A 101,684-nucleotide genomic window follows, 5' to 3' on the forward strand; every position below is an offset into this window, starting at 1 on the left:
CGAGGTCCGGCCGGGCGAAGGCCCAGTCGGCGAGCTCGTGCGCGTCGACCACGAGGAGGCCGGGGCGCTCGACGGCGAGCAGGCGCTTGACGGCCTCGCGGAGGATCCCCGAGCCGTAGTCGCAGACCAGGACGGCGTCGGCGCCCGCGGCGGCCTCGGCGGCGGCACCGGCGAGCAGGGCCAGCTCGTCGTCGGCCGGGCGGTGCGGGCCGGAGTCGACGCGCAGCATCACGCTGTCGCCGCCGACCACGCGGGTCTTGATCGTCGTCGCGGCGCCGGTGCGGACGACCCGGGAGGTGTCCAGGCCGGCCCGCTCGAGGGCGCGCACGAGCCGGTCGCCCTCGGAGTCGCGTCCGGCCACGCCGACCGTGCGGACGACGGCGCCCAGCGCGCGCAGGTTGGCGGCGGTGTTGGCGGCCCCGCCCGCGACGTCGACGACGTCCTCGAGCCGCAGGACCGGCGCGGGCGCCTCCCGCGTGACGCGCTCCGCCTCGCCGAGCCACCAGGAGTCGAGGATGAGGTCCCCGATCACGGCGACTACGGGCGGGCGCTCGTGGACGTGCGCCAGGAGGGCGCTCGCCCGCTGGAGCGCCGAGCCCTCGAGGCTCACCGCGCGCCTCCCGGCAGAACGGGCAGGCCGAAGTGCACGACCGTGGTGGTGGTCATCTCGTCGAGCAGCTCCGGGCCGTAGCCGAAGCCGGAGCCGGACGCTCCGCGGGGCTGGGCGCTGCCGCCCGGCGCTCCTCCGAAGACGCCGTTGACCTTGACTGTGCCCACCGGCAGCGTCGCCGCGGCCCGATGGGCGTGCTCCATGTCGGCGGTGAGGATCGAGGCGGCCAGACCGTAGGGGCTCGCGGCGGCCAGGTCCAGGCCCTCGTCGAATGAGTCGACGACGCGGATCGGCGCGACGGGCCCGAAGGTCTCCTCCGTCATCACCAGCATCGACTCGGTGCAGTCGGCCAGGACGGTCGCGGGGTAGAAGGTGCCGTCCCCGGGGGTGCCGCCGGTGAGGGCGCGCGCGCCGCTATCGAGCGCCTCCGTGACATGCTCGTGGACGGCGTCGCGCATGCGGGCGTCGACGAGGCGGGGGAGCGGGCCTGCGCTCCAGCGATCGGCCTCGGCGACGAGCGCCGCCGTGAACGCCTCGGCGATGTCGCGGTGCACGTAGATCCGCTCGACGGAGGTGCAGATCTGGCCGGCGTTGGCGAAGGCGCCCAGCGCGGCCTGCTCGGCGGCCCAGACCGGGTCGACGTCGCGGTCGACGACGAGCGCGTCGTTGCCGCCGTTCTCGAGGATCACGTGCGCGCCGGTGACGGCGGCGACCCGGGCGAGCGCGCGGCCGGTGGCGGTCGAGCCGACGTGGGCGAGGACGTCAACGCCCTCGGTGCGCGCCAGCTCGTCGCCGACCGCCCCGTCGCCCTCGACCAGGGTCAGCACGCCCTCGGGCAGCGCCTCGGCGAGGATGCTCGTGAAGAGGGCCCCCGTGCCCGGGCTGCGCTCGCTCGGCTTGTGCACGACGACGTCCCCGGAGACGATCGCGGCGCCCAGGAGGCCCGCGGCGACGGCGACCGGGTCGTTCCACGGAGTGAGGGCGAGCACGACACCGCGCGGGTGCGGCAGGGCCAGATCGACGTTGAGAGCCCCTCCGCGCAGGCTCCTCCCGCGGTGAAGCGGGCCGAGCTCGGCGTACTGGAGCAGCGTGTCGACACCGGCGCGCACGCCGCCCAGCGCGTCGCCGGCGGGCTTGCCCGTCTCCTGCGTGTTGAGGTCGGCGAGCTCCTGCTCGTGCTCGGCCACGCGGTGGGCGGCGGCACGGAGCAGGGCGCCGCGCTCGGCGGGCGCGGTGGCGGCCCACGCGGGGAACGCGGTCCGCGCGCGGCGGACGGCGTCGGCGGCGGTCGTGGCGGGGGTCGTGATGTCGATGGTCACGGTCACCTCTCGGTCGGGGGCGCCCGCGGAGTGGCGGACGCATCCGTCCGGTACCCGGGTGGTGCGCGCCTAGACACGCCGCCTCCGGAATCCGCCCCCGGATCGGCGACGGGCTCGCCCCCGATCCGGTTTCGGATCGGCCCCGGCGGGGAAGTGGAGGAGTGCACCGTCCCCGGAGCGGCGCCCGCGCGCCCTCCGCACCTGAGAGGAACCCGTCGTGGTCGCCATCGCCCCCCTCCGAGAGCCCTTCGCCGGAGTCGAGAGGATCGCCGTCCTGCGCGGCGGCGGACTCGGCGACCTGCTGTTCGCGCTGCCCGCCGTCGACGCCCTCGCGGCCGCCTACCCGGGAGCCGAGATCACCCTGCTCGGGACGCCCGCGCACCGGGTCCTGCTGACGGGCGTCGAGTCGCCGATCGCCGACGTCGAGATCCTGCCGGTGGCGCAGGGCGTCCGCGACGGAGAGGGGGAGGACCCCCGGGTCGTCGAGGACTTCACCGAGCGGATGCGCGCGCGCCGCTTCGACCTGGCCGTGCAGCTGCACGGCGGCGGGCGCTACTCCAACCCGTTCCTCCAGCGCCTCGGCGCGCGCCACACGATCGGGTCGCGCACCGACGACGCCGCGGAGCTCGAGCGCACGATCCCCTACGTCTACTACCAGCACGAGATGCTGCGGGCGCTCGAGATCGTCGGGCTGGCCGGAGCGCCCGCGACCCGCCTCGAGCCGGCGCTCGCCGTGGATCCGGAGCGGCGGGACCGCCTCGCCGCGGCGCTGCCCGCGGGCGGCCCGCTGGTGCTGATCCACCCCGGCGCGACCGATCCCCGCCGGCGTTGGCCCGCCGCCTCCTTCGCCGCCGTGGCGACGGAGCTGCTGGCGGACGGCGCGCGCGTGCTGATGGTGGGCGACGCCTCGGACGTGCCCGCCGCCGACGAGATCGTCGCCGGAGCGCCGGGAGCGGTCTCCTGGGCGGGCGTCGTGGACCTCCCGGACCTCGCTCCGCTGCTCTCGCTCGCCGACCTCGTGCTCGGCAACGACTCAGGACCACGCCATCTCGCCGCCGCGGTCGGCGCTCCGACGGTCGGGGTCTTCTGGGTGGGCAACGCGATCAACGCCGCGGCCCTCGGGCGGCAGCGCCACCGGGTGCAGCTGAGCTGGACCACGCACTGCCCGGTCTGCGGGCGCGACGCCACGCAGGTCGGCTGGACCGCTCCGCGCTGCGAGCACGACGTCACGTTCGTCGGCGATGTGCGCGTCGAGGCGGTGCTCGAGGACGTCCGCGGGGTGCTCGCCTCCACCCGCTGAACCGCGAGACGCCGCCTCGGTACGCGACGCGCCGGGGCGTGCGGACCGAGGCGGCGTCTCGCGGAGGGGGATCCGGGGCGCGCCCGGATCAGCGGATCACGGCCAGGACGGCTCCTCCTCGTGCGTGATGACGAGCTCGCGGACCTCGCAGCCGCGCGGCTGGCCGAGGACGAACATGACGGCGTTCGCCACGTTCTCCGGGTCGTTCAGCAGCGCGTCCGGACCCGGCTTGTACTGCTCGTCGCGGTCGTCGAAGAAGCGCGTCTTCATGCCCGACGGGATCAGCGTGGTCACGCCGATCTCGCCCTTGGTCTCGGCCGCGAGCGCGCGGGTGAAGCCGAGCACGCCGAACTTCGAGGCGCAGTACGCGGTCGCGTCCGAGACGGCCTTGATCGCGAGCGAGGAGGCGACGGTGACGACGCGGCCGTGCGTCTCGGTGAGGAAGGGCAGCGCCGCCCGGACGACGGCGGCGGTGCCGAGGAGGTTGACGGAGATGACGCGCTCCCACTCCTCCGGCTCCACATCGACGAGGCGGCCGCAGCGGTCGATGCCGGCCGCGGTCACGACGGCGTCGAGCCCGCCGTGCTCGCGGGCGATCTCGACGACCGCCTTCTCGGCCTCGCGGGTCTTCGCGACGTCGACCTGGTAGGCGGCGACGCCTTCCTTCACCGACGAGACGTCGCGGTCGAGCACGATCGGGGTGCCGCCGGCGGCGGTGACCGCGGCGGCGACGGCCGCACCGAGCCCGGAGGCTCCTCCGGTGATCAGGACGCGGCCGATGGGGGTGGGAGTGGTGCTCATGGTTTCCTTCCGGGAGTGGTCTGCGGGCCTCGTGTGCCGCGGGTCAGCCGACGCGCGCGAGCGCGGCGGCGAGATGGGTGGTCGAGCGGCCCGGGTGGTACGGCACGGTCAGGACCCGGCCGCCCCACTCCGCCACCGTCGCCGTCTCGGGGAGGGACTCGGCGGAGTAGTCGCCGCCCTTCACCCAGACGTCGGGGCGGATGCGGCGCAGCGCCTCGTCCGGCGTGTCCTCGCCGAAGACCAGCACGGCGTCGACGCACTCGAGCGCGAGCAGCAGGTCGACGCGGTCGTCCTCGGGGATGATCGGCCGCGCCGCGCCCTTGAGGCGCCGGACGGAGTCGTCTGAGTTGAGGCAGACGATCAGGCAGTCGCCGAGAGCCCGTGCTGCGGAGAGGGTGCGGGCGTGGCCGGCGTGGAGCAGGTCGAAGCAGCCGCCCGTCGCGACCACCGTTCCTCCTGCCGCGCGGACGGACTCGGCGACGCGCAGGGCGTCCACCCCGCCGCCGTGGAGGGGTGCGGGGTCGGCGGGAGCGGAGAGGGAGGCGACCCCTCCCGCGAGGAGGTAGGCGCCGGCTGCGGCGACCGCCGCCTGCACCGCCTCCGACGTGCTCGCACCCTCGGCGAGGGCGACGGCGGCGGAGGCGGCGAACCGGTCGCCCGCGCCGCACGGGTCGGTGGGCGGCACGGCGACGGCCGGTGCGACGACCGGGACGCCGGCGCCGCGGGAGCGCAGCAGGGCGCCGGAGGATCCCATCGTCACGGTGACCGCACCGCAGCCCCAGCGCTCGAGGAGGGTGGTCGCGGCGGACTCGGCGCGCGTCACTCCGCGGCCGACGGCTCCCGAGAAGGCGGTGGCCTCGGCCAGGTTCGGGGTGGCGAGGGAGGTGGCGGCGACCGGCTGCGAGCCCCGCGGGTGCGGATCCCACGCCAGCGGCACGGTGAGCGCGTCGAGCGCCGTGCGGAGCGACGGCTCCTCGGTCAGGCGGCGGCCGTAGTCGGCGACGATCACGGCGTCGGCGTCGGCGAGCGCGGCGAGCATGGCGTCGGTGACGCCGGGGACGGGCGGCGTCTCGCAGCCGCGGTCGATCCGTACGACGGCCTGGCCGGAGGCGGCGACGCGGGTCTTCACCGGCGTCGGCGCTCCCGAGGGCCCGGCGACCAGGCGGACGCCGGACAGCTCGGCGCGCAGCTCCGCCACGTCCGGATCCGAGTCCTCGGCGAGCGCGGTCACCAGCGTCACCTCGTGCCCGTCGCGGGCGAGCATCCGGGCGACGAGTCCGGCACCGCCGGCGCGGGCACTGCGGGCCGACACGTCGACCACGGGGACGGGGGCGTCCGGGCTCAGCCGCTCGGCGGGTCCGGAGAGGTCGACGTCGAGCATCACGTCGCCGACGACGACGAGGCGCAGGCGGCTCACGCGGCGGCCGCCGTCCGCGCGCGGATCCGGTGCTCGAAGGCCCGGCAGAGCGCGTGCACGAGCACCAGCTGCGCCTCCTGCACGTTGGAGCCGTGGCCCTCGAGGGCGATCGCCTCGTCGCAGAGCTCGGTGAGCGGGTTCGGCCCCTCGCCGGTCAGCGCCCACGACCGGGCGCCCGCCGCACGGGCGGCCTCCGCGGCGTGGAGGAGGTTCGCGCTGCGTCCGCTGGTGGAGAGCAGGACCACGACGTCGCCCGCCCGGGCGTGCGCGGTGACCTGGCGCGAGAACACGTGGTCGAAGCCGTAGTCGTTGCCGATCGCGGTCAGGCTCGACGTCTCGGCGTGCAGCGAGATGGCGGAGAAGGGGACGCGGTCGCCGTCGAAGCGGCCGACGAGCTCGGCGGTGAGGTGCTGCGCCTCGGCCGCGGAGCCGCCGTTGCCCGCGGCGAGCAGGCGCGCGCCGGAGTGCAGGCGGTCGGCGAGCTCGACGCCCCAGGCGGCGATCCTGTCGGAGTGGCGCTCCAGCTGCGCGACCGCGTCGAGCGCGCGCGCCACGTGGTCGTCGACGAGGCGCCGGGCGGCGCCGGCCGGGGTGTCCAGAACGGTGTCGATGGTCGCGGTGTCGATGGTCATCGTCGCGGAGCCGCCTTCCGGGTGGTGGGGGATGAGGGTGCGCTCGTGGCGCCGGTGAGGAGCGACTCGTCGCCGAGGCCGGCGAGGGTCGTGACGTAGGCGCGCTCGGTGTCGGCGGCGACGCGATCCCAGGAGTAGCGGGACTCGACGCGCTCGCGGCCGGCGGCCCCGTAGGCGCGGGCGCGGTCGGGGTCCTCCAGCAGCGAGCCGAGGGCGGCGGCCAGGGCGACCGGGTCGCGCGGAGGCACGTGGACCCCGGTGACGTCCTCGACCACGGTGTCGATCAGGCCGCCCACGGAGGAGGCGACGACCGGCACGCCGCAGGCCATCGCCTCGAGCGGAGTGATGCCGAACGGCTCGTACCAGGGCGCGCAGACCACGACGTCGGCCGAGCGGAGCATCGCGGGCATCTCGGTCTGCGAGAGCTGGCCGACGAAGTCGACGCGGTCCGCGACGCCGAGGCTCTCGGCCACGCCGTGCAGCCGCTGGTACTCGGGGTCCGCGGTCAGCGCGTCGCCGGAGCCGGAGCCCCCGACGACGACGAGCTCGGCGTCGTGACCGGCCGCGACCAGGTGCGCGAGCGCCTCGATCGCGATGCCCATGCCCTTGCGCGGCACCAGGCGCCCGATGGTCATCAGCCGCGAGCGCTCGCCGCGGGGCGCGACCGGGCCCTCGACCGAGAACCGGTCGATGTCGACACCGCAGGGCACCACCGAGATGCGCGAGGTCGGCACGCCGAGCCCCTTGAGCTCGAAGGCCTCGTCCGAGCAGGTGGCGACGACGCCGTCGGCCCTCTGGCCCACTCCGGGCTCGAGCCAGGCGCGCTCCTCGGGGCTGGTGTCGAGCGCGCCCTGCTGGCGGCGCTTGACCACGCCCAGCGCGTGGAAGGTGTGGAGGACGGGCACGCGCCGCCCGGTGGCGCGCTCCACCCGCTCGGAGGCGTCGAGCGCGGCGACCCCGGACATCCAGAAGTGGCTGTGCACGAGGTCCGGCCGCTCCTGCAGCCACTCCTCGGCGAGGTCGACGGCGAAGTCGCCCATGAAGGGCAGCAGCTCGTCCTTGGACACCCGGCGCGGCGGCCCGGCGTCGATGTGCACGACCTCGACTCCCGAGGTGAAGGGCACGCGCCGGGGCAGGGAGGGGTCGTCGCGGCGGGTGTAGACGACCACGCGGTGGCCGCGGCGGGCGAGCGCGTCGGCGAGCGCCGCCACGTGGACGTTCTGGCCGCCGGCATCGACGCCGCCGAGGGTCGCCAGCGGGCTCGCGTGCTCCGAGACCATGGCGATCGTCAGCGCGGGCGCGGCGGAGAGGTGCTGCTTCATCGGGTGCTCCCTTCCAGAGCGGGCTCCGGCGACCGGCGTCCGGGGAGGTCGGCGAGGACCTCGTCCCAGTCGCGGTGGAACCGGGCGAGGCCGTAGCGCGCGAGCGCGGCCTCGCGGGCGACGGCGCCGGCGCGGGCGGCCCGGTCCGGGTCCTCGACGAGCGCCCGGGCCGAGGCGACGAGGGCGTCGAGGTCGTTCGAGACCGCTCCGGCCTCGGGCGGGACGGCGCGCCCCGCCTCCGTCACGTCGAGCGCGACGACGGGCATCCCGAGGTGCATCGCCTCCAGCAGTGCGAGGCCGAGGGAGGTCCATCGGAACGGGTGCAGGTAGACCCGGCGGCGGGCCAGGGCCGCGTGCATCGCCTGCGTGCGGACGTCGCCGAGGACCGTCACGTCCTCCAGACCCGGCAGCTCGGCGAGCCGGTCGGTCTTCATCCCGAAGACGTCCAGCGGAGCGACGGCGCCGAAGCGGGGGAGCAGGTCGGTCCCCGCGACCCGGCCCCGGCGGACGGGCTCGTTGACGACCACGCCGAGGTGCGGCAGCTCGCCGGTGTAGAGGGGCCCCGGGTCGTGGATCCCGTGCTCGATCACCGTCGTCCGCGTCGATCCGGTGTCCCACATCAGGGCGTTGAACTGGGTGACGTGGACGATCAGCAGGTCGTCGCGGTCGGCGAGCGGGTGGCGGTTGTCCGGCACGTCCCCGCGGGGGGTGTTGTGCTCCACGTAGACGGCGGGCACGTCGCGGCCGAGGCGTCGCCCGAGCAGGCGCTCGGCCTCGGCGAGCTCCTCGGGCCTCTGGAGGAGGACCGCGTCGACGTCGGCGTCGTGCAGCTCCTCGGGCGCGATCTCGACGGCGCTCGGCCAGTCGCGGCCGCCGGTGCCCAGGCCCCAGCCGTCGCGGGCCGGAGTCGTGGGGAGCAGGTAGGTGTGGGCGCCGCGGACGAAGGCGTCCGCCCAGCCGCCGTGCACGTGCCAGAGCAGGATCCTCATGCGATGGCCTCTCTCGGGGAAGTCGTGGGTCGGAGTCGGAGGGCGGCGGCGACCGCCTCCTCGGCGCTCACCCCCGCGAGGCAGGGATGGCCGGGGACGGGGCACACGCGGGCGCGCGAGCCGGCGCAGGGCGCCTCCTGGTCGCCGAGCAGCGCGACCGGGACGCCGTAGGGCGCCCAGCGCACGGCCGGGACGACCGGCGCGAAGAGGCTGACCACGGGGGTTCCGACCGCGGCGGCGAGGTGCGCGGGGCCGGTGTTGCCGCAGATCACGACCTCGGCGCCGGCCAGCACCTCGGCGGCGCCGGGGAAGTCCGTCGCCCCGCCGAGGTCGATGCCGCGGGAGCCCGCGACCTCGGCCGTGAGGGAGCGCTCGCCCGGGCCGCCGGTGACGACGACGGCGAGGCCCGCGTCCGCCAGCAGCTCGACGGCGCGGGCCGCGTTCGCCGCGGGCCAGGCGCGGGCGGGGACGGCTGCCCCGGGGTGCACGACCGCGTAGGGGCCGATCCCCTCGAGAGCGGCGGGCAGCACGCCCTCGCGGCGCACGCGGAGCCGTCCGTCGTCGCCGGCGGGCAGCGCGAAGCCGGCCGCCGCCGCGATCGCGAGCGCGCGCTCCGGCTCCGGCTGGTCCTCCTCGAGGGTCTCGCCCGGGACGAGGCGCACATCGAGCAGGGCGCCCGCGAAGTCGACCGAGGCGCCCGTGATGCGGGCGACACCGGCGAGGCGGAGCAGCAGGGCCAGCGGAAGCGGCGACTGGTGGAAGGAGGTGAGGATCACGGCCTCGTCCGGCGCGAACTCCTCGACGATCGCGCGCAGCTCGTCGACGAGCTCGGAGTCGACGGGGCGGGAGGCGTCGCCGATCCACGGGCACCACCAGGTGCGGACGGAGGAGGGACCCGGCAGCAGCGCGGCCGCGGGCGCTCCCTGCGGACCGCTCAGCAGCAGCACCTCGGCGTCGGCCGCGATCGCGCGAACGGCGGGTCCGCACAGCAGGACGTCTCCCGCGCTGTCCAGGCGGGCGACGAGCACGCGGCGCTTCACTCGGCGTCCTCGTCGGGCTGCATCGCGAGCAGCAGCTCGACCGCCTCGAGGAGCGTCGCCGCCTGCAGCGGGGCGGCGTCCACCTCCTCGGCGCGGGTGATCGGAGTCGGAACCAGCACTCCACGGGCGCCGGCCGCGGCGGCGGCGCCGACGTCGGCCCCGATGTCGCCGATCACGGCGAGCGAGCTGGCCGGCAGTCCCAGCTGCTCGGCGGCGCCGAGCACCATGCCGGGCCGGGGCTTCCGGCAGGAGCAGCCGTCCTCCGGGCCGTGCGGGCAGAGCATCCACACGTCGAAGCCGCCGAAGAGCTCGTCCACGCGCCGGTTCACCGCGTCGGCCTGGCCGCGGTCGATGATCCCGCGGGCGATCCCGGACTGGTTGGTGACCACGCCCAGAACCAGTCCCGCCTCGCGCGCCCGCTCGACCGCCGCTAGGGCGGTGGGCATCGGGGAGACCTGCGCCGGGTCGCCGTTGTAGGGCACGTCGACCACGAGCGTCGCATCGCGGTCGAAGAGGATCCCCCGCAGGCGCGGGGCCCTCGCGCGCTCGTCGGCGCTCCGGGAGGAGGAGTCGTTCACCTTCTCCTCGTACCCCTCGACCGGGGATGTAAACCCCCTTCCGGAGAAGTCGGTCCCTCCGGGCGCGTCGCTCGCATCTGCGGGCGGCGCGTCTGAGGTGCGCGCAGCGGGGTACGGGGACTCCGACAGGAAGGAGGCGCCGTGCGCGCTCTCACCGCCCCGGACGGGACTCCGGAGATCCTCGCGCTGCGCGCCCTCAAGCTCGGCGACCTGCTCGTCGCCGTCCCGGCGCTCAAGGCCCTGCGCCGCGGCTTCCCGGATCACCGGCTGATCATGGCGACCACGCCCTGGCTCGAGCCGATCGTCGACCTCGTCGAGGGCCTGGACGCGCTCGTGCCCACCCTTCACGGACTCGACGACCCGCTGGCGATGGCCGCCGGCCGCGTCGAGCTCGGCGTGAACCTCCACGGCAACGGCCCGGAGTCGCGGCTGCGGCTGCGCGAGATCGCGCCCGAGCGCACGCTCGAGTTCCGCGTCCCGGCGCTGGACCCGGGCGCGGGCCCGGAGGACCCGCGGCCGCTCTGGATCGACGGCGAGCTCGAGCGCGCCCGCTGGGCCCGCCTGGTGAACTCGATCGGTCTCGACGCCGACCCCGAGGACGTCGCGATCGCCGTCCCGGAGGAGCCCGCCTCGGCCCCCGGAGCCGCCGTCGTGCACATCGGGGCCTTCTACGGCTCGCGCGAGTGGCCGGAGGAGCGCTTCGCCGCGGTGGCCCGCTCCCTCACCGCCGAGGGGCACCGCGTCGTCTACACCGGGGGCGCGAACGAGGCCGACCGCGCCCGCCGCGTCGCCGAGCTCGCCGGCACGGGCGAGGTGCTGGCGGGGGAGCTCGCGCTCAGCGGGTTCGCCGCGGTCGTCGCGGCCGCCGAGGTCGTGGTGACCGTCGACACCGGAGCCGCGCACCTCGCCTCCGCGTACGGCGTCCCCTCGGTCGTGATCTTCGGTCCGGCACCGCCCGAGGCCTGGGGCCCTCCGGCCTCGGGTCCGCACGTCGTGCTGACCGACGCCTCCCTCCGCCGCGGCGACGTCTTCTCCGCCGAGCCGGACCCGGCGCTGCTCGCGGTCCAGGTCGACGACGTCCTCGCCGCCCTCGCGTCGCTCCCGTCGCGTGCCGAGGCCCACCTCAGGCGGACTTCAGCCGCGTCGCCGGTCGGACCGGAGTGACCGTGGCCACGCGGGCCCGGGGAGCGCGCGGCTGATGGCTGCGCGAGGGGGCGCCGAGCCGGTCGGCGAGCTGCGCGAGGATCCGCCGCTGCAGGCGCGAGACCTGCATCTGCGTCGTCCCCAGCGCGTCGGCGATCTGCTGCTGGGTCCGCTCCTCGACGAAGCGCATGCGCAGGAGCTCGCGCTGGCCCTCCTCGAGCTCGGCGAGGGCCTCGGCGAGCCCGTGCCGCCGGTCGATCTCGAGCAGCCGCTCGTCCTCGCCGCCGAGGGTGTCGCCCAGGCCGACGCCGCCCTCGCCCACGGTCTCGTCGAGGGAGAGCGGATGCCCCGCGAGGCGCGCGTCGGCCACCTCCGTCGCGTCCACTCCGAGGCGGCGGGCGATCTCCTGGTCGGTGGGGTGACGGCCGAGCTCCTGCGCGAGCTCGTCGGCGACGACGGCGGAGCGGCGGTGCAGCTCCTGCACGCCGCGCGGCGGCCGGATCATCCAGCCGAGGTCGCGGAGGTGGCGCTTGAGCTCGCCGGTGATCGTGGGGACGGCGAACGCGGCGAAGCTGTCGCCGCGCTCGGGAGTGAAGCGGCGGGCGGCCTTCACGAGGCCCACGTAGGCGACCTGGCGCAGATCCGCCCAGTCGCCTCCGCTCCTGGAGACCCGGCGGGCCATGGCCTCGGCCAGGCCCAGGTGGTCGAGCACGATGCGCTCGCGGATGCGCGCGCCCTCGGCGGCCTCCGCGCTCACCGCGGCCTGGAAGAGCGAGAGCGTGCGGGCGTCCTTCTCCTCCCGTGCCGCCTCGGTGAGGGCGCTCGGGCGGTCGGTGCGGGGGTCGAGATCGATCGTGCTCATCAGTGCTCCTTCCGGGCACGCTCGCGCGGAGGCCCGGCGCGGCCTGCGGTGCGGCGCTCGGGCCCTCTCGACGAGAGGCCCGGGGTCAGCGCACCACTGCTCCTGCTCGCTCGGGGAGTCCGTTGACTCGGAGCAGTGCTGTCCGGTAGAAGCAGTCGCCGCGAGGCGCGCACCGTGCCCGGGGCGGAGGCGCCACGGCCCCCGCGATCCCGGGCGCCGCACCGGCTCCCGCCGGTAGGATCGGCCTCGTATGTCTGAGCTCACCCCGCCCCTGGAAAGCGCGCCGGACGCGCACCCGTTCACGACCGCGACCGGGAGCGACGTCCGCGTCCGCTTCTGCCCCTCGCCGACCGGGACCCCGCACGTCGGCCTCATCCGCACCGCCCTGTTCAACTGGGCGTACGCGCGCCACACCGGCGGCACGTTCGTCTTCCGCATCGAGGACACGGACGCCGCCCGCGACAGCGAGGAGAGCGTGGAGCAGATCCTCGACGCGCTGCGCTGGCTGAAGCTCGACTGGGACGAGGGCGTCGGAGTCGGCGGCCCGCACGGCCCGTACCGGCAGTCCGAGCGCACCGATGTCTACCTCGACGTGATCGCGCGCCTGACGGCCTCGGGGCACCTCTACGAGAGCTACTCCACGGCCGAGGAGATCGACGCGCGCAACGAGGCGGCCGGCCGCGCGAAGCAGCACGGGTACGACAACCACGACCGCGATCTCACCGAGGAGGAGCGCGCCGCCTTCCGCGCCGAGGGCCGCGCCCCGGCGCTGCGCCTGCGCGTGCCGGACGCCGACCTGTCCTTCGACGACCTGGTCCGCGGCCCGATCACGTTCCCCGCCGGCTCCTTCAGCGACTTCGTCGTGGTGCGCCCCAACGGCCAGCCGCTCTACACGCTGGTGAACCCGGTCGACGACGCGATCATGCAGATCACCCACGTGCTGCGCGGCGAGGACATCCTCCCCTCGACCGCCCGGCAGATCGCGCTGTACCACGCGCTGATCGACATCGGAGTGACGACCTTCGTCCCGCGCTTCGGGCACCTCCCCTACGTGATGGGCGACGGCAGCAAGAAGCTCTCCAAGCGCGATCCGTCCTCGAACCTCTTCCACCACCGCGACCGCGGCTTCATCCCGGAGGGCCTGGTCAACTACCTCGCCCTGCTCGGCTGGTCGCTCACGCACGACCGCGACATCTTCTCGATCGACGAGATGGTCGCCGCCTTCGACGTCGCCGACGTGAACCCCAATCCGGCCCGCTTCGACCTCAAGAAGGCCGAGTCGATCAACGGCGACCACATCCGCCTCCTGGCCGTCGACGACTTCACCGAGCGGACGATCCCGTACCTCGTGGCGGCCGGAGTGCTCGCGGGCGAGCCGACCGCCGAGCAGCGCGCGGTGCTCGACGCCGCCGCGCCCCTCGTGCAGGAGCGGATCGGCCTGCTGGGGGAGGCCCCCGGGATGCTCGGGTTCCTCTTCACCGCCTCCGACGCGCTCGAGTACGACGAGGACGCGCTGAAGGGCGTGCCCGCGAACGCCGGCGAGGTGCTCGCCGCCTCGATCGGCGCCCTCGAGCTCGTCCCCGCGTCCGAGTGGCTGACGGCCTCGATCCAGGAGGCGCTCGCCTCCGCGCTGATCGAGGGCCTCGGCCTCAAGCCCCGCATCGCCTACGGGCCGCTGCGCACCGCGGTCTCCGGGCGCCGCGTCTCGCCGCCGCTGTTCGAGTCGATGGAGATCCTCGGCAAGCAGGAGTCGATCGCCCGCCTCGACCGCCTGGGCGCTCACCTCGGCGCCTCCCGGCAGGCCTGACCGTGGCGGAGACGGTCGGCGGACGCTACGACGTCGTCGTGATCGGCGGGGGCCCCGCCGGGCTCTCGACCGCGCTCAACCTCGTCCGGGCGCGCCGCAGCGTGCTGCTGCTCGACAGCAACCGCCCGCGGAACGCCGCGACCCTGCACTCGCACGGGTTCCTCACCCGCGACGGCATCTCGCCGCTCGAGCTGCGCCGCCTCGGCCGCGAGGAGTTCGAGCGCTACGAGGCCGCCGAGGTGCACAACGCCCTCGTCACGTCGGTCGAGCGCTCCGGCGGCGAGTTCGTGGTCGGCGCGCGCGGCGTGCGCGGCAGCGCGGACCGCTCCGTCGTCGCCACCGCCGTCGTGGTCGCCGCGGGACTGCTCGAGACGCCGCCCGCGCTCCCGAGCCTGCGCGCCTACTACGGCACCGCCGTGCACAGCTGCATGGAGTGCGACGGCTACGAGAAGGCAGGGGAGGCGCTCGCCCTGATCGGCGAGACCGACGACCTCGCGGAGCGGGCCATGCTCCTCTCGCAGTGGTCGACCGACCTGATCGTCTTCACCAACGGCGTCGGGACGGTGAGCGACGCCGACGAGTCGCTGCTGGCCTCCATCGGCATCCGGGTCGACCGGCGCCCGGTCGCCGACCTCGCCGGGGAGCGCGCCGAGATGACCGGCGTCCGCCTCGTCGACGGCGACGTCGTCCCGCGCACCGGGGCGTTCGTCCGACCCGTCTGGACGCCCGCGCTGGACTACCTGGACGCGGCCGGCCCCGACCGCGACGCCGACGGCTTCCTCCGCGTCGACGCCGGTGGCCGCACGTCCGTCCCCGGCCTCTACGCCGCCGGCGAGGTCACCCCTCCCGGCCCGCAGCAGCTGATCGTCGCCGCCGGATCGGGCGCCCAGGTCGCCTCCGCGATCAACCGCGACCTCGTCCGCGCCCGCCTCGGCGAGGCCGCCCCGGAGTCCGAGGGCAGCGTCGTCCGCGGCTCGATTTGAGCGGGATGCCCGCGTAGGGTACTGTCGTCTCTCGGCGCTCGGGTCTCGATCCGGTCGCCGCCTGGTCCCGGGATCACCTCCGGATGACCATTGGGGTATGGTGTAATTGGCAACACGGCTGATTCTGGTTCAGTTGTTCTTGGTTCGAGTCCAGGTACCCCAGCACTGATCTCCTCTGCGGCACTCCGCGCGACGCCCTCGTTCGTGGCGTCCTCCTCCGGGCCCGCCCCCTCGTGATCCGCTCTCGGCGGCGTCCGCAGTATCCCCCCTCCGGCCGACGCGGCCGTCCGAGGCGCTGTGACACGATGGAAACTGTACGTCTCTCAGGTACCCGCGTCGCGCGGGTCGGACGAAAGGTCGCCCGCCCATGGAACCGGATCTCCTCTGGATCGTCCTCGCCGGAGTCGCCGTCGGCGCACTCCTGCTGATCGCCCTCATCGGCTTCTTCCTCTTCCGCGCCTGGTACCAGGTGCCGCAGGCCGACGAGGCGATCGTGATCGTCGGGAAGAAGCAGAAGGGCGAGGACGGCCTCACCTCGAACATGACCGTCATCACCGGCGGCGGCGCGTTCGTGAACAAGCTGACCCAACGGTCCGACCGCATCTCGCTGCGCTCCCGCCAGATCAAGATGGAGCCGGTCGCGCAGACCAAGAACGGCGTGACCATCCATCTCGCGGGCGTCGCCCTGGTCAAGATCGGGTCCACGGCCGACCAGGTCCGCGCCGCCGCCGAGCGCTTCGCGTCGCAGGACCAGTCCATCGACGTCTTCACCACCGAGCAGCTCGAGGGCGCCCTCCGCGGCGTCGTCGCGAAGCTCAGCGTCGAGGAGGTCATGCAGGACCGGCAGAAGCTGGGAGACGAGATCGCCGAGGGCATCAAGGGCGACCTGCTCGCCCAGGGCCTCGTCCTCGACTCCTTCGCCATCCAGGGCGTCACCGACCGCAACGGCTACATCGAGGCGCTCGGAGCGCAGGAGATCGAGCGCGTCCGCCGCGAGGCCGACGTCGCGCGGATCAACGCGGCCCGCGAGGTCAAGGCTCGCCAGCTGGCCACGGACGAGGCGAACCTGATCGAGCAGACCGCCTACGACAAGAACACCGCCGCCGCGAAGTCCGAGGTCGGCCGCGCCAACGCCGAGGCCGAGCAGGCCGAGAACCTGGCCCGCGCCGAGCGCGAGCAGGCCGTCCTCGTGCAGCGCGCCGAGAACCGGCAGGCCGAGCTCGACGCCGACGTCAAGCGCGTCGCGGACGCCGAGAAGTACCGCCGTCAGACCGAGGCCGACGCCGACGCCTACGGACGCGAGAAGAAGGCCGAGACGGACCGCCAGGTCGCGCAGCAGGTCTCGGACGCCGAGGCGTACGCCGTCCAGCGCCAGGCGGAGGCGCGCCAGGCGTCCGCCGCCGCCGAGGCCGCCGCCGTGAGCGCCCGCGCCGAGGCCGAGGCCCACGCACTGCGGGCCAAGGCGGGCGCAGAGGCCGAGGCGCTGCGCGCGAACGCGACCGCCGAGGCGGAGGCCATCCGCGCGAAGGGCGAGGCGAGCGCGGCGGCCATCGCGGCCGAGGCGGAGGCGCTCCGCGAGAATCAGGAGGCGATCCTGGGTCGCGAGCTCATCGGGCAGCTGCCCTCGCTCATGGCCGAGTTCGCGAAGGGCTACCAGAACGTCGGCTCGGTGACGCTGATCGGCGGCGACACCGCCGGCACCCACATCGCGCGCGAGCAGGCGGCGGGTCTCGCCGCGACGTTCGACAGCGTCAGGTCGGCGACCGGCGTCGACCTCGGCGCGATCCTCCAGGGCCAGGCCTTCGGCCGGGGGATGGCGACCGGCGGCACCGTCGTTCCGACCGGCGCGTCGGTGGCGACGGGATCGGGTGACGCCCCGCGTCCGTCCGGCACCGGCGACCCGACCGCCGTCGCCTCCACGAGCTGACCGCAGGGTCCCGCCGATCCCCGGCGGTTCCACCACTGCCGCCGCCGTGCTCGTCGGTGGGCGCCCGTCGGCGTCCGCCCTCGAGCACGGCGTGCGGCGTTCTGCGCGACCGGGTCGTGCCCCTGCCCGGCGTCGAGCGGCCCCGCTCAGACCAGCGGCTTGCGCATCTGCAGGGACGTCGTCTCGTAGCCGAGCGACTCGTACAGAGCCCGCGCGGCGGTGTTGAAGCCGAACACGTTCAGCGCGAGGGCGGACCCGCCCTGGGAGCGGACGTGCGACTCCGCGAGCAGCAGCGCCGCCCGGCCGAGGCCGCGGCCGCGCTCGGCGGCGTCGATCTGCACGTCCCAGACGTACCCGACGCCCTCGAGTCCGCTCGGGTGCGGGCCGAGCCAGAGCGACCCGACCGCGCGGCCGTCCTCGGAGACGAGGAGCAGGTCGTGCCCGGCGGCGGGGGAGCTTCTCGGGAAGTACTTCTCGTACGAGGCGTCGGCGTTGCGCGTCGCGGCCGCCTCGTCGTCGCCCGCGCGCATCCGGTCCTCGATGTACGCCGAGCGCTGCACCCGCATCCAGATGGCGAGAGCGGCGGCGGGCATCGGCTCGAGCGTGACGGTCATCCCCTCACGATCCCACTCCTCGCCCGCCTCCCGCGATCGATCCGTCGCGAACGGCCCGCACGGGATCCGCGGACGGGCCGCTCGCGACGGATCGCCGCCGGCCCGGATCAGTCCGGGGTCCGCTCCGCGTGCTTCCGCTTCCCCAGGCGGGTGGCGAGGAACAGCAGCGTCCCCACGACCACGTAGCCCGCTGTCGCCAGCCAGACGACGCCCGTCTGCTGCGTCAGCAGCACCACGCTCGCGATGGTCGCGAGCACCGGCACGACGCGCGGCACGGAGTAGTGGGCGTGGTCGACGCGGTCCTTCTTCAGCACCAGCACCGAGACGTTCGCCGCGATGAACACCAGCAGGAGCAGCAGCACCGTCGTCTCGGCGAGGGTGCCGACGTCGCCGATGAGGCTGAGCAGCATCGTCACTCCGCCGACGACCACGATCGACACCCACGGCGTGCGGCGGCCCGGGAGCACCTTGCCGAAGGCGCTCGGCAGCAGCCCGGAGGTGGCGAGCCCGAAGCCGACCCGCGACGCCATCACCATGAACAGCAGAGCGCCGTTCGCGATGGCGACGAGCGCGATCAGGCCGAACAGCCACGGCGGCACCGCCACTCCGCTCGCCGCGACCACGTCCAGCAGGGGGCCGCTGGAGGCCGCGAGCTCGTCGTTCGGCAGCACGATCACGGCGCCGAGCGCGATCAGGAGGTAGACCACGGCGGCGGTGATCAGCGCACCGAAGAGGGCCCGCGGGTAGACCTTCGAAGGGTTCCGCACCTCCTCGGCCATGTTCGCCGCGGCCTCGAAGCCGAGGAACGAGAAGAAGGCGACGATCGAGGCGGCGAACGCCCCCTGCAGCGGAGCGACATCGGGGTTGAACTCGAGCACGCGGGAGGCGTCGCCGTCGCCGGAGCCGAAGAAGACCGCGGCGCAGACGATGACGATGACCAGTCCGCTCACCTCGATCACCGAGGCGACCAGGTTCGCGGTCAGCGACTCCTTCACACCGCGCAGGTTCACCAGGGTGAGGATCGCGATGAAGACGATCGCGGTCGGGATCGGCGGCACGTCCAGCAGAGCCCCGAGGTAGTCGCCCGCGAACGCGTTCGCCAGGGAGGCGGCCGTCGTGATGCCGGAGGCCATCATCAGGAAGCCGATCAGGAACGAGAGGTACGGCTTCCCGAACGCGCGGTCCACGTACCGCGCCGCCCCTCCGGCGTGCGGGTACTTGGTGATCAGCTCGGCGTACGTGCCCGCCGTGAGCAGGGCGACGACCAGCGCGATCAGCAGCGGCAGCCAGATCACGCCGCCCACGTCCTCGGCCATCGTGCCGACCAGGGTGTAGATGCCGGCGCCGAGTGTGTCGCCCACGATGAAGGCGAACAGCAGCGGCCCGGTGATCACCCGCTTGAGCGACGCCTTCCCGGGAGCGGTCTCGGCGGTGTCCGTCGTGTCGGTCATCCGGACACTCCACCGAAGCGGAGGGTCCGAGCGCAAGCCTCGCCGCCCGATCGCTGCGAGATTTCTCATCATCGCGACCCGTGTGGCAGGGGCCCGGGCGGCGAGGACTCCCACAGCGCGCGGATCCCGGGACTCGGGCGATCGGCCGCATCAGAGGGAGCGGACCCGGTGCGCACAGGGTGAACAGGGGGCGACCGCGCGTGCCGCCGCGCGCCCGCACTGGGTAGGCTGGAGCGCTTCGTCGTGAGTGGAGCGGTCGCGGAGGAATCATGGGCAAGAAGCGCAACCAGGGACGATCCGGAGGCGGTCAGAGCGGGTCCGGCGGTCAGGGCGGCGGCCGCACGGCCGAGACCGCGCTGATGGTGCGGTTCCGCAGCTGGTACCGCTCGCACCTCGCCGAGGTGGGCATGCAGCACGAGCACCTCGAGGCCGACGAGGCCGTCGAGGTGCTGACCGACCTCTTCGCGATGACCCGCGACCTGCGCCCGCGCGGCTCCTTCGCCCAGCCCGACGCCGAGCTGCTCGAGGCCGTCTTCGACCAGATCGAGGCAGACCTGTCGGGGGAGGAGAGCGAGGCCGACCTCGACGACACCCTCTTCACCGTCGCCGAGGTCGTCGAGCACTTCCTCGACTTCCTCACCGACGAGGACCTCTGGACCGGCACCGACGAGGAGCTGGACGAGTGCCAGGCCGTCCTCGACGAGGTCCTCGACCTCGCCGGCTCCTTCGTGGAGGCCGTGCTCGACGACCTCGCCGAGCTCGACGAGGTCCCGGCCGAGGAGCAGCTCTCCGCCGTGCGCGCCACCGCTCTCGTGCACGCCGCCGACGTCGTGGTCGAGCACCTCGCCGCCGACGACGGCGCGACCCTCACCGAGCGCGCCGCCCGCGAGATCGCGGTCGAGGCGGGCATCTCCTCCGCGGGATCCACCCCGAGCGACGACTCCGTCCGCATCCCGGTCTCGGCCTGGTGGGACGCGCTGGTCGGCTCGGCCGTGCTCGAGCAGGAGGGATCCGCCGCAGGTCTCGGCGAGGCCGCCGTGCTCTGGCGCAGCTCCGACGCGCACGAGGCCGCCGCCGAGCGCATCGCCTACGTCGCCCGCTTCCTCGAGCAGTGGATCCTCAGCGCCCAGACCGCGCTGGCGGCCGCCGACACCGAGGACGGCGCCTTCTCCCCGGAGGAGCGCGCGGTCACCACCACCGACGCCGTGCTGGTCCGCATCGCGGTCGCCTGCCAGGCCGAGATCCACCCGGGCCTGGTCGTCGGCGAGCTGGTCGACGAGCTGGCAGCCGACTCCGGAGTCTCGCTCGACGAGGCCCTCGACGAGCGCGAGCGCATGGTCGGCACGGCCGAGCGGATGCTCGACGACACCGCCGAGCTCGGGCTGCTGCTGCACTCGCCCGAGTTCGGCTACGCGGTGCCGGAGGGCCTGGCGCCCGTCCTCGCCTCCGTCGTCCGCGCGACGGTCGTCCTCCTCGGAGAGCGCGAGGCCACCCGCCTCGAGATCCTCGACGAGGCGACCCAGGACACGGCGACGGCCTACGCGCTCCACGTCGCCCTGCTCGGGACCAAGCCCGTCGTCTGGCGGCGCCTCGAGCTCTCCTCCGAGTCGTCGCTGCGCGATCTGCACCTCGCGCTCCAGCTCTCGCTGGGCTGGACCGACGCGCAGCCGCACTACTTCAGCGTCGGCGTGCCCGACGAGGAGCAGGCTCCGATCGGCTCGCCGTCCGACGCGGAGGAGTTCGGCGCCGACCTCGTGGACGAGGCGGGCGTCGCGCTCGCCGAGGTGCTCGAGCAGGAGCAGGACGAGCTCTTCTACGTCTACGACCTCGAGGACGAGTGGCGCCACGTCATCCGTCTGGAGTCGATCGCGCCGCTGTCGTCGGCTCTGCCGCGCTGCACGGGCGCGCGCGGCGCGGCTCCGCTCGACGTGCCGGGAGGCCCCGCGGCCTGGGCCGACACGGTGCGGGCGGCGACGGACCCGTCCTCGGCCGACCACGCGGAGGCGCTCGAGGCTCTCGGCCTCGCCGCCGGAGCCTCGTTCGATCCGGCCGCGGTCGACGTCGACGGCATCAACCGCTCGCTCGGTCTCCTGCGCTCCGCGGTCTGACGCCCCGCCGGAGGGCGTCATCGGAGGAGGCCCCCGCTCCCGCTAACCGCGGGAGGCGGGGGCCTCCTCCGGTGTGGGGCGTCACGGGGTGAGCAGCAGCTTGCCGATGTGGCCGGAGGAGCGCATCACGTCGTGCGCCCGCTCGGCCTCGGCGAGCGGGACCACCTCGTCCACCACCGGTCGCACCGTTCCGGCGGCGACCAGCGGCCAGACCTCCGCGCGCACCCGCGCGACGATCGCGCGCCGCTCCTCCAGGGGCCGGGCGCGGAGGGTCGTGGCGTGCACCGCCCCGCGCTTGCGCATCAGCACCCCGAGGTCGAGCGAGCCCAGCGCGCCGGACTGGTTGCCGATGAACACCACGCGCCCGCCCACGGCCAGCGCCTCCAGGTCGCGGGCCAGGTAGTCGCCGCCGACGGGGTCGAGGATCACGTCGACGCCGCGCCCGCCGGTCGCCTCGCGGATCCGCTCGACGAAGTCCTCCTCGCGGTAGTCGATCAGGACGTCGGCGCCGAGCGCGCGGCACGCCTCGAGCTTGCGGGCGCTGCCGGCCGTGACGGCGACGCGGGCGCCGAGGGCGGCGGCGATCTGGATGCCCGTGGTCCCGATCCCGCTCCCGCCGCCGTGGAGGAGGACGGTGTCGCCGGATCCGAGCCCGGCCACCATCACGAGGTTCGACCAGACGGTGGACGTCGTCTCCGGGAGGGCGGCGGCCGAGACGAGGCCGACGCCGTCCGGCACCGGCAGCACCAGGCCCGCGTCGACCGCGACGTACTCCGCGTAGCCGCCGCCGGAGAGCAGCGCGCAGACCTCGTCGCCCTCCGAGAACCCGGTCGCGTCCTCGCCGACCGCGACGACCGTGCCGGACACTTCCATCCCGAGGATCTCGGAGGCGCCGGGCGGCGGCGGGTAGACCCCTGCGCGCTGGCCGAGGTCGGCGCGGTTGACGCCGGCGGCCGCGACGCGGACGAGGACCTCGCCGGGTCCGGGGGAGGGCGTCGGCACCTCCTCCAGCACGAGTCGGGAGTCGGGGCCGGGATTCTCGATGCGGATCGCCTGCATGAGGGGGATGCTACGCCGCGGGCCTCGGCGCTCGCGGTGCTCCCGTCCGGCGCGGGGCCGGCTCAGCGCTGCTCCGCCAGGAACGCAAGCACCGCGTCCTTGAAGCCCCGCGCGGGCACGGTGCTGGTGTGGTCGCGGCCGGGGACGCTCACGAACCGCGCCCCCGCCTCCGCCGCCAGCAGCTCACCGCCGGGAGCGATCGGATCCGCGCCGCCGGTCACGAGCAGCGTCGGCAGGCCGGGGTGCCGCCCGTGCTCCGGGTGCGCCCCGCCGCGGACGCCGTCGGCCACCGCCACCAGCGCTGCGAGGTCGTTGCCCTGCACGCCCTCCGCCATGCCGATGAAGGCGCGGGTGAAGCCGTCGTCGATCTCGCCGCCGGAGGCGACGCGGGCCCGGGCCGCCTCCGCGTCGAAGGAGCGGAGGGGCTCGCCCACCGTCAGCCCGCCGAGGCTCAGCGATGCGAGCCGCTCCGGGTGCTCGAGCCCCAGCACCCAGCTCATCCGGGCGCCGAGGGAGTAGCCGAGGACGTGGGGCGCGTCGAGGTCGTAGGAGTCGAGCACCCGCACCAGGTCGGCCACCATGGCGTCCACGCTGTAGGAGTCGGAGTGGTGCGGCTTCTCGCTCGCGCCGTGCCCGCGCTGGTCGAGCGCGACGACGCGGTACCCGGCCCGGTGCAGCGTCCGCAGCCAGCCCGACGTCTCCCAGTTGAGCACGGCGTGGGAGGCGAAGCCGTGCACGGCGAGGACGGTCGGGGCGCTCTCCTCGCCGACGGAGTAGGTGGCCAGTCTCACTCCGTCGTCGGCCACGACGTACACGGGCGGAGGGAAGGCGATCACTCCACCACCCTGCCCGCCGCCGCGGGGTCGAGGGGGCACCGCGCCGCGGACACGCCGGGCGGAGTCCCAGGAGCGGAGAGCCGCCGTGCCCGGTGTCCCCGAACGGTCAGCGCGGCGGACGGGTGGAGCGGGCGAAGGGCACGGCGATCCAGAGGCGCACGGTGCGTCCCTGGCCGGACCGGATCCCGAGGACGACGCACAGCACGAGGTTGAGCACGGCCAGCGCGAGGATCGCCGAGATCGTCGCGAGCGGCCAGTCGGCGCCGAGCGAGTCGCGCACCGACACCAGGGCGAGGTGCAGCGGGACCAGCATCAGCTGGAGTGCGAGGTAGGTGAGCTGCCAGTTGACGGCGACCAGGCCGTTCCGGTCGCTGAGGGTGCCGATCCGCCGCCGCGACCCCCACACCATCACGGTCGCCGTGAGGGAGATCACGGGGGAGATCACCACGAAGCCGGCGAGCGCCGAGAGCCCGGCGAACCAGACGGCCCGGGCGCCCTTGCGGTCCCGGGTGCGGTGCCGCAGCTCGTCGTCGTCCATCGTCGCCGCCTCCTCGCGCCGGGACCAGTCTCGCACCCGCCCCCGCCTCGAGGCGGGGGATCGCCCCCGAGTTCCGGGGGTTCCCCGGATGGGGCGGGTCCGGGCTCGTCCGTAGCGTGGAGGCATCGCCGGAGCACACCGGCAGCACCGCCGGCCCGCCCGGCGGGACCGCATCCCGCCGGGCGACCGGCACCCGAGAAGGAGCACACCGTGACCACCGACGACCGCACCGCCCGCCTCTCCACCCCCGCCGACGAGCAGCCGACCGTGGACCTGGGCGCGACCGCCGTCCTCACCGAGGAGCGGCCGTCCGCCGGGGAGCGCCCCGCCGCCGAGGAGCCCGCCTCCTCGCAGCAGGCCCGCGCCCCCTACGGCACCCCCGCCGTCCCGCCCGCGGCCCTCGCCCCGGCGCCCTCGACCCCGTTCTCGCTCACCAGCCTGATCCTCGGCGTCACCTCCGTCTTCTTCGGACTGACCGTGATCGCTCCGGCCGCGGGCCTCGTCTTCGGCATCCTGGGCCTGCGGAGGGAGCCGACCGGCCGCACGCTCTCGATCTGGGGCATCGTGCTCAACTCCGTCATGCTCGGCCTCGTCCTGCTCTTCGCGATCGCCGTGCTCGTCGTGGTCGTGCTCGTTCCGCTCGCGGCCCTCGCGTCGGGCAGCGACTACCGCTGATCCGCCGCTTCCCGCGTCCCGCGCCTCCTGTCCGCTCCGGCGGCGGGAGGCGCGGTCGTTCCGCGCCCGCCGAGAGGACGCTCCGCGCCCGCGTCCGCCGCCGCCCCGTGCCCCGGCGATAGGCTGGCCGCGCAGTTCGCGAGCCCCCTGCACCCTCCGGGGCCGCACGACGACAGCAACGGAGCTGGACGTGACCCTCGCACCGAGCACCCTCCCCGACCGCGACCCGGAAGGCAGAGCCCTGGACGACACCGAGACCCCCGCCACGCGCACCGAGAGCGACTCCCTCGGCTCGATGGAGATCCCCGCCGAGGCCTACTGGGGCATCCACACGGCGCGGGCCCTCGACAACTTCCCGATCTCGAAGCGCCCCATCTCGATCTACCCCGATCTCGTCCGGTCCCTCGCGACGGTCAAGCTCGCGGCCGCCCGGGCCAACACCGAGCTCGGCACCCTCGCCCCCGCCAAGGCCGAGCTGATCGAGGCCGCGTGCCGCCGCATCATCGACGGCGAGTTCCACGACCAGTTCGTGGTCGGGGTGATCCAGGGCGGCGCCGGCACCTCGACGAACATGAACGCGAACGAGGTCGTCGCCAACGTCGCACTCGAGATCGGCGGCTTCGAGCGGGGCGACTACGCGCACCTGCACCCCCTCGACGACGTCAACCGCAGCCAGTCCACCAACGACGTCTACCCGACCGCGATCAAGATCGCGATGACCTGGTCGCTGCGCCGCCTGCTCGACGAGCTGGCGCTGCTGCGCGAGTCGTTCTCCCGCAAGGCGGTCGAGTTCGGCAGCGTCCTGAAGGTCGGCCGCACGCAGCTGCAGGACGCGGTGCCGATGACGCTCGGCCAGGAGTTCCACGGCTTCGCGACGACCCTCGGCGAGGACCACGCCCGTCTCTCCGAGACCATCTGGCTGCTCGCCGAGGTCAACATCGGAGCCACCGCGATCGGCACAGGCATCACCGCCGATCCGCGCTACGGCGCGGCTGCTGTCCGCCACCTCAACGAGATCACCGATCTCGACCTCGAGATGGCGCAGGACCTCGTCGAGGCGACGAGCGACACCGGCGTCTTCATGTCGTTCTCGAGCGCGCTCAAGCGCTCCGCGATCAAGCTGTCCAAGATCTGCAACGACCTGAGACTCCTCTCCTCGGGCCCCCAGGCCGGCTTCGGCGAGATCAACCTGCCTCCGCGCCAGGCGGGATCGAGCATCATGCCCGGCAAGGTGAACCCGGTCATCCCCGAGGTGGTCAACCAGGTCGCCTACTCGGTGGCCGGGGCCGATGTCACGGTCACGATGGCGGCCGAGGCGGGTCAGCTCCAGCTCAACGCCTTCGAGCCGGTGATCGCGCACTCGCTGCTGCAGAGCATCACCTGGATGACGCAGGCCTGCAGGACGCTCCGCGAGAACTGCATCGACGGCATCACCGCGAACGTCGACCGGCTCGAGGCCATGGTCGCCTCCTCGGTCGGGGTCGTGACGGCGCTCACGCCGAGCATCGGCTACACCGCGTCCGCCGCCCTCGCGAAGGCCGCCCTCGCGACCGGCCGCAACATCGCCGACCTGGTGGTCGAGGCGGGGCTGATGTCCCGCGAGGAGGTCATGCGGCTGATCTCGCCGGCGCGGCTCTCGGGCATCGAGGCGATGACCGCGGCGCTCCCGATCATCGACCCCGCGCCGGAGGCGTGACCGCGGCCGCGAGGCGCGCCCCGGCGTAGCTGCGCCAGGGCGCCCAGCGGCGTCCGGTCTCGGTCAGCGCGCGCTCGCCGGAGGGCAGGCCGAGCGCCGCCGCGCCCCGCCGGAGCACGGGATCCCCGGTGAGCAGGACGTCGGGATCTCCGGTCGCCCGCTGTGCCACCTCGGCCGCCGTGGCCGCGTCGATCCCGGGGACCGCCAGCAGCTGCTCGGCGAGCTCCTCCCGGTCGGCGTCGAGCCGCAGGGCTCCCTCGGCGAGCAGCGTGCAGGTCCGCACCAGCACGTCGGCGGATCCGCGGAGCACGTCGGCGGCGTGCTCGGCGATCACCGCGGGGGAGGGGAAGGCGCGTGCGATCAATCCGCTCGCCACGGACTCCGGGAGCGTCGCGCCGAGCGCTGTGACCAGCCGTGCGGCCTCCCGCCGGCCGAGCAGCGCGCGCACCAGCGTCTCGGCCGGGTCGACGGAGCCGGGCACGCGGACACCGGGGCGGGCGGCGACGCTCGGAGCAAGTGCGGGATCGGCCGCGAGGGCCTCGTCCACGGCGCGGGCGTCCGCGTCCAGGTCGAGCAGCCGCCTCACCCGGGCGACCAGCGGCCCGACGTCGGCGACGGAGACGAGCGTCGCGCTGCAGCGGACGCTCTCCCCGTCCGCCGCCAGCCGGATCAGCGCCGCGCCCCCGGGCAGGACGAGCGAGCGCGCGTAGCCGCCGGGGGACGCCTCCTCGATGCCCGGGAGCGCGGTGCCGCCGAGCACGTCGAGCACCCCGGGATCGAACGGAGCCCGCACTGCCAGCCGGAGCTCCAGCGTGGTCGCGCCGTCGTGGACGCTCGCCTCGGAGCGCGTGCCGCGGGCCGAGGCGCGCAGGGCCGTCGGGGTCCGCTCGTACACCTCCGCCAGGGTCGCGTTGAACTGCCGGATGCTCGTGAAGCCGGCGGCGAAGGCGACGTCGGACACGGGCAGGTCGGTGCTCGTGAGCAGGAGCCGGGCGGTCTGGGCGCGCTGGGCGCGAGCGAGCGCCAGCGGAGGCGCGCCCAGCTCCTCGCGCAGGATGCGGCCCAGGTGGCGCGCGCCGTAGCCGAGCCGTGCGGCCAGCCCCTCGACCCCCTCGCGGTCGACCACTCCGTCGGCGATCAAACGCATGGCGCGCGCCGCCGTGTCGTCGCGCAGGTTCCACTCGGGGGAGCCGGGGACGGCGTCCGGCAGGCAGCGCTTGCAGGCGCGGAGCCCCGCCTCGTGCGCGGCGGCGGCCGTCGGGTAGAAGCGCACGTTCGCGCGCCGCGGCGTGATGGCGGGGCAGCTCGGACGGCAGTAGATGCCGGTGGAGTGCACGCCGGTCAGGAACCGCCCGTCGAACCGGGAGTCGCGGGAGGCGACGGCGCGGTAGCGCTCCTCGAAGAGCGGATCGGAGTCGGGCACGCCTCGAGCCTCGCACGCGGCGACGTCGAGCAGGAGTGGGAATCGGACACGGGCGTCCGCACCCCGGCCCTCCTCCACGCGCCCGGCGCGTGTCAACCGCCGACAGCGCACCCCGCCCGTGCCCTACTGTCGGCCCCATGAGCGCCTATCCGCCGCCCGCACCGCCCGCCACCGCCCGCCCCTCCGTCGTGCCGACCGTGCTCGGCTCGATCGGCGTGGCGCTCCTCGGGATCCTGCTGCTGCTCGTGCTCGCCTACGTGGTTCTCGGACTCGGCGTCAGCGCCGCGGGGATCTGCGCGGTCATCGCCCTCGTCCCGCTGACCGTGGTCCTGCTGGGCGTCCGCTGGGTCGACCGGTGGGAGCCGGAGCCAGCGCTGGGCCTGTGGTTCGCGTTCCTCTGGGGCGCGGCCGGGTCCGTCGCGATCGCGCTCCTGGTCGACCTCGGCGTGCAGATCGCCGTCTACGCGTCCGGGCAGCAGCCGAGCGGATCCGACTTCGTCGGCGCCGTGATCCAGGCGCCGCTGGTCGAGGAGACGGCCAAGGGGATCGGCGTCCTCCTCGTCCTGCTGATCTGGCGCCGGACCTTCGACGGGCCCGTCGACGGCATCGTCTACGCGGCCGTCGTCGCCTCCGGGTTCGCCTTCGTCGAGAACATCCTCTACTTCGGCAGCGCGCTGGTGGAGGGCGGTCTCGGCTCGCTCGCCGTGACCTTCTTCCTCCGCGGGGTGCTCTCGCCCTTCGCGCACGTGCTCTTCACCGCCTGCACGGGCGCGGCCCTCGGCTTCGCCTCGAACCGGCCCGCCGTCGCGCGGCTGCCCATCGCCCTGCTCGGGCTGGCGCTCGCCGCGTTCCTGCACGCGCTCTGGAACGGCTCGTCTTTCCTGGTGTCCGACTGGTTCGGCTTCTACGGCGTGGTCCAGGTGCCGCTGTTCGCGGTCGCCGTGGTCGTGGTGGTGCTGCTGCGCCGGCAGGAGCGGCGCGTGACGCTCCAGCGGCTCGACGACTACGCCGTCGCCGGCTGGCTCTCGCCGGCCGAGGTTCGGATGATCGGCACCGCGGAGGGGCGCCGCACCGCCGCTCGCTGGGCCCGGAGCGCGGGAGGGGACCGGCCGCGGGCGATGCGGGACTTCCTCCGCTCGGCGACGCGGCTCGCGCACCACCGGCAGCACCTCCTGCTCGGCCGCGGCGGACGCACCGGAGCGGTCGACGAGCAGGTCCTGCTCGACGAGCTCGTCGCCCGCCGGGCGGTGCTCACCCGCTGAGCCGGGGCCGCCCCCGCTCAGCCCCGGCGCGCTAGGCGGAGGCGCTGCGCACGCGGCGCTCGCCGGCCGTCACGGGCACGCCGAGCCGGTTCTGCGCGGGCGGCAGCGGGCAGTTGTAGTGGGGCGAGAAGCCGCACGGCGGGATGTACGCCCGGTTGAAGTCCAGGAGCACCGGACCGGGGGTGCCCGCGTCGGCCGCGCCGCCGATCCGCTGCACGACGAGGAAGCGGCCGACGGGGTAGCTCGCGAGCTCCGGGTCGTCGCTGCGGTTGGTCGGATCGCCGAACGGGACGAGGAGCGTGCCGCCGTCGTCGAACGCCGCGACCGTGTACTCGCGGGCGCGCCCGTCGTCCATGAGCGAGAAGGTGATGTCGCCGGGCACGACGAGCTCGCGGGTGGCGCCGTTGTCGCGCAGGTGCTCGAACGGGACCGTGCGGTCCTCGGCGACCGGCTGGAACCACGCCTCGAGCACCCAGGCGGCGTCGAACGGGAAGGTCTCGATGGCGTCGAAGGACCGGATGCCGTCGGAGGCCGCGTCCCAGACGCGGTAGCCGTACTCGGGCTCGCCGGTGTCGAGGTTCTCGCGGCGCATCCGCGTCAGGGTCGCCGAGGGGCCGTAGCCGGCCAGCGCCTGCTCGTCGTCGACGCTCTCGCCGGGCTCGAGCCAGCGCGTCTCGACGAGGGCGAGATCGCCCCGGGGTCCGGTGACGCGCTCGACGCGTCGGGCGAGCCACGACTCCCAGCCGGCGCGTGCCGACTCCGTGAGGTCGATCGAGGCGCGGGAGGGGGCGGTGACGCTGCTGCTCGGAGTGGCCATGGGGCGTGCAACGCGGGGCCGTCCGGTTCTCTTCCCGGTCGATGACCGGACGGAGGACTGACACCCGCGAGAAAGAGCTCGACGCCCTGCGGCAGCGGCAGGGCCGGCTGCTCGGACGGGGCGTCGAGCTCTTCGTGAGAGAGAGGATGCTCCTCCGCGGCGCCGAGCGCAAGAGGCATCCGGATCCCGCTGTCGGCACGGCCCGCTTCGGATCGCTCGGTAGACTGGACCGCCTGTTTTCCCGCGGCCCCCGGAGCGCATCCCGCGCCTCCCGGCCCGCGGCGGCGGACCCTCGGAAGGCGGACGATGACGGACGGCAGCACTGTGCAGGCCACCGAACTCTCTCGGGAGCGCGACTACGTGGCGGCGCTCTACGCCCGCCTCGACGAGCTGATCGCCCAGGCCCGCGAGGCTCTGGACACGGTCCGCATCGAGAGCGTCGGCGGCAACCACCAGAGCCGCTCCGAGCGCGACGCGTACGCGCGGCTTTACGAGGACCGCATCCGCTCGCTCACCGGCGCCGACGACCGGCTCGCCTTCGGCCGGCTGACGCTCGCGGACGCCGACGCCGAGCACCGCTACATCGGCCGGATCGGCCTGCGCGACGAGGAGCAGGACACGCTGCTGCTCGACTGGCGTGCCCCGCAGTCGGCCGCGTTCTACCAGGCCACCGCCGCCCGGCCGATGGGGACGCGCGCCCGGCGCCACCTCACCACTCGGGGCCGCGAGGTCCTCCGCTTCGAGGACGAGGTCTTCGACGAGGAGCTGCTGCGCGAGGGCACCGTGCTGCAGGGCGAGGGCGCGCTCATGGCGGCTCTCGGCGCGCAGCGCACCGGCCGGATGCACGACATCGTCGCGACCATCCAGAGCGAGCAGGACCGCATCATCCGGTCCGAGCTGCGCGGCGTGCTCGTCGTGCAGGGCGGGCCGGGCACCGGCAAGACCGCGGTCGCCCTGCACCGGGCCGCCTACCTCCTCTACTCCTACCGCGACCGCATCGCCTCCTCCGGCGTGCTCGTGGTCGGCCCCTCACGCTCCTTCCTCCGCTACATCGAGGCGGTGCTGCCCTCGCTCGGCGAGACGGGTGTCGTCCTCTCGACGCTCGGCCAGCTCTACCCGGGCCTCGACCTCGTCGAGGAGGACGTGCCCGCGGTCGCCCGCGTGAAGGGCTCGGCGCGGATGGCGGAGCTGCTCAAGCGCGCGGTCCGCTCCCGCCAGACCGTCCCGGCCGAGACCCAGGTGCTCGACGTCAACGGCGAGAAGCTCCGTCTGGAGCCGCAGGACGTGGAGCGCGCGATCACCCGCGCGCGCGACACCCGCAAGCCGCACAACGAGGCGCGCGTCTCCTTCGTCAAGACGCTGCTCTCGCAGCTCACCCGCCAGCTCGCCGATCAGCTGCGGAGCCACGGCAGCACGGTCGACGAGGCCGACGAGGCGGTGCTGCGCGAGGACGTGCGGACCGCCCACGACGTCCGCGTCGCTCTCAACACCGCGTGGATCCCGCTGACCCCCGAGAAGCTGCTGCAGGACCTCTACGCCCGTCCGAACTGGTTCGCGACCCTCACGCCGCGCTGGACCGCCGCGCAGCGCTCCCTCCTCCGCCGAGACCGCGACGCTCCGTTCACGGTCTCCGACGTACCGCTGCTCGACGAGGCCGCGGAGCTGCTCGGCGCCTACGACGACCACGCCGACGCCTCGAAGAAGGCCGAGAAGGAGCAGCGCAAGCGCGACGTCGAGAACGCGGAGGCCGCCATCCGCAACATGGGCGTCGACGGCCTCGTCAACGCCAAGGACCTCGCGGCCGGCTTCGCCGAGCGCTCGGTGCTCGGGACCACCGCCGAGCGGGCCGCGGCCGACCGCACCTGGACCTACGGGCACGTCGTGGTCGACGAGGCGCAGGAGCTCTCGCCGATGCAGTGGCGGGTGCTGCTGCGCCGCTGCCCGATGCGCTCGTTCACGATCGTGGGCGACGTCGCGCAGGCGTCCGGCGCCTCCGCCGCCTCGAGCTGGGACGCCGCGCTCCGCGACACCTTCGGCCGCCAGGGCCGGGGAGTGGAGGCGGCGCCGTGGCGCCTGGAGGAGCTGACGGTCAACTACCGCACGCCCGCGCAGATCGTCGCCTTCGCCGAGCGGACGGCGCGCGAGAACGGGCTGGAGATCACGCCGGGGGAGGCCGTGCGCTCCACCGAGTGGCCGGTGCGGACGATCCGCGATCGCGGCGACGCGAGCCTCTCGGAGCGCGTGCTGGCGGCCGTCGTCGAGGACCGGGCGATCGAGGCGGAGGGGACGCTCGCGGTCATCGCGCCCGACGACGACCTCGCCGCGATCGCCGAGCGCCTCGAGGAGCGGTTCGGCCGGGAGGTGGGCCGTGGAGCGACCGGGCTCGACCGCGCGATCGCCGTGCTGTCGACGAACGACGCCAAGGGGCTCGAGTTCGACTCCGTGATCATCGCCCGCCCTCGCCTCATCGCGCAGACCGGCGAGCGCGGCGCCGCATCGCTCTACGTCGCGATGACCCGGCCGACGCAGCGCCTCACGCTCGTGGAGTGAGTGCTCGCAGCCCGCTCCCAGACTCCGCTCCCGAGCGCCGTAGGATCGAGGCATGAGCAGCGAGAACCTGACCAAGCCCGAGGTCGACGCCCCTGAGGGCCCGGCCCCCGACACCCTCGTCGTCGAGGACATCGTCGTCGGCGACGGCGCCGAGGCGCAGCCCGGCTCGACCGTCGAGGTCCACTACCTCGGCGTCGAGTACGACACCGGCGAGGAGTTCGACTCCTCCTGGAGCCGCGACCAGTCGATCAACTTCCCCCTCAACAACCTCATCCGCGCCTGGCAGCAGGGCATCCCGGGGATGAAGGTCGGCGGCCGCCGCAAGCTGATCTGCCCGCCCGCGCTGGCGTACGGCCCGGCCGGCGGAGGGCACCCGCTCTCCGGCAAGACCCTGATCTTCGTGATCGACCTGCTCGGCACCGAGTAGCTCCGAGCACACGACGAAGGCGCAGCTCCTAGCGGGGCTGCGCCTTCTTCACGCGGTCGACCAGCTCGCGCCAGGCACCGTCGAGCTCGGTCTCGCCGAGGCGGACGTGGTGCGTCTGCACGCGGATCTCGTAGACGAAGCGGTCGGCCCGGCCGGGGGACTCGCCGTCGGCGGCGTCCCAGGGGAGCGAGCCGAGCAGGTCGCGCCAGGCGCGCTCGTCGGGCTGCTGCTCGACGTCGACCCGCCACACCCGGCGGAGGCCGGCGACTCCGCCGCTGCGCGACACGATGACGTCCATGCGCGCGATGCTACCCGCCTCCGCCCTCGAGCGGACCGGCTCAGGCGGACAGCGTTACGCCGACCGTCGTCCAGCCGGTGCGCACGGCGGCCTCGACCTCGGAGCCGGATCCGTAGCGCTCGGCGGCGGCCTGCACGGTGAGCGCGGCGAACGCCTCGAAGTCGGCCGTCGCGGTGAGGACGCCCCCGGTCAGCACGTCGTACCAGACCTGCCCTGCGCGCTCCCACGCCTTCCCGCCGAGGGTCGTCGCCGCCACGGCGAACGCGCGGTTGGGGATCCCCGAGTTGATGTGCACTCCGCCGTTGTCGTCGTCGGTCTCGACGTAGTCGGCCATCGAGCCCGGCTGCGGGTCGGAGCCGAGGACGTCGTCGTCGTAGGCGGTGCCGGGGGCGATCATCGACCGCAGGGCCGTGCCCTGCACCTCGTCGGTGAAGAGCCCCTCGCCGATCAGCCAGCTCGCCTCGTCGGCGCTCTGGCCCGCGCCGTACTGCTCCAGCAGGGCTCCGAACACGTCCGAGACCGACTCGTTGAGCGCTCCGGACTGGCCGCGGTAGACGAGGTTCGCCGTGTACTCGGTGATGCCGTGGGCGAGCTCGTGGCCGATCACGCTCTGCGAGACGGTGAAGCGGCGGAACACCTGGCCGTCCCCGTCGCCGAAGACCATCCGCGAGCCGTCCCAGAAGGCGTTGTCGTAGTCGTCGCCGAAGTGCACGGTCGCGTCGAGCGGCAGCCAGGCGTCGTCGATCGAGTCGCGGCCGTACGCACCCTGCAGGAAGGCCGACATCGCACCGAGGCCGTCGTACGCCTCGTCGACGGCCGCGTCCCCCGTGGCCGCCTCGCCCTCGCGGCGGACGACCGTGCCGGGCAGGGTCTCCTCGGTACGCGCGTCCGCGATGGTGCGCTGGAGCGACTGCACGCGGGTGCGCGGCGAGGACGTCGCGGCGGCGGTCGGCGCCCCGCGGTCGGGCGCGGGCTCTCCGGGCCGGACGCGCCGGAACGGCACGTCCTGCTCGAGCGAGCGGCTCGCGGCCCGCGCGGCCCGGGCGAAGGCCGGATCGTCGAGGCGGGCGATGCGGACGAGGAGGTACGGCGGCACGACGGTTCGTCTCATGCCCCGATCCTGGCACCGACGTCCGACACGGTCCCGGGCTCGCCCGGCGGGCCCGCATGCGGTAGCACCGAGCGGTAGCGTGAGCGCGACGAGCGGTTTCCAGCGATCCGGGGCCAGGCCCCGAGGACGACGAGGGCGGACATGGGCATCATCACGCGGGGCTTCTTCGGCAAGAGGGAGGCGGACCCGGACCTCCCGCCGGGCCAGCACCTCGAGAACGGCTTCCCCGTCCTCTCGATCGGGCCAACCCCGAACATCCATGAGTGGGCCTTCTCCATCGACGGCGGCCCCGCGGGCGTGCGCCGCTGGAACCGGGAGGAGTTCGACGCGCTCCCGCACGAGGACGTGCACACCGACATCCACTGCGTGACCCGGTGGTCGAAGCTCGGCACCAGCTGGCGCGGCGTCTCGGTCGACACTCTGCTGGAGGGCCTGGAGACGGACGCCGGCTTCGTCATGGCGCAGAGCTTCGGCGGCTACACGACGAACCTCCCGCTCGCCGAGATCCGCGGCGGGAGGGCCTGGGTCGTCACCGAGTTCGAGGGGAAGCCCCTCGCGGCCGAGCACGGCGGCCCCGCCCGGCTCCTGGTGCCGCACCTCTACTTCTGGAAGAGCGCGAAGTGGGTGCGGACGCTCCGCCTGATGCCCGGCGACGAGCCCGGCTTCTGGGAGCAGAACGGCTACCACATGCACGGGGACCCCTGGAAAGAGGAGCGCTACTGGTGATGTGGACGGAGGCGGTGGCCGAGTCGGTCGCGCCGCTCACGCCCACGTCGCGCCTCCTGGTGCTCCGCGTGCCCGGGTGGCCGGGCCACCTGGCGGGGCAGCACCTCGACGTGCGCCTCACCGCGCCCGACGGCTACCAGGCGAGCCGCTCCTACTCGATCGGCGCCCCGGCCGACGGGGAGCGGGTCGAGCTCGCGGTCGAGCGGCTGGACGACGGGGAGGTCTCCCCGTACCTGGTCGACGGCCTCGAAGCGGGCGACCGGCTCGAGATCCGCGGTCCGATCGGCGGCTGGTTCGTCTGGCGCCCCGAGCAGGCGGAGCCGGTGCAGCTGATCGCGGGCGGGAGCGGTGTGGTGCCGCTGATGGCGATGGCGCGCGAGCACGCCCGGTCCGGGAGCGCGGCGCGGATGCAGCTGCTCTACTCGGTCCGCTCGCCCGTCTTCGCCTACTACCGCGAGGAGCTGGCGGCGCTCGCCGAGCGGCCGGCCGCGACGGGCGGAGTCGCGGTGGACCACGTCTTCACCCGGGTGGCGCCGGCGGGAGCGGCACGTCCGGCCGGCCGCGTCACTCCGGAGCTGCTCGCCGAGGCGGCTCTGCCGGCCTCGCTCGAGCCGACCGTCTACGTGTGCGGCCCGACCTCGTTCGTCGAGGCCGTCGCCACCGCCCTGGTCGAGCAGGGCCACGCGCCCGAGCGCGTCCGCACCGAGCGCTTCGGCGGCGCCTGACGCCTGTCCCCGCGAGGCGCCGCGCCCCGGCGGCGCCCCGGAGGAGGGATCACTCGAAGGAGACGGTGCGGTTCTCGCCGATGTCGGGCTGTCCGCCGGTGACGGCGGCCTTGAGGACCTTGAACAGCACGACCGGACGGGGCTCGTCGGTCGCCCACAGCTCGACGGTCTCGGCCTCGACGCGGATCAGCGCGACGGTCGGGTCGTCCTTGCCGTCGGGGAACCAGCCGGCGACGGCCGGGGACCACAGCTCGTCCACCTTCGCCGGGTCGTGCACGACGGTCGCCGAGCCGGCCACGGACAGGTAGCCCTTCTTCGACTCGAACGCGACGTTGACGCTCGGGTTCGCGCGGATGTCGTCGACCTTGGGCGACGGGTCCTGCGTGAAGAACCACAGTTCGCCGTCGAAGTCGATGTCCTGGGCCTTGAGCGGACGGCTGACGAGCTGCCCGGTGGCGTTGACGGTGGTGAGGAGCCCGATCCCGGCGCTCTTCACCATCTCGGTGATCTGCTCGCGGTCGTCGGAGTCGGCGGGAGTGATGTCGGTGTCGGTCATGGTGCCGACGCTACGCGGACCGCGCGCCGCCGCAAGGGGTGGCGACGCCTCCCCGCGCGTGTCTAGCGTCGAGGCATGGACACCGAATCGACGTACACCGCCATCCTCGACAGCGGAGCGGAGCAGGAGAGCATCCGCCTCGAGATGATCGACGGCTCCCCGCAGCGCTCCTTCACCCGCCTGGCCGACATCGACGGCGAGGAGGTCGAGGTGGTCTGGGAGCTGGAGCCCGACGACGACGGCTTCCACGTCTACCGCCCGGTGCGGGTCGAGGGCCGCGACGACGACAGCGGACTGGTCTCGGACGACCGGCTGACCGACGGCGGCGGCGCCGACGCGGCCTCCGGCGACTGATCCCCGGCGCGCCCGTCCGCCGGCCTGAGCCGAGCGGGCGGGCGCGCTGTCCCATCCGGCTCGAGGGAGACGCCCCTCCGCTCAGGCCGTCGGGTGCAGGGCGTCGTACCCACGGAACCCCGGTCGGAGTCGCAGCACCGCGGCGAGGATCGCGATGATCGCGAGCCCGCCCGCGAGCGGCGGCAGCCAGAGCAGCGCGAGCGAGGCGAGCAGTCCCGTGTAGAGGTCGCCGACCCGCGGGCCGCCCGTCACCACGACGATGAACACGCCCTGGAGCCGACCCCGCATGTTGTCGGGGACCGCGGTCTGCAGCATCGTCTGCCGGAAGATCGAGCTGACGTTGTCGGAGGCGCCCGCGCCGGCCAGGGCGACCGCCGCCAGCGCGATGAGCACCGCGTTCGGCGCCGACGCGTCGTGCTGCACGAGTGCGGCACCGAGCAGGACCGCGCCGAACGCGACCACGAACGCTCCGTACACCTGGATCGAGCGGCCGATCGCGAGGCCCTGCCGGCGGACCCCGGTCAGCCGGCCGGAGAAGACGCCGCTGATCAGCGCCCCGATCGCGAACGCGGCCGTGAGCGCGCCCACCGTCACCGCGCCTCCGCCGAGCAGCACGGCGGCGGCCGCCGGGAAGACCACGCGCGGCTGTCCGAAGGTCATGGCCACGATGTCGACCAGGAAGGACATCCGGATGTTCGGGGCGCCCTTCAGGAAGCCCAGGCCGTAGCGGAGGGACTCCAGCCCCGGCCGCTGCCGCTCGCCCTCGGGCACGAGCGCCGGCAGCCCCGCGATGCCGAGGAACGCGGCGAGGAACAGCACGACGTCGATCGTGTACGTGATCGCGAAGCCGGAGGAGGCGACCAGCACGCCGGCGAGGGCGGGCCCCACGGTCACCTCGACTCCGCTCGCGATGCCGCCCAGCGCGGCGGCGGCGGGGACCAGCTCGGTGCGGAGCAGCCGCGGAGCCAGCGTCATCCGGGTGGTCACGATCACCGTCGTCGCCACCGCGTTCACGGCGGTGAGCACGTAGAGGGAGAGCGGGGTCTCGGCGCCGAGCCAGGCGAGGGCCGCGATCCCCGCGGTCGAGCCCCAGGCCACGACCGCGGCGAGCAGGAGCACCAGGCGGCGGTCGAACGCGTCGGCGAGCATCCCGCCGTAGAGGCCGGCGATCACGGTCGGGACCAGCGCCACCACGCCGACCAGCGCGACCGCGAGGGTCGATCCGGTGAGCTCGTAGATGTGCAGGCCGACCGCGACGATCGTCATCTGGCCGCCGATGCCCGAGATCACGTTGCCGGCCCAGAGCCGGGCGAAAGCCGGGGACTCGCGGAGGGGGGAGACGTCGAGGACGTGGCTGCGCCGGGGGGCGCGGGGGGTCTGGCTCACTCGCTCCATTCTGCTGACTCCGCCGCCCCGGCGGGCCGCGTCGCGCCGATCCGGGGGCTCAGGGGTCATCCCCTAGGGTGAGAGGCATGAGCACGTCATCCGACGGCGCGCCCGGGCGTCAGGGTCCTCCTGCCCCGCGAGCAGCCGGAGCCGCCCCCTCGCGACGCTCGATCCGCACCGCCGCCGAGGCGGGCGCGCGTCGCGCGGCGGCCGCCACGGGCGGTCGGCGAAGCTCCACGGGCGGCGTCCGCGCCGGAGCCGCTCGGACCGGTGCCACGGCCTCGGGAGCCCGCGGGTTCCTCCGCCGCTACGGAGCCGGGATCGTCTCGGTCCTCCTGGCCGTCCTCGCCGTCCCGCTGTCGTTCTTCGTCTGGTACGCACTGATCTCGCTCGGCGCCTACCCGGGCGACCAGAGCGTCAGCGATCTGCTGGTCGGCGTGCTCTACACCGCGCTCGTGCACGCGGTCCTGCTCGCCGGGATCCTGCTCGCCGTCTCCACCCTCCGCGCCCGGCGTCGCGAGAAGCGCCCGCCGATCGCCGGCTGGATCGGCGTGGTCCTCAACGTCCTCGTGCTCGTCTACTGGCAGCTGCTGGTCTCGCCGTGGCTCGTCGTGCTCTGGAACCGGGCCACCGGCTCCTGATACCGCCCTCCCTCTGGTAGAGTCGTCCGGTTGCCGTTCGACGGCCGCGGATCAAGAGAGCCCACGCATCAGGCGCCGGGCACCGCGCAACGAGAGAGAGGGGATCCCAGATATGGCACTCGAAGCAGATGTCAAGAAGGCGATCATCGAAGAGTACGCGACCCACCCCGGTGACACCGGATCCCCCGAGGTGCAGGTGGCCGTCCTGACCAAGCGGATCAAGGACCTCACCGAGCACCTCAAGGAGCACAAGCACGACCACCACTCGCGTCGTGGTCTGTTGCTGCTCGTGGGTCAGCGTCGTCGACTCCTCGGCTACCTGTCGGATGTGGACATCAACCGCTACCGCTCGCTGATCGAGCGTCTCGGTCTGCGCCGCTAGCTCCTCCCGGAGCAGGGCGCGGTCTCGATGACACCGCGAACTTCTTGCCGAACGGGCCGTTCTCCTCGCGGAGGGCGGCCCGTTCGCGTTCCCGGGCGGACGAGGCGCGCGGCGCCGGTCAGGGCAGGGGAGCGGGGCGGTCGACTCCGCCCCACGAGTAGCCGCTCGAGGCCGAGAACCAGTCGGCCGCGGCCCGCTGGAGCGCCGTGTCCTCCTCGGGGCGGCCGGGAGCCTCCACGGCGTCGACGAGCCCGGGCAGGGCGATCCGCCAGGCCGCCGCGCTGCGCTGGGCGCGGCCCCAGTCGCGCGCGCACACCGGGTCCTCGGCCGCCGCGGCGAGAGCCCGCGGCGAGGTCACCCGCCAGCCGGTGTCCGACTCCGCGACCACGACCGCGCAGGTGAGCGCGGCGCCGCGGATGATGCTGTCGGGACCGGCGGAGGGGCCGATCGCCTGATCCTGAGCCGCGACCACCGCGGTGAGCGCGAGCTGCAGCCGGGTCGAGGGCTCGTCGGGCCGCGGTCGGATACTCCCGTCGCCGGCCGAGACCGAGGCCGCCGATCCGGGTGCGAGGAGCAGCCCGGAGGAGGACTGCGACGCGTGCAGGCTCAGCAGACCCGTCACTCCGTCCGTCCCGCTCGTCACGCCCCGCACCGAGGAGTCGCCGAGACTCCAGACGACGGGGGTGCGGTTGTGGATCGTGAGGCGCCGGTGGTCCTCGTCGAGGCAGGCCACGAGGTGGCCGGCCGGCACGCCCGCTCCGCCCTCGAAGGCGGACGAGGCGGCCAGCAGCTCCCGGGTGTCGTCGCACTGGGCGGGGGCGTCGGAGGCGGCGGCGGCCTGGTCGGCGACCGGCGCCCGGGGGGCGAGGGAGCCCTGCACGCCCGCGACCGCCGCCGTGGTGAGCGCCGCGGCGGCGAGGAGGAGGACCACGCCGCGCCTGCCCATCCTCCGCACCTCCTGGTCGGAGGCTAGCCCGGCACGGGCGCTCGGGCCAGCGCCGCGAGGGGCCCTCGAAGCGTCCGGCAGGAATTCTTTCGAGGAATCTCAGACCGGGTGCATCCGAGGAGGCGCCTCGGGCGGAAGTAGTGGTGAAGGCCCTTCTCGACCACCCCCCGACCCCTCGCGGGTCCCATCGTGAAAGAGGAACACCGTGACCACCTCCCGCTTCTCCCGCAGCCTGCTCGCCGGTGCCTGCATCGGAACCCTGGCCGTCGTCGGCATCGCCGCCACGCCCGCCGCCGCCGCCGACGCCGACTCGGCCGACCTCTCGGTCCTGCACGCCGTCCCCGACACCCCGGTCGACGTCTACGTCGACGGCAAGCTGACGCTCGACGACTTCACCCCCGGCTCGCTCGCCGGCCCGCTCGACCTCCCCACCGGCACCTACAAGGTCGCCATCACGGCCTCCACCGCCGCGGACGCCAGCGCCCCCGTGATCGGCCCGATCGACATCAGCCTCGAGGCGGGGAAGAGCTACACCGTCGCGGCGCACCTCACGCCGGACAACACCCCCACCGCGACCCTCTTCACCAATGACATCTCGAAGACCGCCGCGGGCGAGGGCCGACTCACGGTCCGCCACATCGCCGCCGCTCCGGCCGTGGACATCCTCGCCGGAGGGTCGCCCGTCCTGACGAACGTGACGAACCCGAACGAGGGCGTGCTGAACCTCGCCCCGGCCACGATCTCGACCGTGGTCGCCGCGACCGGGACCACCGCGCCGGTCATCGGCCCGGCCGACGTGCAGGTCCAGGAGGGCGTGAACACGATCGTCTACGCCTGGGGCAGCCTGGAGAAGGGCAACCTCGCTCTCGCGACGCAGACCATCGACGGACTGCACTCCTCGCCGTCGGGCGTCCCCGCCGGTGAGGCCGGCCTCGCCGCGGACAACCGTCCCGACGCCGCCGCGGGCTGGTGGGGCGGAGCACTGCTCGCCGCCCTCGCCGCCGCCGGCGCCGTGCTGATCGGCCGCCGCACCGCCGCCTCGCGTCGCTGACCCGAGGCTCCGACCGCCGGGTCGGCCGTGCTGGAGCGCGGCCGTCCCGGCACCCCCGACCACGACCCAGGAGGACGCCATGAGCCGGAGCCCCTTCCCTCTGCGCGTCCTCGCCGTGGTCGGGCTGATCGTGGCCGGTGCCGGTCTCGCCGGATGCGCGGCGCAGGAGTCCCGGGTGGAGCCCGCTCCCGCCGCCGTCTCCTCGGCGCCCCAGCAGCCGGTGCCGGCCACGGTCCCCTCCTCGCCCGCGGCGGCCCTGCCGGAAGCGGTGCCGTCCGTCCCGGTGGCGGACGCCCGGCTCGGCGCGACCCCCGCCCCCACCGCGCTCGCTCCCGAGCGGCTCGTCGTCGACGGGCTCCCCGTCGACATGGCCGTCGAGCCGGTCGGAGTCGCGGACGACGGCACGATGGAGCTCGTGCCCGACACGCAGGTCGCCGGCTGGTACCGCTTCGGCGCCGGCCTCGACGAGCCGGAGGGCACGGTCGTGATCGCCGCGCACGTCGACTCCCTCGCCTACGGCCTCGGGCCGTTCGTCGAGCTGAAGAAGGCGGTCCCGGGCCAGACCGTGACCCTCACCGGCGCGGACGGCGCGGAGCGCGCGTACACCGTCTCGACGGTGGAGACCACGGAGAAGACCACGGTCGACCTCTCGGCCGTGTTCGCCGCCGACGGACCGCCGCGGCTGGTCCTGATCACCTGCGGCGGCGACTTCGACTACGACACCCGCCACTACCTCAGCAACGTGGTGGTCACGGCCGTCCCGGCTGGCTGACCCGCCCGCCCGAGCCTCAGCGACGTACGATGAGCCTCGCAGCGCCGCACGCCCCCGGGCGGCAGCGCTCCCCGCAGCCCTGGAGGGACCCCCTGATCGAGACCATCGAGCCCGCCGACGGCGCCGAGGCCGACAGCGCTCTCGTGGCCCGGCTCGGCCGCCGCTTCGCCGCAGGGGAGGAGGCGGCGCTCGCCGAGGCGTACTCGCGCTGGTCGCCGCTGGTCTTCACGCTGGCGCTGCGCTCGCTCGGCGACCGCGGCGACGCGGAGGACGTCGTGCAGCGCGTGTTCGTCTCGGCCTGGACCTCGCGCTCGGGCTTCGACCCCGGACGGGCGGCTCTCGGAGCGTGGCTGGTCGGGATATCCCGGAGGAGGATCGCGGACGCGCACGAGGCGCGGGCGCGCGAGCGGAGGCTCACCGAGGCCCTCGTCGCCGTCACGCCGGTCGAGGAGGGGGAGGCCCCCGTCGACCTCGAGGCGCGGATCCTGATCGCGGACGAGCTGGCCCGCCTGGATCCCGTCCCCCGGCGGGTGATCGGCCTCGCCTTCTACGAGGACCTCACCCACACCGAGATCGCCGAGCGCACCGGCCTGCCGCTCGGTACCGTCAAGAGCCACATCCGCCGCAGCCTCGACCGGCTCCGCTCCCGCCTGGAGGTGAGCAGCACATGACCCACCTCGATCCCGACGAGCTCGCCCTGCTCGCCCTCGGCGAGCACTCGAGCGACGCCGAGCAGGCCCACCTGCGCGACTGCCCCGACTGCGCCCGGCAGCTGGTCGAGCTCGGCCACGCCGCGGGCCTGGGCCGTGCGAGCCGTGCTGTCGAGCTGGAGGCGCCGCCCGCGATCGTCTGGGACCGCATCCGCGAGGAGCTCGCCCTCGGCGACCTCGGGCCCGGCGCCCTGCCGTCGTCGGCCGCTGCCGTGCCGCCTCCGCTCGCCCTTCCCCGGGGAGGGCACCGTCCCGCGCGCCGCCGCCGGCCCCGCGCTCTGAGCGCCGTGCTGGCCGCTCTCGGCGCGCTCGTCATCGGGGTCGCGGGCGGAGCCTGGTGGCAGGCCTCGCGGAGCGACGACACCGCCGCCGTCGTGGCGCGCGCTGATCTCGCCGCTCTCCCCGACTGGCAGGGAGCGAGCGGAACCGCGGAGCTGGAGGACGCCGACGGCGCCCGCCGCCTGCACGTGCACCTCGATGCGCAGAGCGCGGACGACTCGTACCGGGAGGTCTGGCTCCTCGCCGCCGACGCCTCCGGGCTGGTGGGCCTCGGCGTGCTCGACGGGACCGACGGCGTCTTCGCCGTCCCCGACGACGTCGACCTCGCCGAGTACTCGCTCGTGGACGTCTCCCAGGAGCCGTTCGACGACGACCCGGAGCACTCCGGCGACTCGATCGTCCGCGGCCCCCTGCGCGAGGGCTGAGGCCTAGGCCGAGCGCTCCGCCAGCACGGCCGTGAGCGCCTGCACCGCGGCGGAGGGGCGCGGCGCCGTGCAGACCGAGAGCTCCCAGACCAGCCCCGGCCAGTCGAGCGCGAGGGCCGTGACGCCCTCCAGCGGCTCGACGCCCGCGCGCGGCACGATCGCCGGACCCAGCCCCGCCTGCACGAAGCGGGGGATCCCCGGCAGATCGGCGACCTCGGTGGCCACCCGGCGCGACGCCCCGGCCTCGCGGAAGGCGAGGTCGACGGCGACCCTGTTGCCGAAGCCGGCGGGCGTGTCCACGAAGGTGAGCCCGTCGAGGTCCTGCGGGGAGGGCGGTCCCGCCGCGGCGAGCGGATGCGCGCTCTCCACCAGCAGGACGTAGTCGCTGCGCACCAGCCGCGTCACCGCCAGGCCCCGCAGCTGCGTCGCCGGCAGTGCCAGCAGAGCGGCGTCGAGCAGGCCGCGGCGCAGGTCCTCGGCGAGACCGGTGGAGCCGGTGGTCGAGGTGCGCAGGAGCAGGTCCACCAGCGGGTGCCGAGTGCGGAAGACGCCGAGCGCGCCGGGCAGGTCGACGAGGTCGAGGGCGGAGAAGGTGCCCACCCGCACCCGCCCGCGGAGCCCCGCCGCGTCGTCGGCCGCGAGCGAGCGCATCCGGTCGAGGCTGTCGATCGCCGATCGGGCCGAGGGCAGGAGCGCCTCGCCGACCGCGGTGAGCGCCACCCGCCGGGTCGAGCGGGCGAACAGCGGCGAGCCGAGCTCCTGCTCGAGCGAGCGGATGCTCGCTGAGAGGGTCGACTGCACGACGAACAGGCGCGCGGCCGCCCGGGTGAAGCTGAGCTCCTCGGCGACGGCGACGAAGGCGGCGAGCTGGCGGTCGTCCATCCGCCCATTATCCAGCAGGGACGATCAATCCAACCGAGATCCTCCGTTGGACACGGATGATGGGGCGGAGCACTGTGGACACCGTGACCACCACCGAGCGCTCCCTCCCGTCCGTCCATCGCCGCGAGCTCCCGCACCGTCACGGCTTCTGGGTGATCGCCGTCGCCTTCCTCACGGTGATGGCGTTCTCGACCGTGCCGACACCGCTCTACGCGATCTACCAGCAGCGCGACGGGTTCCCGGCCTTCGTCGTCACCGTGGTCTTCGCCGCGTACGCGGTCGGAGTCGTGGCGAGCCTCTTCCTCGCCGGGCACGTCAGCGACTGGCTCGGCCGCCGCCGGATCCTGCTCGCGTCGATCCTCGTCGAGGTCCTGGCGGCCGCCGTGTTCCTGCTCTGGCCGGACGTGCCCGGGCTGATCCTCGCCCGCCTGCTGACCGGGCTCGGCGTCGGCGCGCTCACCGCGACGGCCACCGCCCACCTCTCGGAGCTGCGCGCCGTCGCCCGCCCGGAGGAGGGCCCCGGCACCTCCCGCGCCGTCTCCGCCCTCGTCAACATGGGCGGGCTGGCGCTCGGCCCGCTCGTCGGCGGGGTGTTCGCCGTGACGATGCGCGAGCCCCTGGTCGTCCCGTACGCCGTATTCCTCGTTTTCCTGGTCGTCCTCGGGATCGGCGTCGCGCTCGTCCCCGAGACGGTCGAGCGGCGCGAGGTCCTCCCGGCCTACCGTCCGCAGCGCCTGGCCGTGCCGGCCGCCTCCCGCGGCGTCTTCCTCTCGGCCGCGGTCGGCGCGTTCGCCGGGTTCGCCGTGCTCGGCCTCTTCACCTCGCTGGCGCCGACCTTCCTCGCCGGGCGCTTCGGCGAGACCTCCCACCTCGAGGCGGGCGCGGTCTCCTTCGGGGTCTTCGCCGCCGGAGCCGTCGCGCAGCTGGTCTCGATCCGGCTGTCCTCGCGGACGGCGCTCCGCCTCGCGGCCGTGGCGCTGACGGCCGGGCTGCTGCTGGTCGCGACCGGCGCCGTGATCGTCTCGGTGTCCGCCTTCATCGTCGGCGGGGTGCTCGCGGGAGCGGGCGTGGGGCTGCTCTTCCGCCTGGCGCTCGGAGTCGCCGGCTCGCTCGCCACCGACGAGACCCGCGGCGAGGTGCTCGCGGCCGTGTTCCTCGCCGCCTACCTCGGCCTCGCGGTGCCGGTCCTGGCGATCGGTGCCGCGCTCGCGCTCCTGCCGGCCGTCCCGGTCCTGCTCGGCTTCGTCGCCGTCGTGCTCGTCCTGGTGCTCGCGGCGATCGCCCGGATGCGGCGCACCGCCTGACGCGAGCGGGGGAGGGGCCGCGCGCTGGACAATGGGGGCATGAAGCTCTTCCCGTTCGGACGCGGCGACGCGAACCCCCTCCCCTCCGACGACCGCGGCTCGGGCAAGCTCGACGACTACGACTACGAGCTGCGCCCGAAGTCGCGGCGCGGCGACACCCTCCTCCGCCTCGCCGACTCCCGGCCGCACCAGGACGAGATCGCGCGGGTGCTCGCCCTCGGCGAAGACGAGGTCACGGCCGTGATCCCGCGCCGCACCGCGGAGGAGGAGCGCGTGGACGCTCCGATGCCGGTCCGCCTGTTCGCGGCCCAGCGCCCCTCGGGGCTCGTCGGCCAGGTGCCGCGCGGTCTCGAGAACGTGGTCGAGGCCGCCCTCGCCCGGCTCTCGGAGGCGGGGAGGTCGCCCCGCGTGCCGGCCCGCATCGTGACGGTGAGGGGCGGGCTGCGCGTCGAGCTGCTGATGCACGAGACGCGGGGCTGACGGGCGGAGGGCCGGCCGGGTCGGCGCGGTCCATGGAGGAACCGCACCGCGGCTGATAGCATGAACCGGTTCCGAATCCGAAAGCGACCGCCGGTCGACCCAGGATTCGAGCCACGGAGCAGGCCGGCAGGAAGCTGGTCCTCGGTGGTGGAGTCCCGGACGGCGGCAGCGTGCGACAGAGCACGGGCCGCCGCGGCACGAGTCGCAGGCGGCACGTCCCGCTCGCGGCACAGGTCGCGACAGCCCGGAGCTCTTCTACTGGTGGCCAGCACGAACGCCCTCCACACGACGGCACGGCGCGAAGCCCTGCCGTGGGATCGTCTCGATTCCTGACCGGACCGCTGCTCCGACGAACGCCGGCGCCCAGAAGGGGCGCCGCTGCAGACGTTAAGGAGACAGACCTCTTGGAAGGTCCTGAAATCACATTCGCCGAAGCCGTTCTCGACAACGGCTCGTACGGCACCCGCACCGTCCGCTTCGAGACCGGCCGCCTCGCGCAGCAGGCTCAGGGCGCCGTCGCCGCCTACCTCGACGAGGACACCATGCTCCTCTCGGCCACGTCGGCCTCGAAGAACCCGAAGGACAACTTCGACTTCTTCCCGCTGACCGTCGACGTCGAGGAGCGCTCCTACGCCGCCGGCAAGATCCCCGGCTCGTTCTTCCGCCGCGAGGGCCGCCCCTCCACCGAGGCGATCCTGGTCTGCCGTCTGATCGACCGGCCGCTGCGCCCCTCGTTCGTCGAGGGCCTGCGCAACGAGGTCCAGATCGTCATCACGGTCCTCAGCATCGCGCCGGACGAGTTCTACGACGCCCTCGCGATCAACGCCGCGAGCGCGTCCACGCAGATCTCCGGCCTGCCGTTCTCCGGCCCGGTCGCCGGCGTCCGCCTGGCGCTCATGTCCGACGGCTCCGGCAACGACCAGTGGGTCGCCTTCCCCAAGGCCTCCCAGCTGGAGAACGCCGTCTTCGACCTCACCGTCGCGGGCCGCGTCGTCACCAACGAGGACGGCTCCTCGGACGTCGCCATCATGATGGTCGAGGCCGAGGCCACGGAGTCCTCCTGGAACCTCATCAAGGCGGGTGCGACCAAGCCCAGCGAGGACGTCGTCGCCGAGGGCCTCGAGGCCGCCAAGCCCTTCCTCCGCGCACTCGTCGAGGCGCAGGCGAAGCTCGCCGCCGAGACCGCGAAGCCGGTCAAGGACTACCCGGTGTTCCTGCCCTACGCGCAGGAGACCTACGACAACGTCGCCGAGCTCAGCTACGACGAGCTCGTCCGCGTGTACCAGATCGCCGACAAGGTCGAGCGGCAGGACGCCGACGACGCCCTCAAGGCGCGCGTCAAGGAGCAGATCGCCGAGCGCATCGCCTCGGGCCAGCTCTCTGCCGAGGCCTACAACCAGGTCGGAGCGGCGTACAAGTCCGTCACGAAGGTGGTCGTCCGCGGCCGCATCCTCCGCGACGGCGTGCGCATCGACGGACGCGGCCTGGCCGACATCCGCCCGCTCGACGCCGAGGTGCAGGTCATCCCGCGCGTCCACGGCTCGGCCATCTTCCAGCGCGGCGAGACCCAGATCCTGGGCGTCACCACGCTGAACATGCTCAAGATGGAGCAGCAGATCGACTCGCTGTCGCCCGTCACCAAGAAGCGGTACCTGCACCACTACAACTTCCCGCCCTACTCGACCGGTGAGACCGGCCGCGTCGGATCGCCGAAGCGTCGCGAGATCGGGCACGGCTTCCTCGCCGAGCGCGCCCTCGTGCCGGTGCTGCCGAGCCGCGAGGAGTTCCCCTACGCGATCCGCCAGGTCTCCGAGGCGCTGAGCTCCAACGGCTCGACCTCGATGGGCTCGGTCTGCGCGTCGACCCTGTCGCTCCTCAACGCCGGAGTGCCGCTGCGCGCCCCGGTCGCGGGCATCGCGATGGGCCTCGTGTCCGACGTCGTCGACGGCCAGACCCGCTACGCGGCGCTGACCGACATCCTGGGCGCCGAGGACGCGCTCGGCGACATGGACTTCAAGGTCGCCGGAACCGCCGAGTTCGTCACGGCCATCCAGCTCGACACGAAGCTCGACGGCATCCCGTCGTCGGTGCTCGACGCCGCGCTCAAGCAGGCCAAGGACGCCCGCACCACGATCCTCGCGGTGCTCACGGCGGCCATCGACCAGCCCGACGAGATGGCCCCGACCGCGCCCCGCGTGATCTCGGTGCAGATCCCCGTCGACAAGATCGGCGAGCTGATCGGCCCCAAGGGCAAGACGATCAACGCGATCCAGGACGAGACCGGCGCCGACATCTCCATCGAGGAGGACGGCACCGTCTACATCGGAGCCGTCGACGGTCCGTCGGCCGAGGCCGCGCGTGCGCAGGTCAACGCCATCGCGAACCCGACCAACCCCGAGGTCGGCGAGCAGTTCCTCGGAACCGTCGTCAAGCTCGCGACCTTCGGCGCGTTCGTCTCGCTCCTCCCCGGCAAGGACGGACTGCTGCACATCAGCGAGGTCCGCAAGCTCGCCGGCGGCAAGCGCGTCGAGAACGTCGAGGACGTCCTCGGAGTCGGTCAGAAGCTGCTCGTCCAGATCACCAAGATCGACGACCGCGGCAAGCTGTCCCTCGCGCCCGTCGTGGCCGACGAGGCCGAGGTCGAGGCTCCCGCCGAGAGCTGATCCCTCCTGCACGACCGTGACGCCCGTCCCACTCCGGTGGGGCGGGCGTCCGTCGTCGGCGGGGGCATGGGGTACGGTGGCGGGACCGCGCCGCACCGCCCCGACCGGAGGACTCCGTGACCGACCCGACGCCCCTGGCCACCGAGCCGGAGACGCCCCTCCTCTCACGCACCCTGGGTCGGACCGGCCTCCCCGTGCATCCTCTCGCCCTCGACGGCTCCGTCTTCGGCTGGGCCGCCGGGATCGACGACACCACCGAGGTGCTCGACGCGTTCGGCCGTCTCGGCGGCACCCTGATCTCGACCGCGGACCACTACGCGACCGGTCGGAGCGAGTACATGATCGGCCGCTGGCTCGAGCAGAGCGGGCTGCGCGAGCGGATGCTGGTCGCGACGAAGGTCGGCCGGCACCCGGACGCGCCGGGCCTCGCCCCGGAGGACGTCCGCATCGCGATCGAGGGGAGCCTCGAGCGGCTCGGCACCCGGATCGACCTGCTCTCGTTCGACAGCGAGGACCCCGGGATCCCCATCGCCGACAGCCTGGCGGCGGTCGCGCCGTTCCTGGCGGACGGCTCGGTCGGCGCCCTGGGCGCCGCGCACTTCAGCGGAGCCGCGATCACGGCGCTGCACGAGACGGCGACCGCGTTCGCGCTGCCGTCGCTCTCGGCCGTCGTGTCGGAGTACAGCCTGATGGAGCGCCGGACCTACGAGACCGACGTCGCCCCCGAGGTGGTGCGGCTCGAGCTCGGCACCCTCGCGCGGCTGCCCCTGGCGAGCGGCTACCTCACCGGCGCCCTGCGCAGCCGCACGGACGAGCCGGAGTCGGCCCTGTTCGAGGCGGGCCTGGACTACGTCGGCCGCCACGGCTCCCGCGTGCTCGCGGCCCTCGACGAGATCGCCGGGGCCCACGGCACGGAGCCCGGCGTGGTCGCGCTCGCCTGGGTGCTCTCGCACCAGGAGGTCTCGGCGGCGATCGTCCGGGCGCGGAACGCCGCGGAGCTCGAGTCGCTGTTCGCGGCGGCCGCGCTCCCGCTGACCCGCAGCGACGTCGCTCAACTGGACCGCGTCTCCGCCTGAGGCCCTCGCCCGACTGTCCACCGCCGTCGGGCGCCGCGCCCCGCGCCGTGCTCGGAGTGGGGCGCGGCGAGGTTCAGCGGCGCAGGATGCGCGCCTCCCACGGGCCGAGCGTCGACCCGGTCGCACCGGCGACGTTGCCGAGGACCGTCTCGGCAGCCGCCCACTCCTCGAGCAGCGGCACCTCGAGCGGCTCACCGGACACGTTCCCGACGACGAGCAGCTCGCCCGGTCCGGTGCGCGTGAAGGCGAAGAGCGCGGGGTGCTCGGGCTCCAGCAGCGCGAAGCGGCCCAGCTGCACCGTCTCGTCGGCGTGCCGCAGCGCGATCAGCGCCCGGTAGTACTCGAAGACCGACCGCTCGGCGGCCCGATCGGCGGCGACGTTCACCTCGGCGGCGTTCGGGTTGACCGCGATCCACGGCTCGCCGGTCGTGAAGCCGGCCTGGAGGCTGTCGTCCCACTGCACCGGCGTGCGGGCGTTGTCGCGGCTCTGCGCGCGCAGCCCGGCGAGCACGGTCGCCGGGTCCTCGCCGCGCTCGCCGACGGCCTCGGCCCAGTAGTTCAGGGACTCGACGTCGCGGAAGTCCTCGATGCCGGCGAACGGGACGTTCGTCATCCCGATCTCGTCGCCCTGGTAGATGTACGGCGTGCCGCGCTGGAGGTGGAGGAGCGTCGCCCAGAGGGTCGCGGACTCGTAGCGGTGCGCGCCGTCGTCCCCGAAGCGCGAGACGAGACGCGGCTGGTCGTGGTTGCCGAGGTACAGGCTGTTCCAGCCGCGCTCGGCCAGGCCGTCCTGCCAGCGCGCGAGGTTGGCCTTCAAGGCGACCAGGTCCAGCGGCACCGGGTGGAACTTGTCGACTCCGTGGTCGATGCCGACGTGCTCGAACTGGAAGACCATGTCGAGCTCACGCCGCTCGGGATCGGTCACGAGCACCGCCTCCTCGAGGGTGACCCCGGGCATCTCGCCGACGGTGAGGAAGGAGCCCTCGCGGTGCGCGAACACGGCCTCGTGCATCTCGCGGAGGTACTCGTGGAGCCGCGGACCCACCCCTCCGACGATGCCCGCGCCGCCCTGCTCGCCGTCGACGGCTCCGACGTCCTTCGAGACGAGGTTGATCACGTCCATCCGGAAGCCGTCCACTCCGCGGTCGAGCCAGCGGTTCATCATCGCGTGCACCGCGTGCCGCACCTCGGGGTTCTCCCAGTTGAGGTCCGGCTGCTGCACCGCGAAGAGGTGGAGGAAGTACTCGTCCGTCGCCGGGTCGAGCGTCCAGGCCGGGCCGGAGAAGTAGGAGCGCCAGCCGTTCGGCTCGGCGACGTCGAGGCCGGCGCCGGCGGCCGCCTCGAGCTCGCGGCCGGGCTCGGCCGAGCGGCGCCCGCGGCGCCACCAGTACCAGTCGCGCTTCGGGTCCTCCTGCGAGGAGCGGGACTCGACGAACCAGGCGTGCTCGTCGCTCGTGTGGTTGACCACGAGGTCCATCACGATGCGGATGCCGCGCTCGTGGGCCTCCGCGAGGAGCAGGTCGAACTCCTCCAGCGTGCCGAACCGCGGGTCGATGTCCTCGTAGTCCGAGATGTCGTAGCCGTTGTCGTGCTGCGGCGACGGGTAGACCGGCGAGAGCCAGATCACGTCGACCCCCAGGTCGGCGAGGTGGTCGAGCTTCGAGCGGATGCCGCCCAGGTCGCCGATGCCGTCGCCGTTCGAGTCCGCGAACGAGCGCGGGTAGATCTGGTAGACGACGGCGCTCGTCCACCAGGGCGCTGACGTCTCCCGCTCGGGGGAGTCGGAGGTCGGGGCGGCGGTCTCGGAGGGGGTCGGGGCGGCGGAGTCCATGGTCGCGAATCTAGCCCGGACGGCCGACACGGAGGGGCCCGCCGCACCGCTCGCCGGCGCGAGTCGACCCCGCCGGCGGCGCCCGTGTAACGATCTGGTGAACCGTGCGCGACCCGGCGGAGTGGCGGCTCCGGCGCTCGGATACTCTCTCCCCTGGCGGGACCCGAGCCGCCGCAGGGAGAGTGGTGGCGTGCCCAGGGACAGGACCGGCGCCGTCGTGCGGGCTCCCCGTCACAGTGCCGTCCCGCTCCCGCCCGCGGTCTCCCGCGCAGCCGCCTCGAGCGGCGTCCTCGCCGAGACCGGCCCCGTCGAGCCGACCGCCGTCGCACCCTCGCGCCGCCGGCCGATGGGCGACTCCGGCCACGACCTCTTCCCCTTCGTGCTCGACGCGGCGGCCCTCGGCCGCGACGACGGTGCCGCGCTGCTCGAGCGCTACGCGGCGTGGGGCGGCAACGGCGTCGTCGTCACCGACTCGAGCCTCGCGGAGGGCGTCGGCGGCTGGCCCGCCGGACACCGCGACCGGGACCGCTTCCTCCTGATCGGCCGCTTCGCCGCTCCGGTCGGCGCGCCCGCGACGCCGCGTGCGCTGGTGGACCGTGTCGAGGGGGCGCTGCGCCGCCTCCGCACCGACCGCCTCGATGTGCTGGCGGTCCGCCCCGACGGGGCCGGACGCCTCGACGAGCTCCTCAGCGCCGTCGACGTGCTGCTGGCGCGCGGGCTGGTGCGGTCGGTGGTCGCCTCCGGGTTCTCCCCGGAGGAGCTGTTCGAGGCGCGCGTCCTGGCCGCCCACGGGCTGCCCCGCCTCGCCGGCGCGGAGGTCCGCTGGAACCTGCTCGAGCGGCCCGGCTCGGAGGGCGATCTCGGCCTCGTCGCCGCCGGCCAGGGACTCGCCCTGCTCGCGACCGTCCCCCTCGCCCACGGGTTCCTCCGCGGCGCCGAGCGCACCCGCCGCGAGCTCGGCCGCCTGCCCGACGGGGCACTCGCCGCCGCCCACCTCGGGCGCCGCGGACGCCGGGTCCTCGCCGTCCTCGACGCGATCGGTGCCGAGCTCTCGGCCGCTCCCGCCGCCGTCGCCCTGGCCTGGCTGCTCGGCCGGCCGCGGCTGACCGCCGCGACGGTCGCCCCGCGCTCACCCGCCGACGTGGACGCGCTGGTGCGCGCGGTCTCGCTCGAGCTCGACCCCGGACACCTGGCCGCGCTGGAGCGCGCGCGCCGCTGACCGCGCCCGTCCGCGACGCCCCCTGCACCTCTCCCGCCACGGCGCGACAGCCCGGCTCGGGCCGCCGTCGCGGTGGCCTAGGGTGGGCACGATGAATCACGGAGTCGCACTGCCCCTCGACCAGCCGGAGACGTCAGTCCGGGCCGCAGGCGGATCCACGGTCCGCCGCTCCGTCCTCCCGAGCGGTGTCCGCATCCTCAGCGAATCGGTGCCCGGCGCCCGCAGCGCCACGATCGGCTTCTGGGTCGCCGCGGGTTCTCGCGACGAGCGGCCCGGCCGCCCCGCGACCGCGGGCGAGCCCGCCGTGCCCTCCAACGTCGGCTCGACGCACTTCCTCGAGCACCTGCTGTTCAAGGGCACGCAGAAGCGGTCCGCCCTCGACATCGCCGTGTCCTTCGACTCCGTGGGCGGGGAGCACAACGCTCTCACCGCCAAGGAGTACACCTGCTACTACGCCAAGATCCAGGACCGCGACCTCCCGATGGCGGTCGAGGTGATCGCCGACATGGTGACCTCGAGCCTGATCGATCCGGACGAGTTCGAGACCGAGCGCGGGGTCATTCTCGAGGAGCTGGCGATGGCGGACGACGATCCGGCCGACGTGGCGGGCGAGAAGCTGTTCGAGGCCGTGTTCGGCGACCACCCGCTGGGCCGCCCGATCGGGGGCACCGCCGCGACCATCGGCGAGGCCACCCGGGACGCGGTCTGGGCGCACTACCGCGCCGCCTACCGCCCGCGAGACGTGGTGATCACCGTCGCCGGCGCCGTCGACCACGAGGCGCTCGTCGCGCTGCTCCAGCGGGTCCTCGTCGCCGACGGCTGGGACCTCGGCACGGCGGCCCCGCCCGTCGAGCGGCGCGTCGGCGGCCGTGCGTCCTACACCCGCGGCAGCGCCCTGTCGGTGGTGCACCGCCCCACCGAGCAGGCGAACCTGCTGGTCGGCTTCCCCGGTCTCGCCGCGGGCGACGAGCGGCGAATGACGATGGGCGTCCTCAACTCGATCCTCGGCGGCGGCATGTCCTCGCGGCTGTTCCAGGAGGTGCGCGAGAAGCGCGGCCTGGCCTACTCCGTCTACTCCTTCGCCCCGTCCTACTCGGACGCGGGCCTCTTCGGGCTCTACGCCGCGTGCACCCCGGCGAAGGCGGGGACGGTCGCCGAGCTCCTGCTCACCGAGTTCCACCGCCTCGCCGAGGACGGCGTCACCGACGACGAGCTCGCGCGCGCCCGCGGCCAGCTCTCGGGAGCGGCGGCGCTCGCGCTGGAGGACTCCGACACCCGGATGTCGCGCCTCGGACGCGCCGAGCTGACCTTCGGCGAGTTCGTCGACCTCGACGAGAGCCTGCGCCGACTCGCCCTCGTCGGCGCGGAGGACGTCCAGGCACTCGCGGCAGACTTGGCCCGGGGGCCGTCGTCGATCTCGGCCGTCGGCGCGGTCGACGAGTCGGCCTTCGCCGGGATCGCCGGGATCGAGAGCGCCTCCGCGATCTGATCCGATCGTCGAACGCCCGCTGACCGCGCACCGCCGCGCCGCACCAGGGAGGACCCCGTGTCCCACTACATCTACCTCGTCCGCCACGGCGAGCAGCAGGACGCCGAGCACGGCATGCCGGACGGCCCGCTCTCGGCCCGTGGTGAGCGCCAGGCGAGGCTCATCGCCGAGCGGCTCGGCGGAGTCCCCTTCACCGGAGCGTGGCACTCGCCGCTGCGCCGGGCCGAGGAGACGGCCGCGCGCTTCCAGACGCTTCTGCCGAGCCTGCCGCTCCAGCCGTCCTCGCTGCTGTTCGACTGCATCCCCTCGGGGCCGACCCCGGACATGCCCAAGGCGTTCGAGCCCTTCTTCGGCAGCGTCACCGCGGCCGAGATCGAGGCGGGGCACGCGCAGATGCAGGACGCGGTGGCCGAGTTCCTGGCGCCGTCGCGCGAGGACCGCCACGACCTCCTCATCACCCACAACTTCGTGATCGGCTGGTTCGTCCGCCACGTGTTCGACGCTCCCGACTGGCGGTGGCTGGGCCTCAACCAGGCCAACTGCGGGCTGACGATCATCCGCGTCCGCTCCCGCAAGCCGCCGGTGCTCGTCGTGCACAACGACCTCTCGCACCTGCCCGTGGAGCTGCGCACCGGCCTGCCCGAGGCCCAGCCGTACTGAGCCGCGGGCTACGCTGAGTCGGTGACTACCTCCGTCGCCGTGGTCGGCGCGTCCGGCCGACTCGGCTCGTTCACCTGCTCGCTCATCGAGGCGTCGAGCGAGTTCTCGCTCGTCGCGCGGCTCGGCTCGCGGAGCGATCCCGCCGAGATGCTCGCGGCCGACGTCGTCGTCGACATGACCGTGCCGGCCGTCAGCCAGCAGATCGTCGACTTCGCCGTGGCCAACGGGAGGAAGGTGCTCGTCGGCACCTCCGGCTGGACCGGCGACCGGATCGCGGCCCTCCGGCGCAGCGTCGCCGAGCAGCCGGAGGCCGGCGTCGTGATCATCCCCAACTTCTCGCTGGGCTCGGTGCTCGCGACCGCGCTGGCCACCGTGGCCGCGCGGTTCTTCGACGCCGCCGAGATCGTCGAGACCCACGGCGCCCGCAAGGTCGACTCGCCCTCCGGGACCGCGGTCCGCACGGCCGAGCTGCTGCTGCGCGCCCGGGCCGAGCTCGGTCCGGTGCAGGCTCCGCACACCGACCAGCGGGCCCGCGGCCAGCAGGTCGCGAGCGTCCCGGTCCACAGCCTCCGCCTGCCCGGAGTGGAGGCGCGCCAGGAGGTCGTCTTCGGCGGCACCGGCGAGACGGTCACCATCCGGCACGACACCACCTCGCAGGCCTCCTACGAGCAGGGCGTCCTGCGCGCTCTCGACGCGGTCCGGACGACCACGGGCGTGGTGGTGGGCCTCGACGCGCTGATCGACCTGCGCGCCGCCTTCGACGCCGCGCCTCTCGCCGAGCGGCCGGTCGACGAGCAGCCCGTCATCGACCGGGCTCCGTCCGGCCAGGCCGCCGCAGCGACGAGCACCCCGTGAGGACCCGCGTCGGTGTCGTCCTGATGGCGGTCCTGCTCGCCCTCTACCTGTTCGTCTGCCTGCAGTACTCCGTCGTCGCCTTCGCCGCGGCGACGGCGCCCGGCGTCGTGATGGGCGTCGGCCTGCTGATCCTCGGCGCCGTCGGCGTCTGGGGGCTCGTGCGCGAGCTGCTGTTCGGGCTCCGCGCCGAGAAGCTGGCCCGTCGGCTGGAGGGCGAGAACGCGCTGCCGCAGGAGGTCCTCGACTCGCGGGCCAGCGGGCGTCCGCTCCGGGAGGAGGCGGACGCGCTGTTCCCGCAGTACGCGGAGGAGGTCGACGCGCAGCCCGGGAGCTGGCGCGCCTGGTACCGCCTCGGCCTCGCCTACGACGCCAGCGGCGACCGCAAGCGCGCCCGAGGCGCCATCCGCAGGGCCATCGCGCTGGAGCACGAGGCTCCGGCCTGACCGCTCGGCCGCGACTCGAGCGCGGCTCTCCGGGCGAGGACCGCTCGGGCGGCCGGGATCAGGCGAGCACCCACTCCAGCGCCGCGCCGACCGTGCGGTGGCGGAACTCGAAGCCGTCGTCGAGCAGCCGCTGGGGGACCAGGCGCTGGCTCGAGAGCAGGAGCTCGTGCCCGGCGTCGCGCAGCGCGAGCTCGATGATCTTCTCGGGGACGGCCAGCTTGAACGGGCGGTGCAGCTGCTCGGCGAGGGTGCGCATCACGTCGTTCGCGGTCGCCGGCACCGGTCCGGCGAGGTTCACCGGGCCCGAGAGCGAGGACGTGAGCAGGTGGCGGATCGCCGCGGCCTCGTCGTAGAGGCTGATCCAGGGCCAGGCCTGATTGCCGCTGCCGAGGGGTCCGCTGAGACCGAGCTTCGTCAGGGGCAGGAGCGGCTTGAGCGCGCCGCCGTCGCCGAGGACGAGCCCGGTGCGAGCGGTGACCACCCGCGTGGCCTCGGGCGCGAGGTGGGCGGCCTTCTCCCAGCGGTCGACGACATCGGCGAGGAATCCGTCGCCACGCGAGGACTGCTCGGTGAGCTCCTCGCCCGGGCGGTCTCCGTAGTAGCCGACCGCGGAGGCATTGATCAGCGTCGTCGGCGGGGTCGAGGACATCCGCATCGCGTCGGTGAGGGTCTGCGTGGACTGGATCCGCGAGTCGAGGATCTCCCGCTTGTAGGACGCGGTCCACGGCAGGCGGCTGATCGAGGCGCCGGAGAGGTTGATCACGGCGTCGACGCGGTCGAGCACGCTGAAGTCGAGCATGTGCGAGGTGGGCGCCCAGTGGAACTCGTCCGGGCTCGACGGCGCGTGGCGCACCAGGCGCAGGATCTCGTGCCCCTCGGCGCGCAGCTGGCGGGTCAGCTCGGAGCCGATCATCCCGCTGGCGCCCGAGATCAGGACGCGGAGCCGGGGAGCGGACGCATCCGGCCGGGCCGAGGGCAGCTCGGACGGCGTCGACACGTGCTCGCCCGGCGTGCGCGCGGCGCGCCGCGGCGAGCCGGAGTCCGTGGTCCCGTCGTGGTCGGAGTGCCGTGCGGATGAGTCGCTCATGGTGCCTCCCGGAGCCGGTCGCGGGCCGCCCGCGAAGCGGACCCAGCCTAGAGCCTCACGCCCGGGAGCCGGCCGAGCGCCCGACCAGGCCGGCCCGCGCGAGCACGAGGTAGAGCTCGCAGCCCAGGCAGAGGCCGAACACGGCGTTGAGGAAGGCGGCGAGGAAGGCGACGGCCGCGGCGACCGGAACCGATCCCGGGACGCCGGCGACGTGCAGGAGGACGCCGGTGCCGGTCACCAACAGGCCGATCAGCTGGGCGAAGCGCGGCGGGCGGGCGTCCTCCCACTCGCGCGGCGGTGCCAGGTGCGGCCGGACCACCCGGCGGAACAGCACCGCCCAGGGGCCGGAGCCGACGCCGCGCGCGGCCGACCAGGCGAAGAGGGCGGCGAGCGCGAGCAGCAGGAGGAAGCCGGGCTGGGAGAGCCGGCCGTCGAGGTCGGCCCGGGCCGGGGCCGCGAGCCCGAGGCCCACGGCCGTGAGGAGGAGTGCGGCGGTGACTCCGGCGGCGACCCTCGGACCGCGGGGATCGACGGTGCCGGACGGGGGAGTGGCGCCGGTGGTGGAGGGGGAGCGGGTGCTCATCATGTCTCCTGGAGTCGGTCGAGCTCGATGGTCAGGGCGGCGCGGGTCGGAGCGCCGCCGATGCGGCTGCGCGGCACTCCGTCTCGATCGAGCAGGAGGAGCGTGGGCGTCTGCCGGACGCGGAAGCGCGCCGCGAGGTCGGGGCGGTGCGTCAGATCGACGTCGAGGTGCGCCAGCCCGGGCCGCTGCTGGGCGAGCTCCCCGACCATCCGTCGCACTGCAGGGCACCGCGTGCAGACGTCGGTCGAGAACTGCACGACTGTGGCCCGGGTCCCGAGCACTGCGCCGGGGACGAGCTCGCCGGGGTCGATCGCGGGGCCCTGGCGCGAGGGGACGCCCGCGACGCGCCCGGAGCGGGCCCGATGGACAGCCCCGAGGACGACGCCCAGCACGACGAGGCCGAGCAGTGCGGCGAGGATCGTCACGGGCTCCATCCGGGAAGCGTAGGTCGGCGCAGGCGCTGCGCGGACGACTGTTTCGGGATGTGACGACGGCCGCGGTCGGAGCGTGGTCTAGGTTCGATCCGTGACCGAACAGAGCAGCCTCAGCGCAGACCCGAGCAGTCCCGTCTTCCGCAGTGATGTCGTCGTCGAGCTGGTCCGCGCGAGCGCCCACGACTCGGACGTGCTGTTCGCGGCCCGCGTCTCGACCCAGGGCGAGAAGACGCTCGCCGAGGCGCTCGACGGCGAGGAGTCCGACGCCGAGCTGCAGCGCAAGCGCGACCGCGGACTGATCAACTACCTGATGCGCGACCGCCACGGCTCGCCGTTCGAGCACAACTCGATGACCTTCTACGTGCAGGCGCCGATCTTCGTCTTCCGCGAGTTCATGCGGCACCGCATCGCCTCCTACAACGAGGAATCGGGCCGCTACCGCGAGCTCCGCCCGGTCTTCTACGTGCCCGGCCCCCGGCGCAACCTCGTGCAGGTCGGCAAGCCCGGCGCCTACTCCTTCGAGCCGGGCACCGCGGAGCAGGCCGAGCTCGTCGCCGAGGAGACGCGCCGCGTCAGCACGCAGGCCTACGAGTCGTACCGGCGGATGCTCGGCGAGGGCGTCGCCCGCGAGGTCGCCCGGATCGTCCTCCCGCTGAACATCTACTCGTCGATGTACGTCACGCTCAACGCCCGCTCGCTGATGAACTTCCTCTCCCTGCGCACCAAGCGCGAGGACTCGACGTTCCCCTCCTTCCCGCAGCGCGAGATCGAGATGGCGGCCGAGCAGATGGAGACGCAGTTCCAGGAGCTGATGCCCCTCACGGCCGCCGCCTTCACAGCGAACGGCCGCGTCGCCCCGTAGCCCGCCGCCCGGCGAGGACGAGCGGGCCGTCCCGCCCGATCGCCTGCTGCCGTCCGCGCGGGCGGCTCCGGGAAGCTCCTCCCGGCGGCGCGGCGGCGACCCGCTACCCTGGCAGCGTGTCAACTCCGGAGAATCCCTTCGGCCAGGTCCTGGTCGCCCTGGTCACCCCGTTCACCGCCGACGGCGAGGTCGACTGGCCCGGTGTCGAGAAGCACATCGACGACTGCATCGCAGCGGGCGCGGACGGCATCGTGGTCACCGGGACCACGGGCGAGACCAGCACCCTGACCGACCCGGAGAAGATCCGCCTCGTCGAGGTCGGCCGCTCGGTCGCCGGGGGCCGCGCGAAGATCATCACGGGAGGCGGCTCGAACGAGACCGCCCACGCCATGCAGCTCGCCCGTCAGAGCGAGAAGGCCGGCGCCGACGGCAACATGATCGTCACCCCGTACTACAACAAGCCCACGCAGGCGGGCGTGCTCACCCACTTCCGGATGATCGCGGATGCGACGGACCTGCCGGTCATCCTCTACGACATCCCCGGCCGCACCGGCGTGCCGATCCGCTACGAGACGATCCTGCGGGCGGCCAAGCACCCGAACATCCTGGCCGTGAAGGACGCGAAGGGCGATCTCTCCGAGGTCAGCCGCGTGCTCAACCAGACCGACCTGATGTACTTCTGCGGCGACGACGCGAACGTGCTCCCCGAGCTCGCCATCGGCGCCACGGGGCTCATCGGCGTCACCGCGAACATCGCCGCCGCGCCGTACCGCACGATCGTCGACGCCGTGAACGCGGGCGACCTCCACGCGGCCACTCGTGCGCACCAGCAGCTCGAGCCGCTCGTGCGCGCCGTGATGACGCACGTCCCCGGGACCGTCGCCGCGAAGTACATCCTGCACGGCCTCGGCCGCATCTCCTCGCCGCGCGTGCGGCTGCCCCTGGTCGGCCCGGAGGAGTCGGAGGCGGCGCTCATCGAGGACGAGCTCGGCCTGGTCCGCGACATCCCGGGCGTCGACTTCCGCAACTTCCGGCCCGACCGCAACGCCGCGGCCGGCGGCGCCCTCCCGAAGGTCGCCGGCACCACCCGCTGAGCCCGAGCGGCACGTCCCGAGAAAGCACCGCTGGAGAAGGAGGGCGCATGCCCGGTCCCGTGATCATCCCCGCCCCGCTCGCTCCGGGAACGCTCCGGATCATCCCTCTCGGCGGCCTCGGCGAGATCGGCCGCAACATGACCGTCTTCGAGATCGACGGCAGGCTCCTGGTCGTCGACTGCGGCGTGCTCTTCCCGGAGGAGGACCAGCCGGGCGTCGACCTGATCCTCCCGGACTTCACGCCCATCCGGGACCGGCTCGACGACATCGTCGGAGTGGTCCTCACCCACGGCCACGAGGACCACATCGGCGCCGTCCCCTACCTGCTCCGGCTGAAGCGCGACATCCCGCTGATCGGCTCCACCCTCACGCTCGCCCTCGTCGAGGCGAAGCTCAAGGAGCACCGGATCACGCCGTACACGCTCACGGTGAAGGAGGGCGACGTCGAGAACCTCGGGCCCTTCGAGCTCGAGTTCGTCGCCGTGAACCACTCGATCCCGGACGCGCTGGCCGTGTCGATCGTCACCGACGCGGGCTCGGTGCTGCACACCGGCGACTTCAAGATGGACCAGCTGCCGCTCGACGGCCGGATCACCGACCTGCGCGCCTTCGCCCGCCTCGGCGAGGAGGGAGTCGACCTGTTCATGGTCGACTCCACCAACGCCGACGTCCCCGGCTTCACGCCGAGCGAGCGCGACATCGGCCCGGTCATCGAGAGCGTCATGGCCAGGGCGACCCGCCGCGTCATCGTCGCGAGCTTCTCCAGCCACGTGCACCGGGTGCAGCAGGTGCTCGACGCGGCCCACGCCACGGGCCGCCGCGTGGCGCTGCTCGGCCGCTCCATGGTCCGCAACATGCGCATCGCCGCGGATCTCGGCTACCTGCACGTCCCTCCGGGAGTCCTGGTCGACATGAAGAAGTCGGGCGACGTCCCCGAGGACAGGATCGTCTACATGTCCACCGGGTCGCAGGGCGAGCCGATGGCCGTCCTCAGCCGGATGGCCAACCTCGATCACCAGATCGAGCCGGGGGAGGGCGACACCGTGATCCTCGCCTCCAGTCTCATCCCCGGCAACGAGAACGCGGTGTACCGGGTCATCAACGGGCTCACCCGGCTCGGAGCGACCGTCGTGCACAAGGGCAACGCGAAGGTGCACGTGTCCGGGCACGCCGCGGCCGGCGAGCTCCTCTACTGCTACAACATCCTCAAGCCGCTGAACGTGATGCCGGTGCACGGCGAGTACCGGCACCTGGTCGCGAACGCGCAGCTCGCGCGCGAGACCGGGATCGCGGAGGAGAACACGATCATCGCCGAGGACGGCACCGTGATCGACCTGCTCGACGGCAGGGCGACCGTCGTCGGACGGCTCGACCTGGGGTTCGTCTACGTCGACGGATCGTCGGTGGGCGAGATCACCGACGCCGACCTCAAGGACCGGCGGATCCTCGGCGAGGAGGGCTTCATCTCGATCATCGTGGTGGTCGAGGCGGGCACGGGGCGGATCGTCGTCGGCCCCGAGATCCACGCGAAGGGCTTCGCGGAGGACGACAGCGTCTTCGACGAGGTCAAGCCGCGGATCGCGGCCGCGCTCGAGGAGGCGGTGCGGAACGGGGCGAGCGATCAGCACGCGCTCTCGCAGGCCGTCCGTCGCGTCGTCGGCCGCTGGGTCAACACCTCCTACCGCCGCCGGCCCATGATCGTGCCGCTCGTCATCGAGGCCTGAGCCTCCCGGCCGGCGGCGGATCGGCGCCTGCCGTCGCGGCGCGGGTCACCGGCCCTGACGGGGGCGGCGGGTACGGTGGCCTCATGGCGACCAGTACCAAGACGACCTCGCGCGGGCGCGGCAGCGCGACTCCGCGCTCCGGCGCGCCGCGATCCGGCCGGGGCTCGGGCAAGGCGGCCGCTGAGACGAAGACGGTGGCCTTCGAGTCCGCCCCGCGCACCAACCCCGCCGTGCGGCTCTGGATGGCGCTGGCCCACCTCGCGGGCGGCGCCGCCCGCGCCCTCGGTCCCGAGCGGCTGGCGAAGGAGGAGCGCCGCGACGGCGTCCCCTTCCTGCTGCTGCTGCTGGCCGTCGCGGGCGCGGTGGTCGAGTGGTTCCTCGCGACCGACCCGGTCGCCCTGGTGCTCGACGCGTGGAGCTTCGGCGGCTTCTTCGGCCGTGTCGCCTACGTGCTGCCGGTCGTCCTTCTCCTCTTCTCCCTCTGGCTCTTCCGGCACCCCCGGTCCGTCGACGACAACGGGCGGATCGGCGTGGGCGTCATCACGCTGCTCGTCGCCTCCGCCGGCATCTGCCACGCGCACCTCGGCCTGCCGCAGCCCGGCCAGGGAATCGAGACCATGGCGGCCGCGGGAGGCGTCCTCGGCTGGCTGGTGGGCGCCCCGCTCGCGGCGATCGCCACCGTCCCCGGCGCGACCGTGCTGCTGTCGCTCGTGATCCTGCTGTCGCTGTTCATCATCACCAAGACCCCGCCGAACCGCATCGGCGCGCGCTCGCGGGAGCTCTACGGCTACCTCTTCGGCGCCCCCGTGCTCGACGACGAGGAGCGCGCCCGCCTCAAGGCCGAGCGGGCCGCCGCCAAGGCCGCGGCGAAGGCGGAGGCCGAGCAGGAGGAGGACGCGCAGCAGGACGGCGGAGAGCTGCCCTGGTGGCGGCGCACCGAGTCCGGGCGCGAGGACGAGCCGACCGTGCAGACCGAGCTCCCGATCGACTCCTTCACCGAGGTGCTCGAGGGCGCCGCGCCCGCCCGCGGCCGCGCGAAGGGCTTCGACACCGCGCTCGAGGAGCGCGACGACGAGGCCCACCCGCCGACCCGCTCCTACGCCACCGAGGTGCTGGCCGAGGCCGAGACCGCCGAGGCGGCGCTCGCCCGCTTCGAGCAGACGGGCGCTCCCCGCGGCGCGACCGGCGTGGTCGACGACGACGCGACCGAGGTCATCCGGCTCGACCGCCTCGACGTGGCGCCCGCCGTCCCGGTCCCGCCCGTCATCGAGACCGGCCCGATCGCGCCCCTCGCCGAGGAGGACCCGACCGCCGGGTTCGACTCCTCGTTCGAGGACGACGCGCCGTACCGCCTCCCCTCGGCGGCCGCCCTCTCGACGGGCACGCCCTCCAAGGCGCGCTCGGCGGCCAACGACGAGATGGTCCGCGCCATCACCGAGGTGCTGCAGCAGTTCAACGTGGACGCGACGGTCACCGGCTTCTCCCGCGGCCCGACCGTCACCCGCTACGAGATCGAGCTCGGCCCCGGCGTCAAGGTCGAGCGCGTCACCGCGCTCAGCAAGAACCTGTCCTACGCCGTCGCCAGCAACGAGGTCCGGATCCTCTCCCCGATCCCGGGCAAGAGCGCGATCGGCGTCGAGATCCCCAACACGGACCGCGAGATCGTCTCCCTGGGCGACGTCCTCCGCTCGCCGGCCTCGACGACGTCCACGCACCCGATGACCATCGGCGTCGGCAAGGACGTCGAGGGCGGCTACGTCGTGGCGAACCTCGCCAAGATGCCGCACCTCCTGGTCGCCGGCTCCACCGGCTCCGGCAAGTCCAGCTTCGTCAACTCGATGATCACGAGCCTGCTGATGCGCGCGCGCCCGCAGGACGTGCGGATGGTCCTGATCGACCCCAAGCGCGTGGAGCTCACCATCTACGGCGGAGTGCCGCACCTGATCACTCCGATCATCACGAACCCCAAGAAGGCCGCCGAGGCGCTGCAGTGGGTCGTGAAGGAGATGGACATGCGCTACGACGACCTGGCGTCGTTCGGGTTCCGTCACATCGACGACTTCAACGCGGCCGTCCGCGCGGACGAGATCAAGCTCCCGGCGGGCAGCAGCCGCGTCCTCAAGCCGTACCCGTACCTCCTCGTGGTGGTCGACGAGCTCGCCGACCTGATGATGGTCGCCCCGCGCGACGTCGAGGACTCGATCGTGCGGATCACCCAGCTCGCGCGCGCCTCGGGCATCCACCTCGTGCTGGCCACGCAGCGGCCGAGCGTCGACGTGGTGACCGGCCTCATCAAGGCGAACGTGCCCAGCCGCCTCGCCTTCGCGGTGACCAGCGTGACCGACTCGCGGGTCATCCTCGACCAGCCGGGAGCCGACAAGCTCATCGGGCAGGGCGACGGCCTCTTCCTCCCCATGGGCACCAACAAGCCGATGCGCGTGCAGGGCGCCTGGGTCCGCGAGGACGAGATCGCGAAGGTCGTCGAGCACGTCACCCGTCAGGCGCAGCCCGAGTACCGCCAGGACATCACCGTGCAGGCGCAGCGCAAGGAGATCGACTCCGACATCGGGGACGACCTCGAGCTGCTGGTCGCGGCGGCCGAGCTCGTCGTCAGCACGCAGTTCGGCTCGACCTCGATGCTGCAGCGCAAGCTCCGCGTCGGCTTCGCCAAGGCCGGCCGACTGATGGACCTGCTCGAGTCGCGCGAGGTCGTCGGCCCCTCCGAGGGGTCGAAGGCCCGCGACGTGCTGGTCACCGCCGAGCAGCTGCCGGGCGTCCTCGCGCGGATGCGCGGCGAAGACCCGGGCGAGGGGCCGGCCGCGCCGTCCTCGGTCGCCCCGGACCCGTACGCGGATCCGCTGGCCGAGCCGACGGGGCCCGCCGCCACCGACTACCACGACGACGACGAGGGGTCCGGCGAGGACGCCTGGACGCTGACGGGACGCGAGTGACCGTCCCGGTCGCCCGCACTGCGAGGAACGGCGGAGCACGATGACCCACCCCACCGCACCGGCTCCGGCCGCGTCGGGCAACTGGAACCTGCCGAACGCGATCACGGTCGTCCGGATCCTGCTGGCGCCCGTCTTCTTCTGGCTCCTGCTGGCCGACGGGGGGCAGGACGGCGGGATCCGGATCGCCGCGGCGCTCCTCTTCATCGTCGCGATCGCCACGGACGGCATCGACGGGCACATCGCCCGGAGCCGGGGCCTCGTGACCGATCTCGGCAAGCTCCTGGATCCGATCGCCGACAAGGTGCTCACCGGCGCGGCGCTCGTCGGGCTCTCGATCCTCGCGGAGCTGCCGTGGTGGGTGACGATCGTCATCCTGGTGCGCGAGATCGGCATCACCGTGTTCCGGATGGCCGTGCTCTCGGACCGGGTGATCCCCGCGTCGCGGGGCGGCAAGCTCAAGACGATCGTGCAGTCGATCGCGATCTCCCTCGCTCTGCTGCCGCTCTGGGCCGTCCTCGGCGAGTGGGTCCACTGGCTGAACGGCATCACGATGACGGCGGCGGTGGTGCTCACGGTCGCCACCGGGATCGACTACCTCGCCGACGCCGCCCGCCAGAGCCGGGCCGCCCGGTCGACGCGGTGACGGCCGCGCAGCTGATCGCCGAGCTCCGGCGGCGGGGTGTCGACCTCGCCGTCGCGGAGTCCCTCACCGGCGGCGCGCTCAGCTCCGCCCTCGTGGAGGTGCCCGGCGCCTCCGCCGTGTACCGCGGGGGAGTGGTGAGCTATGCCACCGACCTCAAGGACCGGCTCCTCGGGGTCGACGCGCGCGTCCTCGGCGAGCGGGGTCCCGTCGATCCCGGAGTCGCCGTGCAGATGGCGCGCGGAGCGTCCTCGCGGCTCGCAGCCGACGGGCGTCCGACGCTCGGCCTGGCGACCACTGGGGTCGCCGGTCCGGATCCGCAGGGGGACACGGCCGTCGGCACCGTCTTCGTGGCGGCCGTCCTCGGCGAGGACGAGCTCGTCCGTGAGCACCGGTTCGACGGCGACCGCGCCGCGATCCGCGCCGCCTCGGTCGACGCGGCCCTCGCCCTCGGCGCGGAGCTGATCTCCCGGGGGGCATGAGGCGGATACCCAGCGAGGGCCCTCCGGGAATCGGAATGCGCCGCATTGCGGCCCGGTTACAACTGGTGTCGCTCACACGCAAAGTCCAGTCATCCGGTATTAGAGTCGACACCATACGAACCGGGTAGTGAACAGCTATCCGGTTCTCTCGTCCCAGCCCCCCGATCACCCGCTCCGGAATCTCCGGCGCTCGTGCTCGCGGTGCAGGTGCACGACATGCGGTTGACGTGGAGAAGGAGGGTCCAGTGGTTCTAGTTCGTCAGGAGATCGGCGATGTCCTCAGGGACTTTCGCCTGCAGAAAGGTCGTACGCTCCGTCAGGTGGCGAGCAAGGCGAGCGTTGCGCTCGGCTACCTGAGCGAGGTCGAACGCGGTCAGAAGGAGGCCTCCTCGGAGATCCTCGCCTCTGTCGCCGACGCCCTCGACACCCCCATCTCGGTGATCATGCGCGAGGTCGGCGATCGTCTCGCCGTCATCGAGGGCATCGACACCATCCCCGACACCATCCCGGCCGACATGGTCGCCGGCTTCGACGCGGACCTCGTCACGCAGTAGTCGGCCCCCGTCCCCTCCACTCACCGCACCCGCTCCACGCGAAGGGCGCCCAGGCTCCGGCCGGGCGCCCTTCGGCGTTCCCGGGGGAGTGCGGCCTCCGGGCAGCGGCTACCGTGGACGCATGCGCTTGAGCGAGTTCCGGCAGCTGGTGGACGACGAGTTCGGCGGCGCCTACGCCCGTGTCCTGGTCTCGGACCTCGTGCTGACCGAGCTCGGGGGCCGCACAGCCGAGCGCGCCCTCGCGGACGGAGCGGAGCCGCGCGAGGTCTGGCTCGCCCTCTGCCGCGCCAACGACGTCCCGGAGGCCCGGTGGCACGGCGTGGATCCGCGGAAGCGCCACCGCTGACGCTCCCGTCGCCGAAGCCGTGTTCGACACGCCGACGGCTCGTGCTCGAATCCGTGTTCGAACGGGTCTAGGCTCCTCCACAGAAGCAGGAACGGCCCCGTCTCCACGGAGTCGCTCTCGCTCGGCCCCGATGTCGGTGGTCGGGCGTACCGTCGGAGACACCTGAACGGACCTGCTTCACCGCCTTGTCGCAGCCGGCCGGCACTGTCACTCCGACAGCCACCGGCATGTCGCGACAGCCTGTAGGCGACACCACCACGAACACGAGAGCGAGACGGCCATGCCCAGTTCCTCCGACCGCGAGAAGTCCCTCGAGACCGCACTCGCCCAGATCGACCGCCAGTTCGGCAAGGGCGCCGTCATGCGCCTTGGAAGCGACGACCGCGCTCCCGTCGAGGTGATCCAGACCGGTTCGATCGCGCTCGACGTCGCGCTCGGGATCGGCGGGCTCCCCCGCGGCCGCATCGTCGAGATCTACGGCCCCGAGTCCTCCGGAAAGACAACCCTCACGCTGCACGCGATCGCGAACGCGCAGCGCAACGGCGGCATCGCCGCCTTCATCGACGCGGAGCACGCGCTCGACCCCGAGTACGCCAAGAAGCTCGGCGTCGACATCGACTCCCTCCTCGTGTCGCAGCCCGACACCGGAGAGCAGGCGCTCGAGATCGCCGACATGCTCGTGCGCTCGGGCTCGATCGACCTCATCGTGATCGACTCCGTCGCGGCCCTCGTGCCGCGTGCCGAGATCGAGGGCGAGATGGGCGACTCCCACGTCGGCCTGCAGGCGCGCCTCATGTCCCAGGCGCTGCGCAAGCTGACCGGCGGACTGAACACCACGAACACCACGATGATCTTCATCAACCAGCTGCGCGAGAAGATCGGCGTCTTCTTCGGAAGTCCCGAGACCACGGCGGGCGGCAAGGCGCTCAAGTTCTACGCGTCGGTCCGCCTCGACATCCGCCGCATCGAGACGCTGAAGGACGGCACCGACGCGGTCGGCAACCGCACCCGCGTCAAGGTCGTGAAGAACAAGATGGCCCCGCCCTTCAAGCAGGCCGAGTTCGACATCCTCTACGGCGTCGGCATCTCCCGCGAGGGCAGCCTGATCGACTTCGGTGTCGAGCACGAGATCGTCCGCAAGTCGGGCGCCTGGTACACCTACGACGGCGACCAGCTCGGCCAGGGCAAGGAGAAGGCGCGCCAGTTCCTCATCGACAACGCCGATGTTGCCGCTGAGATCGAGAAGCGCATCCTGGTGAAGCTCGGCGTGATCGTCGACCCGAACGCGGCCGTCGAGGCCGCGCCGGTCGCGATCGAGACCAAGCAGCCCGTGCGCAAGGGCGCCTAGCCCGTGGCGGAGAAGGCCGCGGAGGGGGCGAAGGGCCGCCCCGTGGCCTTCCTGCCCTGGGTCGACCGGGGTGCGGCGGGCGACAAGGGCTGGGCTCCGGCGGCGCCGGCCGCCGACGGGGCCGGGTCGCTTTCGGAGCCGTCCGGAGCCGGGACGCCGCGTACCAGTGCGCCCGGGACGGTCGGAGGAGAGTCGGGAGGCTCGGCCGTCGGCGGCGCCGCGTCTCCGGCCTCCGAGCGGATCGCCGAGCTCTCGGCTCATGTCGCCCGGCGCGCGCCGGCGTTCGTCGAGAACGCGGACGACGAGGACGACGACGACGCGATCGAGATCCCGGAGGAGATCGATCCCGAGCAGGTCGCGGATCGGATCGTACGGGGGCTCTCCCGCAAGAGCCTCTCGGTCGCCGAGGTCGAGGCGCGCCTCTACACGGAGGGCGTCGCCGAGAAGGACGCCCTCGAGATCCTCGAGCGCTTCACGCGCTTCGGCTACCTCGACGACCTCCGCATGGCGGAGCAGCTGGTCGTCTCGCTCCGTGACCGCAAGAAGCTCGGCCGCTCCTCCATCCAGCAGGAGCTGCGCGCGCGGAAGATCGACCCCGAGGCGATCGCGTCAGCGCTCGACGAGCTGGACGGCGACGACGAGTACCGCACGGCGCTCGAGCTCGCGCGCAAGCGCCTGCCGAGCCTGCGCTCGCTCTCCGACGAGGTCGCCGAGCGCCGGCTCACGGGATTCCTCGCGCGCCGCGGCTACGCCGGCGGACTCGTGCAGCGCGTCGTCCGCGAGACGATCCGCAAGCCGGGGTCGAGCGTCCGCTTCCGCTGACACGGCGAGCCGGGAGCGGTCCGACCGGAGCGTAGAATTCCACACCATGAGCACGCTCGGTACCGCCCCGTCGCCCGTCGCCGAGACCCGGCCGAGGACCTACGAGGTCCGTACGTTCGGATGCCAGATGAACGTGCACGACTCCGAGCGGCTGAGCGGTTCGCTCGAGGCGGCGGGCTACGTGTCCGCCGATGGAGCCGATGCCGACGTCGTCGTGATCAACACCTGCGCGGTGCGCGAGAACGCCGACAACAAGCTCTACGGCAACCTCGGCCACCTCGCGTCGGTGAAGCGCCGACACGAGGGGATGCAGATCGCGGTCGGCGGCTGTCTCGCGCAGAAGGACAAGAACGTCATCCTCGACCGTGCCCCGTGGGTCGACGTGGTCTTCGGCACGCACAACATGGGCGCCCTCCCGAGCCTGCTCGAGCGCGCCCGCCACAACGACGAGGCGCAGCTCGAGATCCTCGAATCGCTCGATGTCTTCCCCTCCACGCTCCCCACGAAGCGCGACTCGACCTACAGCGGCTGGGTCTCGATCTCGGTCGGCTGCAACAACACCTGCACCTTCTGCATCGTCCCCTCGCTCCGCGGCAAGGAGAAGGACCGGCGTCCCGGCGACGTGCTCGCCGAGATCCAGGCGCTCGTGGACGACGGCGCGATCGAGGTCACCCTTCTCGGCCAGAACGTGAACTCCTACGGCGTCGAGTTCGGCGACCGCCAGGCGTTCTCGAAGCTGCTCCGCGCGGCGGGCACCATCGACGGTCTCGAGCGGATCCGCTTCACGAGCCCCCATCCCGCGGCCTTCACCGACGACGTGATCGACGCCATGGCCGAGACGCCGGCGGTGATGCCGCAGCTGCACATGCCGCTCCAGTCCGGCTCCGACCGCGTCCTCAAAGCGATGCGCCGCTCCTACCGCTCCGAGAAGTTCCTCGGGATCCTCGACCGGGTGCGCGATCGCATCCCGCACGCGGCGATCAGCACCGACATCATCGTGGGCTTCCCCGGCGAGACGGAGGCCGACTTCCAGGAGACCCTGCGCGTGGTCGAGGCGGCCCGCTTCGCCTCCGCCTTCACCTTCCAGTACTCCATCCGGCCCGGCACCCCGGCCGCGACGCTGCCCGACCAGATCCCCAAGGCGGTCGTCCAGGAGCGTTACGAGCGGCTCGTCGCCCTGCAGGACGCGATCAGCGAGCAGGAGAACCGCGCAGTCGTCGGCCGAGAGGTCGAGGTCCTCGTCGCGACCGGCGAGGGCCGTCGCGACACGGAGACGCACCGGCTGAGCGGACGCGCCGAGGACAGCCGTCTGGTGCACTTCGACGTGCCCGAGGGCTCCGAGCAGCCGCGTCCCGGAGACGTGGTCTCCGTCCGGGTCACCCGTGCCGCCCCCTTCTACCTCCTGGCGGATTCGCCCGACGGCGCGCCGCTCCGCATCCGCCGCACCCGCGCGGGCGACGCCTGGGACCGGGCGCAGACCGAGTCCTGCGGAGTTCCGGCCGCCCCGGGCGGGAGCGGGGCGCCCCGGGTCTCGCTGGGCCTGCCGTCGCTGCGCGTGCGCGACGCCGGCACGCTGACGACGCCGATCTACGACGCCCTCGATGGCGAGCGCTGAGACCGGAGCCCCCGATACCGCGCCGGAGCTCATCGCGGTCGTCGGCGCGACCGGCACGGGCAAGTCCGACCTCTCGCTCGAGCTCGCCGAGGCGATCCGGCAGGACGGCGGCGCCGCTGAGATCGTGAACGCCGACGCGATGCAGCTCTACCGCGGGATGGACATCGGCACCGCGAAGCTGCCCGCCGACGAGCGTCGGGGCGTCCCACACCACCTGCTCGACGTCCTCGACGTGACGGAGGAGGCGTCGGTCGCCCGCTACCAGAGCGAGGCGCGGCGCGTGATCGAGAGCGTGCTGGCGCGCGGGGCGACGCCGATCCTCGTCGGGGGCTCCGGTCTGTACGTCTCCAGCGTCGTCTTCGAGTTCTCGTTCGCGGGCACCGACCCGGCCGTCCGGCGCCGGCTCGAGGAGACCGCCGAGCGGGAGGGCCTGGGCGCCCTCGTCGAGCGGTTGCGCCGGATCGACGCCGGAGTGGCCGAGCGGATCGGTCCGCACAACGCCCGGCGCATCGTCCGCGCGCTCGAGATCGCGGAGCTCACCGGCGGGAGCACGCACAGCGCGCTGATGTCCGACGAGCCGGTTCGGTGGCGCCCCGCCTCGATCCTGTTCCTCGAGGCTCCGCGGGAGGAGCTGGTGCAGCGCCTCGACCGGCGGGTGGAGCGGATGTGGGCGACCGGGATGCTCGACGAGGTCGAGCGGCTCGTCCCCTTCGGCCTGGAGCGCGGCGTCACAGCCGGGCGGGCCATCGGGTACGCCCAGGCGCTCGCCCAGCGTGCCGGCGTCCTCCGCGAGGAGGAGGCGATCGCGGCGACGCAGGCGCTCACGCGCCGCTACGCACGTCGGCAGAACAGCTGGTTCCGGCGCTACGCCGGCGCCCACCGGCTCCCGTACGACGCGCCGGACCTGGTGTCGCGGGCGCACGCCGCCGCCCAGGCCGCCGCTCCCGCTCCTCGCTAGGCTGTGCGCCATGACGATCGAGCTGCACTTCACCAAGGGCCAGGGCACCGGCAACGACTTCGTGCTCTTCAGCGACCCGGACGGTGAGGTCGACCTCTCGCCCGCGCAGATCGCGATGATCTGCGACCGCCACTTCGGCGTCGGCGCCGACGGTGTCATCCGTGCCGTCCGCTCCCGCGCGATCCCGGAGGGCGCCGCGGCTCTGGCCGAGGAGAGCGAGGCGGAGTGGTTCATGGACTACCGCAACGCCGACGGCTCGATCGCCGAGATGTGCGGCAACGGCATCCGCGTCTACGCCGCGTTCCTGCTCGCGGGCGGCCTCGCGGCGCTCGAGCCCGGCGACACCCTGCCGATCGGCACCCGCGCCGGCGTCCGCGACGTCACCCGCAGCGGTGCCGGGTTCCAGGTCGACCTCGGCCGCTGGGAGCTGGCGGGCGGCGAGCCCCTGGTGCGGGCGAAGGAGCTCAAGGTCGCGCGCCCCGGTCTCGGGATCGACCTCGGCAATCCGCACGTGGTCGTCGCCCTCAGCAACGACGAGGAGCTCGACTCCGCCGACCTCTCCTACATCCCGCAGCTCGACCCGGAGCTCGAGGACGGCGCGAACGTCGAGTTCGTGGTTCCCGGCGAGCCCCTGGTCCACGACGGGATCGGGCGGATCCGGATGCGCGTGCACGAGCGCGGCAGCGGCGAGACCCTGAGTTGCGGCACGGGTGCCGCGGCGGCGGCACTGGCGGTGCGCTACTGGGCGGGAGCGCGCGCTCCGCAGGCCTGGCGCGTGGAGGTCCCGGGCGGCACGCTCGGCGTGACGATGTTCGCGGCGGAGGAGGGCGAGCACGTCGGGCTCTCCGGCCCGGCCGACCTCGTCTTCACCGGGACGATCCGGATCGACTGAGGACCCGGTCAGGCCAGGCGGGTCGTCCGCAGCACGCGGAAGCCCTTCGCCGAGGAGACGCGCTCCACGTCGAGCCGCCCGGCGAACGCGGCGCCCAGCCAGGTCTGGAGCGAGTCTGAGCCGAGGTTGCGCTGCACGACGAGCCAGGCGTCCGCGCCCTCCTCGAGCCGCGGCAGCCAGCGTTCGAGCAGGAGATGCAGCTCCTCCTTGCCGATGCGGATCGGCGGGTTCGACCACACGGTGCGGAAGCGGACGTCGTCGGGAACATCCTCGGGCAGCACGGCGTTGACATTGAGGACGCCGAGTTCCTCGCAGTTGCGACGGACCAGCTCGAGCGCCCGCTGGTTGACGTCGACCGCCCACACCCGGGCGTCGGGGGAGGCGAGGGCGAGCGCGAGGGCGATCGGGCCCCAGCCGCAGCCGAGGTCCAGCAGGTCCCCGTCAGCGGGGGCGTCGGGCACCGCGTCCAGCAGGACGCGTGTGCCGAGATCGACGTGACCGGGGCTGAACACCCCTCCTGCCGTCGTGACCTCGAGGTCGCGGCCGGCCAGGCGGGCCTGGATCCTGCGGGGCCGGAGGTCGCCGTCGGGAGTACTCGAGAAGTAGTGCTCGGCGGCCATGAGAAGTGAACCTATCAAGACCTGAGGAGTTAGTGTTATCCGGATGACGGAAGACCTGAACGAGACCGACACGACCGAGGCCGTGGACGTCGTCTCGAGGGTCCTGGCGAACGCGCAGTCGCGTTCGGCAGGGTACTCGCGCTTCGTCGCGGGTGGAGCCCAGGCGCTGCAGAGCGCCGGCCACGAGGGCGAGAACAGCGACGGCGAGCAGTTCGACCGCGACGACCGGCAGGCGCTGCGACGCGTCGCCGGCCTCTCGACCGAGCTCGAGGACGTCACGGAGGTCGAGTACCGCCAGCTGCGCCTGGAGAACGTCGTGCTCATCGGCGTGTACTCGCAGAATTCGCTGGAGGACGCGGAGAACTCGTTGCACGAGCTCGCCGCGCTCGCGGAGACGGCGGGAGCGACGGTCCTCGACGGCCTGCTCCAGCGCCGCCCGCACCCCGATCCGAGCACCTACCTCGGCAAGGGCAAGGCCCAGGAGCTCGCGGGGCTCGTCGCGGCCCTCGGCGCGGACACGGTCGTCGCCGACACCGAGCTCGCACCGAGCCAGCGGCGTGCGCTGGAGGACGTGGTGAAGGTCAAGGTGATCGACCGCACCGCGGTGATCCTCGACATCTTCAGCCAGCACGCGAAGAGCCGTGAGGGCAAGGCGCAGGTCGAGCTCGCGCAGCTCGAGTACCTGCTCCCGCGACTGCGCGGCTGGGGCGAGTCCATGTCCCGCCAGGCCGGCGGCCAGGTGGGCGCGGGAGCCGGAATGGGCTCGCGCGGTCCGGGTGAGACGAAGATCGAGCTCGATCGTCGCCGCATCCACACCCGCATGGCGCGCCTGCGCAAGCAGATCACGGCGATGAAGCCCGCCCGCGAGGCCAAGCGCGCGAACCGCAAGCGCAACGCCGTCCCCTCGGTGGCGATCGCGGGATACACGAACGCCGGCAAGTCGAGCCTGCTGAACCGGATGACGCACGCGGGCGTCCTCGTCGAGAACTCGCTCTTCGCGACCCTCGACGCCACCGTCCGCAAGGCCCAGACGAAGGACGGGCGCCTCTACACGCTCGCCGACACGGTCGGCTTCGTGCGAGCGCTTCCGCACCAGCTCGTCGAGGCCTTCCGGTCGACGCTCGAGGAGGTCGCGGACTCCGATGTGATCGTCCACGTCGTGGACGCCTCCCACCCCGATCCGGCCGGGCAGATCGCCACCGTGCGCGACGTGATCGGCGAGGTGGGCGCCCGCAGCATCCCCGAGATCATCGCCTTCAACAAGGCCGATCTGGTGGACGAGGGCACGCGGCTGGTGCTGCGCGGTCTCGCTCCCGACGCGGTCTTCGTGTCGGCGCGCAGCGGCGAGGGCATCGACGAGCTGGAGGCGCGGATCGCCGAGATCCTGCCCGAGCCGGACGTCGAGATCGACCTGCTCGTGCCGTACGACCGGGGCGACGTGATCTCGCATCTGCACCGCAGCGGCCGGATCCTGTCGACGCAGTACGTCGAGGGCGGCACCCACGTGGTCGCCCTCGTGCACGCCGATCTGGCGGGCTCGCTCACCGAGTTCGCGGTTCCGCGCGCGGCCGTCCAGGCCTGATCGCCACCACCCGAGCGCCCGTCTCCCCGTCAGGGAGGCGGGCGCTCGGCGCATCCGGGAGGGGGTGCGGCGACCCGCACCACCGACCGGCGGCGGCCGGAGGGTTCGGCGACGGGGTTTCGGCGGCCCTCCTCCGCCTTCCCGTGACCGCGACGGAGGGGCGCGCGCCCCGATCGCCCGCGCCCGTCGAATGCAGGAGGGGCCCGACCGGCTGCACGCCGGTCGGGCCCCTCCTGCACGCCCGGTGTCAGACCGAGCGGAGGACCGCCACGATCTTCCCGAGCACCTCGGCCTCGTCGCCGAGGATCGGCTCGAAGTTGGAGTTGCGGGGCAGCAGCCAGGTGTGGCCGTCGCGCTGGCGCAGCACCTTGACGGTGGCCTCGCCGTCGAGCATGGCCGCTACGATCTCGCCGTTCTCGGCGGTGCGCTGCGAGCGGACCACGACCCAGTCGCCGTCGCAGATCGCGGCGTCGATCATCGACTCGCCGACGACCTTGAGCATGAAGAGCTCGCCCTTGCCGACGAGCTGCCGGGGAAGCGGGAACACCTCGTCGATCTGCTGGTCGGCCATGATCGGCACACCCGCCGCGATCCGGCCGACGAGGGGGACCATCGCCGCGTCGCCGACCGTCGCGGTCGACTCGAACGACCCGTCGTCCTCCGTCGAGCTGGGGACGTCGATGAGGATCTCGAGGGCGCGGGGCCGGTTCGGGTCACGGCGCAGGTAGCCGCTGAGCTCGAGCTGGTTGAGCTGGTGGGTGACGCTCGACAGCGAGGCGAGGCCGACCGCGTCGCCGATCTCGCGCATGCTCGGCGGGTAGCCGCGGCTCGACACCGAGCGCTGGATCGCGTCGAGGATCGCGAGCTGCTTGGCGCTCAGGCTCTTCCGGCGCCGGCCCGCGGCCGCCTTCGTCTTGGCGGCCGGGGTCCCGGCCCTCTGCGCGTCGCTCACGATGCTCCCTCTTCCCGGTGCGCACGCCGCGTGCGCGCCCGCCCGGTCGCGACCCGACAAGGAATGTCGGTGGTCGCTGCTGTACTACGACCAGGCTCTCGAAACTGTATCCGCCGGAACTCCCGACCCGGAACATTCGTTCGAGTGTGTCGCGCGCGTGTCTGCCCGCGGATCAGCCGAGCGGTCCCTTGACCGCTCCGTCGTTCGAAGATATGTTCGGTACAGGCGTTCGGGGCGGCCCTCCCGGCCGAGGGCCTCCCCGAATCCCTGTTGAAAGGAGCGATCCCATGACCGCACAGCTCACCTCCCGCCCGCTCCAGCGCTCGTCCGCGGCTCGGCCCGTCGAGGTCCTGCCGTCCGCTCCCGAGCCGATGAACGCGTTCGGCGAGGCGCGCATCGTCCGCACCCGTCTGCGCCTCACGCGCCGCGGCCGCGCCGTGGTGGCCGCTCTGGGGGCCCTGCCGATCGTGGCGGGCGCCTTCGCCTTCGGGCTCAACGGCGGTGGAGCGGTCGCGTCGAGCGACGCCGCTGCAGTCGAGTTCCAGTACGTCACCGTCCACGCGGGCGAGTCGCTCTGGTCGCTCGCCGAGGAGCTCGCCCCGCAGGCGGACCCGCGCGACGTGGTCGACGACATCCTCTCCCTCAACCAGCTCTCGAGCGCGGGCGTCGAGCCCGGGCAGCGCCTCGCCGTCCCGGCCGAGTACGACATCGCTCGCTGAGCCGGGCTGCCCGGTCGTCCGCGTCGGGCGCTTCGCTACCATTCCCTGGTGACGACTCTCGACGACCTGCCCCTCCGCGACGACCTCCGAGGCAAGCACCCGTACGGCGCACCCCAGGCGGTCGTGCCCGTCGCCCTCAACGTCAACGAGAACACCCACCCGGTCCCGGACGACGTGATCGCCGACATCGTCGGGCGGGTCACGGAGGCGCTGCGCACCGTCAACCGGTACCCCGACCGCGAGTTCCGAGAGCTGCGCGACTCCCTCGCCGGCTACCTCGGTCACGGGCTCACCGCGGACGGCGTGTGGGCTGCGAACGGATCGAACGAGGTGCTCCAGCACGTCCTTCAGGCGTTCGGCGGTCCCGGGCGCTCGCTGCTGGGGTTCGCGCCCACCTACTCGATGTACTCGATCCTCGCGTCGGGGAGCGGAACGGAGTGGATCCCCGCTCCGCGCGAGGCGGAGTTCGAGATCGGAGCCGAGCACGCCGCGGAGCAGGTGCGCCGGGCCCGGCCCGACATCGTCTTCCTCTGCGCGCCGAACAACCCGACCGGGACGCCGCTCGACCTCGCCGTGATCGAGGCGGTCTACGACGCGACCGACGGCATCGTCGTCGTCGACGAGGCGTACGCCGAGTTCGCCGGCAGGGGCGCTCCCACCGCGCTGAGCCTCCTCCCCGGGCGACCGCGCCTGCTCGTGTCCCGCACCATGAGCAAGGCCTTCGCCTTCGCCGGTGTCCGCCTGGGCTACCTCGCCGCCGACCCCGCGGTGATCGACGCGCTCCGCCTCGTCCGCCTCCCGTACCACCTGTCGGCCCTCACCCAGGCCGCCGCGACCGCCGCCCTCGCTCACGCCGACGAGATGCTCGCCATGGTCGGCGAGATCATCGTGCAGCGCGACCGGATGATCGACGGACTGCGCGCCCTCGGCTACCGCCCGTACGCGACCGGCAGCAACTTCGTCCTCTTCGGCGGTGTCGCGGATCCGGCCGCCGTGTTCGAGGGCCTGCTCGCCCGCGGCGTCCTCATCCGCGACGTCGGCATCCCGAACCACCTCCGTGTCAGCGCCGGCACCGAGGAGGAGACGACCGCGTTCCTCGAGGCGCTCGCCTCCCTCCCCGCACCGTCGGCCGACCCCACGGTGGCGCTCTCGCGCGAGTGAGCTCCGCCCGGGGGCGGCGACGCGGCGCGAATAGACTGGGAGGCATGACCTCCCCGAGCGCCGCACCCGGGCGCACCGCCTCCCTCAGCCGTGCCACCAGCGAGTCGAGCATCGAGCTCTCCCTCGACCTCGACGGCACGGGCGTCGCCGATCTCGAGACCGGCGTGCCCTTCTTCGACCACCTGCTGACGGCGTTCGCGAAGCATTCGCTCACGGACCTGCGCGTCCGGGCCCGCGGCGACATCGAGATCGACATCCACCACACCGCGGAGGACATCGGCATCGTACTGGGCACGGCCATCCGACAGGCTCTCGGCGACAAGGCCGGGATCTCACGCTTCGGCGACGCGCTCGTCCCCCTCGACGAGGCGCTCGTGCAGGCGGTCGTCGACATCTCGGGGCGCCCCTACCTCGTGCACACCGGCGAGCCGGAGGGCTTCGCGCTGCACCTGATCGGCGGCCACTTCACCGGGTCGATGGTGCGCCACGTCTTCGAGGCGATCGCGTTCAACGCCGGCCTCACCGTGCACGTCACGGTGCTCGGCGGCAGGGACCCGCACCACATCGCCGAAGCGGAGTTCAAGGCGTTCGCCCGCGCCTTCCGTCAGGCCAAGGCCCTCGATCCGCTCGTCTCCGGCGTGCCGTCGACGAAGGGCGCGCTGTGAGCTCGGCCCGCCCCTCCGTCGTGGTCTACGACTACGGCTCGGGGAACGTGCACTCCGCCGTCAAGGCGCTCGAGCTCGCCGGGGCCGACGTCGAGCTGACGGGGGACCGGCAGCGGGCGCTGGAGGCGGACGGCCTCCTCGTGCCCGGCGTCGGCGCCTTCGACGCCGTGATGTCGGCGCTGACCCGCGCCCGCGGCGGCGAGATCATCGAGAAGCGCCTCGCCGGCGGGCGCCCCGTCCTGGGCATCTGCGTCGGGATGCAGGTGCTCTTCGAGCGCGGCGTCGAGCGCGGGGTCGAGAGCGAGGGCCTGGGCGAGTGGCCGGGGACGGTGGACCTCCTCCCGGCCGAGGTCGTCCCGCACATGGGCTGGAACACCGTCTCCGCTCCCGAGGGCTCGGTGCTCTTCGACGGCATCGCCGAGGAGCGCTTCTACTTCGTGCACTCCTACGGCGCCCGCGAGTGGTCGCTCGACGTGATGCCCCCGTTCCCGCGTCCCGCGGTCACCTGGGCCGATCACGGAGGCCCCTTCATCGCCGCGGTCGAGAACGGGCCGCTCTCGGCCACGCAGTTCCACCCCGAGAAGTCGGGGGCCGCCGGGCTCCGGCTGCTGGCCAATTGGCTGGGCACCCTCCGCACGAACTAGGATCGGCCGGTGGTCGGCGCCTCCAGGGGCCGGCACCGGCTCCGAGACTGAGGATGACGATGAGCGAGTTCACCAAGGCCCCGGGCCTGGTCCTCCTGCCTGCGATCGACGTGGCGGGCGGCAGGGCCGTGCGGCTCACGCAGGGCGAGGCCGGGACCGAGACCAACTACGGCGACCCGATCGACGCCGCGGGCGATTGGGCCGACCAGGGCGCGGAGTGGATCCACCTCGTCGACCTCGACGCCGCCTTCGGCCGCGGCGACAACCACGGCATCATGAAGAAGGTCATCCGGCAGGTGAAGGGCGTGAACGTCGAGCTCTCCGGCGGGATCCGCGACGACCGCAGCCTCGAGTCCGCGCTGAGCGCCGGCGCGAAGCGCATCAACCTCGGCACCGCGGCGCTCGAGAACCCCGAGTGGGCCGCGAGCGTCATCGCGCAGTACGGTGACCAGATCGCCGTCGGGCTCGACGTCCGGGGCACCACGCTCGCCGCGCGCGGCTGGACCAAGGAGGGCGGCGACCTCTGGCAGGTCCTCGACCGCCTGGAGGAGGCCGGCTGCACCCGCTACGTCGTCACCGACGTCACGAAGGACGGCACGCTCAAGGGCCCGAACCTCGAGCTCCTCGAGCAGGTCATGGCCCGCACCCACCGCCCCGTGATCGCCTCGGGCGGCATCTCGAACCTCGACGACATCGCCGCTCTGCGCGACCTCGTGCCCCAGGGGCTCGAGGGCGCGATCGTCGGCAAGGCGCTGTACGCGGGCGCGTTCACGCTCGCGGAGGCCCTGGATGTCGCATCCGAGTGAGCCCCGCCCGCTCCCGGCGCATCTGACCGACTCCGCCGGCACTCCCTGGGCGGGCCGGCACTTCGAGCCGAGCGCAGCACCGGAGGACGACGGGAGCGCCCCGGAGGCGCTGGTCGCCGCGCTCGAGTCCTTCACCCGCGGCATTCGCGGCCCGGAGGCCGTGGTCGACGCGCTCCGCACGTCCCGCCTGCTCATCCCTCTGGTCGCCCGCCTCGGCGAGGAGGCCGAGGGGGTCGGGGGACTCCGGGCGGACAAGACGCAGGAGCTCGCGATCGTCACGGTCGCCGGACCCGACGGCCGCACGGTGCTCCCCGTCTTCAGCGGCGTCGAGAGCATGCGCCGGTGGGACCCGGCCGCCCGTCCCGTCCCTGTCGACGGGCGCCGCGCGGCCCTGGCGGCCGTCGCGGAGGGCACCGAGGTGATGGTCCTCGACCCCGCGTCCGAGCGGGCGTTCGCGGTCCGGCGCCCGGCGCTCTGGGCGATCGCGGAGGGCGGCGACTGGCGGCCGGCCCCCGCCGATGCGGAGGTGCTCCGGGCTCTGCGCGCGGCTGCGGAGGGGGAGCGGGCGGTCGTCTCGCTCGAGGTGCGCGCGGGAGATCCGGAGCAGCGCCTGGCGGGGCCCGAGCTCGTGGTGGTCCTGAGCCTGCGCCCGGGGCTCGATCAGGACGCGCTCGGCGCCCTCGTCGCGCGCCTGGGGGAGCGGTGGGCGGCGGACGAGACCGTCGCGCAGCGCGTCGACTCGATGACGCTGCAGCTCGCCGCCGCCCGCTGACTCCCGATCAGGTGACCGGGCCGGTCCACTTCTCGCCCGGGCCCTTGCCGATCGGGTCGGCGATCGGGGACGCCTCACGGAACGCGAGCTGGAGGGTGCGGAGGCCGTCGCGCAGGCTCCGGGCGTGCATGTCGCTGATGTCGGGCGCCCCGGCCGTGACCAGGCCCGCGAGCGCGTTGATGAGCTTGCGCGCCTCGTCGAGGTCGACCTGCGCTCCGGGCTCGTCGGCGAGCCCGCACTTGACGGCGGCCGCGCTCATCAGGTGCACGGCGGCGGTGGTGATGATCTCCACCGCCGGGACCTCCGCGATGTCGCGCGCGGCCTCCACGTCGGAGGCTCCGCCGTCCTCGCCGAATCGTCGCGTGTAGTCGTCGTCGTACTGGGCCATGGGTCCTTCGTTCGTCGTCCGTGGTGGAGGGGCGCGGCTGCCGCAGCAGAGGATCGAGGGGCGGCCGGATCCGCTCTGTCGGGCGGGCCGCCGGTCTGCTATGGTTGTCCGGGCTCCGAGGCATGTCCTCGGTTCGAAAGTGGAGATTCTCCCACCCGCGCTTGACCGCTTCACAAGGTTACCGGGTCAGAAGCACTCCGCCCCCGAGGGTCGTCAGACCACCGGAGGCAGGGCTGCGGCTCTCGAGGTCGGCCTCGGGAACCGCGTCACAGGGTGCGAGCGCCGTGCTGCAGGCACGACGTGGACGGGACGATCACCTCTCTCGGGTGCGCTGGAGAAGACTCCGGCAGCGCAGCTGCACTCACCGAGATCAGAGGAGAAACGCAATCAGCGATCCCCGTACCAACGACCGTATCCGCGTCCCCGAGGTCCGCCTCGTGGGTCCCGCAGGAGAACAGGTCGGCGTCGTCAAGATCGAGGTCGCCCTGCGACTCGCGCAGGACGCAGACCTGGACCTGGTCGAGGTCGCCCCCAACTCCAAGCCGCCCGTGGCCAAGATCATGGACTACGGGAAGTTCAAGTACGAGCAGGCTCAGAAGCTCAAGGAAGCCCGTCGCAACCAGGCGAACACGATCCTCAAGGAGGTCCGTTTCCGCCTGAAGATCGACAAGCACGACTACGAGACCAAGCGCAAGCGCGCCGAGGGCTTCCTCAAGGCCGGCGACAAGGTCAAGGCGATGATCCTCTTCCGCGGTCGCGAGCAGTCGCGCCCCGAGATGGGCGTCCGCCTGCTCCAGCGCTTCGCGGAGGACGTCGCCGAGTTCGGCCAGGTCGAGTCCACCCCGACCATCGACGGTCGCAACATGGTGATGGTCATCGGCCCGCTGAAGAACAAGTCCGAGGCGAAGGCCGAGGCCAATGCGGTCCGCGCCGCTCGTCGCGAGGCCAACACCCCCGAGGACACGGCCGAGGCCGAGTCCGTCTAGTACTTCGCCGCCCCGGCCTCGGGGCCGGTGGACGCCCCGCTCGCGGGGCACCGGTTTCGCCCCGCCGAGCGCGGAGTGACGTTCACAAGGAGAGAACATGCCCAAGATGAAGACCCACTCGGGTGCCAAGAAGCGCTTCAAGGTGACCGGCTCCGGCAAGGTCATGAAGCAGCAGGCCGGCATGCGTCACAACCTGGAGTCCAAGTCCAGCGTTCGCACGCGCCGCCTCAACCAGGACCAGGTCCTCGCCCCGCAGGACGCCAAGGTCGCCAAGAAGCTTCTCGGTCTGTAGCCCACCGCCGGCGCAGCCCGCTGCGCCGCGTGGTCGCTACTCAGCCGACACGGATCGATAGGAAGAAACAGCAATGGCAAGAGTGAAGAGGGCCGTCAACGCCCACAAGAAGCGTCGCGTCATCCTCGAGCGCGCCTCGGGCTACCGCGGCCAGCGGTCGCGCCTCTACCGCAAGGCGAAGGAGCAGGTCACCCACTCCCTCGTCTACTCGTACCGCGACCGCCGCGCCAAGAAGGGCGAGTTCCGTCGTCTCTGGATCCAGCGCATCAACGCCGCGTCCCGCGCGAACGGCCTGACCTACAACCGCTTCATCCAGGGCCTCGCCCTGGCCGGCGTCCAGGTCGACCGCCGCATCCTCGCGGACCTCGCGATCACCGAGCCGGCCACGTTCGCCTCGCTCGTCGCGACCGCGAAGAGCGCGCTGCCCGCCGACACCTCGGCGCCCAAGGCCGCAGCGTAGTCAGCACGGCTTCCCGGAGGGGGTCGCGACCGAGAGGTCGCGGCCCCCTCCGTCGTTCGAGGGCCCTCCCGCGCCGTGTCTGCGGGGGCGGCGATCACCGCGCCGATAGGCTCGCCGCATGCTCGACAACCCCCGCTCTCCCCGTGTCCGCTCCGTGGCGAAGCTCACCCGCCGCCCGGCCCGGCTCGAGACGGGGCTCTTCCTCCTCGAGGGCCCGCAGGCACTCTCCGAGGCTCTGCAGTACCGCCCGGAGCTGATCGTCGAGTCGTTCGCGACTCCGACCGCTCTGGAGCGGCACCCCGAGATCGTCGCCGCGGCCGCCGAGGCGGAGGTGGAGATCGAGTACGTGACCGAGGACGTCCTCGACGCGATGGCCGACACCGTCACTCCGCAGGGCTTCGTCGCGGTCTGCCGTCAGTTCCCCACGTCGCTCAAGGACGTCGTCGCCTCCGAGCCGCGCCTCGTGGCGGTGCTCGAGGAGGTCCGCGATCCGGGCAATCTTGGCACGATCATCCGCGCCGCCGACGCCGCCGGCGCTGACGCGGTCGTGCTGTCCGGCCGCTCGGTCGACCTCTACAACCCCAAGGTCGTGCGCTCCACGACCGGCTCGCTCTTCCACCTCCCGGTCGCGGTCGGCGCCGACCTCGCCGACGTGCTGGGCCGGCTCCGCGGCGTGGGACTGCGCTCCGTCGCGGCCGACGTGAAGGGGGAGGACCTGCTCGACGTCCGCGCCCGCGGGGACCTCGCCCAGCCGACCGTCTGGGTCTTCGGCAACGAGGCGCGCGGCCTCGAGGAGGAGTCGCTCGCCCTCGTCGACGGCGTGGTCGCGGTGCCCATCTACGGGGCGGCGGAGTCGCTCAACCTCGCGACCGCGGCCTCCGTCTGCCTGTACGAGAGCGCCTTCGCGCTGCGTTCCTGAGAGGAACCGGGCCGAGGGTGCCGCGAACCTGGAGAACAGGGCGCGTTGTTACCCTTCGGTTAAGAATTCCCTCATGATTTGACCGGCCCATCCCCGTGTGCTTCTCTGACGGCATGGTCACAGCCCCGCAAGACGAGCGCGCCGCCGCTCCCGCCGGTGAACCCCTCGTCGTCCTCTCCGGGGTGCAGAAGCACTACGGCGACTTCCAGGCTCTGAAGGACATCGATCTGACGGTGCACCGGGGCGAGGTCGTCGTGGTCCTCGGCCCCTCCGGATCCGGCAAGTCGACGCTCTGCCGCACGGTCAACCGGCTCGAGACGATCTCGGGCGGCACCATCACCATCGACGGTCAGAAGCTCCCGGAGGAGGGCAAGGGCCTCGCCGCGCTGCGCGCCGACGTCGGGATGGTCTTCCAGTCGTTCAACCTCTTCGCGCACAAGACGATCCTCGAGAACGTCACCCTCGGCCCGATCAAGGTCCGCGGGCTCTCCCGCAAGGACGCGGAGGCCCAGGCCACGGCGCTGCTCGACCGGGTCGGCGTCGGCCACCAGGCCGCCAAGACCCCGGCCCAGCTCTCCGGCGGGCAGCAGCAGCGCGTCGCGATCGCGCGGGCGCTGGCGATGAAGCCCAAGGTGATGCTGTTCGACGAGCCGACCTCGGCGCTCGACCCCGAGATGATCAACGAGGTCCTGGACGTGATGGTCGGGCTCGCCAAGGACGGGATGACGATGATCGTCGTCACCCACGAGATGGGCTTCGCCCGGAAGGCCGCCGATCGCGTCGTGTTCATGGCCGACGGCGAGATCCTCGAGGACACCGACCCTGAGTCGTTCTTCACCGCGCCCCGCACCGACCGGGCCAAGGACTTCCTCTCCAAGCTCATCACGCACTAGAAGCGCGATCAGCAGCCACCAGGCAGGTCGGACCCGTGACCCGGGAGCCGACCCGACATCGCCCGCTCCGGCGGGCCGAACCCCAGGAAGGACGATCATGCGCACCAGGCTCATGTTCATGACCGCGGGACTCGCGGCAGCGACCCTCGCCCTCGCCGGCTGCTCCGGCGACGCCGGAACCGCCGGCGGCGGCGCCGGTGGAGGCTCCGAGGGAGGGACCTCCGCGTACGAGGTCGCCTCCGACGTCACTCTCGAGGGCAGCCCGACCTTCGACGCGATGACCGCGGACGGCAAGGTCGTCATCGGCGTCAAGGAGGATCAGCCCGGGCTGGGCTACCTCGACGCGGCGACCGGCGAGCGCTCCGGCTTCGACATCGAGATCGCCAAGTGGACCGCCGCCTCGCTCGGCTTCGCGGCCGACGCCATCGAGTTCCAGGCGATCCCGTCGGCCAACCGCGAGGCGTCGATCGTGAACGGCGACATCGACTACTACGTCGGCACCTACTCGATCACCGACAAGCGCAAGGAGCAGGTCGGCTTCGCCGGACCCTACTTCGAGACCGGCCAGCAGCTGCTCGTCGCGGCCGACAACGACACGATCACCGGACCGGACGACCTCACCGCCGACACCACCGTGTGCTCGGCCACCGGCTCCACCCCGATCCAGAACATCCGCACCAACTACCCCGAGGTGAAGACCGAGGAGTTCGACACGTACTCGCAGTGCGTGGACGCCCTCTCCGACGGCACCGTCGACGCCGTCACCACCGACGGCGCGATCCTGATCGGTTACGCCGCTCAGAAGCCCGACGAGCTCAAGGTCGTCGGAGAGCCCTTCAGCACCGAGCTCTACGGCATCGGCCTGCCGAAGGACGACGACGCCCTGCGCCACTTCGTCAACGGCATGCTGACCGACGGCGGCGAGACCTGGAGCGCCATCTACGACGAGACGCTCGGCCAGTCCGGCACGACCGTCACCCAGCCGGCGGTGAACGACTACTAGGAGGCGCCCCGGGCGGCCCGACCGCCGCCCGGGGGTCCCCTCTCCTCGACCACCACCACCGCTCCGACAGAAGGGCCAGCCGCATGGATGTCCTGTTGAACAACCTCGACGTCTACGTCCCGGCCTTCGGCAACACCCTGATCCTCTTCAGCGTCTCGCTCGTGTTCGCCCTGCTGATCGGCACGGTGGTCGGCGCGATGCGCGTCTCGCCCGTCCCGATCGCCCGCGCGGTCGGTACGGTGTACGTGAACACCATCCGGAACACCCCGCTCACGCTGGTGATGTTCTTCTTCGCCTTCGGCTACCCCAAGCTCGACCTGCCGCAGGTGGACTACACGAACCTGGCGATCTGCGCCCTCAGCCTCTACACCGCGACCTACGTCGCGGAGGTACTGCGGTCGGGCATCAACACCGTGCCGATCGGCCAGGCCGAGGAGGCCCGCGCGATCGGCCTCGACTTCGGCCTCACGATGACGCAGGTCGTCCTGCCCCAGGCCTTCCGCTCCGTGATCCCGCCGCTCATGAGCGTCCTGATCGCGCTGCTGAAGAACACCACCGTCGCCGCCGGCTTCTCGGTCGCGGAGGCGGGCACCATCGTCCGCGTGCTCAACGAGCGCGGCGAGAACAGCCTCATCGTCGTCCTCTGGGTGGCCCTGGTCTTCGTGGTCCTGGTCACCCTGCTCTCGCTCGTCCAACGTCAGCTCGAGAAGAAGTGGAGGGTCGCCCGATGAGCTCCGTCCTCTTCGACAACCCCGGCCCCCGGGCCGTCGTGCGCAACCGCGTCATCGGCGTCGTCGTCGTCCTGCTGATCGCGGCCTTCCTCGGCTTCGTGGTCTGGCGCTTCGCGGAGTCCGGCCAGTTCGACGCCTCCAAGTGGCGCGCGTTCGGCTACCCGCTGGTCTGGCAGAGCATCGGCGGCGCCCTCGGCCGCACGCTCGCGGCCTTCGCCACGGCGGGCGTCGCCAGCCTCGTCCTCGGCCTCCTCCTGGCGATCGGCCGGCTCTCGGACCGGCGCTGGATCAACGTCCCCGTCACGCTCTTCATCGAGCTGTTCCGGGCGATCCCCGTCCTGATCCTGATGATGCTGATGTACTACGGCCTGCCGTTCGCGGGCCTCAAGCTCAGCCCCTACCTCGCCGTCGTCATCGCCCTGACCCTCTACAACGGCTCCGTCTTCTCCGAGATCTTCCGCGCCGGCATCGAAGCCCTCCCGCGAGGACAGAAGGAGGCGGGCTACGCGATCGGCCTGCGCAAGTCCGGCGTGATGCGGCTCATCCTGTTCCCCCAGGCGATCCGCTCGATGCTGCCCGTGATCATCGCCCAGCTCGTCGTCGCCCTCAAGGACACGGCGCTCGGCTCGATCATCACCTACAACGAGCTTCTGTACTACGCGCGCTACCTGGGCAACCAGTCGAGCCTCGACAGCCCGATCATCCCGGCGGCGATCGTCATCGGAGCGATCTACATCGGCATCTGCCTCCTCCTCTCGGGGCTGGCGAAGTGGATCGAGATCCGCACCAAGAGCGGCGGACGCGGCGGCCGCACCATCGGCGGCCACCCCGCAGCCCGCGCGCAGACGGACACGCAGCTCATCGCTGTGCAGGACTGAACTGTGAGGATCGCCCGAGGGCGATCCTCACCGCGGTCGGCTTCCTGACGGGGTCGGGTTCCGCAGAGCGTCCTGCGTCCGGCTACGGAGAATCGCTGACACGCGATTCTCCTGTTCGCCTCGAGGGTCCGGCGATCGCTCAGCGCATCGAGCGGTGGTGCTCCGCTCCGGCGTCGTCGACGCGGAGGCGGTGGTGATCGGGGAGTCGCGATCGGTCCGGGCGTCTTCTCGTCCTCCCGCCCGGCGGTGCCCCCCCTCCTGCCGGTCGAGCAGCCTCCGACCCCGGCGTAGCGAGAACCCGCCCCTGCTGGTCGAGCAGCGCCGGTGGCGGGGCTTCGAGAGCCGTCGGCGCAGACGGGGGCCTGGCCGCGGGCGAGCGCGACGAGCACCGCGCGCGGGCGGCGGGAGGGGGCGGAGGCCCTCGCCTACACTGGGGGATCGTGTCAGACAGCAACCCGATCACCGACGAGGCCGTCTCCGCGGCGGTCGCCGACGCCCTCGCCGCCATCGGCGCGGCGGGCGACTCCGCCGCTCTGAAGTCCGCCCGAGCCGCCCACCTCGGCGAGGGGTCCGCCCTCGCCCGCCTCAACGCGCAGATGCGCTCCGTCCCGCCCGAGCACAAGGCGGCGTCCGGCAAGCTCGTCGGCGGTGCCCGCAAGCAGGTGGGCGACGCCTACGCGGCCCGCGAGGCCGAGCTCGTCGAGGCCGAGGACGCGGCCGCGCTCGAGGCCGAGCGCGTGGACGTCACCGCCGGCGCCAGCTTCGTGCGCCGCGGCGCCCGCCACCCCCTCTCGCTCCTCCAGGAGTCGATCGCCGACGTGTTCGTCGGGATGGGCTGGGAGATCGCGGAGGGGCCGGAGCTCGAGAACGAGTGGTTCAACTTCGACGCCCTGAACTTCGACGAGGACCACCCGGCCCGCGCCATGCAGGACACCTTCTTCGTCGACCCCGTCGACTCGCACCTGGTGCTGCGCACGCACACCTCGCCGGTGCAGATCCGCTCGATGCTCGAGCGCCCGCTGCCGCTCTACGTGATCGCTCCCGGACGGGTGTACCGCACCGACGAGCTCGACGCGACGCACACGCCCGTGTTCACGCAGTTCGAGGGTCTCGCCGTCGACCGCGGCCTGACCATGGCGCACCTGCGGGGCACCCTCGAGCACGTCGCGCGGATCCTCTTCGGCGACGACGCGCGCATCCGCCTGCGCCCGAACTACTTCCCCTTCACCGAGCCCAGCGCCGAGCTGGACGTCTGGCACCCGACCTTCGTCGGCGGTGCCCGCTGGATCGAGTGGGGCGGCTGCGGCATGGTCAATCCGAACGTGCTGCGCGCGGCCGGGATCGACCCGGAGGAGTACTCCGGGTTCGCCTTCGGCATGGGGATCGAGCGGACCCTGATGTTCCGCAACGACGTGAAGGACATGCGCGACATGGTCGAGGGCGACGTCCGCTTCAGCGAGCAGTACGGGATGGTGATCTGATGCGAATCCCGCTGAGCTGGCTGGGGGAGTACGTCGACCTCGAGCAGGACGTCACGACGGAGTCCGTGCACGCGGCCCTGGTGTCGGTCGGCCTGGAGGAGGAGGACGTCCACCGGTTCGAGGTGACCGGGCCCGTCGTCGTCGGTGAGGTGCTCGACCTCGCTCCGGAGCCGCAGAAGAACGGCAAGACCATCAACTGGTGCCACGTCCGCGTGGCCCCGGAGGGCGCGCGTGCCGCCGACGGCGGAGAGGACGTCCGCGGCATCGTCTGCGGAGCCCACAACTTCGCGGCCGGCGACAAGGTCGTCGTGTCACTGCCGGGCGCGGTCCTGCCCGGGCCGTTCCCGATCTCCGCGCGGAAGACCTACGGGCACGTGTCCGACGGGATGATCGCCTCGAGCCGCGAGCTCGGCCTCGGGGACGACCACGACGGCATCCTCCGCCTCGCCTCACTCGGGCTCGACCCGGAGCCGGGCACGGACGCCGTCGCGCTCCTCGGTCTCGACGACGCCGCGGTCGAGGTCAACGTGACGCCCGACCGCGGCTACGCCTTCTCGATCCGCGGCATCGCCCGCGAGTACGCCCACGCCACCGGAGCCGCCTTCCGCGACCCCGCTCGGGCGCTCCCTCCGCACGAGCGCACGGAGACGGCGCCCGTCTTCCCCGTGTCCGTGGCCGACGAGGCGCCGATCCGCGGCCGTGTCGGCGCCTCCGTGTTCGTCACGCGCGTCGTCCGGGGCGTCGACGTCTCGCGACCGACGCCGCCGTGGATGCTCGCGCGACTGCGCCTGGCCGGCGTCCGCTCGATCTCGCTCGTCGTGGACATCACCAACTACGTGATGTTCGAGCTGGGCCAGCCGCTGCACGGCTACGACCTGGCGACCCTGCAGGGCGGCATCGTGGTGCGCCGCGCCGCACCGGGGGAGACCCTCGAGACGCTCGACGGCCAGACCCGGCGCCTGCACGTGGAGGACCTCGTCATCGCCGACGACGGCGGGGCGATCGGCCTCGCCGGAGTGATGGGGGGCGCGCGCACCGAGATCTCGGACGCCACGTCCGACGTCCTGCTCGAGGCGGCGAACTTCGACCCGGTCTCGATCGCCCGGACGGCTCGCCGGCACAAGCTGCCGAGCGAGGCGTCGCGGCGCTTCGAGCGCGGCGTCGACCCCGAGGTGGCCTCGGTCGCCGCGGCCCGCGCGGTGCAGCTGCTCGTGGAGCTCGCCGGCGGCACGGCGGACGAGCTCGGCTCGGTCCTGGCCGACCCGCGCACGGCGGAGCCGGTCGAGCTGCCGGACGGCTACGTCGCAGGCCTCATCGGCGTGGAGTACACCCCGGAGGAGATCCGCGGCGCGCTCGTCGAGATCGGCGCCTCCGTCGAGGCCGGCGGAGCGGGCCTGCTGGTGACTCCGCCGAGCTGGCGCCCCGACCTCGTCGACCGCGCCTCGCTCGCGGAGGAGGTCGCCCGCATCACCGGGTACGACCGCATCCCGGCGATCCTGCCCGTGGCGCCTCCCGGCCGCGGGCTGACCCCGGGCCAGCGGCTGCGCCGCACCCTCGCCCAGGCGCTCGCCGCCGCGGGTCTGACCGAGGTGCTCTCGTACCCGTTCCTCTCGCGCTCGATCAACGACCGGCTCGGCTCGGTCGTCGGGGAGCCGCAGGAGCAGATCACGCTCGCCAACCCGCTCGACGCGACCGCGGGCCAGCTGCGGATCTCTCTGCTGCCGGGTCTCGTGCAGGTCGCGGCCCGCAACCGCTCGCGCGGCCTGACGGATCTCGCGGTCTACGAGCTCGGCTCCGTCTTCCTCCCGGTTGCCGGCCGCCCGTTCGGCTCGGGGGCGCTCCCTGCGGGCGGGACGCGTCCGTCCGCGGAGGTCGAGGCCGAGCTGAACGCGGGCATTCCGCCGCAGCCGCGGCACCTCGCGGCGCTGCTCACGGGTGCCGCCGTCGTGCGCCAGCCCGGTGTCGCCGGGCGTGACGTCGACTGGCGCGACGCCCTCGACGTGGTCCGCGAGGTCGCCGCAGCGACCGGCACCGAGCTCGTGCTGCGCCAGGGGGCCCACGCCGCGCTGCACCCGGGCCGCACCGCCGAGGTCGTGCTCGACGGCGCGGTCATCGGGCACGCGGGGGAGCTGCTCCCGGCGCTCGCCGAGGAGCTCGACCTCCCGCGCCGCGTCGCCGTGGTCGAGCTCGACCTCGAGCCGCTGCTCGCGCGGGCCGGGAGGGTCGTCGTGGCCCGTCCGGTGGGCGCGCTGCCCGCCGCGACCCAGGACCTCTCGCTCGTCGTGCCGGTCGGCATCGCGGCAGCCGACGTGCGCGCCGCCGTCGCCGAGGGGGCGGGCGAGCTGCTCGAGGCGATCCGCCTGGTCGACGACTACCGCGGCACCGGGCTCGCCGAGGGGACGAAGTCGCTGACGTTCGCGCTGCGCTTCCGCGCGCCGGACCGCACGCTCACCGCGGCCGAGGCGACGGCCGCGAAGGAGAACGGCGTGGCCGTGGCGGCGGAGCGCTTCGGCGTCCGACTCCGCGAGTGAGGCCGGGGGTCCCGTCCGGCTCGGCCGGGCGGGGCCCCGCACCCGCACCGGCTAGGCTCTCGGGCATGACTTTCTCCGTGGCGGTGGCCGGTGCGAGCGGCTACGCGGGCGGCGAGCTGCTGCGACTGCTCGCCGACCACCCCGAGTTCGAGGTGCGCACGGTGACGGCGCACGCCAACGCGGGTCAGCCCCTCATCGCCGTGCACCCGCACCTCCGCTCGCTCCGCGACCTCGTCCTCGTCGACACGACGACCGGGAACCTCGCCGGGCACGACGTCGTCTTCCTCGCCCTCCCGCACGGGAAGTCGGGCGAGATCACCGCGACCCTCCCCGAGGACGTCCTCGTCGTCGACTGCGGCGCCGACCACCGCCTGACCGACCCGCAGGACTGGGCCGACTTCTACGGGGGCGACTTCGCCGGGGCCTGGCCCTACGGGCTCCCGGAGCTGCTGATCGGCGGCGGCGGACGCAAGCAGCGCGAGGCGCTCGCCGGAGTGCGGCGCATCGCCGTCCCCGGCTGCAACGTCACGGCGATCACGCTCGGCCTGGCCCCCGGTCTGCACGCCGGAGTGATCGAGTCGTCGGACCTCGTCGCGGTCCTCGCCGTCGGCCCCTCGGGTGCGGGCAAGAGCCTGCGGACCGACCTCCTCGCCAGCGAGCTCCTCGGCTCCGCGCACGCCTACGGCCTCGGCGGAGCGCACCGTCACAATCCCGAGATCCGGCAGAACCTCCTGCTCGCCGGAGCCGGACCCGTCTCGATCTCGTTCACGCCGGTCCTCGTGCCGATGTCCCGGGGCATCCTGGCGACCTCGACCGCGCGCCTCGCTCCCGGCGTCTCGGCGCAGGACGTGCGCGCGGCGTGGGAGACCGCCTACGGCGACGAGACCTTCGTCCAGCTGCTCCCGGAGGGCTCCTTCCCCCGGACGGCCGACGTGGTAGGGGCGAACACCGCTCTGATCGGACTCGCCGTGGACGAGCGGGCCCGCCGCGTCGTGGTCGTCTCGGCCATCGACAACCTCGTCAAGGGCACCGCGGGCGCAGCCGTCCAGTCCACCAACATCGCCCTGGGACTCCCGGAGTCCCTCGGCCTGAGCGTGAACGGAGTCGCGCCGTGAGCGTCACCGCAGCAGCAGGGTTCCGGGCGGCGGGAGTCGTCGCCGGGCTGAAGTCGACCGGAGCGCGCGACGTCGCGCTCGTGCAGAACCTCGGCCCGCTGCAGAGCGCCGCCGCGGTCTTCACGAGCAACCGCTGCAAGGCGAACCCCGTCCTCTGGAGCGAGCAGGTGATGCGCGACGGCGTCGTCTCGGCGATCGTCCTCAACTCCGGCGGCGCCAACTGCTACACGGGTGCTCAGGGCTTCCAGGTCACCCACCGCACCGCGGAGCTCGTGGGCGAGAGCCTCGAGGTGTCCGCCGGCGACGTGCTGGTGTGCTCCACCGGGCTGATCGGCGACCAGCTCGACCTCGCGAAGCTCGCCCCCGGCGTGACCGGCGCCTCCGCCGAGCTCGCCGGGGGACCCGAGGCGGGCGAGGCGGCCGCCCGCGCGATCATGACCACCGACACGGTCCCGAAGCAGGCGGTTATCCGCTCCGAGCAGGGCTGGAGCATCGGCGGCATGGCCAAGGGCGCCGGGATGCTCGCGCCGGGTCTGGCGACGATGCTGGTCGTGATCACGACCGACGCGGCCCTCGAGTCCGCCGCTCTCGACACCGCCCTGCGTGCCGCGACCCGCGTCACCTTCGACCGCCTCGACTCGGACGGCTGCATGTCGACGAACGACACCGTCGCACTGCTCGCGAGCGGCGCCAGCGGCGTCGAGGCCGACGCCGACGAGTTCACCGAGGCCCTGACCGCGGTCTGCCGCGACCTCACCCTGCAGCTGCAGGCCGACGCGGAGGGCGCCGCCCACGACGTCGCGATCCGCGTGCTGAACGCCGCGACCGAGGACGAGGCCGTGGTCGTCGCCCGCGCCGTCTCCCGCAGCAACCTGTTCAAGGCCGCGATCTTCGGCAAGGACCCCAACTGGGGCCGCGTCCTCGCCGCCGTGGGCACGACCGATGCGCAGTTCGACCCGTACGGCATCGACGTCGCGATGAACGGGGTGCAGGTCTGCCTCGCGGGCGAGCCGCACGAGAGCCGCGACCTCGTCGACCTCGCCCCTCGGCAGGTCGCCGTCGACATCGACCTGCACGCCGGCGACGCGACGGCCACGATCTGGACCAACGACCTCACGCACGACTACGTGCACGAGAACTCCGCGTACTCGAGCTGAGGCGGCCATGAGCGACGACACCACCCTCTCGGCCGAGAGCCGCGCCGAGCGCGACGCCGCACCCGGGAAGGCCGCGACGCTCATCGAGTCGCTGCCCTGGCTGCAGAGCTTCCACGGGCGCACGATGGTGATCAAGTTCGGCGGCAACGCGATGGTGTCGGAGGAGCTGCGGCGCTCCTTCGCCCAGGACATGGTCTACCTGCGCTACGCCGGGATCCGCCCCGTGGTCGTCCACGGCGGTGGGCCCCAGATCTCGCGGATGCTCGACCGGCTCGGGATCGAGAGCGAGTTCCGGGGCGGCTACCGGGTCACGAGCCCCGAGGCGATGGAGGTGGTGCGGATGGTGCTCACCGGCAGCATCAGCCGCGACATCGTCCGCCGGATCAACGAGCACGGCCCCCTCGCCGCCGGCATCTCCGGTGAGGACGCGGGCCTCTTCGTCGGCCGCCGCCGCGGTGTCGTGATCGACGGCGAGGAGCACGACCTCGGACTCGTCGGAGACGTGATCGCCGTGGATCCCGCCGCCGTCCTCGCTCAGCTCGAGGCCGGCCGGATCCCGGTCGTGTCCTCGATCGCCCCCGACTCGGACGACCCCACGCAGTCGCTGAACGTCAACGCCGACGCCGCCGCCGCCGCGCTGGCCGTCGCGCTCGGCGCCGAGAAGCTCGTCGTCCTCACCGATGTGGCCGGCCTCTACTCCGACTGGCCCGACCGCGAGTCGCTCGTCTCGCACATCCGCTCGGACGACCTCGCGGCTCTGCTGCCCTCGCTCGAATCGGGCATGATCCCCAAGATGACCGCCTGCCTCGACGCCGTGCGCGGGGGAGTGCCCAAGGCCGCCATCATCGACGGCCGCATCCCGCACTCGATCCTGCTCGAGGTGTTCACCTCGGAGGGCATCGGCACCGAGGTCGTCGCCTCGCTCGACCCCCGCGACCGGGAGCGAATGTCGGGCCGCTGATCCTCAGCGGCCCCGGCTCCGAGCGTCCGTCCCGTCCGGGACGCGCGCACCGTCGGCCCTCGCGGCCGGACCGCTCCGATCGAAAGGCCACCATGTCCATCCCCACGACCGCGTCCCGCACCGGCTCGGCGCGCGACCGCTACTCCGCCGCGATGATGCAGACCTTCGCGCCGCCGCTCGCCGTGCTCGAGCGCGGCGAGGGCTGCCGGGTCTGGGACGTCGACGGGCGGGAGTACCTCGACTTCCTCGGCGGCATCGCCGTCAACTCGCTCGGCCATGCGCATCCCGTGTTCGTCGAGGCCGTGACGCGCCAGGCCGGTGCGCTCGCCCACGTCTCCAACTACTTCGCGACCGCCCCGCAGATCGAGCTCGCCGAGACCCTGCGCCGCCTGACCGGGGCCGGGGAGACGGGCCGCGTCTACTTCGCCAACTCGGGCACCGAGGCCAACGAGGCGGCCTTCAAGCTGGCGCGGCTGAATGCGGCCGGCGGCCGGCACCGCGTCCTGGCGCTGCAGAACGCGTTCCATGGGCGGACGATGGGCGCGCTCGCGCTGACCGGCAAAGCGGCCATGCGCGCGCCGTTCGAGCCGATGCCGGGAGGGGTCGAGCACCTCGAGGCGAGCATCGAGGCCCTCGAGGCGGCTCTCGACGAGTCCGTCGCCGCGCTGATCGTCGAGCCCATCCAGGGGGAGGCGGGCGTCATCCCGCTGCCGGCCGGCTACCTCGAGCGCGCGCGTGAGCTCACCCGCGAGCACAGCGCGCTGCTCATCGTCGACGAGATCCAGACCGGGGTCGGGCGGACCGGACGCTGGTTCGCGTACCAGGAGGCGGGGATCCTGCCCGACGCCGTCACCCTGGCCAAGGGGCTCGGCGGAGGCTTCCCCGTCGGAGCGCTGGTGACCTTCGGCGAGGCGTCCGACCTCCTGCAGAAGGGCCACCACGGCAGCACCTTCGGCGGCAATCCGCTCGCGACCGCCGTGGCCGGAGCCGTGCTCGCCGAGATCGAGCGCGCCGACCTTCTCGGCAACGCGCGGGAGCGCGGGGCGCAGATCGTCGACGCGCTGACCGCTCTCGACTCGCCCCTGATCGGAGGGGTTCGCGGCGCGGGCCTCCTCCTGGGCATCGCCCTGACCCGGCCGGTCGCCGCCGAGCTCGCCGCCGCCTGCCTCGACGCCGGCCTGATCGTGAACGCGGCGAACGACTCGAGCATCCGGCTCGCGCCTCCGCTCGTGGTGACCGCCGCCGACGTCGCCGAGTTCGCCGAGCGCTTCGGCCGCGCACTGCAGACCCTCTGACCCCGTACCTCCACCGAAAGCGACCAGCACCGTGACCCGCCACTTCCTCCGCGACGACGACATCACTCCCGCCGAGCAGGCCGAGATCCTCGACCTCGCCCTCGAGCTCAAGCGCGACCGCTTCTCCCGGAAGCCCCTCGCCGGGCCGCAGACCGTCGCCGTGATCTTCGACAAGTCCTCCACGCGCACCCGCGTCTCCTTCGCGGTCGGCATCGCCGATCTCGGCGGAAGCCCCCTGATCATCTCGACCGCGAGCAGCCAGCTCGGCGGCAAGGAGACCGCCTCCGACACGGCGCGGGTCCTGGAGCGCCAGGTCGCCGCCATCGTGTGGCGCACCTACGCGCAGTCGGGCCTGGAGGAGATGGCGCGCAGCACGCGCGTGCCGGTCGTCAACGCGCTGTCGGACGAGTTCCACCCGTGCCAGCTCCTCGCCGACCTGCTGACCATCCGCGAGCACCGCGGTCGCCTCGCCGGACTCACGCTCACGTTCTTCGGCGACGGAGCGAGCAACATGGCGCACTCGTACCTCCTGGCGGGGGCCACGGCCGGCATGCACGTCCGCATCGTCTCCCCGGAGTCGTACTCGCCGGACGCGGCGGTCCTGGCCGATGCGCAGCGCATCGCCGCGACCACCGGCGGATCGGCGATCACCACGACCGACCCCGACGAGGGCGCGGCCGGCTCCGACATCGTGATCACGGACACGTGGGTGTCGATGGGCAAGGAGGACGAGAAGGCGGCGCGCGTCGCGACCTTCGGCGCCTACCGGGTCGACGCCGCCACGATGGCCGCTGCCGCTCCCGACGCGCTGTTCCTGCACTGCCTGCCCGCGGACCGCGGCTACGAGGTGACCGCCGACGTGATCGACGGCCCGCAGAGCGTGATCTGGGACGAGGCGGAGAACCGCCTGCACGCGCAGAAGGCCCTGCTCGTGTGGCTCCTGGAGCGCGCCGGCACCGCCGACGCCGCTCAGTAGACTCGACAGCCGAACCCGAGGAGAACCATGACGGAACGACCCTCCGCCCGCGCGGGCGAGGCCGGAGCCCTCTGGGGCGGCCGCTTCGCCGGCGGCCCCTCGCCCGAGCTCGCCGCGCTCTCGAGGTCGACCCACTTCGACTGGCAGCTCGCCCCCTACGACCTCGCCGGCTCCCGCGCCCACGCCCGGGCGCTCGCCGGAGCGGGCTACCTCGACGACGCCGAGCTCACCGCGATGCTCGCGGCGCTCGACCGGCTCGAGGCTGCCGTCGCCGATGGGAGCTTCGCCGCCGACGAATCCGACGAGGACGTGCACGGCGCCCTGGAGCGCGGCCTGATGCTCGAAGCCGGTCCCGAGCTCGGCGGCAAGCTCCGCGCGGGGCGCTCGCGCAACGACCAGATCGCCACCTTCGTCCGGATGTACCTCCGCGACCACGCGGCGCTCGTCTCGGAGCTGGTGGTGCAGCTCATCGACGCCCTCGCCGCGCAGGCGTCGGCGCACCCGACGGCGATCATGCCCGGGCGCACACACCTCCAGCACGCTCAGCCCGTGCTCCTCGCGCACCATCTGCTCGCCCACGGCTGGGCGCTGCTGCGCGATCTGGAGCGCCTGCGGGACTGGGCCGTCCGGGCGGACGTCTCGCCCTACGGCTCGGGCGCCCTCGCCGGCTCGACCCTCGGCCTGGACGCCGAGGCCGTCGCCCGCGATCTCGGCTTCGCGTCGAGCGTGCCGAACTCGATCGACGGGACGGCCAGCCGCGACCTCGTTGCCGAGTTCGCCTTCGTCACCGCCATGATCGGGATCGACGTCTCGCGCATCGCGGAGGAGGTCATCCTCTGGAACACGCGGGAGTTCGCCTTCGTCACGCTCGACGACGGCTACTCGACCGGGTCCTCGATCATGCCGCAGAAGAAGAACCCCGACATCGCCGAGCTCGCCCGGGGGAAGTCCGGCCGCTTGATCGGCAACCTCACCGGGCTGCTCGCGACCCTCAAGGCGCTGCCGCTCGCCTACAACCGCGACCTGCAGGAGGACAAGGAGCCGGTCTTCGACTCGGTGACGACCCTCGAGGTGCTGCTGCCCGCGTTCAGCGGCATGATCGCGACCCTCACCTTCCACACCGACCGGATGGCGGAGCTCGCGCCCCAGGGCTTCTCCCTCGCGACCGACGTGGCCGAGTGGCTCGTGAAGAAGCACGTGCCCTTCCGGGACGCCCACGAGATCACCGGTGAGCTGGTCAAGCTGGCGGAGTCGCAGGGGAGGGGGCTCGAGGATCTCGACGCCGCCGCGCTCGCCTCGGTGTCGCCGCTGCTCACTCCAGACGTGCGGTCCGTCCTCAGCATCGAGGGATCGGTGGCGAGCCGGGACGGTGTCGGCGGCACGGCTCCCGACCGCGTCGCGGAGCAGCTCGCCCGGCTGACCGAGCGCGTCCGGGTCGTGCGCGGATCCCTCCGAGGGGAACGCCCGTGACTCTTCGAGGAGCGCCGGGCGACGACGGCCGTCCGCCGCTGCGCCCCTGGCAGCAGCGGACTCTGGTGCTCGTCGCCGCAGTCGTCATCGTCGCGGTGATCGTGATCACCCTCGTGTCGGGCCAGAGCTTCTTCTGAGCGCCGACCTCCCCGACCTCGCGCGCTCGGCCCTCGAGGTGGCACCGGAGCTGCTCGGCCGCGTCCTCCTGCACCGCACGCCGGAGGGCGTGGTCGGCGTCCGGCTGACCGAGGTCGAGGCGTACCTCGGAACCGGTGAGGATCCGGGCTCGCATGCGCACCGCGGACCGACACCCCGGACGGCTCCCATGTTCGGTCCGCCCGGGTCCGTGTACGCGTACTTCACCTACGGGATGCACACCTGCGTGAACATCGTCTGCTCCCCGGCGGGCACGGCGTCGGCGGTGCTGCTGCGCGCCGGCGAGGTCGTATCGGGGGAGGATCTCGCGATGATCCGGCGCGGACCCGTTCGCAGCCGGGATCTGGCCCGCGGACCCGCACGGCTGGCGAAGGCCCTCGGAGTCCGTCTCACCGAGTCGGGCGACCCGCTCGAGGCGGCGTTCGAGCTGCTGCCGGGGGAGAGGCCGTCCTCCGTGGCGGCGGGCCCGCGCACCGGAGTCTCGGGCCCGGGCGGCGGGGACGACTTCCCGTGGCGCTTCAGCATCCCGGGCGACCCCACCGTCTCGCCCTACCGGAGAGCAGTGCCCCGGCGGCGGCCCGGAGCTCAGCCCGCGAGGTAGAGCCGGGCGAGAACGCCGAGAGCCGCCGCCCAGGCGAGGCTCGCCAGCGTGCCGATGATGAACCGCTCGCGCGCCTCCGGGGAGGCGAGCTCGCTGAAGCGGCCGACGCCCTTGATCGCCACCACGACCGCGATCCCCTCGGGGAGACCGCTCATCAGTGCGCCGGCCGTCGCGATCCGCTCGAGGACCCCGATCGTCGTCCCCCCGCGCAGCACCTCGATCGGCTGGCCGATCGCCGAGGGCGCGCTCCCGGCGGCGGGGCGGGAGGTTCCGGCGACCATGATGCCGCCGTGGCTGCCGCTGCGGGAGTCGGCCGTCGCGAGCCGGAGGGTGAGCAGCACGACCGGCCCGCCGCCCGCGATCGCCAGCGCGAAGGCCAGCACCGCCACCAGGACGGAGTGGATCGGGGGCGCGGACGGTCCGGCGACCGCCGTGAGCAGGAAGGCGGCGGCCGCCGCCACGAGGGGGATCCAGGCGAGCTGCGGACGGCGAAGGCGCACGGCGAGCACCGCACCGGCGAGTCCGGCGAGCAGCACGAGCACCACGCCCGTCCACGAGGCGGACTGCAGCGCGGAGGCGAGGAGCAGGGCGGGGGATCCGGGGGGTGCCGTCATCGGGGTGTCCTCTCGTCGGTGGGGTCGAGCGTACGGTCGACCACTGTCAGCAGGCGCGCGAGCGCGTCACGGGCGGGAGCGTCGACTCGAGCACTCGCCGCGCGGACCCGGAGGCTGACCGCCTGCGGGCTGACGGCGAGGCGCTCGGCCGCATCCTTCTGGGAGAGGCCGCTCTCGAGCAGGTCGACGATCTGCCAGCCGGCCTCGGAGCGCGCGTCGCGCAGCAGGAGGAGCGGATCGATCAGCGACTGGACGTCCGCCGGTGCCGGCGCCGCCGTTCCCGGTGCGTCCGGATCGAGGGAGAAGCGCGTCGGCCGGCCCTTCGCCGCCTCGACCGCCCGGCGCGCCGCGAAGTACGCCTCCCCGGTCGCCGCTCTCGTGGTCGCGGGGAGTGGCCGGTCGACCGGGCCGATCCCGAGGCCGATGCTCCAGTGGCCGGTCCGGTGCAGCTCGAGCACGAGCGCGACGACGGCATCGGCCCGGTCGAGCACGCACTGGAACTCGTCGCCCGCCGTCCGCTCCGGGGGCAGGACGAACGACGCCCGACCGTCGTCGATCAGGCTCGCGATCGCCTGGTCCACGCGGTCGTGGTCGTGCCTGCTGTCGCGCTGATCCGCGGTGATGACGAACATCGGACCTCCTCGATCAAGTATCGGCACTTGATCGCCCCGGATCAAGCCTGTGCACTTGACTCCCGGAGACCGGCTCCTTCCCGCCGCGGTAGCCTGGTCGGGTGATCGACCAGCACCTCCCCGGGTCCGCGACGAGCCCGCGGCTCGACCCCGCCTTCGACTCCGTGTGGGACGAGCTGGTCTGGCGAGGCTCGGTGCACGTGTCGACCGATGCGGGAGCGTTGCGCGAGCTGCTGTCGGGGGAGCCGATCACCTACTACTGCGGGTTCGACCCGACCGCGCCCAGCCTCCACCTCGGGAACCTGGTGCAGCTGATCGTCATGCGCCGGCTCCAGCTGGCCGGGCATCGGCCGCTCGGGCTCGTCGGCGGCTCGACCGGGCTGATCGGGGATCCGCGTCCGACGGCCGAGCGGACGCTGAACTCGCGCGAGACGGTGACGGCGTGGGTCGAGCGCCTCCAGGCGCAGGTGTCCCGGTTCGTTCCCGCGGGCGGCGACAACGGGCTGCGCCTGGTCAACAACCTCGACTGGACCGCTCCGCTGTCGGCGATCGACTTCCTGCGGGAGATCGGGAAGCACTTTCGTGTGGGGACGATGCTCAAGAAGGACGCGGTCAGCGCCCGCCTCAACTCCGACGCGGGGATCAGCTACACCGAGTTCAGCTACCAGATCCTGCAGGGACTCGACTACCTGGAGCTCTACCGGCAGTACGGGTGCGTCCTGCAGACCGGCGGCAGCGACCAGTGGGGCAACCTGACGAGCGGGACCGACCTGATCCATCGCACGGAGGGCGTGTCGGTCCACGCGATCGGCACACCGCTGGTGATGAACTCCGACGGCACCAAGTTCGGCAAGAGCGAGGGCAACGCCGTCTGGCTCGACTCCGAGCTCACCAGCCCGTACGCGTTCTACCAGTTCTGGGTCAACACGGACGACCGTGACGTCGCCGACCGCCTGCGGATCTTCACCTTCCTGCCGCGCACGGAGATCGAGCGCCTGGAGAAGGCCGCTGCCGACGAGCCGTTCCGCCGGGAGGCGCAGCGCGCGCTCGCCTGGGAGGTCACGTCGCTGGTGCACGGAGCGGAGGCGACGCGCTCGGTGATCGACGCCTCGGCCGCGCTCTTCGGCAAGGGCTCGCTCGAGGGGATCGACCCGGTCATCCTCCGCGGCGCACTCGAGGCGGTGCCCTCGATGGAGGCGACCCCGGAGACGCCGGCGCTGCAGGCGTTCGTCGAGACCGGACTCGTCGCCAGCACGGGGGAGGCGCGGCGGGCTCTCGCCCAGGGCGGGCTCTCGGTGAACAACACCGCCCTCCCGTCCGAGACCGTCACGCTCGGCGAGCTCCCGTTGATCGATGGGATCGCCGTCCTCCGTCGCGGCAAGAAGAGCTTCGCCGGGGCCTTCGTCCGCTGACCGCGTGCCCGCTCTCCTCGAGCGGACGCGGACGATGACGGCGTCGGCGGTCTCATCAGCTCGGTGTCCGGTAGCCGGTAGCCGGTAGCCGGTAGCCGGTAGCCGGTAGCCGGTAGCCGGTAGCCGGTAGCCGGTAGCCGGTAGCCGGTAGCCGGTAGCCGGATGTCCGGCGTCGGGTACCGAGTCGGACACTCAGCGACGCAGAGCCCTTAAATCGCGACACGCCCGGGACGCAGGCGATTTGCCGCTCGGCCGAGGCCCGACGTAATGTAACTCCTCGTCACCCCAAAGGAGCGGCAAGCGGGAGTCAGGCGCAGAGCGTCGAGACCAGCTGGCCCACCTCAAGCGGGGACCATCCCCTCGCTCCCAGGCCTGTTAGAGATTCGTCTCTTGAAGACTGCGGGATCGCGAGCGTAAGATGCAAAGCCTCCACGGGACACGGTCCCGGCTTCGTTGCAAGGCCTCACGGCCGAGCCCGGTGCAGCGGTGCGGTCCTCGATCGCGCAGCGAACACCACGAAGAAGCCGGACTTGACACGGCCTGCGGATGTGCTAAGTTAGTCGAGTTGCCACGGAGGCGATCGGGACTTCGATTCCGACAAGCCTAACCGGTCTCGGCAAGCAAGACAAATCGAGTGGCTCACGCCCTCGTACAGCAATCTTCGATCACTTTCGTTGTGAAGCACCGTTCTGGTGTGGAGGCGGGATGTGTCCGATTCTTGAGAACTCAACAGCGTGCACTATGTTCAATGCCAATTTTATACCCCGGCCTCGATCTTCGGATCGGGTTGGGATTCCTTTGGAAATTGATGTCAGCTTCCGACTTTCGGGTCGGAGAGATGTCTTATTTGCTAGAGGTCAAACTTGACTCCCCTTCTCTTCGGGGTTGGGGGTCGTAATTTTTTTACGGAGAGTTTGATCCTGGCTCAGGACGAACGCTGGCGGCGTGCTTAACACATGCAAGTCGAACG

The 101,684-nt window shown here is 73.2% G+C and carries 100 protein-coding genes, 1 tRNA gene and 1 rRNA gene (1 of these 102 cut by a window edge); 70 read left to right on the plus strand and 32 right to left on the minus strand.

Annotated features, from left to right (window positions below; genetic code table 11):
• Together rfaE2 and C5C35_RS05055 are read right to left on the minus strand one after the other, a co-directional pair.
• Positions 1–610, minus strand: the beginning of a protein-coding gene (gene rfaE2 / locus C5C35_RS05050) for a D-glycero-beta-D-manno-heptose 1-phosphate adenylyltransferase (protein WP_104261711.1). Its footprint begins 863 nt before the window's first position; only the first 610 of its 1,473 coding nucleotides appear in the window; its start codon is at positions 608–610; its stop codon lies beyond the left edge, outside the window.
• Entirely contained in the window at positions 607–1,929 is a 1,323-nt protein-coding gene (locus C5C35_RS05055) for an aldehyde dehydrogenase (RefSeq protein ID WP_258069009.1), read from the minus strand. Before C5C35_RS05055 ends, rfaE2 begins: the two co-directional genes overlap by 4 nt.
• A 217-nt stretch (positions 1,930–2,146) precedes the next feature.
• Between C5C35_RS05055 and C5C35_RS05060 the strand changes: the two genes are divergently transcribed.
• On the plus strand, positions 2,147–3,229 hold the full coding sequence (locus C5C35_RS05060; RefSeq protein ID WP_104250149.1) for a glycosyltransferase family 9 protein: 1,083 nt from the start codon (positions 2,147–2,149) through the stop codon (positions 3,227–3,229).
• Positions 3,230–3,325: 96 nt separating this feature from the next.
• Here the strand turns inward: C5C35_RS05060 and C5C35_RS05065 are convergent, their stop codons facing one another.
• The 7 genes from C5C35_RS05065 to C5C35_RS16910 are packed head-to-tail and all read right to left on the minus strand — an operon-like array spanning position 3,326 to position 10,008.
• Positions 3,326–4,030 carry an SDR family oxidoreductase gene (locus C5C35_RS05065; protein WP_104250150.1) on the minus strand — a complete coding sequence of 235 codons (705 nt, stop codon included), beginning with the start codon at positions 4,028–4,030 and terminating at the stop codon, positions 3,326–3,328.
• A gap of 43 nt (positions 4,031–4,073) precedes the next feature.
• A complete protein-coding gene (locus tag C5C35_RS05070; RefSeq protein WP_104262721.1) occupies positions 4,074–5,438 on the minus strand; it encodes a PfkB family carbohydrate kinase in 1,365 nt (454 codons plus the stop codon).
• Between the two features lie 5 nt (positions 5,439–5,443).
• Entirely contained in the window at positions 5,444–6,079 is a 636-nt protein-coding gene (locus C5C35_RS05075) for an SIS domain-containing protein (protein WP_104262692.1), read from the minus strand.
• A complete protein-coding gene (locus tag C5C35_RS05080) occupies positions 6,076–7,371 on the minus strand; it encodes a glycosyltransferase (protein ID WP_104262720.1) in 1,296 nt (431 codons plus the stop codon). The genes C5C35_RS05075 and C5C35_RS05080 overlap by 4 nt, the downstream gene beginning before the upstream one ends.
• A 26-nt stretch (positions 7,372–7,397) precedes the next feature.
• Positions 7,398–8,390 carry a glycosyltransferase gene (locus C5C35_RS05085; protein WP_104262693.1) on the minus strand — a complete coding sequence of 331 codons (993 nt, stop codon included), beginning with the start codon at positions 8,388–8,390 and terminating at the stop codon, positions 7,398–7,400.
• On the minus strand, positions 8,387–9,430 hold the full coding sequence (locus C5C35_RS05090) for a glycosyltransferase family 9 protein (protein ID WP_219814144.1): 1,044 nt from the start codon (positions 9,428–9,430) through the stop codon (positions 8,387–8,389). Before C5C35_RS05090 ends, C5C35_RS05085 begins: the two co-directional genes overlap by 4 nt.
• Positions 9,427–10,008 carry an HAD-IIIA family hydrolase gene (locus C5C35_RS16910; protein WP_181134093.1) on the minus strand — a complete coding sequence of 194 codons (582 nt, stop codon included), beginning with the start codon at positions 10,006–10,008 and terminating at the stop codon, positions 9,427–9,429. The genes C5C35_RS05090 and C5C35_RS16910 overlap by 4 nt, the downstream gene beginning before the upstream one ends.
• Positions 10,009–10,149: 141 nt before the next feature.
• Between C5C35_RS16910 and C5C35_RS05095 the strand changes: the two genes are divergently transcribed.
• The gene (locus C5C35_RS05095) at positions 10,150–11,172 is read left to right on the plus strand and encodes a glycosyltransferase family 9 protein (protein WP_104262694.1); all 1,023 of its coding nucleotides are present in this window, start codon (positions 10,150–10,152) and stop codon (positions 11,170–11,172) included.
• Here C5C35_RS05095 and C5C35_RS05100 read toward each other — a convergent pair.
• The gene (locus C5C35_RS05100) at positions 11,132–12,013 is read right to left on the minus strand and encodes a sigma-70 family RNA polymerase sigma factor (RefSeq protein ID WP_104226266.1); all 882 of its coding nucleotides are present in this window, start codon (positions 12,011–12,013) and stop codon (positions 11,132–11,134) included. The two genes, C5C35_RS05095 and C5C35_RS05100, sit on opposite strands and share 41 nt — an antisense overlap.
• Before the next feature lie 250 nt (positions 12,014–12,263).
• On the opposite strand from C5C35_RS05100, the gene gltX reads away from it, so the two are divergent.
• The 4 genes from gltX (at position 12,264) to C5C35_RS05120 (ending at position 16,730) form a co-directional block, all read left to right on the plus strand.
• On the plus strand, positions 12,264–13,820 hold the full coding sequence (gltX, locus tag C5C35_RS05105; RefSeq protein ID WP_104262695.1) for a glutamate--tRNA ligase: 1,557 nt from the start codon (positions 12,264–12,266) through the stop codon (positions 13,818–13,820).
• Positions 13,821–13,822: 2 nt separating this feature from the next.
• A complete protein-coding gene (locus C5C35_RS05110; RefSeq protein ID WP_104276156.1) occupies positions 13,823–14,803 on the plus strand; it encodes an NAD(P)/FAD-dependent oxidoreductase in 981 nt (326 codons plus the stop codon).
• Between the two features lie 91 nt (positions 14,804–14,894).
• Positions 14,895–14,966 (plus strand) — tRNA-Gln (locus C5C35_RS05115).
• A 204-nt stretch (positions 14,967–15,170) separates the two neighbouring features.
• Positions 15,171–16,730, plus strand: coding sequence for an SPFH domain-containing protein (locus tag C5C35_RS05120; protein ID WP_104226268.1), 1,560 nt, complete (start codon positions 15,171–15,173; stop codon positions 16,728–16,730).
• A gap of 146 nt (positions 16,731–16,876) precedes the next feature.
• Here the strand turns inward: C5C35_RS05120 and C5C35_RS05125 are convergent, their stop codons facing one another.
• Both C5C35_RS05125 and C5C35_RS05130 read right to left on the minus strand, forming a co-directional pair.
• Positions 16,877–17,344, minus strand: coding sequence for an N-acetyltransferase (locus C5C35_RS05125; protein WP_104260608.1), 468 nt, complete (start codon positions 17,342–17,344; stop codon positions 16,877–16,879).
• 107 nt (positions 17,345–17,451) lie between these two features.
• Positions 17,452–18,795, minus strand: a complete 1,344-nt coding sequence (locus C5C35_RS05130; protein WP_104226270.1) for an APC family permease — start codon at positions 18,793–18,795, stop codon at positions 17,452–17,454.
• Positions 18,796–19,064: 269 nt separating this feature from the next.
• Here C5C35_RS05130 and C5C35_RS05135 point away from each other — a divergent pair, with 269 nt between their 5' ends.
• Entirely contained in the window at positions 19,065–20,903 is a 1,839-nt protein-coding gene (locus C5C35_RS05135; RefSeq protein WP_104262696.1) for a plasmid pRiA4b ORF-3 family protein, read from the plus strand.
• An 81-nt stretch (positions 20,904–20,984) separates the two neighbouring features.
• Here the strand turns inward: C5C35_RS05135 and C5C35_RS05140 are convergent, their stop codons facing one another.
• From C5C35_RS05140 to C5C35_RS05150, 3 genes are all read right to left on the minus strand, one after another.
• On the minus strand, positions 20,985–21,962 hold the full coding sequence (locus tag C5C35_RS05140; protein ID WP_104262697.1) for an NAD(P)H-quinone oxidoreductase: 978 nt from the start codon (positions 21,960–21,962) through the stop codon (positions 20,985–20,987).
• Positions 21,963–22,024: 62 nt separating this feature from the next.
• On the minus strand, positions 22,025–22,798 hold the full coding sequence (locus tag C5C35_RS05145) for an alpha/beta fold hydrolase (protein ID WP_181027173.1): 774 nt from the start codon (positions 22,796–22,798) through the stop codon (positions 22,025–22,027).
• Positions 22,799–22,904: 106 nt separating this feature from the next.
• Entirely contained in the window at positions 22,905–23,372 is a 468-nt protein-coding gene (locus tag C5C35_RS05150) for a DUF4870 domain-containing protein (protein ID WP_181127854.1), read from the minus strand.
• Between the two features lie 174 nt (positions 23,373–23,546).
• Here C5C35_RS05150 and C5C35_RS05155 point away from each other — a divergent pair, with 174 nt between their 5' ends.
• Together C5C35_RS05155 and C5C35_RS05160 are read left to right on the plus strand one after the other, a co-directional pair.
• On the plus strand, positions 23,547–24,011 hold the full coding sequence (locus C5C35_RS05155) for a DUF4190 domain-containing protein (protein WP_104250160.1): 465 nt from the start codon (positions 23,547–23,549) through the stop codon (positions 24,009–24,011).
• 241 nt (positions 24,012–24,252) lie between these two features.
• Positions 24,253–25,707, plus strand: a complete 1,455-nt coding sequence (locus C5C35_RS05160; protein ID WP_258064082.1) for an aspartate ammonia-lyase — start codon at positions 24,253–24,255, stop codon at positions 25,705–25,707.
• Here C5C35_RS05160 and C5C35_RS05165 read toward each other — a convergent pair.
• Positions 25,682–27,130, minus strand: a complete 1,449-nt coding sequence (locus C5C35_RS05165; RefSeq protein WP_181134092.1) for an Ada metal-binding domain-containing protein — start codon at positions 27,128–27,130, stop codon at positions 25,682–25,684. The two genes, C5C35_RS05160 and C5C35_RS05165, sit on opposite strands and share 26 nt — an antisense overlap.
• Positions 27,131–27,267: 137 nt before the next feature.
• Here C5C35_RS05165 and C5C35_RS05170 point away from each other — a divergent pair, with 137 nt between their 5' ends.
• The gene (locus C5C35_RS05170) at positions 27,268–28,392 is read left to right on the plus strand and encodes a PrsW family intramembrane metalloprotease (RefSeq protein ID WP_104233243.1); all 1,125 of its coding nucleotides are present in this window, start codon (positions 27,268–27,270) and stop codon (positions 28,390–28,392) included.
• Between the two features lie 31 nt (positions 28,393–28,423).
• Here C5C35_RS05170 and C5C35_RS05175 read toward each other — a convergent pair whose 3' ends face one another.
• Positions 28,424–29,209 carry a DUF1684 domain-containing protein gene (locus C5C35_RS05175; RefSeq protein ID WP_104262701.1) on the minus strand — a complete coding sequence of 262 codons (786 nt, stop codon included), beginning with the start codon at positions 29,207–29,209 and terminating at the stop codon, positions 28,424–28,426.
• Between the two features lie 306 nt (positions 29,210–29,515).
• Here C5C35_RS05175 and C5C35_RS05180 point away from each other — a divergent pair, with 306 nt between their 5' ends.
• Together C5C35_RS05180 and C5C35_RS05185 are read left to right on the plus strand one after the other, a co-directional pair.
• A complete protein-coding gene (locus C5C35_RS05180) occupies positions 29,516–31,759 on the plus strand; it encodes a UvrD-helicase domain-containing protein (RefSeq protein ID WP_104233245.1) in 2,244 nt (747 codons plus the stop codon).
• Between the two features lie 52 nt (positions 31,760–31,811).
• On the plus strand, positions 31,812–32,186 hold the full coding sequence (locus C5C35_RS05185) for an FKBP-type peptidyl-prolyl cis-trans isomerase (RefSeq protein ID WP_104224823.1): 375 nt from the start codon (positions 31,812–31,814) through the stop codon (positions 32,184–32,186).
• A gap of 28 nt (positions 32,187–32,214) precedes the next feature.
• Here C5C35_RS05185 and C5C35_RS05190 read toward each other — a convergent pair whose 3' ends face one another.
• Both C5C35_RS05190 and C5C35_RS05195 read right to left on the minus strand, forming a co-directional pair.
• Positions 32,215–32,484 carry a protealysin inhibitor emfourin gene (locus tag C5C35_RS05190; RefSeq protein ID WP_104233246.1) on the minus strand — a complete coding sequence of 90 codons (270 nt, stop codon included), beginning with the start codon at positions 32,482–32,484 and terminating at the stop codon, positions 32,215–32,217.
• A 40-nt stretch (positions 32,485–32,524) separates the two neighbouring features.
• Positions 32,525–33,595 carry a M4 family metallopeptidase gene (locus tag C5C35_RS05195; RefSeq protein WP_104257230.1) on the minus strand — a complete coding sequence of 357 codons (1,071 nt, stop codon included), beginning with the start codon at positions 33,593–33,595 and terminating at the stop codon, positions 32,525–32,527.
• 141 nt (positions 33,596–33,736) lie between these two features.
• On the opposite strand from C5C35_RS05195, the gene C5C35_RS05200 reads away from it, so the two are divergent.
• Together C5C35_RS05200 and C5C35_RS05205 are read left to right on the plus strand one after the other, a co-directional pair.
• Complete coding sequence (locus C5C35_RS05200) at positions 33,737–34,321, plus strand: molybdopterin-dependent oxidoreductase (protein ID WP_104224820.1); 585 nt, start codon at positions 33,737–33,739, stop codon at positions 34,319–34,321.
• The gene (locus tag C5C35_RS05205) at positions 34,321–35,046 is read left to right on the plus strand and encodes a ferredoxin reductase (RefSeq protein WP_104226284.1); all 726 of its coding nucleotides are present in this window, start codon (positions 34,321–34,323) and stop codon (positions 35,044–35,046) included. Before C5C35_RS05200 ends, C5C35_RS05205 begins: the two co-directional genes overlap by 1 nt.
• 49 nt (positions 35,047–35,095) lie before the next feature.
• On the opposite strand, the gene C5C35_RS05210 is transcribed toward C5C35_RS05205, so the two are convergent.
• On the minus strand, positions 35,096–35,602 hold the full coding sequence (locus C5C35_RS05210; protein ID WP_104224818.1) for a pyridoxamine 5'-phosphate oxidase family protein: 507 nt from the start codon (positions 35,600–35,602) through the stop codon (positions 35,096–35,098).
• A 75-nt stretch (positions 35,603–35,677) separates the two neighbouring features.
• Between C5C35_RS05210 and C5C35_RS05215 the strand changes: the two genes are divergently transcribed.
• Complete coding sequence (locus C5C35_RS05215; RefSeq protein ID WP_104224817.1) at positions 35,678–35,956, plus strand: hypothetical protein; 279 nt, start codon at positions 35,678–35,680, stop codon at positions 35,954–35,956.
• Positions 35,957–36,037: 81 nt separating this feature from the next.
• Here the strand turns inward: C5C35_RS05215 and C5C35_RS05220 are convergent, their stop codons facing one another.
• Positions 36,038–37,342, minus strand: a complete 1,305-nt coding sequence (locus C5C35_RS05220) for an MFS transporter (protein ID WP_258062855.1) — start codon at positions 37,340–37,342, stop codon at positions 36,038–36,040.
• Positions 37,343–37,428: 86 nt separating this feature from the next.
• On the opposite strand from C5C35_RS05220, the gene C5C35_RS05225 reads away from it, so the two are divergent.
• Both C5C35_RS05225 and rpsO read left to right on the plus strand, forming a co-directional pair.
• Complete coding sequence (locus C5C35_RS05225; protein ID WP_104262703.1) at positions 37,429–37,983, plus strand: hypothetical protein; 555 nt, start codon at positions 37,429–37,431, stop codon at positions 37,981–37,983.
• Between the two features lie 112 nt (positions 37,984–38,095).
• Entirely contained in the window at positions 38,096–38,365 is a 270-nt protein-coding gene (rpsO, locus tag C5C35_RS05230; protein ID WP_068252328.1) for a 30S ribosomal protein S15, read from the plus strand.
• A 118-nt stretch (positions 38,366–38,483) separates the two neighbouring features.
• On the opposite strand, the gene C5C35_RS05235 is transcribed toward rpsO, so the two are convergent.
• Entirely contained in the window at positions 38,484–39,311 is an 828-nt protein-coding gene (locus tag C5C35_RS05235) for a hypothetical protein (protein WP_104262704.1), read from the minus strand.
• A 205-nt stretch (positions 39,312–39,516) separates the two neighbouring features.
• On the opposite strand from C5C35_RS05235, the gene C5C35_RS05240 reads away from it, so the two are divergent.
• From C5C35_RS05240 to C5C35_RS05255, 4 genes are all read left to right on the plus strand, one after another.
• Positions 39,517–40,362 carry a DUF4397 domain-containing protein gene (locus C5C35_RS05240; protein ID WP_104239038.1) on the plus strand — a complete coding sequence of 282 codons (846 nt, stop codon included), beginning with the start codon at positions 39,517–39,519 and terminating at the stop codon, positions 40,360–40,362.
• Between the two features lie 79 nt (positions 40,363–40,441).
• Positions 40,442–41,134 carry a class F sortase gene (locus tag C5C35_RS05245; RefSeq protein WP_104262705.1) on the plus strand — a complete coding sequence of 231 codons (693 nt, stop codon included), beginning with the start codon at positions 40,442–40,444 and terminating at the stop codon, positions 41,132–41,134.
• Positions 41,135–41,163: 29 nt separating this feature from the next.
• On the plus strand, positions 41,164–41,805 hold the full coding sequence (locus C5C35_RS05250; protein WP_104226288.1) for an RNA polymerase sigma factor: 642 nt from the start codon (positions 41,164–41,166) through the stop codon (positions 41,803–41,805).
• The gene (locus tag C5C35_RS05255; protein ID WP_104262706.1) at positions 41,802–42,548 is read left to right on the plus strand and encodes an anti-sigma factor; all 747 of its coding nucleotides are present in this window, start codon (positions 41,802–41,804) and stop codon (positions 42,546–42,548) included. Before C5C35_RS05250 ends, C5C35_RS05255 begins: the two co-directional genes overlap by 4 nt.
• A gap of 3 nt (positions 42,549–42,551) precedes the next feature.
• Here C5C35_RS05255 and C5C35_RS05260 read toward each other — a convergent pair whose 3' ends face one another.
• Entirely contained in the window at positions 42,552–43,430 is an 879-nt protein-coding gene (locus C5C35_RS05260) for a LysR family transcriptional regulator (RefSeq protein WP_104233255.1), read from the minus strand.
• An 83-nt stretch (positions 43,431–43,513) separates the two neighbouring features.
• On the opposite strand from C5C35_RS05260, the gene C5C35_RS05265 reads away from it, so the two are divergent.
• The 4 genes from C5C35_RS05265 to C5C35_RS05280 all read left to right on the plus strand — a co-directional run bounded on the left by C5C35_RS05265 (position 43,514) and on the right by C5C35_RS05280 (position 48,953).
• Positions 43,514–44,734, plus strand: a complete 1,221-nt coding sequence (locus C5C35_RS05265) for an MFS transporter (protein WP_258066334.1) — start codon at positions 43,514–43,516, stop codon at positions 44,732–44,734.
• 39 nt (positions 44,735–44,773) lie between these two features.
• Entirely contained in the window at positions 44,774–45,214 is a 441-nt protein-coding gene (locus C5C35_RS05270) for a hypothetical protein (RefSeq protein WP_104226292.1), read from the plus strand.
• A gap of 404 nt (positions 45,215–45,618) precedes the next feature.
• Positions 45,619–47,877, plus strand: a complete 2,259-nt coding sequence (locus C5C35_RS05275) for a polyribonucleotide nucleotidyltransferase (protein WP_104262708.1) — start codon at positions 45,619–45,621, stop codon at positions 47,875–47,877.
• Between the two features lie 116 nt (positions 47,878–47,993).
• Entirely contained in the window at positions 47,994–48,953 is a 960-nt protein-coding gene (locus tag C5C35_RS05280; protein ID WP_104260622.1) for an aldo/keto reductase, read from the plus strand.
• 73 nt (positions 48,954–49,026) lie between these two features.
• Here C5C35_RS05280 and C5C35_RS05285 read toward each other — a convergent pair whose 3' ends face one another.
• Complete coding sequence (locus tag C5C35_RS05285; protein WP_104255563.1) at positions 49,027–50,784, minus strand: alpha-glucosidase; 1,758 nt, start codon at positions 50,782–50,784, stop codon at positions 49,027–49,029.
• Positions 50,785–50,974: 190 nt separating this feature from the next.
• Here C5C35_RS05285 and C5C35_RS05290 point away from each other — a divergent pair, with 190 nt between their 5' ends.
• The 5 genes from C5C35_RS05290 to C5C35_RS05310 all read left to right on the plus strand — a co-directional run bounded on the left by C5C35_RS05290 (position 50,975) and on the right by C5C35_RS05310 (position 55,450).
• On the plus strand, positions 50,975–52,003 hold the full coding sequence (locus C5C35_RS05290) for an aldo/keto reductase (RefSeq protein ID WP_181065686.1): 1,029 nt from the start codon (positions 50,975–50,977) through the stop codon (positions 52,001–52,003).
• Positions 52,004–52,094: 91 nt separating this feature from the next.
• Entirely contained in the window at positions 52,095–53,492 is a 1,398-nt protein-coding gene (locus tag C5C35_RS05295) for a pitrilysin family protein (RefSeq protein ID WP_104224504.1), read from the plus strand.
• Positions 53,493–53,549: 57 nt separating this feature from the next.
• Positions 53,550–54,152, plus strand: a complete 603-nt coding sequence (locus tag C5C35_RS05300; protein ID WP_104224462.1) for a histidine phosphatase family protein — start codon at positions 53,550–53,552, stop codon at positions 54,150–54,152.
• 21 nt (positions 54,153–54,173) lie between these two features.
• Entirely contained in the window at positions 54,174–55,007 is an 834-nt protein-coding gene (dapB, locus tag C5C35_RS05305; RefSeq protein WP_104233262.1) for a 4-hydroxy-tetrahydrodipicolinate reductase, read from the plus strand.
• Entirely contained in the window at positions 55,004–55,450 is a 447-nt protein-coding gene (locus C5C35_RS05310; protein ID WP_104262710.1) for a hypothetical protein, read from the plus strand. Before dapB ends, C5C35_RS05310 begins: the two co-directional genes overlap by 4 nt.
• Positions 55,451–55,508: 58 nt before the next feature.
• Here the strand turns inward: C5C35_RS05310 and C5C35_RS05315 are convergent, their stop codons facing one another.
• The 3 genes from C5C35_RS05315 to C5C35_RS05325 are packed head-to-tail and all read right to left on the minus strand — an operon-like array spanning position 55,509 to position 57,554.
• Positions 55,509–56,537, minus strand: coding sequence for a TIGR01777 family oxidoreductase (locus C5C35_RS05315; RefSeq protein ID WP_104238626.1), 1,029 nt, complete (start codon positions 56,535–56,537; stop codon positions 55,509–55,511).
• 55 nt (positions 56,538–56,592) lie between these two features.
• Positions 56,593–57,120: a DUF4395 domain-containing protein gene (locus tag C5C35_RS05320; RefSeq protein WP_104262711.1), complete on the minus strand. Its 528-nt coding sequence runs from the start codon at positions 57,118–57,120 to the stop codon at positions 56,593–56,595.
• Positions 57,120–57,554: a thioredoxin family protein gene (locus C5C35_RS05325; protein ID WP_104224467.1), complete on the minus strand. Its 435-nt coding sequence runs from the start codon at positions 57,552–57,554 to the stop codon at positions 57,120–57,122. Before C5C35_RS05325 ends, C5C35_RS05320 begins: the two co-directional genes overlap by 1 nt.
• A gap of 91 nt (positions 57,555–57,645) precedes the next feature.
• On the opposite strand from C5C35_RS05325, the gene thyX reads away from it, so the two are divergent.
• From thyX to dapF, 13 genes are all read left to right on the plus strand, one after another.
• Positions 57,646–58,416, plus strand: coding sequence for an FAD-dependent thymidylate synthase (thyX, locus tag C5C35_RS05330; RefSeq protein ID WP_104260624.1), 771 nt, complete (start codon positions 57,646–57,648; stop codon positions 58,414–58,416).
• A 116-nt stretch (positions 58,417–58,532) separates the two neighbouring features.
• A complete protein-coding gene (gene dapA / locus C5C35_RS05335) occupies positions 58,533–59,510 on the plus strand; it encodes a 4-hydroxy-tetrahydrodipicolinate synthase (RefSeq protein WP_104224469.1) in 978 nt (325 codons plus the stop codon).
• Positions 59,511–59,557: 47 nt separating this feature from the next.
• A complete protein-coding gene (locus C5C35_RS05340; RefSeq protein WP_104224470.1) occupies positions 59,558–61,234 on the plus strand; it encodes a ribonuclease J in 1,677 nt (558 codons plus the stop codon).
• Between the two features lie 83 nt (positions 61,235–61,317).
• Entirely contained in the window at positions 61,318–64,185 is a 2,868-nt protein-coding gene (locus C5C35_RS05345; protein WP_104247915.1) for a DNA translocase FtsK, read from the plus strand.
• Between the two features lie 40 nt (positions 64,186–64,225).
• Positions 64,226–64,828, plus strand: coding sequence for a CDP-diacylglycerol--glycerol-3-phosphate 3-phosphatidyltransferase (pgsA, locus tag C5C35_RS05350; protein WP_104226303.1), 603 nt, complete (start codon positions 64,226–64,228; stop codon positions 64,826–64,828).
• On the plus strand, positions 64,825–65,307 hold the full coding sequence (locus C5C35_RS05355) for a CinA family protein (RefSeq protein ID WP_104262712.1): 483 nt from the start codon (positions 64,825–64,827) through the stop codon (positions 65,305–65,307). The genes pgsA and C5C35_RS05355 overlap by 4 nt, the downstream gene beginning before the upstream one ends.
• A 245-nt stretch (positions 65,308–65,552) precedes the next feature.
• Positions 65,553–65,861 (plus strand): helix-turn-helix domain-containing protein, encoded by a 309-nt coding sequence (locus tag C5C35_RS05360; protein ID WP_068207524.1) that lies wholly within the window; start codon positions 65,553–65,555, stop codon positions 65,859–65,861.
• Between the two features lie 121 nt (positions 65,862–65,982).
• The gene (locus C5C35_RS05365) at positions 65,983–66,207 is read left to right on the plus strand and encodes a DUF3046 domain-containing protein (RefSeq protein WP_104224474.1); all 225 of its coding nucleotides are present in this window, start codon (positions 65,983–65,985) and stop codon (positions 66,205–66,207) included.
• 280 nt (positions 66,208–66,487) lie between these two features.
• Positions 66,488–67,555 carry a recombinase RecA gene (gene recA / locus C5C35_RS05370; protein ID WP_104262713.1) on the plus strand — a complete coding sequence of 356 codons (1,068 nt, stop codon included), beginning with the start codon at positions 66,488–66,490 and terminating at the stop codon, positions 67,553–67,555.
• A gap of 42 nt (positions 67,556–67,597) precedes the next feature.
• Positions 67,598–68,377 carry a regulatory protein RecX gene (locus C5C35_RS05375; protein ID WP_146084565.1) on the plus strand — a complete coding sequence of 260 codons (780 nt, stop codon included), beginning with the start codon at positions 67,598–67,600 and terminating at the stop codon, positions 68,375–68,377.
• 46 nt (positions 68,378–68,423) lie between these two features.
• Positions 68,424–69,992, plus strand: coding sequence for a tRNA (N6-isopentenyl adenosine(37)-C2)-methylthiotransferase MiaB (gene miaB / locus C5C35_RS05380; protein WP_104262715.1), 1,569 nt, complete (start codon positions 68,424–68,426; stop codon positions 69,990–69,992).
• Entirely contained in the window at positions 69,979–70,950 is a 972-nt protein-coding gene (gene miaA / locus C5C35_RS05385) for a tRNA (adenosine(37)-N6)-dimethylallyltransferase MiaA (RefSeq protein ID WP_104262716.1), read from the plus strand. Before miaB ends, miaA begins: the two co-directional genes overlap by 14 nt.
• A gap of 10 nt (positions 70,951–70,960) precedes the next feature.
• On the plus strand, positions 70,961–71,842 hold the full coding sequence (gene dapF / locus C5C35_RS05390; protein ID WP_104250184.1) for a diaminopimelate epimerase: 882 nt from the start codon (positions 70,961–70,963) through the stop codon (positions 71,840–71,842).
• Between the two features lie 8 nt (positions 71,843–71,850).
• On the opposite strand, the gene C5C35_RS05395 is transcribed toward dapF, so the two are convergent.
• Positions 71,851–72,462 (minus strand): class I SAM-dependent methyltransferase, encoded by a 612-nt coding sequence (locus C5C35_RS05395; RefSeq protein WP_104224480.1) that lies wholly within the window; start codon positions 72,460–72,462, stop codon positions 71,851–71,853.
• A 43-nt stretch (positions 72,463–72,505) separates the two neighbouring features.
• On the opposite strand from C5C35_RS05395, the gene hflX reads away from it, so the two are divergent.
• Positions 72,506–74,044 carry a GTPase HflX gene (hflX, locus tag C5C35_RS05400; protein WP_104224481.1) on the plus strand — a complete coding sequence of 513 codons (1,539 nt, stop codon included), beginning with the start codon at positions 72,506–72,508 and terminating at the stop codon, positions 74,042–74,044.
• 247 nt (positions 74,045–74,291) lie between these two features.
• Here the strand turns inward: hflX and lexA are convergent, their stop codons facing one another.
• A complete protein-coding gene (gene lexA / locus C5C35_RS05405; RefSeq protein WP_104224482.1) occupies positions 74,292–74,996 on the minus strand; it encodes a transcriptional repressor LexA in 705 nt (234 codons plus the stop codon).
• A 287-nt stretch (positions 74,997–75,283) separates the two neighbouring features.
• Here lexA and C5C35_RS05410 point away from each other — a divergent pair, with 287 nt between their 5' ends.
• The 6 genes from C5C35_RS05410 to C5C35_RS05435 are packed head-to-tail and all read left to right on the plus strand — an operon-like array spanning position 75,284 to position 79,763.
• Positions 75,284–75,715 (plus strand): LysM peptidoglycan-binding domain-containing protein, encoded by a 432-nt coding sequence (locus C5C35_RS05410; RefSeq protein ID WP_308470736.1) that lies wholly within the window; start codon positions 75,284–75,286, stop codon positions 75,713–75,715.
• Positions 75,716–75,763: 48 nt separating this feature from the next.
• Positions 75,764–76,876: a histidinol-phosphate transaminase gene (locus C5C35_RS05415; protein WP_181027239.1), complete on the plus strand. Its 1,113-nt coding sequence runs from the start codon at positions 75,764–75,766 to the stop codon at positions 76,874–76,876.
• Positions 76,877–76,920: 44 nt separating this feature from the next.
• On the plus strand, positions 76,921–77,541 hold the full coding sequence (hisB, locus tag C5C35_RS05420) for an imidazoleglycerol-phosphate dehydratase HisB (RefSeq protein ID WP_104224484.1): 621 nt from the start codon (positions 76,921–76,923) through the stop codon (positions 77,539–77,541).
• Positions 77,538–78,185, plus strand: coding sequence for an imidazole glycerol phosphate synthase subunit HisH (gene hisH, locus C5C35_RS05425; protein WP_104224485.1), 648 nt, complete (start codon positions 77,538–77,540; stop codon positions 78,183–78,185). The genes hisB and hisH overlap by 4 nt, the downstream gene beginning before the upstream one ends.
• Before the next feature lie 59 nt (positions 78,186–78,244).
• On the plus strand, positions 78,245–78,991 hold the full coding sequence (priA, locus tag C5C35_RS05430; RefSeq protein WP_104224506.1) for a bifunctional 1-(5-phosphoribosyl)-5-((5-phosphoribosylamino)methylideneamino)imidazole-4-carboxamide isomerase/phosphoribosylanthranilate isomerase PriA: 747 nt from the start codon (positions 78,245–78,247) through the stop codon (positions 78,989–78,991).
• The gene (locus C5C35_RS05435) at positions 78,975–79,763 is read left to right on the plus strand and encodes an SseB family protein (protein ID WP_104226311.1); all 789 of its coding nucleotides are present in this window, start codon (positions 78,975–78,977) and stop codon (positions 79,761–79,763) included. Before priA ends, C5C35_RS05435 begins: the two co-directional genes overlap by 17 nt.
• A 7-nt stretch (positions 79,764–79,770) precedes the next feature.
• Here C5C35_RS05435 and C5C35_RS05440 read toward each other — a convergent pair whose 3' ends face one another.
• The gene (locus C5C35_RS05440; protein ID WP_104313470.1) at positions 79,771–80,151 is read right to left on the minus strand and encodes a DUF1844 domain-containing protein; all 381 of its coding nucleotides are present in this window, start codon (positions 80,149–80,151) and stop codon (positions 79,771–79,773) included.
• A gap of 437 nt (positions 80,152–80,588) precedes the next feature.
• Between C5C35_RS05440 and infC the strand changes: the two genes are divergently transcribed.
• From infC to C5C35_RS05525, 18 genes are all read left to right on the plus strand, one after another.
• Positions 80,589–81,137 carry a translation initiation factor IF-3 gene (gene infC, locus C5C35_RS05445; RefSeq protein ID WP_374952931.1) on the plus strand — a complete coding sequence of 183 codons (549 nt, stop codon included), beginning with the start codon at positions 80,589–80,591 and terminating at the stop codon, positions 81,135–81,137.
• Positions 81,138–81,234: 97 nt separating this feature from the next.
• Positions 81,235–81,429, plus strand: a complete 195-nt coding sequence (rpmI, locus tag C5C35_RS05450; protein WP_055793295.1) for a 50S ribosomal protein L35 — start codon at positions 81,235–81,237, stop codon at positions 81,427–81,429.
• 73 nt (positions 81,430–81,502) lie between these two features.
• Positions 81,503–81,889: a 50S ribosomal protein L20 gene (gene rplT, locus C5C35_RS05455; RefSeq protein WP_104224487.1), complete on the plus strand. Its 387-nt coding sequence runs from the start codon at positions 81,503–81,505 to the stop codon at positions 81,887–81,889.
• Between the two features lie 118 nt (positions 81,890–82,007).
• Positions 82,008–82,808 (plus strand): RNA methyltransferase, encoded by an 801-nt coding sequence (locus C5C35_RS05460; protein ID WP_104226312.1) that lies wholly within the window; start codon positions 82,008–82,010, stop codon positions 82,806–82,808.
• Between the two features lie 113 nt (positions 82,809–82,921).
• The gene (locus C5C35_RS05465) at positions 82,922–83,701 is read left to right on the plus strand and encodes an amino acid ABC transporter ATP-binding protein (RefSeq protein WP_104224489.1); all 780 of its coding nucleotides are present in this window, start codon (positions 82,922–82,924) and stop codon (positions 83,699–83,701) included.
• 97 nt (positions 83,702–83,798) lie between these two features.
• Positions 83,799–84,704 carry a glutamate ABC transporter substrate-binding protein gene (locus tag C5C35_RS05470; protein WP_181027238.1) on the plus strand — a complete coding sequence of 302 codons (906 nt, stop codon included), beginning with the start codon at positions 83,799–83,801 and terminating at the stop codon, positions 84,702–84,704.
• Positions 84,705–84,787: 83 nt separating this feature from the next.
• Positions 84,788–85,435 carry an amino acid ABC transporter permease gene (locus C5C35_RS05475; protein WP_104262717.1) on the plus strand — a complete coding sequence of 216 codons (648 nt, stop codon included), beginning with the start codon at positions 84,788–84,790 and terminating at the stop codon, positions 85,433–85,435.
• Positions 85,432–86,313 (plus strand): amino acid ABC transporter permease, encoded by an 882-nt coding sequence (locus tag C5C35_RS05480; protein WP_104224492.1) that lies wholly within the window; start codon positions 85,432–85,434, stop codon positions 86,311–86,313. Before C5C35_RS05475 ends, C5C35_RS05480 begins: the two co-directional genes overlap by 4 nt.
• A 440-nt stretch (positions 86,314–86,753) precedes the next feature.
• Positions 86,754–87,794 (plus strand): phenylalanine--tRNA ligase subunit alpha, encoded by a 1,041-nt coding sequence (gene pheS / locus C5C35_RS05485; RefSeq protein ID WP_104226313.1) that lies wholly within the window; start codon positions 86,754–86,756, stop codon positions 87,792–87,794.
• A complete protein-coding gene (pheT, locus tag C5C35_RS05490) occupies positions 87,794–90,325 on the plus strand; it encodes a phenylalanine--tRNA ligase subunit beta (RefSeq protein WP_104226314.1) in 2,532 nt (843 codons plus the stop codon). The genes pheS and pheT overlap by 1 nt, the downstream gene beginning before the upstream one ends.
• A 65-nt stretch (positions 90,326–90,390) precedes the next feature.
• Entirely contained in the window at positions 90,391–91,440 is a 1,050-nt protein-coding gene (argC, locus tag C5C35_RS05495) for an N-acetyl-gamma-glutamyl-phosphate reductase (RefSeq protein ID WP_104226315.1), read from the plus strand.
• Positions 91,437–92,597 carry a bifunctional glutamate N-acetyltransferase/amino-acid acetyltransferase ArgJ gene (gene argJ, locus C5C35_RS05500; protein ID WP_104226316.1) on the plus strand — a complete coding sequence of 387 codons (1,161 nt, stop codon included), beginning with the start codon at positions 91,437–91,439 and terminating at the stop codon, positions 92,595–92,597. Before argC ends, argJ begins: the two co-directional genes overlap by 4 nt.
• A gap of 7 nt (positions 92,598–92,604) precedes the next feature.
• Entirely contained in the window at positions 92,605–93,558 is a 954-nt protein-coding gene (argB, locus tag C5C35_RS05505) for an acetylglutamate kinase (protein WP_104226317.1), read from the plus strand.
• Between the two features lie 92 nt (positions 93,559–93,650).
• Entirely contained in the window at positions 93,651–94,853 is a 1,203-nt protein-coding gene (locus tag C5C35_RS05510) for an acetylornithine transaminase (RefSeq protein ID WP_104226318.1), read from the plus strand.
• 31 nt (positions 94,854–94,884) lie between these two features.
• On the plus strand, positions 94,885–95,829 hold the full coding sequence (gene argF / locus C5C35_RS05515) for an ornithine carbamoyltransferase (RefSeq protein ID WP_104226319.1): 945 nt from the start codon (positions 94,885–94,887) through the stop codon (positions 95,827–95,829).
• 27 nt (positions 95,830–95,856) lie between these two features.
• On the plus strand, positions 95,857–97,299 hold the full coding sequence (argH, locus tag C5C35_RS05520) for an argininosuccinate lyase (protein WP_104226320.1): 1,443 nt from the start codon (positions 95,857–95,859) through the stop codon (positions 97,297–97,299).
• The gene (locus tag C5C35_RS16915) at positions 97,296–97,436 is read left to right on the plus strand and encodes a hypothetical protein (protein ID WP_160034127.1); all 141 of its coding nucleotides are present in this window, start codon (positions 97,296–97,298) and stop codon (positions 97,434–97,436) included. The genes argH and C5C35_RS16915 overlap by 4 nt, the downstream gene beginning before the upstream one ends.
• Positions 97,433–98,056, plus strand: coding sequence for a DNA-3-methyladenine glycosylase (locus C5C35_RS05525; RefSeq protein ID WP_104226321.1), 624 nt, complete (start codon positions 97,433–97,435; stop codon positions 98,054–98,056). Before C5C35_RS16915 ends, C5C35_RS05525 begins: the two co-directional genes overlap by 4 nt.
• Here the strand turns inward: C5C35_RS05525 and C5C35_RS05530 are convergent.
• Together C5C35_RS05530 and C5C35_RS05535 are read right to left on the minus strand one after the other, a co-directional pair.
• Positions 98,041–98,670, minus strand: coding sequence for a hypothetical protein (locus tag C5C35_RS05530; RefSeq protein WP_258059401.1), 630 nt, complete (start codon positions 98,668–98,670; stop codon positions 98,041–98,043). The genes C5C35_RS05525 and C5C35_RS05530 overlap by 16 nt on opposite strands.
• Entirely contained in the window at positions 98,667–99,302 is a 636-nt protein-coding gene (locus C5C35_RS05535; protein ID WP_104226322.1) for a DNA-binding protein, read from the minus strand. Before C5C35_RS05535 ends, C5C35_RS05530 begins: the two co-directional genes overlap by 4 nt.
• A 101-nt stretch (positions 99,303–99,403) precedes the next feature.
• Here C5C35_RS05535 and tyrS point away from each other — a divergent pair, with 101 nt between their 5' ends.
• Positions 99,404–100,714 (plus strand): tyrosine--tRNA ligase, encoded by a 1,311-nt coding sequence (gene tyrS / locus C5C35_RS05540; protein ID WP_104224503.1) that lies wholly within the window; start codon positions 99,404–99,406, stop codon positions 100,712–100,714.
• 902 nt (positions 100,715–101,616) lie between these two features.
• Positions 101,617–101,684: ribosomal RNA gene (locus C5C35_RS05545) — 16S ribosomal RNA — on the plus strand; the annotation flags it as partial.

Source organism: Rathayibacter sp. AY1F8, from assembly GCF_002932165.1.
Classification (GTDB): Bacteria; Actinomycetota; Actinomycetes; order Actinomycetales; family Microbacteriaceae; genus Rathayibacter.

Excerpts from the sequence above, each read along its gene's own strand:
- rpmI (WP_055793295.1), top strand. The coding sequence starts at position 81,235 with ATGCCCAAGATGAAGACCCACTCGGGTGCCAAGAAGCGCTTCAAGGTG.
- C5C35_RS05215 (WP_104224817.1), top strand. The coding sequence starts at position 35,678 with ATGGACACCGAATCGACGTACACCGCCATCCTCGACAGCGGAGCGGAG.
- miaB (WP_104262715.1), top strand. The coding sequence starts at position 68,424 with ATGAGCACGCTCGGTACCGCCCCGTCGCCCGTCGCCGAGACCCGGCCG.
- C5C35_RS05180 (WP_104233245.1), top strand. The coding sequence starts at position 29,516 with ATGACGGACGGCAGCACTGTGCAGGCCACCGAACTCTCTCGGGAGCGC.
- hflX (WP_104224481.1), top strand. The coding sequence starts at position 72,506 with ATGACGGAAGACCTGAACGAGACCGACACGACCGAGGCCGTGGACGTC.
- C5C35_RS05460 (WP_104226312.1), top strand. The coding sequence starts at position 82,008 with ATGCTCGACAACCCCCGCTCTCCCCGTGTCCGCTCCGTGGCGAAGCTC.
- C5C35_RS05205 (WP_104226284.1), top strand. The coding sequence starts at position 34,321 with ATGTGGACGGAGGCGGTGGCCGAGTCGGTCGCGCCGCTCACGCCCACG.
- C5C35_RS05170 (WP_104233243.1), top strand. The coding sequence starts at position 27,268 with ATGAGCGCCTATCCGCCGCCCGCACCGCCCGCCACCGCCCGCCCCTCC.
- rplT (WP_104224487.1), top strand. The coding sequence starts at position 81,503 with ATGGCAAGAGTGAAGAGGGCCGTCAACGCCCACAAGAAGCGTCGCGTC.
- C5C35_RS05120 (WP_104226268.1), top strand. The coding sequence starts at position 15,171 with ATGGAACCGGATCTCCTCTGGATCGTCCTCGCCGGAGTCGCCGTCGGC.
- C5C35_RS05295 (WP_104224504.1), top strand. The coding sequence starts at position 52,095 with ATGAATCACGGAGTCGCACTGCCCCTCGACCAGCCGGAGACGTCAGTC.
- C5C35_RS05235 (WP_104262704.1), bottom strand. The coding sequence starts at position 39,311 with ATGGGCAGGCGCGGCGTGGTCCTCCTCCTCGCCGCCGCGGCGCTCACC.
- C5C35_RS05365 (WP_104224474.1), top strand. The coding sequence starts at position 65,983 with ATGCGCTTGAGCGAGTTCCGGCAGCTGGTGGACGACGAGTTCGGCGGC.
- C5C35_RS05100 (WP_104226266.1), bottom strand. The coding sequence starts at position 12,013 with ATGAGCACGATCGATCTCGACCCCCGCACCGACCGCCCGAGCGCCCTC.
- gltX (WP_104262695.1), top strand. The coding sequence starts at position 12,264 with ATGTCTGAGCTCACCCCGCCCCTGGAAAGCGCGCCGGACGCGCACCCG.
- C5C35_RS05175 (WP_104262701.1), bottom strand. The coding sequence starts at position 29,209 with ATGGCCACTCCGAGCAGCAGCGTCACCGCCCCCTCCCGCGCCTCGATC.
- C5C35_RS05340 (WP_104224470.1), top strand. The coding sequence starts at position 59,558 with ATGCCCGGTCCCGTGATCATCCCCGCCCCGCTCGCTCCGGGAACGCTC.
- C5C35_RS05065 (WP_104250150.1), bottom strand. The coding sequence starts at position 4,030 with ATGAGCACCACTCCCACCCCCATCGGCCGCGTCCTGATCACCGGAGGA.
- C5C35_RS05185 (WP_104224823.1), top strand. The coding sequence starts at position 31,812 with ATGAGCAGCGAGAACCTGACCAAGCCCGAGGTCGACGCCCCTGAGGGC.
- C5C35_RS05315 (WP_104238626.1), bottom strand. The coding sequence starts at position 56,537 with ATGAGCGACTCATCCGCACGGCACTCCGACCACGACGGGACCACGGAC.
- C5C35_RS05395 (WP_104224480.1), bottom strand. The coding sequence starts at position 72,462 with ATGGCCGCCGAGCACTACTTCTCGAGTACTCCCGACGGCGACCTCCGG.
- C5C35_RS05270 (WP_104226292.1), top strand. The coding sequence starts at position 44,774 with ATGAAGCTCTTCCCGTTCGGACGCGGCGACGCGAACCCCCTCCCCTCC.
- argB (WP_104226317.1), top strand. The coding sequence starts at position 92,605 with ATGAGCGACGACACCACCCTCTCGGCCGAGAGCCGCGCCGAGCGCGAC.
- C5C35_RS05285 (WP_104255563.1), bottom strand. The coding sequence starts at position 50,784 with ATGGACTCCGCCGCCCCGACCCCCTCCGAGACCGCCGCCCCGACCTCC.
- C5C35_RS05190 (WP_104233246.1), bottom strand. The coding sequence starts at position 32,484 with ATGGACGTCATCGTGTCGCGCAGCGGCGGAGTCGCCGGCCTCCGCCGG.
- C5C35_RS05075 (WP_104262692.1), bottom strand. The coding sequence starts at position 6,079 with ATGACCATCGACACCGCGACCATCGACACCGTTCTGGACACCCCGGCC.
- C5C35_RS05440 (WP_104313470.1), bottom strand. The coding sequence starts at position 80,151 with ATGGCCCAGTACGACGACGACTACACGCGACGATTCGGCGAGGACGGC.
- rpsO (WP_068252328.1), top strand. The coding sequence starts at position 38,096 with ATGGCACTCGAAGCAGATGTCAAGAAGGCGATCATCGAAGAGTACGCG.
- C5C35_RS05325 (WP_104224467.1), bottom strand. The coding sequence starts at position 57,554 with ATGGAGCCCGTGACGATCCTCGCCGCACTGCTCGGCCTCGTCGTGCTG.
- C5C35_RS05435 (WP_104226311.1), top strand. The coding sequence starts at position 78,975 with ATGTCGCATCCGAGTGAGCCCCGCCCGCTCCCGGCGCATCTGACCGAC.
- C5C35_RS05345 (WP_104247915.1), top strand. The coding sequence starts at position 61,318 with ATGGCGACCAGTACCAAGACGACCTCGCGCGGGCGCGGCAGCGCGACT.
- C5C35_RS05140 (WP_104262697.1), bottom strand. The coding sequence starts at position 21,962 with ATGCAGGCGATCCGCATCGAGAATCCCGGCCCCGACTCCCGACTCGTG.
- C5C35_RS05470 (WP_181027238.1), top strand. The coding sequence starts at position 83,799 with ATGCGCACCAGGCTCATGTTCATGACCGCGGGACTCGCGGCAGCGACC.
- pheT (WP_104226314.1), top strand. The coding sequence starts at position 87,794 with ATGCGAATCCCGCTGAGCTGGCTGGGGGAGTACGTCGACCTCGAGCAG.
- C5C35_RS05085 (WP_104262693.1), bottom strand. The coding sequence starts at position 8,390 with ATGAGGATCCTGCTCTGGCACGTGCACGGCGGCTGGGCGGACGCCTTC.
- C5C35_RS05225 (WP_104262703.1), top strand. The coding sequence starts at position 37,429 with ATGAGCACGTCATCCGACGGCGCGCCCGGGCGTCAGGGTCCTCCTGCC.
- dapF (WP_104250184.1), top strand. The coding sequence starts at position 70,961 with ATGACGATCGAGCTGCACTTCACCAAGGGCCAGGGCACCGGCAACGAC.
- argH (WP_104226320.1), top strand. The coding sequence starts at position 95,857 with ATGACGGAACGACCCTCCGCCCGCGCGGGCGAGGCCGGAGCCCTCTGG.
- argC (WP_104226315.1), top strand. The coding sequence starts at position 90,391 with ATGACTTTCTCCGTGGCGGTGGCCGGTGCGAGCGGCTACGCGGGCGGC.
- miaA (WP_104262716.1), top strand. The coding sequence starts at position 69,979 with ATGGCGAGCGCTGAGACCGGAGCCCCCGATACCGCGCCGGAGCTCATC.
- C5C35_RS05255 (WP_104262706.1), top strand. The coding sequence starts at position 41,802 with ATGACCCACCTCGATCCCGACGAGCTCGCCCTGCTCGCCCTCGGCGAG.
- C5C35_RS05250 (WP_104226288.1), top strand. The coding sequence starts at position 41,164 with ATGAGCCTCGCAGCGCCGCACGCCCCCGGGCGGCAGCGCTCCCCGCAG.
- C5C35_RS05320 (WP_104262711.1), bottom strand. The coding sequence starts at position 57,120 with ATGAGCACCCGCTCCCCCTCCACCACCGGCGCCACTCCCCCGTCCGGC.
- C5C35_RS05475 (WP_104262717.1), top strand. The coding sequence starts at position 84,788 with ATGGATGTCCTGTTGAACAACCTCGACGTCTACGTCCCGGCCTTCGGC.
- C5C35_RS05530 (WP_258059401.1), bottom strand. The coding sequence starts at position 98,670 with ATGACGGCACCCCCCGGATCCCCCGCCCTGCTCCTCGCCTCCGCGCTG.
- pgsA (WP_104226303.1), top strand. The coding sequence starts at position 64,226 with ATGACCCACCCCACCGCACCGGCTCCGGCCGCGTCGGGCAACTGGAAC.
- C5C35_RS05210 (WP_104224818.1), bottom strand. The coding sequence starts at position 35,602 with ATGACCGACACCGACATCACTCCCGCCGACTCCGACGACCGCGAGCAG.
- priA (WP_104224506.1), top strand. The coding sequence starts at position 78,245 with ATGAGCGAGTTCACCAAGGCCCCGGGCCTGGTCCTCCTGCCTGCGATC.
- C5C35_RS05480 (WP_104224492.1), top strand. The coding sequence starts at position 85,432 with ATGAGCTCCGTCCTCTTCGACAACCCCGGCCCCCGGGCCGTCGTGCGC.
- recA (WP_104262713.1), top strand. The coding sequence starts at position 66,488 with ATGCCCAGTTCCTCCGACCGCGAGAAGTCCCTCGAGACCGCACTCGCC.
- C5C35_RS05200 (WP_104224820.1), top strand. The coding sequence starts at position 33,737 with ATGGGCATCATCACGCGGGGCTTCTTCGGCAAGAGGGAGGCGGACCCG.
- C5C35_RS05465 (WP_104224489.1), top strand. The coding sequence starts at position 82,922 with ATGGTCACAGCCCCGCAAGACGAGCGCGCCGCCGCTCCCGCCGGTGAA.
- C5C35_RS05510 (WP_104226318.1), top strand. The coding sequence starts at position 93,651 with ATGTCCATCCCCACGACCGCGTCCCGCACCGGCTCGGCGCGCGACCGC.
- C5C35_RS05130 (WP_104226270.1), bottom strand. The coding sequence starts at position 18,795 with ATGACCGACACGACGGACACCGCCGAGACCGCTCCCGGGAAGGCGTCG.
- C5C35_RS05245 (WP_104262705.1), top strand. The coding sequence starts at position 40,442 with ATGAGCCGGAGCCCCTTCCCTCTGCGCGTCCTCGCCGTGGTCGGGCTG.
- C5C35_RS05125 (WP_104260608.1), bottom strand. The coding sequence starts at position 17,344 with ATGACCGTCACGCTCGAGCCGATGCCCGCCGCCGCTCTCGCCATCTGG.
- C5C35_RS05135 (WP_104262696.1), top strand. The coding sequence starts at position 19,065 with ATGGGCAAGAAGCGCAACCAGGGACGATCCGGAGGCGGTCAGAGCGGG.
- C5C35_RS05260 (WP_104233255.1), bottom strand. The coding sequence starts at position 43,430 with ATGGACGACCGCCAGCTCGCCGCCTTCGTCGCCGTCGCCGAGGAGCTC.
- C5C35_RS05195 (WP_104257230.1), bottom strand. The coding sequence starts at position 33,595 with ATGAGACGAACCGTCGTGCCGCCGTACCTCCTCGTCCGCATCGCCCGC.
- C5C35_RS05535 (WP_104226322.1), bottom strand. The coding sequence starts at position 99,302 with ATGTTCGTCATCACCGCGGATCAGCGCGACAGCAGGCACGACCACGAC.
- hisB (WP_104224484.1), top strand. The coding sequence starts at position 76,921 with ATGACCTCCCCGAGCGCCGCACCCGGGCGCACCGCCTCCCTCAGCCGT.
- C5C35_RS05410 (WP_308470736.1), top strand. The coding sequence starts at position 75,284 with ATGACCGCACAGCTCACCTCCCGCCCGCTCCAGCGCTCGTCCGCGGCT.